The organism is Streptomyces sp. 7R007 (assembly GCF_054850255.1).
The window spans coordinates 57,672-169,666 of the sequence record NZ_JBTWMV010000008.1; the positions used below are offsets into that span (position 1 = coordinate 57,672).

102 protein-coding genes (2 of these 102 cut by a window edge) are annotated in these 111,995 nt (G+C 73.2%); 57 read left to right on the plus strand and 45 right to left on the minus strand.

Annotated features, from left to right (window positions below):
- The 5 genes from ACYF6T_RS12970 to zapE all read right to left on the minus strand — a co-directional run.
- A protein-coding gene (locus ACYF6T_RS12970) for a slipin family protein (RefSeq protein WP_461696086.1) crosses the window boundary here: on the minus strand, window positions 1-411 show its start. 429 nt of this gene lie to the left of the window's left edge; 411 of the gene's 840 nt are visible here — the first part of the coding sequence; it begins with the start codon at window positions 409-411; its stop codon lies beyond the left edge, outside the window.
- 132 nt (window positions 412-543) lie between these two features.
- A complete protein-coding gene (locus ACYF6T_RS12975; protein WP_461696088.1) occupies window positions 544-2,013 on the minus strand; it encodes a SulP family inorganic anion transporter in 1,470 nt (489 codons plus the stop codon).
- Between the two features lie 8 nt (window positions 2,014-2,021).
- Complete coding sequence (locus ACYF6T_RS12980; RefSeq protein ID WP_461696090.1) at window positions 2,022-2,600, minus strand: carbonic anhydrase; 579 nt, start codon at window positions 2,598-2,600, stop codon at window positions 2,022-2,024.
- Between the two features lie 88 nt (window positions 2,601-2,688).
- Window positions 2,689-3,078, minus strand: a complete 390-nt coding sequence (locus ACYF6T_RS12985; protein WP_461696091.1) for a hypothetical protein — start codon at window positions 3,076-3,078, stop codon at window positions 2,689-2,691.
- Window positions 3,079-3,232: 154 nt separating this feature from the next.
- Complete coding sequence (zapE, locus tag ACYF6T_RS12990) at window positions 3,233-4,339, minus strand: cell division protein ZapE (RefSeq protein WP_461696093.1); 1,107 nt, start codon at window positions 4,337-4,339, stop codon at window positions 3,233-3,235.
- A gap of 37 nt (window positions 4,340-4,376) precedes the next feature.
- Here zapE and ACYF6T_RS12995 point away from each other — a divergent pair, with 37 nt between their 5' ends.
- The 4 genes from ACYF6T_RS12995 (at window position 4,377) to msrB (ending at window position 7,684) form a co-directional block, all read left to right on the plus strand.
- Window positions 4,377-5,192, plus strand: a complete 816-nt coding sequence (locus ACYF6T_RS12995; protein WP_461696094.1) for a pyrimidine reductase family protein — start codon at window positions 4,377-4,379, stop codon at window positions 5,190-5,192.
- 131 nt (window positions 5,193-5,323) lie between these two features.
- Window positions 5,324-5,797: an indole-3-glycerol phosphate synthase gene (locus ACYF6T_RS13000; RefSeq protein ID WP_461696096.1), complete on the plus strand. Its 474-nt coding sequence runs from the start codon at window positions 5,324-5,326 to the stop codon at window positions 5,795-5,797.
- A gap of 77 nt (window positions 5,798-5,874) precedes the next feature.
- Complete coding sequence (murC, locus tag ACYF6T_RS13005; RefSeq protein ID WP_461696097.1) at window positions 5,875-7,263, plus strand: UDP-N-acetylmuramate--L-alanine ligase; 1,389 nt, start codon at window positions 5,875-5,877, stop codon at window positions 7,261-7,263.
- 13 nt (window positions 7,264-7,276) lie between these two features.
- Window positions 7,277-7,684 carry a peptide-methionine (R)-S-oxide reductase MsrB gene (msrB, locus tag ACYF6T_RS13010; RefSeq protein ID WP_461696099.1) on the plus strand — a complete coding sequence of 136 codons (408 nt, stop codon included), beginning with the start codon at window positions 7,277-7,279 and terminating at the stop codon, window positions 7,682-7,684.
- Between the two features lie 6 nt (window positions 7,685-7,690).
- Here the strand turns inward: msrB and ACYF6T_RS13015 are convergent, their stop codons facing one another.
- A complete protein-coding gene (locus ACYF6T_RS13015; RefSeq protein ID WP_461696100.1) occupies window positions 7,691-8,647 on the minus strand; it encodes an AraC-like ligand-binding domain-containing protein in 957 nt (318 codons plus the stop codon).
- A gap of 282 nt (window positions 8,648-8,929) precedes the next feature.
- Here ACYF6T_RS13015 and ACYF6T_RS13020 point away from each other — a divergent pair, with 282 nt between their 5' ends.
- The 5 genes from ACYF6T_RS13020 to ACYF6T_RS13040 are packed head-to-tail and all read left to right on the plus strand — an operon-like array spanning window position 8,930 to window position 12,959.
- Complete coding sequence (locus ACYF6T_RS13020; protein WP_461696101.1) at window positions 8,930-10,255, plus strand: ATP-binding protein; 1,326 nt, start codon at window positions 8,930-8,932, stop codon at window positions 10,253-10,255.
- Window positions 10,252-10,665: a roadblock/LC7 domain-containing protein gene (locus ACYF6T_RS13025; protein ID WP_461696102.1), complete on the plus strand. Its 414-nt coding sequence runs from the start codon at window positions 10,252-10,254 to the stop codon at window positions 10,663-10,665. The genes ACYF6T_RS13020 and ACYF6T_RS13025 overlap by 4 nt, the downstream gene beginning before the upstream one ends.
- Window positions 10,662-11,021 carry a DUF742 domain-containing protein gene (locus ACYF6T_RS13030; protein ID WP_461696103.1) on the plus strand — a complete coding sequence of 120 codons (360 nt, stop codon included), beginning with the start codon at window positions 10,662-10,664 and terminating at the stop codon, window positions 11,019-11,021. Before ACYF6T_RS13025 ends, ACYF6T_RS13030 begins: the two co-directional genes overlap by 4 nt.
- Complete coding sequence (locus ACYF6T_RS13035) at window positions 10,999-11,613, plus strand: GTP-binding protein (RefSeq protein WP_461696104.1); 615 nt, start codon at window positions 10,999-11,001, stop codon at window positions 11,611-11,613. Before ACYF6T_RS13030 ends, ACYF6T_RS13035 begins: the two co-directional genes overlap by 23 nt.
- On the plus strand, window positions 11,610-12,959 hold the full coding sequence (locus tag ACYF6T_RS13040; RefSeq protein WP_461696105.1) for a cytochrome P450: 1,350 nt from the start codon (window positions 11,610-11,612) through the stop codon (window positions 12,957-12,959). Before ACYF6T_RS13035 ends, ACYF6T_RS13040 begins: the two co-directional genes overlap by 4 nt.
- On the opposite strand, the gene ACYF6T_RS13045 is transcribed toward ACYF6T_RS13040, so the two are convergent.
- Together ACYF6T_RS13045 and ACYF6T_RS13050 are read right to left on the minus strand one after the other, a co-directional pair.
- Window positions 12,960-14,204: a cytochrome P450 family protein gene (locus tag ACYF6T_RS13045; RefSeq protein WP_461696106.1), complete on the minus strand. Its 1,245-nt coding sequence runs from the start codon at window positions 14,202-14,204 to the stop codon at window positions 12,960-12,962.
- Window positions 14,205-14,353: 149 nt separating this feature from the next.
- A complete protein-coding gene (locus ACYF6T_RS13050) occupies window positions 14,354-15,415 on the minus strand; it encodes a lysylphosphatidylglycerol synthase transmembrane domain-containing protein (protein WP_461696107.1) in 1,062 nt (353 codons plus the stop codon).
- Between the two features lie 219 nt (window positions 15,416-15,634).
- On the opposite strand from ACYF6T_RS13050, the gene ACYF6T_RS13055 reads away from it, so the two are divergent.
- Together ACYF6T_RS13055 and ACYF6T_RS13060 are read left to right on the plus strand one after the other, a co-directional pair.
- Window positions 15,635-17,119 carry a glycoside hydrolase family 3 N-terminal domain-containing protein gene (locus ACYF6T_RS13055; RefSeq protein WP_461696108.1) on the plus strand — a complete coding sequence of 495 codons (1,485 nt, stop codon included), beginning with the start codon at window positions 15,635-15,637 and terminating at the stop codon, window positions 17,117-17,119.
- 117 nt (window positions 17,120-17,236) lie between these two features.
- Entirely contained in the window at window positions 17,237-18,256 is a 1,020-nt protein-coding gene (locus tag ACYF6T_RS13060) for an N-acetylglucosamine kinase (protein WP_461696109.1), read from the plus strand.
- Between the two features lie 26 nt (window positions 18,257-18,282).
- Here the strand turns inward: ACYF6T_RS13060 and ACYF6T_RS13065 are convergent, their stop codons facing one another.
- Window positions 18,283-19,167 (minus strand): MurR/RpiR family transcriptional regulator, encoded by an 885-nt coding sequence (locus ACYF6T_RS13065; RefSeq protein WP_461696110.1) that lies wholly within the window; start codon window positions 19,165-19,167, stop codon window positions 18,283-18,285.
- A 173-nt stretch (window positions 19,168-19,340) separates the two neighbouring features.
- Here ACYF6T_RS13065 and ACYF6T_RS13070 point away from each other — a divergent pair, with 173 nt between their 5' ends.
- Window positions 19,341-20,105: a sugar isomerase domain-containing protein gene (locus tag ACYF6T_RS13070; RefSeq protein ID WP_461696112.1), complete on the plus strand. Its 765-nt coding sequence runs from the start codon at window positions 19,341-19,343 to the stop codon at window positions 20,103-20,105.
- Window positions 20,106-20,122: 17 nt separating this feature from the next.
- Here the strand turns inward: ACYF6T_RS13070 and ACYF6T_RS13075 are convergent, their stop codons facing one another.
- On the minus strand, window positions 20,123-21,430 hold the full coding sequence (locus tag ACYF6T_RS13075; RefSeq protein ID WP_461696113.1) for a hypothetical protein: 1,308 nt from the start codon (window positions 21,428-21,430) through the stop codon (window positions 20,123-20,125).
- A gap of 114 nt (window positions 21,431-21,544) precedes the next feature.
- On the opposite strand from ACYF6T_RS13075, the gene ACYF6T_RS13080 reads away from it, so the two are divergent.
- Window positions 21,545-22,765 (plus strand): molybdopterin-dependent oxidoreductase, encoded by a 1,221-nt coding sequence (locus ACYF6T_RS13080; RefSeq protein ID WP_461696114.1) that lies wholly within the window; start codon window positions 21,545-21,547, stop codon window positions 22,763-22,765.
- Window positions 22,765-23,235: a hypothetical protein gene (locus tag ACYF6T_RS13085; RefSeq protein ID WP_461696115.1), complete on the plus strand. Its 471-nt coding sequence runs from the start codon at window positions 22,765-22,767 to the stop codon at window positions 23,233-23,235. Before ACYF6T_RS13080 ends, ACYF6T_RS13085 begins: the two co-directional genes overlap by 1 nt.
- On the opposite strand, the gene ACYF6T_RS13090 is transcribed toward ACYF6T_RS13085, so the two are convergent.
- From ACYF6T_RS13090 to ACYF6T_RS13100, 3 genes are read right to left on the minus strand one after another with little or no spacing between them, the layout of a single operon-like run.
- A complete protein-coding gene (locus ACYF6T_RS13090) occupies window positions 23,121-23,861 on the minus strand; it encodes a class I SAM-dependent methyltransferase (RefSeq protein WP_461696116.1) in 741 nt (246 codons plus the stop codon). The two genes, ACYF6T_RS13085 and ACYF6T_RS13090, sit on opposite strands and share 115 nt — an antisense overlap.
- Window positions 23,858-24,523 (minus strand): TIGR04282 family arsenosugar biosynthesis glycosyltransferase, encoded by a 666-nt coding sequence (locus ACYF6T_RS13095; RefSeq protein ID WP_461696117.1) that lies wholly within the window; start codon window positions 24,521-24,523, stop codon window positions 23,858-23,860. Before ACYF6T_RS13095 ends, ACYF6T_RS13090 begins: the two co-directional genes overlap by 4 nt.
- Entirely contained in the window at window positions 24,520-25,221 is a 702-nt protein-coding gene (locus ACYF6T_RS13100) for a glycosyltransferase family 2 protein (protein WP_461696119.1), read from the minus strand. The genes ACYF6T_RS13095 and ACYF6T_RS13100 overlap by 4 nt, the downstream gene beginning before the upstream one ends.
- A gap of 113 nt (window positions 25,222-25,334) precedes the next feature.
- Between ACYF6T_RS13100 and ACYF6T_RS13105 the strand changes: the two genes are divergently transcribed.
- Together ACYF6T_RS13105 and ACYF6T_RS13110 are read left to right on the plus strand one after the other, a co-directional pair.
- Window positions 25,335-26,048 (plus strand): response regulator transcription factor, encoded by a 714-nt coding sequence (locus ACYF6T_RS13105; RefSeq protein ID WP_461696121.1) that lies wholly within the window; start codon window positions 25,335-25,337, stop codon window positions 26,046-26,048.
- Between the two features lie 5 nt (window positions 26,049-26,053).
- Window positions 26,054-27,166: a sensor histidine kinase gene (locus tag ACYF6T_RS13110; RefSeq protein ID WP_461696122.1), complete on the plus strand. Its 1,113-nt coding sequence runs from the start codon at window positions 26,054-26,056 to the stop codon at window positions 27,164-27,166.
- Window positions 27,167-27,293: 127 nt separating this feature from the next.
- Here the strand turns inward: ACYF6T_RS13110 and ACYF6T_RS13115 are convergent, their stop codons facing one another.
- Genes ACYF6T_RS13115 through ACYF6T_RS13125 form a run of 3 tightly spaced genes read right to left on the minus strand, consistent with a single transcriptional unit; the run spans window position 27,294 to window position 30,513 of the window.
- Window positions 27,294-28,313, minus strand: coding sequence for an NAD-dependent epimerase/dehydratase family protein (locus tag ACYF6T_RS13115; RefSeq protein WP_461696124.1), 1,020 nt, complete (start codon window positions 28,311-28,313; stop codon window positions 27,294-27,296).
- 53 nt (window positions 28,314-28,366) lie between these two features.
- The gene (locus tag ACYF6T_RS13120; RefSeq protein WP_461696125.1) at window positions 28,367-29,827 is read right to left on the minus strand and encodes a sensor histidine kinase; all 1,461 of its coding nucleotides are present in this window, start codon (window positions 29,825-29,827) and stop codon (window positions 28,367-28,369) included.
- Window positions 29,824-30,513 carry a response regulator transcription factor gene (locus tag ACYF6T_RS13125; RefSeq protein WP_461696127.1) on the minus strand — a complete coding sequence of 230 codons (690 nt, stop codon included), beginning with the start codon at window positions 30,511-30,513 and terminating at the stop codon, window positions 29,824-29,826. The genes ACYF6T_RS13120 and ACYF6T_RS13125 overlap by 4 nt, the downstream gene beginning before the upstream one ends.
- Before the next feature lie 151 nt (window positions 30,514-30,664).
- Here ACYF6T_RS13125 and ACYF6T_RS13130 point away from each other — a divergent pair, with 151 nt between their 5' ends.
- The 3 genes from ACYF6T_RS13130 to ACYF6T_RS13140 are packed head-to-tail and all read left to right on the plus strand — an operon-like array spanning window position 30,665 to window position 33,468.
- Complete coding sequence (locus ACYF6T_RS13130) at window positions 30,665-32,002, plus strand: ferredoxin reductase family protein (protein WP_461696129.1); 1,338 nt, start codon at window positions 30,665-30,667, stop codon at window positions 32,000-32,002.
- A 10-nt stretch (window positions 32,003-32,012) separates the two neighbouring features.
- A complete protein-coding gene (locus tag ACYF6T_RS13135; protein ID WP_461696130.1) occupies window positions 32,013-32,723 on the plus strand; it encodes an FMN-binding protein in 711 nt (236 codons plus the stop codon).
- A gap of 4 nt (window positions 32,724-32,727) precedes the next feature.
- Complete coding sequence (locus tag ACYF6T_RS13140) at window positions 32,728-33,468, plus strand: FAD:protein FMN transferase (protein ID WP_461696132.1); 741 nt, start codon at window positions 32,728-32,730, stop codon at window positions 33,466-33,468.
- Window positions 33,469-33,523: 55 nt separating this feature from the next.
- On the opposite strand, the gene ACYF6T_RS13145 is transcribed toward ACYF6T_RS13140, so the two are convergent.
- Window positions 33,524-35,590, minus strand: coding sequence for an ArnT family glycosyltransferase (locus ACYF6T_RS13145; RefSeq protein WP_461696133.1), 2,067 nt, complete (start codon window positions 35,588-35,590; stop codon window positions 33,524-33,526).
- A 297-nt stretch (window positions 35,591-35,887) separates the two neighbouring features.
- Between ACYF6T_RS13145 and ACYF6T_RS13150 the strand changes: the two genes are divergently transcribed.
- The 3 genes from ACYF6T_RS13150 to ACYF6T_RS13160 are packed head-to-tail and all read left to right on the plus strand — an operon-like array spanning window position 35,888 to window position 38,381.
- A complete protein-coding gene (locus ACYF6T_RS13150) occupies window positions 35,888-37,009 on the plus strand; it encodes an ABC transporter ATP-binding protein (protein ID WP_461696135.1) in 1,122 nt (373 codons plus the stop codon).
- Window positions 37,006-37,716, plus strand: coding sequence for an ABC transporter permease (locus tag ACYF6T_RS13155; RefSeq protein ID WP_461696137.1), 711 nt, complete (start codon window positions 37,006-37,008; stop codon window positions 37,714-37,716). Before ACYF6T_RS13150 ends, ACYF6T_RS13155 begins: the two co-directional genes overlap by 4 nt.
- The gene (locus tag ACYF6T_RS13160; RefSeq protein ID WP_461696139.1) at window positions 37,713-38,381 is read left to right on the plus strand and encodes an ABC transporter permease; all 669 of its coding nucleotides are present in this window, start codon (window positions 37,713-37,715) and stop codon (window positions 38,379-38,381) included. Before ACYF6T_RS13155 ends, ACYF6T_RS13160 begins: the two co-directional genes overlap by 4 nt.
- A 58-nt stretch (window positions 38,382-38,439) precedes the next feature.
- Here ACYF6T_RS13160 and ACYF6T_RS13165 read toward each other — a convergent pair whose 3' ends face one another.
- Genes ACYF6T_RS13165 through ACYF6T_RS13180 form a run of 4 tightly spaced genes read right to left on the minus strand, consistent with a single transcriptional unit; the run spans window position 38,440 to window position 42,364 of the window.
- On the minus strand, window positions 38,440-39,039 hold the full coding sequence (locus ACYF6T_RS13165) for a GTP-binding protein (RefSeq protein ID WP_461696141.1): 600 nt from the start codon (window positions 39,037-39,039) through the stop codon (window positions 38,440-38,442).
- A complete protein-coding gene (locus ACYF6T_RS13170) occupies window positions 39,026-39,442 on the minus strand; it encodes a DUF742 domain-containing protein (RefSeq protein ID WP_461696143.1) in 417 nt (138 codons plus the stop codon). Before ACYF6T_RS13170 ends, ACYF6T_RS13165 begins: the two co-directional genes overlap by 14 nt.
- 34 nt (window positions 39,443-39,476) lie before the next feature.
- A complete protein-coding gene (locus ACYF6T_RS13175; protein ID WP_461696145.1) occupies window positions 39,477-39,947 on the minus strand; it encodes a roadblock/LC7 domain-containing protein in 471 nt (156 codons plus the stop codon).
- A complete protein-coding gene (locus tag ACYF6T_RS13180) occupies window positions 39,944-42,364 on the minus strand; it encodes a sensor histidine kinase (RefSeq protein ID WP_461696147.1) in 2,421 nt (806 codons plus the stop codon). The genes ACYF6T_RS13175 and ACYF6T_RS13180 overlap by 4 nt, the downstream gene beginning before the upstream one ends.
- A gap of 361 nt (window positions 42,365-42,725) precedes the next feature.
- On the opposite strand from ACYF6T_RS13180, the gene ACYF6T_RS13185 reads away from it, so the two are divergent.
- Complete coding sequence (locus ACYF6T_RS13185; RefSeq protein WP_461696149.1) at window positions 42,726-43,685, plus strand: ABC transporter substrate-binding protein; 960 nt, start codon at window positions 42,726-42,728, stop codon at window positions 43,683-43,685.
- Window positions 43,686-43,720: 35 nt separating this feature from the next.
- Window positions 43,721-45,208: an aromatic amino acid lyase gene (locus tag ACYF6T_RS13190; RefSeq protein WP_461696151.1), complete on the plus strand. Its 1,488-nt coding sequence runs from the start codon at window positions 43,721-43,723 to the stop codon at window positions 45,206-45,208.
- An 11-nt stretch (window positions 45,209-45,219) separates the two neighbouring features.
- Here the strand turns inward: ACYF6T_RS13190 and ACYF6T_RS13195 are convergent, their stop codons facing one another.
- The 5 genes from ACYF6T_RS13195 to ACYF6T_RS13215 are packed head-to-tail and all read right to left on the minus strand — an operon-like array spanning window position 45,220 to window position 51,363.
- Window positions 45,220-46,143, minus strand: a complete 924-nt coding sequence (locus ACYF6T_RS13195) for an ROK family protein (RefSeq protein WP_461696153.1) — start codon at window positions 46,141-46,143, stop codon at window positions 45,220-45,222.
- Window positions 46,140-47,780, minus strand: coding sequence for a dipeptide ABC transporter ATP-binding protein (locus ACYF6T_RS13200; protein ID WP_461696155.1), 1,641 nt, complete (start codon window positions 47,778-47,780; stop codon window positions 46,140-46,142). Before ACYF6T_RS13200 ends, ACYF6T_RS13195 begins: the two co-directional genes overlap by 4 nt.
- On the minus strand, window positions 47,777-48,664 hold the full coding sequence (locus tag ACYF6T_RS13205) for an ABC transporter permease (RefSeq protein ID WP_461696157.1): 888 nt from the start codon (window positions 48,662-48,664) through the stop codon (window positions 47,777-47,779). Before ACYF6T_RS13205 ends, ACYF6T_RS13200 begins: the two co-directional genes overlap by 4 nt.
- Complete coding sequence (locus ACYF6T_RS13210; RefSeq protein ID WP_461696159.1) at window positions 48,661-49,620, minus strand: ABC transporter permease; 960 nt, start codon at window positions 49,618-49,620, stop codon at window positions 48,661-48,663. The genes ACYF6T_RS13205 and ACYF6T_RS13210 overlap by 4 nt, the downstream gene beginning before the upstream one ends.
- A 3-nt stretch (window positions 49,621-49,623) precedes the next feature.
- Window positions 49,624-51,363 carry a peptide ABC transporter substrate-binding protein gene (locus tag ACYF6T_RS13215; RefSeq protein WP_461696160.1) on the minus strand — a complete coding sequence of 580 codons (1,740 nt, stop codon included), beginning with the start codon at window positions 51,361-51,363 and terminating at the stop codon, window positions 49,624-49,626.
- Window positions 51,364-51,545: 182 nt separating this feature from the next.
- On the opposite strand from ACYF6T_RS13215, the gene ACYF6T_RS13220 reads away from it, so the two are divergent.
- Entirely contained in the window at window positions 51,546-52,739 is a 1,194-nt protein-coding gene (locus ACYF6T_RS13220; RefSeq protein WP_461696162.1) for an ROK family transcriptional regulator, read from the plus strand.
- 14 nt (window positions 52,740-52,753) lie between these two features.
- Window positions 52,754-54,256: a M81 family metallopeptidase gene (locus ACYF6T_RS13225; protein WP_461696163.1), complete on the plus strand. Its 1,503-nt coding sequence runs from the start codon at window positions 52,754-52,756 to the stop codon at window positions 54,254-54,256.
- Between the two features lie 33 nt (window positions 54,257-54,289).
- Here the strand turns inward: ACYF6T_RS13225 and ACYF6T_RS13230 are convergent, their stop codons facing one another.
- The 7 genes from ACYF6T_RS13230 to ACYF6T_RS13260 form a co-directional block, all read right to left on the minus strand.
- The gene (locus tag ACYF6T_RS13230; RefSeq protein ID WP_461696165.1) at window positions 54,290-54,865 is read right to left on the minus strand and encodes a GTP-binding protein; all 576 of its coding nucleotides are present in this window, start codon (window positions 54,863-54,865) and stop codon (window positions 54,290-54,292) included.
- Window positions 54,852-55,214: a DUF742 domain-containing protein gene (locus ACYF6T_RS13235; protein ID WP_461696166.1), complete on the minus strand. Its 363-nt coding sequence runs from the start codon at window positions 55,212-55,214 to the stop codon at window positions 54,852-54,854. The genes ACYF6T_RS13230 and ACYF6T_RS13235 overlap by 14 nt, the downstream gene beginning before the upstream one ends.
- Before the next feature lies 1 nt (window position 55,215).
- The gene (locus ACYF6T_RS13240) at window positions 55,216-55,647 is read right to left on the minus strand and encodes a roadblock/LC7 domain-containing protein (RefSeq protein WP_461696167.1); all 432 of its coding nucleotides are present in this window, start codon (window positions 55,645-55,647) and stop codon (window positions 55,216-55,218) included.
- Window positions 55,648-55,660: 13 nt separating this feature from the next.
- Window positions 55,661-58,423 carry a nitrate- and nitrite sensing domain-containing protein gene (locus tag ACYF6T_RS13245; RefSeq protein ID WP_461696169.1) on the minus strand — a complete coding sequence of 921 codons (2,763 nt, stop codon included), beginning with the start codon at window positions 58,421-58,423 and terminating at the stop codon, window positions 55,661-55,663.
- 204 nt (window positions 58,424-58,627) lie between these two features.
- Window positions 58,628-59,641, minus strand: coding sequence for a substrate-binding domain-containing protein (locus ACYF6T_RS13250; protein ID WP_461696170.1), 1,014 nt, complete (start codon window positions 59,639-59,641; stop codon window positions 58,628-58,630).
- A 695-nt stretch (window positions 59,642-60,336) separates the two neighbouring features.
- On the minus strand, window positions 60,337-60,813 hold the full coding sequence (locus tag ACYF6T_RS13255; protein ID WP_461696171.1) for a DUF6114 domain-containing protein: 477 nt from the start codon (window positions 60,811-60,813) through the stop codon (window positions 60,337-60,339).
- Window positions 60,813-61,484: a DUF6230 family protein gene (locus ACYF6T_RS13260; protein WP_461696172.1), complete on the minus strand. Its 672-nt coding sequence runs from the start codon at window positions 61,482-61,484 to the stop codon at window positions 60,813-60,815. Before ACYF6T_RS13260 ends, ACYF6T_RS13255 begins: the two co-directional genes overlap by 1 nt.
- A 672-nt stretch (window positions 61,485-62,156) precedes the next feature.
- On the opposite strand from ACYF6T_RS13260, the gene ACYF6T_RS13265 reads away from it, so the two are divergent.
- On the plus strand, window positions 62,157-62,810 hold the full coding sequence (locus ACYF6T_RS13265; protein WP_461696173.1) for a Tat pathway signal sequence domain protein: 654 nt from the start codon (window positions 62,157-62,159) through the stop codon (window positions 62,808-62,810).
- Window positions 62,811-62,828: 18 nt separating this feature from the next.
- Here ACYF6T_RS13265 and ACYF6T_RS13270 read toward each other — a convergent pair whose 3' ends face one another.
- Window positions 62,829-63,743, minus strand: coding sequence for a lytic polysaccharide monooxygenase auxiliary activity family 9 protein (locus tag ACYF6T_RS13270; RefSeq protein ID WP_461696174.1), 915 nt, complete (start codon window positions 63,741-63,743; stop codon window positions 62,829-62,831).
- Between the two features lie 213 nt (window positions 63,744-63,956).
- Between ACYF6T_RS13270 and ACYF6T_RS13275 the strand changes: the two genes are divergently transcribed.
- The 3 genes from ACYF6T_RS13275 (at window position 63,957) to ACYF6T_RS13285 (ending at window position 66,829) form a co-directional block, all read left to right on the plus strand.
- Entirely contained in the window at window positions 63,957-64,907 is a 951-nt protein-coding gene (locus ACYF6T_RS13275; RefSeq protein ID WP_461696175.1) for a ScbA/BarX family gamma-butyrolactone biosynthesis protein, read from the plus strand.
- 91 nt (window positions 64,908-64,998) lie between these two features.
- Window positions 64,999-65,646, plus strand: coding sequence for a ScbR family autoregulator-binding transcription factor (locus ACYF6T_RS13280; protein WP_461696176.1), 648 nt, complete (start codon window positions 64,999-65,001; stop codon window positions 65,644-65,646).
- Window positions 65,647-65,668: 22 nt separating this feature from the next.
- Window positions 65,669-66,829, plus strand: coding sequence for a damage-control phosphatase ARMT1 family protein (locus ACYF6T_RS13285; RefSeq protein WP_461696177.1), 1,161 nt, complete (start codon window positions 65,669-65,671; stop codon window positions 66,827-66,829).
- A 4-nt stretch (window positions 66,830-66,833) separates the two neighbouring features.
- Here ACYF6T_RS13285 and ACYF6T_RS13290 read toward each other — a convergent pair whose 3' ends face one another.
- A complete protein-coding gene (locus ACYF6T_RS13290; protein WP_461696179.1) occupies window positions 66,834-68,096 on the minus strand; it encodes a cytochrome P450 in 1,263 nt (420 codons plus the stop codon).
- 129 nt (window positions 68,097-68,225) lie between these two features.
- Between ACYF6T_RS13290 and ACYF6T_RS13295 the strand changes: the two genes are divergently transcribed.
- The 7 genes from ACYF6T_RS13295 (at window position 68,226) to phsA (ending at window position 77,172) form a co-directional block, all read left to right on the plus strand.
- The gene (locus ACYF6T_RS13295; RefSeq protein ID WP_461696180.1) at window positions 68,226-69,089 is read left to right on the plus strand and encodes a TIGR03619 family F420-dependent LLM class oxidoreductase; all 864 of its coding nucleotides are present in this window, start codon (window positions 68,226-68,228) and stop codon (window positions 69,087-69,089) included.
- 126 nt (window positions 69,090-69,215) lie between these two features.
- On the plus strand, window positions 69,216-70,190 hold the full coding sequence (locus ACYF6T_RS13300) for an ABC transporter substrate-binding protein (RefSeq protein WP_461696181.1): 975 nt from the start codon (window positions 69,216-69,218) through the stop codon (window positions 70,188-70,190).
- Window positions 70,191-70,193: 3 nt separating this feature from the next.
- The gene (locus tag ACYF6T_RS13305) at window positions 70,194-71,012 is read left to right on the plus strand and encodes an ABC transporter permease (protein WP_461696182.1); all 819 of its coding nucleotides are present in this window, start codon (window positions 70,194-70,196) and stop codon (window positions 71,010-71,012) included.
- Window positions 71,013-71,018: 6 nt separating this feature from the next.
- Window positions 71,019-71,900: an ABC transporter permease gene (locus tag ACYF6T_RS13310; RefSeq protein ID WP_461696183.1), complete on the plus strand. Its 882-nt coding sequence runs from the start codon at window positions 71,019-71,021 to the stop codon at window positions 71,898-71,900.
- A 9-nt stretch (window positions 71,901-71,909) separates the two neighbouring features.
- Window positions 71,910-72,659, plus strand: a complete 750-nt coding sequence (locus tag ACYF6T_RS13315) for an ABC transporter ATP-binding protein (RefSeq protein WP_461696184.1) — start codon at window positions 71,910-71,912, stop codon at window positions 72,657-72,659.
- A gap of 378 nt (window positions 72,660-73,037) precedes the next feature.
- A complete protein-coding gene (cyc2, locus tag ACYF6T_RS13320; protein WP_461696185.1) occupies window positions 73,038-75,194 on the plus strand; it encodes a germacradienol/geosmin synthase Cyc2 in 2,157 nt (718 codons plus the stop codon).
- A gap of 103 nt (window positions 75,195-75,297) precedes the next feature.
- A complete protein-coding gene (gene phsA, locus ACYF6T_RS13325) occupies window positions 75,298-77,172 on the plus strand; it encodes an O-aminophenol oxidase PhsA (protein ID WP_461696187.1) in 1,875 nt (624 codons plus the stop codon).
- Here the strand turns inward: phsA and ACYF6T_RS13330 are convergent.
- On the minus strand, window positions 77,160-77,885 hold the full coding sequence (locus tag ACYF6T_RS13330) for a CTP synthase C-terminal region-related (seleno)protein (RefSeq protein ID WP_461696188.1): 726 nt from the start codon (window positions 77,883-77,885) through the stop codon (window positions 77,160-77,162). The two genes, phsA and ACYF6T_RS13330, sit on opposite strands and share 13 nt — an antisense overlap.
- Before the next feature lie 88 nt (window positions 77,886-77,973).
- Between ACYF6T_RS13330 and ACYF6T_RS13335 the strand changes: the two genes are divergently transcribed.
- From ACYF6T_RS13335 to ACYF6T_RS13355, 5 genes are all read left to right on the plus strand, one after another.
- Complete coding sequence (locus ACYF6T_RS13335) at window positions 77,974-78,849, plus strand: LysR family transcriptional regulator (RefSeq protein ID WP_461696189.1); 876 nt, start codon at window positions 77,974-77,976, stop codon at window positions 78,847-78,849.
- A gap of 75 nt (window positions 78,850-78,924) precedes the next feature.
- A complete protein-coding gene (locus tag ACYF6T_RS13340; protein ID WP_461696190.1) occupies window positions 78,925-79,506 on the plus strand; it encodes a PDZ domain-containing protein in 582 nt (193 codons plus the stop codon).
- 65 nt (window positions 79,507-79,571) lie between these two features.
- The gene (locus ACYF6T_RS13345; RefSeq protein ID WP_461696191.1) at window positions 79,572-80,192 is read left to right on the plus strand and encodes a LysE family translocator; all 621 of its coding nucleotides are present in this window, start codon (window positions 79,572-79,574) and stop codon (window positions 80,190-80,192) included.
- Between the two features lie 102 nt (window positions 80,193-80,294).
- Entirely contained in the window at window positions 80,295-81,422 is a 1,128-nt protein-coding gene (locus ACYF6T_RS13350) for a M24 family metallopeptidase (RefSeq protein ID WP_461696193.1), read from the plus strand.
- A 44-nt stretch (window positions 81,423-81,466) separates the two neighbouring features.
- Complete coding sequence (locus ACYF6T_RS13355; protein WP_461696195.1) at window positions 81,467-82,396, plus strand: aminoglycoside phosphotransferase family protein; 930 nt, start codon at window positions 81,467-81,469, stop codon at window positions 82,394-82,396.
- Between the two features lie 29 nt (window positions 82,397-82,425).
- Here ACYF6T_RS13355 and treZ read toward each other — a convergent pair whose 3' ends face one another.
- The gene (gene treZ / locus ACYF6T_RS13360; protein WP_461696196.1) at window positions 82,426-84,171 is read right to left on the minus strand and encodes a malto-oligosyltrehalose trehalohydrolase; all 1,746 of its coding nucleotides are present in this window, start codon (window positions 84,169-84,171) and stop codon (window positions 82,426-82,428) included.
- A gap of 173 nt (window positions 84,172-84,344) precedes the next feature.
- Here treZ and ACYF6T_RS13365 point away from each other — a divergent pair, with 173 nt between their 5' ends.
- From ACYF6T_RS13365 to ACYF6T_RS13375, 3 genes are all read left to right on the plus strand, one after another.
- The gene (locus tag ACYF6T_RS13365) at window positions 84,345-84,896 is read left to right on the plus strand and encodes an FHA domain-containing protein (RefSeq protein ID WP_461696198.1); all 552 of its coding nucleotides are present in this window, start codon (window positions 84,345-84,347) and stop codon (window positions 84,894-84,896) included.
- Between the two features lie 149 nt (window positions 84,897-85,045).
- A complete protein-coding gene (locus ACYF6T_RS13370) occupies window positions 85,046-86,410 on the plus strand; it encodes a M14 family zinc carboxypeptidase (protein WP_461696199.1) in 1,365 nt (454 codons plus the stop codon).
- Entirely contained in the window at window positions 86,407-86,808 is a 402-nt protein-coding gene (locus tag ACYF6T_RS13375; RefSeq protein ID WP_461696200.1) for an SSI family serine proteinase inhibitor, read from the plus strand. The genes ACYF6T_RS13370 and ACYF6T_RS13375 overlap by 4 nt, the downstream gene beginning before the upstream one ends.
- 60 nt (window positions 86,809-86,868) lie before the next feature.
- On the opposite strand, the gene ACYF6T_RS13380 is transcribed toward ACYF6T_RS13375, so the two are convergent.
- Window positions 86,869-88,119, minus strand: coding sequence for a M14 family zinc carboxypeptidase (locus tag ACYF6T_RS13380; protein ID WP_461696201.1), 1,251 nt, complete (start codon window positions 88,117-88,119; stop codon window positions 86,869-86,871).
- 179 nt (window positions 88,120-88,298) lie between these two features.
- Entirely contained in the window at window positions 88,299-89,864 is a 1,566-nt protein-coding gene (locus ACYF6T_RS13385; protein ID WP_461696203.1) for a dihydrolipoyl dehydrogenase, read from the minus strand.
- A gap of 86 nt (window positions 89,865-89,950) precedes the next feature.
- Between ACYF6T_RS13385 and ACYF6T_RS13390 the strand changes: the two genes are divergently transcribed.
- Window positions 89,951-90,838 (plus strand): LysR family transcriptional regulator, encoded by an 888-nt coding sequence (locus ACYF6T_RS13390; RefSeq protein WP_461696204.1) that lies wholly within the window; start codon window positions 89,951-89,953, stop codon window positions 90,836-90,838.
- An 18-nt stretch (window positions 90,839-90,856) separates the two neighbouring features.
- On the opposite strand, the gene treY is transcribed toward ACYF6T_RS13390, so the two are convergent.
- On the minus strand, window positions 90,857-93,208 hold the full coding sequence (gene treY / locus ACYF6T_RS13395; RefSeq protein WP_461696206.1) for a malto-oligosyltrehalose synthase: 2,352 nt from the start codon (window positions 93,206-93,208) through the stop codon (window positions 90,857-90,859).
- Between the two features lie 68 nt (window positions 93,209-93,276).
- Window positions 93,277-95,385, minus strand: a complete 2,109-nt coding sequence (gene glgX / locus ACYF6T_RS13400) for a glycogen debranching protein GlgX (RefSeq protein WP_461696208.1) — start codon at window positions 95,383-95,385, stop codon at window positions 93,277-93,279.
- A 181-nt stretch (window positions 95,386-95,566) separates the two neighbouring features.
- On the opposite strand from glgX, the gene ACYF6T_RS13405 reads away from it, so the two are divergent.
- The 4 genes from ACYF6T_RS13405 (at window position 95,567) to ACYF6T_RS13420 (ending at window position 99,965) form a co-directional block, all read left to right on the plus strand.
- Window positions 95,567-96,379 (plus strand): Tat pathway signal sequence domain protein, encoded by an 813-nt coding sequence (locus ACYF6T_RS13405; protein ID WP_461696210.1) that lies wholly within the window; start codon window positions 95,567-95,569, stop codon window positions 96,377-96,379.
- A 91-nt stretch (window positions 96,380-96,470) separates the two neighbouring features.
- A complete protein-coding gene (locus ACYF6T_RS13410) occupies window positions 96,471-97,790 on the plus strand; it encodes a copper amine oxidase (protein WP_461696211.1) in 1,320 nt (439 codons plus the stop codon).
- Between the two features lie 103 nt (window positions 97,791-97,893).
- Window positions 97,894-99,141, plus strand: coding sequence for an SAV2148 family HEPN domain-containing protein (locus tag ACYF6T_RS13415; protein WP_461696212.1), 1,248 nt, complete (start codon window positions 97,894-97,896; stop codon window positions 99,139-99,141).
- Window positions 99,142-99,242: 101 nt separating this feature from the next.
- Complete coding sequence (locus ACYF6T_RS13420; RefSeq protein ID WP_461696213.1) at window positions 99,243-99,965, plus strand: exonuclease domain-containing protein; 723 nt, start codon at window positions 99,243-99,245, stop codon at window positions 99,963-99,965.
- A 13-nt stretch (window positions 99,966-99,978) separates the two neighbouring features.
- On the opposite strand, the gene ACYF6T_RS13425 is transcribed toward ACYF6T_RS13420, so the two are convergent.
- Window positions 99,979-100,494: a YbaK/EbsC family protein gene (locus tag ACYF6T_RS13425; RefSeq protein WP_461696215.1), complete on the minus strand. Its 516-nt coding sequence runs from the start codon at window positions 100,492-100,494 to the stop codon at window positions 99,979-99,981.
- Window positions 100,464-101,408, minus strand: a complete 945-nt coding sequence (locus ACYF6T_RS13430; RefSeq protein ID WP_461696216.1) for a DMT family transporter — start codon at window positions 101,406-101,408, stop codon at window positions 100,464-100,466. Before ACYF6T_RS13430 ends, ACYF6T_RS13425 begins: the two co-directional genes overlap by 31 nt.
- Window positions 101,409-101,504: 96 nt before the next feature.
- Here ACYF6T_RS13430 and ACYF6T_RS13435 point away from each other — a divergent pair, with 96 nt between their 5' ends.
- A complete protein-coding gene (locus ACYF6T_RS13435; protein ID WP_461696217.1) occupies window positions 101,505-102,428 on the plus strand; it encodes a LysR family transcriptional regulator in 924 nt (307 codons plus the stop codon).
- A gap of 79 nt (window positions 102,429-102,507) precedes the next feature.
- Here the strand turns inward: ACYF6T_RS13435 and ACYF6T_RS13440 are convergent, their stop codons facing one another.
- Window positions 102,508-103,371, minus strand: coding sequence for a phosphotransferase enzyme family protein (locus tag ACYF6T_RS13440; RefSeq protein WP_461696218.1), 864 nt, complete (start codon window positions 103,369-103,371; stop codon window positions 102,508-102,510).
- Between the two features lie 163 nt (window positions 103,372-103,534).
- Between ACYF6T_RS13440 and ACYF6T_RS13445 the strand changes: the two genes are divergently transcribed.
- The 4 genes from ACYF6T_RS13445 to erm all read left to right on the plus strand — a co-directional run bounded on the left by ACYF6T_RS13445 (window position 103,535) and on the right by erm (window position 107,654).
- Window positions 103,535-104,443: a carbohydrate ABC transporter permease gene (locus ACYF6T_RS13445; protein ID WP_461696220.1), complete on the plus strand. Its 909-nt coding sequence runs from the start codon at window positions 103,535-103,537 to the stop codon at window positions 104,441-104,443.
- Complete coding sequence (locus ACYF6T_RS13450; RefSeq protein WP_461696221.1) at window positions 104,440-105,273, plus strand: carbohydrate ABC transporter permease; 834 nt, start codon at window positions 104,440-104,442, stop codon at window positions 105,271-105,273. Before ACYF6T_RS13445 ends, ACYF6T_RS13450 begins: the two co-directional genes overlap by 4 nt.
- Window positions 105,273-106,541: an ABC transporter substrate-binding protein gene (locus tag ACYF6T_RS13455; protein ID WP_461696222.1), complete on the plus strand. Its 1,269-nt coding sequence runs from the start codon at window positions 105,273-105,275 to the stop codon at window positions 106,539-106,541. Before ACYF6T_RS13450 ends, ACYF6T_RS13455 begins: the two co-directional genes overlap by 1 nt.
- Before the next feature lie 333 nt (window positions 106,542-106,874).
- Window positions 106,875-107,654 carry an ErmE/ErmH/ErmO/ErmR family 23S rRNA (adenine(2058)-N(6))-methyltransferase gene (erm, locus tag ACYF6T_RS13460; RefSeq protein ID WP_461696224.1) on the plus strand — a complete coding sequence of 260 codons (780 nt, stop codon included), beginning with the start codon at window positions 106,875-106,877 and terminating at the stop codon, window positions 107,652-107,654.
- Window positions 107,655-107,717: 63 nt separating this feature from the next.
- On the opposite strand, the gene ACYF6T_RS13465 is transcribed toward erm, so the two are convergent.
- Window positions 107,718-109,973, minus strand: coding sequence for an MMPL family transporter (locus tag ACYF6T_RS13465; protein ID WP_461696225.1), 2,256 nt, complete (start codon window positions 109,971-109,973; stop codon window positions 107,718-107,720).
- Window positions 109,974-110,413: 440 nt separating this feature from the next.
- Here ACYF6T_RS13465 and ACYF6T_RS13470 point away from each other — a divergent pair, with 440 nt between their 5' ends.
- Window positions 110,414-110,962, plus strand: a complete 549-nt coding sequence (locus ACYF6T_RS13470; RefSeq protein ID WP_461696226.1) for a DUF1697 domain-containing protein — start codon at window positions 110,414-110,416, stop codon at window positions 110,960-110,962.
- Window positions 110,963-111,003: 41 nt separating this feature from the next.
- A protein-coding gene (locus tag ACYF6T_RS13475) for a ketopantoate reductase family protein (protein ID WP_461696228.1) crosses the window boundary here: on the plus strand, window positions 111,004-111,995 show its 5' portion. Its footprint extends 37 nt past the window's final position; 992 of the gene's 1,029 nt are visible here — the first part of the coding sequence; it begins with the start codon at window positions 111,004-111,006; the stop codon falls past the right edge of the window.

Below are 111,995 nucleotides of genomic sequence, written 5' to 3' on the forward strand. Positions count from 1 at the left end.
CTCCCGGTTGGACAGCAGGTCGTCGAGCTCGCTCTTGCCGATGATCGAACGCAGCGACGTCTGCGCCATCTGCGAGACCGCGAACTTGTAGTCCTCGACGTTGATCAGCGCCGCCGCCGCGTCGACGACCTTGAAGTAGACGACGGCGTCGACCCGTACCGTCACGTTGTCCCGGGTGATGCCCTCCTGGGCCGGGATGGGCAGCGTGACGATCTGCAGGTTGACCTTGCTGAGCCGGTCCACGAACGGGACGATCATCGTCAGGCCGGGCGGGCGGACCTCCCCGGCGACCCGGCCGAGCCGGAAGACCACCCCGCGCTCGTACTGCTTGACGACCCGCGCCGCCGCCGCGAGGTAGACGAGACCGGCGGAACCCACCGCCACGGCCGCCGTCAACAGCTCCTGGAGCATGGCGACCTCCTCCGTGAGAGGTCAGGTATGTCTGCTGCTGCCAACGATATGCCCGGCCCGCGGCCCGGGGCCACGCCCGGCCCCGGCCCGCGGGCCCACGCCCGTCAGGGCACTCCCGTCAGACCACGCCCGTCAGGCCGCGGTCGTCACCCGCACCGGCTCGGTGCCCACCGCGCTGTGCCGCTCGGCCCAGTTCTCCAGCGCCGTACGGCAGGCGTGGTCCAGGTGGTGCAGTCCGGACAGGTCCAGCTCGACCGGCCGGTCCTGGGGCAGCGCCTCCAGGCTGTCGAGGATCTTCGGCAGCCTGAGGAAGGTCGCGTTGCCCGTCAGGTGGACCTGGACGGGGCCGGCGCCCTTGTCGACGATCTCCGTCCTGAGGTGCGAGGCCTCCCAGGCGGTCTTCACCACGGACAGGGCCAGACCGATGAGCACGCCCTCGAACATGTTCACCGCGACGATCGACACGGCCGTGACCACGAGGATCAGCGCCTCGCCCCGGTGGCCGCGCCACAGCGCCGCGAGCTGGCGGAACGGGATCAGCTTCCAGCCGGCGTGCACCAGGATGCCGGCCAGGGCGGGGATCGGGACCAGCGCCAGGGCGGACGGCAGCGCGGCGGCGAACAGCAGCAGCCACGCGCCGTGCAGCACCCGGGAGGCCTTGGTCCTCGCGCCCGCGTTGACGTTGGCGGAGCTGCGCACGATCACCGCGGTCATCGGCAGCGCGCCGAGCAGACCGCACACCGTGTTGCCGACGCCCTGGGCGACCATCTCCTTGTCGTACTGGGTGCGCGGGCCGTCGTGCAGCCGGTCCACGGCCGCCGCGCTGAACAGGCTCTCGGCAGAGGCGATCAGCGCGAACGCGACGATCGTGCCCCAGATGGCCGGGCTCGCCAGCTCACCGAAGGCGTCGGTGCCCGGCACCTGGACGACACCGAACAGGCCCTCGACCTCGACGGTGGCGACCGGCAGGCCGAAGACGAGCGTGGCGAGCGTGGCCAGGACCACCGCGGCGAGCGCGCCCGGCACGGACCGCACCGCCTTCGGCAGCCGTGTCCACAGCACGATCACGGCGATGGTGCCCGCGCCGACCGCGAGCGAGGCGAGCGCCTCGGTGCTGCCGATCGCGTCGGCGAACGCGCCGGGCAGGCCCGCGATCTTGCCGAGGCCGGTCTCCGGCGCCTTCAGGCCCGCCGCGGCGTAGATCTGCCCGGCGATGATGACCAGGCCGATGCCGCAGAGCATGCCCTCGACGACGGAGACGGATATCGCCCGGAACCACCGGCCTATCTTGAAGAAGCCCATGGCGAGCTGGAGCAGGCCGGCGATCAGCACGATCACGCCGAGGGCGCCGACCCCGAACTCGCTGACCGCCTCGAAGACCAGCACGGTCAGACCGGCGGCCGGTCCCGAGACCTGCAGGCTGCTGCCCGGCAGGAACCCGGTGACCAGACCGCCGACGATGCCGGTGACCAGGCCCAGTTCGGCGGGGACGCCGGAGGCGACGGCCACGCCGACGCACAGGGGCACGGCGACCAGGAAGACGACTATGGAGGCGAGGAAGTCCTGCCGCAGGTGAGGGTACTTGGAGGTCACGGTCGTCATCGCGGCGCTCACAGGGCCTTGAAGACGTCGGCGGCCGGGTCGTGCGCCAGGACGGCGCCGGTGTGGACCTCGTAGAACCAGGCGTGCAGGGTCAGTTGTTCGTCCTTCAGCTTCTTCTCGATGTACGGGTAGGAGCGCAGCCGCAGCAGCTGCGTCAGGACGTGGCTCTGCACGCCCTCGGAGACGGCCGGGTCCTCGGCGGCCCCGGCCGGGCGCGGGGTGGCGTGGTTGAGCCAGTCCCGCACGGCCGGGACGGCGTCCAGGTCGTCGCCGCGGACCAGGGCGCCGACGGCGCCGCAGTGCGAGTGTCCGCACACGACGATGTCGCGGACGCCGAGCACCTCCACGGCGTACTCGATGGTGCAGGCCTCGCTGGTGGGGTGCTCGGAGGCGTACGGCGGGACGATGTTGCCCGCGGTGCGCAGCTCGAACAGCTCGCCCGGGCGGGCGCCGGTGATCAGGGCCGGGACGACCCTGGAGTCGGAGCAGGTGATGAACAGCACCTGCGGGGACTGGCCTTCGGCGAGTTTGGCGAACTCCTCAGGGCGCTGTCCGAACGTACGGGCGTTGTCGATGAGGGGCTGCATGATGTGGTGACTCCTCCTGGCGCGCTGTGGGGGCGCGTCGGTGTGGGCAGGACAGGGTGGGGGAACTGCGCTGTTCTGCTCGGCTCTCTCAGCAGCGGAAGACCTGAAGTGCCGCCGGAGAGTGGGATGTCGAGGGTCTCGACAGACGAAGGGCGCGGAGCGCGACCGGTGCGTGGACGGACGGGTCCCCGGCGAGCGGCTGGCGCTCGGGCTCCTCGGGCGTGCATCCGGAGGTCACGTGACGGTCGCGGGTGCGCAGGGGACCGGTGGGGTCCCCGGGGTGGCCGCAGCCACGGTGGGTGACGGACTCGTCGCGCAGCGCTGTGCCGGAGGGTGTGGTTCCGGGCACGGCCTTGGCCACGGCGTGACGGGTCGTGTGCGCGGCTGCGAAGGATCCGCTCGGTGCGAAGAACTGGAGGGCGAGCAGGGCGGCGGCGAGGAAGGCCAGGGCCGTCCGCACGGCCGTACCTCGGAACATGCGCCCCCCTCCGCGTGCTTCGTGTCTCTAGCATCGACCAAGTGATGGTCAACGACTGGTCAAGACATACGGTAACCCTGGTCGGCCGTTTGCAGGGTTAACTCCACGTTTCCAGCAGAAGAGGGCCTGAAATGCGCGGGTGGGGTGGCCGGATCTAGGCGGCCTCGGCCAGTGCGCGGCCGTCTCGGGCCAGGGCGGTGAGGCGGGAGATCGCACGGAAGTACTTCTTGCGGTAGCCGCCGTTCAGCATCTCCTCGCTGAACAGCCGGTCGAAGGGCAGCCCCGAGGCCACGACCGGCACCTCGCGGTCGTAGAGCCGGTCGGCGAGCACGACGAGCCGCAGGGCCGTCGCCTGGTCGGGGACGGGCCGGACGTCGGTGAGGCAGACCGCCCGCAGGCCGTCGGTGAGCGCGCCGTACCGGCTGGGGTGGACCCTGGCGAGGTGGGCGAGCAGGCCGGGGAAGTCGTCCAGCGAGGCGCCCTCGGTGGCGTACGCCGTCCTCGTCACCCGCTCGTCGGTGTAGGGCGCCGGGGCCTCGGGCAGGCCGCGGTGGCGGTAGTCCTCGCCGTCGATGCGCAGGGTGCGGAAGTGGGCGGACAGGCCCTGGATCTCGCGCAGGAAGTCGGCCGCCGCGAACCGGCCCTCGCCGAGCTTGCCGGGCAGCGTGTTGGAGGTGGCGGCGAGCGCGACACCGGCCTCGACGAGCTTGCCGAGCAGCGTCGACACCAGGACGGTGTCGCCCGGGTCGTCGAGCTCGAACTCGTCGATGCACAGCAGGCGGTGGCCGGAGAGCGTCTGGACGGTCTGCTGGAAGCCGAGGGCGCCGACCAGGTTGGTCAGCTCGACGAAGGTGCCGAACGCCTTCAGGGCGGGCTCGGCGGGGGTGGCGTGCCACAGGGAGGCGAGCAGGTGGGTCTTGCCGACGCCGTACCCGCCGTCGAGGTAGACACCGCGCGGTCCGGCGGGGGCCTTGGGCGTCTTCGCCCTGCCGAAGCCGAACAGGCCGCGCCTGCCGCCGCCGACGGCGTGCGCCCCGCCCAGGCCGGCCGCGAAGTCCTCCAGGACCCGCACGGCCTCGGTCTGGCTGGGCTGGTTCGGGTCCGGGAGGTACGTGCCGAAGCGCACGGAGTCGAAGCGGGGCGGCGGCACCATCTCGGCCACCAGCCGGTCCGCGGGGACATGCGGCTCGCGCGCGCACAGCGAGAGCGGAGCCGCGTCGGCTATCGGGCGGAGACCGGGTGCGGAAGGGGAGGACGACACGGTTACCCATGCTAAAGGTCGTGGAACACTGCACGACATGCGACGCCTGTTCCCTGTGACCGACGAGACAGTGACGACAGCACCCCGGACGACGGCAGCGCAGGGGGGCGCGGACGCCGACCGCGAGTGGAGCCTGGAGGAGCTCGCCGCCGCCTACGCCTACCCCGAGCCCGTCGCGGGCGGCACGCGCGTGCCCTGGCTGCGGGCCAACATGGTCTCCACGCTGGACGGCGCCGCCCAGCACGACGGGCGGTCGCAGCCCATCTCCTGCGCGGCCGACATGCGCATCTTCGGCACGCTGCGCGGGCTCGCGGACGTGGTGGTGGTCGGGGCGGAAACGGTACGCCTGGAGGGGTACCGGCCGGCTCGCGCGCGGGCGGAGTTCGCGGCGCTGCGGGAGGCGGCCGGGCAGACGCCGGCGCCGGCCGTCGCGGTCGTCAGCGCCAGCCTGGACCTGGACTTCTCGCTGCCGCTGTTCACCTCGCCCCTGGTGCCCACCCTGATCCTCACCGGCGCCGCCGCGGCCCCCGACCGGGTCGCCGCCGCGGAGAAGGCGGGCGCCCGGGTGGTCGTCGCCGGGGACGGTGTCGGCGTGGAGCCCGCCCGCGCCGTACAGGCCCTGGCCGGGCTCGGTCACACGCGGCTGCTGACCGAGGGCGGCCCGCGGCTGCTGGGTCAGCTGGTGGCCGCGGGGGTGCTCGACGAGCTGTGCCTCACGGTGGCGCCGATGCTCACCGCGGGCGACGCGCAGCGCATCGCGGGCGGGCCGTCTGTAGCGGTTCCGCAACGGTTCGCACTGGTGTCCCTGCTGGCCGAGGAGGGCTTCCTCTTCAGCCGCTACCAGCGCACTTGACGTCGGTTCAGTGGTGGCGACGGTCCCGAAATCGACGGAATCTACCGTTCCGCTTGGCTTGTGGCGGGCACACTGAATCTCGCAGTCCCCGTGAGAGCGCGGGGCAGGATGGTTTCCGCAGAAGGGGCGCCGTGTTCACAAGCGTACTGATGATCGAGAAGGCCCTGACATCCGCCGACGTGGAGTTCGTCACCAGCCTGCACGGTGAAGAGGCGGTCTCCTTCCACGTCCTGCTCCAGCCGCGCGGCGACCAGGCGGACCGCCTGCTGCGGGCCATCGACGACGTGGCCCTCGGCGAGCTCGACGAGGCGGCGCGGGAGCGGGACGTGCCCGAGGGGGAGGAGGCCCGGCCCTTCGGGGAGCGGGCGCTGGAGGTCTCCCTCCAGGCGCTGCGGGCCGGCGGGAGCGAGGCGGAGGGCAGACTCATCGAGGACCATCCGCTGGACGCGCTCAAGGCGCTGGTGGACGAGGTCGGGGCGGACGAGGTGATCGTGCTGACCGACCCGCACTACGTGGAGGAGTTCTTCCACCGGGACTGGGCCTCCCGGGCCCGGCACAAGGTCGGGGTGCCGGTGCTGAAGCTGTTCTCGCACAGCAAGGCGTGATGCGTTCGCCCGGCGCCGCAGGCAATAGGCTGGGCCGCTGAACGCCCGCCGTACCACCACGCACAGGGAGACACCACATGGCACCCGGCCTTCCCCCCGCCATGGACCGACCGCACTTCATCGGCATCGGCGGGGCCGGGATGTCGGGGATCGCGAAGATCCTCGCGCAGCGCGGGGCCAAGGTGGCGGGGAGCGACGCGAAGGACTCCGCCACCGCCGAGGCGCTGCGGGCGCTGGGGGCGACCGTGCACATCGGGCACGCGGCGGAGCACCTGGCCGCCGACGCCAGCTGCGTCGTCGTCTCCTCCGCCATCCGCCCGGACAACCCCGAGCTGGCCCGCGCCGCCGAGCTCGGCATCCCCGTCGTGCACCGCTCCGACGCGCTGGCCGCGCTGATGGACGGCCTGCGCCCGATCGCGGTCGCGGGCACGCACGGCAAGACCACCACGACCTCGATGCTCGCCGTCTCCCTGGGCGAGCTGGGCCTGAAGCCGTCGTACGCGATCGGCGGCGACCTGGACGCGCCCGGATCCAACGCGCTGCACGGCGAGGGCGACATCTTCGTCGCCGAGGCGGACGAATCGGACCGCAGCTTCCACAAGTACGCGCCCGAGGTCGCCATCGTCCTCAACGTCGAACTCGACCACCACGCCAACTACGCCTCGATGGACGAGATCTACGAGTCCTTCGAGACGTTCGCGGGCCGCATCGTGCCCGGCGGCACGCTGGTGATCTCCGCCGACCACGAGGGAGCGCGCGAGCTGACCCGGCGGGTAGCGGGCGTGCGGGTGGTGACGTACGGAGAGGCCGAGGACGCCGACGTGCGGGTGCTGTCCGTCGTACCGCAGGGCCTGAAGAGCGAGGTCACCGTCCTGTTCGACGGCCGGGAGCTGACCTTCACGGTGTCCGTGCCCGGCCGCCACTACGCCCTCAACGCGGTCGCCGCGCTCACCGCGGGCGCCGCCCTCGGCGTCCCCGCCGCGCAACTGGCCCCCGCCCTGGCCGCGTACACCGGCGTCAAGCGCCGCCTCCAGCTCAAGGGCGAGGCGGCCGGCGTCCAGGTCGTCGACTCCTACGCGCACCACCCGACGGAGATGACGGCCGACCTGGAGGCGATGCGCGCGGCGGCGGGCGCGGGCCGGCGCCTCCTGGTGGTCTTCCAGCCCCACCTGTTCTCCCGCACCCAGGAACTCGGCAAGGAGATGGGCGAGGCCCTGAACCTGGCCGACGCCTCGGTCGTCCTCGACATCTACCCGGCCCGCGAGGACCCGGTCCCCGGCGTCACCAGCGAGCTGATCATCGAGGCGGCGCGGGCCACGGGCGCGGACGTCACCGCCGTGCACGACAAGGACGAGGTGCCCGCGGTGGTGGCGGGAATGGCGAAGCCCGGTGATCTCGTTCTCACCATGGGCGCGGGCGATGTCACCGACCTCGGCCCGCGCATTCTGGACCGTCTTTCGCAGTGAGGGGCTGAGGATCGTGTCGTACGACGTCGAAAAGCCGGACGAGCAGTGGCGTGCGGAGCTGACCCCGGCCGAGTACGCGGTGCTGCGCCAGGCCGGCACGGAGCCCGCCTTCACCGGCGAGTACACCGACACCAAGACCAAGGGCGTCTACTCCTGCCGCGCCTGCGGCGCCGAACTGTTCACCTCCGACACGAAGTTCGAGTCCCACTGCGGATGGCCGTCCTTCTACGACCCCAAGGACACCGACGCGGTGGAACTGCTGGAGGACCGCTCGCACGGGATGGTGCGCACCGAGGTGCGGTGCGCGCGGTGCGGCTCGCACCTCGGGCACGTCTTCGCGGGCGAGGGCTATCCGACGCCCACGGACCAGCGGTACTGCATCAACAGCATCTCGCTGCGGCTGACGCCGGACGAGGGCTGAGCGGGGTCAGCGCGGGCGCCGGCGCATCTCCCGGGGGCTGACCCCGAAGCGCCGGCGGAAGGCCGTGCTCAGCGCGCTGGGCGAGGAGAAGCCCGAGGCGTGGGCCAGTTCCGTGATCGTCATGTGCTCGCACTCGGCGCACCGCAGGCGGTCACGGAACAGGCGTAACCGCTCCTCGCGGATCAGGTCGCGCGGGGTGGTGCCCGCGCGTTGCAGGGCCACCTGGATCTGCCGCAGCGACCAGCCCAGGGCGCGGGCCACCGAAGTGCCGGTCAGACCGGGGTCGCCGGCGTGGTCGCGCACGTAGCGGCGGACCATCGTCTCGACCTCGGTGAGATGGCCGGGGGCGTCGGGGCGGTCGTCCTCGCAGACGAGCATGCACAGCAGCTCGGTCATGCGGTCCGTGGCGGCGTCGAACTGCGCGTCCGTCAGCGCCTGGCGCTCCTGGTACAGGCCGGTCAGCATGCAGCTCACCACCCGGCCCAGCCCCCTGGTCAGGTCCAGCGCGGTGGCCAGCGGCGACTTCCGGTTCAGCGGACCGTCGATCGCCCGGGCGGGGATGGTGAGGATGAACGCCTGCGTGGACGCCTCCTGAAGGCACTCGAAGGGGTCCGCGAAGGAGACCAGGGTGCCCGCTCCCGGTGTCAGCCTGACCACCTGGTCGCCCTGGCGCACCACGATCCCGCCGGTGACCGGCAGCAGCAGGCGGTAGTCGTCGTCGGGGTCCTGGCGCACCTGACGGGCCGTACGGCTGTACGCGATCTCGTCCGACACGAACCTGACGAGCTGGTAGGTGTCGGTGCGCTGGCGGACGGTCTCGCCGCGGAAGTCGTCGGGCCGCGCGTATCTGTACTCCATGCGGGACTGGTACGAGGCGATGTGCTCGCTCCAGAAGTCGGCCCGCTCGCGCGGGTCCACTTCGCCTGTGGTCTGCGATTCCACGATGTAACTTCCCGTGGGCACCGGGACTCCTCCGCTGCGACGGGCCTCGACGGCAGGTGAGCGCGGCCGGACAGCACGGTGTGCCCCGGCGGTTACTCGCGGTCAGATTAGGGCAGCAAGCGGTGTCCACGAGGGCCTGGGCGACCGTTTGGCATATGCCAAAGGTAAGTGGGGCTCCCCGCGGTGCGCACGGCGGCGGGCGTGCGTCTGACGGCAACTTCTCTGCGCATGGGGACAAGTGCGGATCCGGAGGCGTCGCTACCGTCAAGCGCCCGTCAACTCGTGCCCGCCGCAGAGGACTTCATGACCGATTGGACAACGGAGGCCGTGCTCTGGTGCCTGGCCGTGGGCCTGGGCGCCGTCACCGTGCTGCTCGTGCGGCAGCGCGGCATCACCGCCCGGCAGCGCGGCCGCGCCGCGGAGCTGGCCGAGGACCTGCGGGCACGCGAGGCGGAGCTGCGCCATCTGCTCACCGTCCGGCTCCCGGCCGTGGAGGACGGCGCCGGCGGGCCGGACGCGCGGACCGGTCTGCTCGACGACCGGCTCGCCGGCACGGACTTCGCCGACTGCCTCGACGACGTCCTGGAGCGGTTCGCCGGGGCCGTGGCGCACGCGCAGGCGCGCGCCGACCAGTCCGCCAAGGCGGCCCTGAAGGCGTCGATGCGCTCCATCCAGGCCCTGGCCAACGAGCAGCAGGTGACCATCGCGGAGATGCAGGACCGGCACGACCACCCCGACGTGCTGCGCGACCTGCTCGAAGTCGACCACACCAACGCCCAGTTCGGCCGCCGCGCGCAGGCCATCGCCGTGCTCTGCGGTTCCTGGCCGGGCCGCCAGCGCGCCACCTCGGCGCTCGTCGAGGTCGTCCGTGGGGCCACCTCCCGCATCCGCGACTACCGGCGCGTGCGCGTCCACGGGGACGTCGACATCGCCGTCGGCAGCCGGGCCGTGGAGCCGGTGGTGCTCGCCGTCGCCGAACTGCTCGACAACGCGGCCCGCCACTCCCAGCCCCACACCACCGTCGAGGTCACCGTCCGCACGGTGCACAACGGCGCCTGCGTCGTCATCGACGACGCCGGGGTCGGCATGGACGGCCAGACGGCCCGGCACGCCGCCGAACTGCTCTCCGGCACCCGCACGGTGGACGTCACCCGGCTCGGCGACCCGCCCCGCTTCGGGTTCGCCGTCGTCGGCGTGCTCGCCGAGCGCTACGGCTTCAGCGTCTCCGTCGACACGATCTCGCCCTACGGCGGTGTACGCGCCGTCGTCCTCCTGCCGTCCGGCCTCCTCACCCACCTGCCGAGCCCCCGCTCCGAGACACCGGCGGCGGCACCGGGCCAGGGGACCGCGCCCACCCGGCCGACGGAGCCGGAGCCCGCGCACCCCGCCGAGCCCGCGCCCGAAGCCGGCCCGCATGAGGTGGACGTCACGTCCGGTGCGCTGCCCCGGCGCCGGCGGCGTGTGCCGCGGGAGGCGGCCAGGGAGGCCGCGGGGCTGCCGGACGTCGAGGTCGGCGGGCGTTCGGCCGAGGAGAACGCACGGCGCATGGGCGCCTTCGCGCGCGGCACCCGCGCCGGCCGCGCCGCCCAGTACGTCCCCCACGAAGACGAAGGGAACAGCCACGAATGACCGGGCCCACCACCAACGAGTCGGGCTGGATGCTGGACGAGGTGCTGAAGGTGCCTCGGGCGCGGCACGCGATCCTGCTCTCCGCCGACGGCATGCTCCGCGCGCACTCCAAGGACATCGACCGCGACGACGCCGAACGCCTGGCCGCCGGCCTGTCCGGCGTCCAGTCGATCAGCCGGAGCACGGCCGAGTTCTGCGGCACCGCGCGCACTCCGTGGCGGCAGACCCTGATCGAGTTCGCGGACGGCTACGTCTTCCTGGTCGCCGCCGGCGAGGGCGCCTACCTCGCCGTCTCCACCGGCCCCGACGTGGACATGGAAGCCGTCACCTACCGGATGCACAAACTCGTGGACCGGCTCGGCAAGGAGCTGACCAGCCCCGCCCGGCAGGACGCCGGCAGCCCGGCATGACTCCCCGGCGGCGCCCCGCGGACCGGCTGGTGCGCTCCTACGTCGTCACCGACGGCCGCGCGCACCCCAGCCGCAACACCCTGGACCTGGTCACGCTGCTGATCGCGGCCGACGACCTGCCGCTGACCGGGCTCAACCCGGAAAAGCGCCGGGTCATGGAGCTGTGCCGGCCCGGCGCGCTGTCGCTCGCCGAGGTGGCCGGCCACCTCGCCCTCCCGGTCAGCGTCGCCAAGGTCCTCGTCGCCGACCTCATGGACAGCGGCCACATCGTCACCCGCGCGCCGATCCCCGCCGCCCGGCCGACCGACACCCACATCCTCCAGGAGGTGCTCGATGGGCTCCGCGCCCGCCTGTGAACCCGACGCCGGTGACATCCATCTCCGCCCCGGCGTGCACACCGCGGTCAAACTGCTGGTCGTGGGTCATTTCGCGGTCGGCAAGACCACGTTCGTCGGCACCCTCTCCGAGATCCGGCCGCTGCGCACCGAGGAGGTCATGACCGAGGCCGGCGCCCTCGTCGACGACCTGGCCGGCCTGACGGACAAGACGACCACCACCGTCGCCCTCGACTTCGGCCGGCTCACCCTCAACGACCGTCTCGTGCTGTACCTGTTCGGCACCCCCGGCCAGCAGCGCTTCACCCAGCTGTGGCAGGACATGACCCGCGGCGCGCTCGGCGCGCTGGTCCTCGCCGACACGCGGCGCCTCGCCCAGTCCTTCGAGGTGATGGGGGTGCTGGAGGAGCTCGGACTGCCGTACGCGGTCGCCCTCAACCAGTTCGACGACGCCCCCGCGCACGGGCTCGACGAGGTCCGTGACGCCCTCGACCTGCTGCCCGACACCCCCCTCGTCCGCTGCGACGCCCGCGACCGGGTCTCCGCCACCCGGGCGCTCGTCGCCCTCGTCGAGTACCTGCTGACCCGCACCGCCCACCTGGAGCCCGCGTGACCTCCGTACCCCCCGTGCCACCGCCCGGCTGCCCGGCCCACGAGCCGCTGTACGGCCCGGAGTTCGCCGCCGACCCGGCCGCCGCCTACCGGCGGCTGCGCCAGGCCGGCCCCATCGCGCCGGTCGAACTGGCGCCGGGCGTGCGGGCCTCGCTCGTGGTCGGGTACGAGGCCGCCCTGCACGTGCTGCGCGGCACCGAGACCTTCTCCAAGGACCCCCGCCGCTGGCGGGACCTGGCCGACGGGACCGTGCCCGCGGACAGCCCCGTGGTGCCGATGATGATGTACCGGCCGAACGCGCTGTGGACCGACGGCGAGGAGCACCGCCGGCTGCGCGGTGCCATCACGGACAGCCTGGCCCGGGTGGACCCGGCCACGCTGCGCGGGTACGTCGAGACCAGCGCCGACACGCTCATCGACCGCGTCGCCCCGGCCGGCCGGGCCGACCTGCTCGGCGAGTACGCCCAGGTGCTGCCGCTGCTGGTGTTCAACCGCCTCTTCGGCTGCCCGGCCGACTACGGCGAGCGGCTCGTCGAGGGCATGTCCGGGATCTTCGACGGCGTGGACGCCGAGAAGGCGAACGAACTTCTCGCCACGACCCTGCTGGACCTCGTCGCACTGAAGCGCGCGGAGCCCGGGCCGGACGTGACGTCCTGGCTGATGGCGCATCCCGCCCGGCTCACCGACGAGGAGATGGTGCACACCCTCGTCCTGCTCATGGGCGCGGGCACCGAGCCGCAGCAGAACCTGATCGCCAACAGCCTGCGGCTGCTGCTGGCCGACGACCGGTTCGGGGGCCGGCTGTCCGGCGGCAGCCTGCCGGTGGAGGACGCCCTGGACGAAGTGCTGTGGACCGATCCGCCGATGGCCAACTACGCCGTGCACTATCCCGTGCACGACGTCGTGTACGAGGGCGTGCGCCTGCGCGAGGGCCGTCCGCTGGTGGTCTCGCTCGCCGCCGCCAACACCGACCCCTCCCTGGCCGGGGAGCAGCGCACCGGCAACCGCGCCCACCTGGCGTGGAGCGCGGGCCCGCACAACTGCCCGGCGCAGGGCCCGGCCCGGCTGATCGCCGCCGTCGCGGTGGAGAAGCTGCTGGACCGCCTGCCCGACGTCGAACTCGCCGTACCCGTCGACGAGCTGGCCTGGCGGCCGGGCCCCTTCCACCGGGCCCTGGCCGCGCTGCCCGTCACGTTCCCGCCGGCCGCCGCGGCCGGACCCGCCGTCGTCCCCGACGCACCGCCGACGCGGCGCGCGCCGGTCGGCGGGCGGACGAACCCTCCGGCCGAACCGGCCGCCGGGCGGGGCTGGGCCGCCCGGCTGCGGGCCTGGTGGCGGGGGGAGTGATCAGGACAGGCGCACCGGCAGCGTGCGGTGGCCGTTGGAGATGAAGGAGTCGACCGGCTCCAACTCCTCACCGGGGACGGCCGGTCGCAGCCCGGGGAAGCGGTCGAAGAGCGCCGGCAGCGCGATACGGGCCTCCAGCCGGCCCAGCGGGGCGCCCAGGCAGAAGTGCACCCCGTGACCGAAGGCGAGGTGTTCCTTGTCGGCGCGCGTGACGTCGAAGACGGCGGCGCTCTCGCCGTACTTGTCCGGGTGCCGCCCGGCGGCGGCGTACGCGGCGAGGATCGCCTCGCCCTTGCGGATCACCACGTCCCCGGGCCCGCCGAACTCGCTCATCGCCAGGTCCTCCACGGCGTACCGCAGCGGCAGGCTGGCCACCGGCGCCTCCACGCGCAGCGCCTCCTCGATCACGTCGTCCCAGGAGACCTCGCCCGCGCGGACCAGGGCGAGCTGGTCCGGGTGGGCGAGCAGCAGGTGGATGGCGTTGTCGATGAGGTTGACGGTGGTCTCGTGTCCGGCGCTGACCATCAGCACCAGGGTGTCCAGCAGTTCCTGCTCGCTGAGCCGGCTGCCGTCCTCGTCGTCGCGGGCCGCGATGAGCGCGGACGTCAGGTCGTCGCCCGGGGCGCGGCGCTTGAGCGCGACGAGTTCGCCGAGCGCGGCGTAGAAGCGGGCGTAGATGTCGGTGACCTCCTCCGGGGAGGCGGAGGTGTGGAAGACGCCGTCCACGACGGCGCGCAGTTCGGCGCCCTGCTCCTCGGGCAGGCCGAACAGCTCGCTGATGACCTGGATGGGCAGCGGGTAGCAGAACGCCTCGCGCAGGTCCACGACCGGGCCGCGCCGTCCCGCCTCCTCGACACCGTCCAGCAGGGACTTGGTGATCTCCTCGACGCGGGGCTGGAGCGCCGCGGTGCGGCGGGCGGTGAACGCCTTGGAGACCAGGGCGCGCAGGCGTTTGTGCTCGCCGCCGTAGGCGGTGAACATGTTCTGCACCGCGACCCAGGTGAACAGGGGCCATTCCGGGGAGATCCCGCCGTTGATCCAGCGCGGCCAGTGCCGGCGCGGGTCCTTGGAGACCCGGGGATCGGTGAGCAGGCGTTTGAGCAGGTCGGGCGCGCTGACCGCCCACGCCTCGACGCCGTGCGGGAGCTCGACGAGCGTCACCGCTCCGCGCTCGCGGATCCGGGCGGCCTCGCCGTGGATGTCGCGGCCGGTCGGGTCGATCACTAAGGGGCGGGGGTCTCCCATCGCAGCCTCCCTGGCGCTCGCACATGGATACGAGCCGTAACGCTACGGGGGCGGAGCGTGCCTGACGAGAGGGCATGGCCCCCTGCTGCGCGGAACGGCAACTTCCCTGCGCGTGCCCGCAAGTCGGCCGCCGTCCCGCCTCGTTCGCGCTACAGCACCTTCTTCTGCACGAGCGCCGACAGCACCAGCGCCCCCGGTACCAGCGGCACCCACACCGTCAGGACGCGGTAGCCGATGAGGCTGGCCGCGGCCAGTTCCACCGGGGCCCCGAGGGCGGACAGGGTGAGGACCATCGCCGCGTCGACGGGCCCGATGCCGCCGGGGGCGGGGACGGCGCCGACGGCGGTGCTCGCCGCCAGGAAGGCGAAGGCGACCTGCGCCCAGCCGAGGGTGAGGCCCAGGGAGGCGCCGACGCAGTGGATGACGGTCGCCTGGAGGAGGGGCGCCGCGGCCGCCCCGCCCCACAGGGCGAGCACGCGGGACGGGCGGCGGTGCAGCAGGCGTACGTCGGTCAGCGCGGTGCGGACGGCGTCCAGGAGGGGACGACGCAGCGGGCGTACGGTCGTGATCAGTACGGCGGCGGTGGTCAGGGCGAGCGTCACGGCGCCGGCCACCAGGGCGAGCGTCCGGCCGTCCGGGACGAGGGCGCCGAGGCCCAGCAGGTCCGGGAAGGCCAGCACGAAGGCGAGCAGCACCGCCGTCTTGGCGACCGGCCTGACCAGGGAGTACAGGGCGAGGGAGGCGGTGGCCCGGGCCAGGGGTATGCCGCGGCCCAGCAGGAAGCGCAGGGTGACCGCGTGGGCGCCGAGGCTCGCCGGGAGGACGTGGTTCGCGGCGCCGGCGGCGAACTGGGAGGCGATGAGCAGCCCGGTGGGGAGCCGTTCCGGGAGCGCGCCCTGGCGGACACAGGCCGAGGAGAGCCAGCACAGGCAGGTGAAGAACCCCGCGGCCAGCAGCCACCCGGGGTCGGCGGAGGCGAGCCGTGCGGTGCCGTCGAGGAGCGTTCGCCACCGGGTCGCCGCCCAGACGGTGATCAGCAGGAGGGGGAGCAGGACCAGCAGGCGGCGCAGCGGACGGCCGGGGGAGGGCAGGCGCGGGGACCGGAGGGCGGGTGCGCCGACCGGGGAGGGGAGGGCGGCGGCCAGGGCCGGGGAGGGGGTGACCTCGGCGGGGAGGGTGCCGGAGGCGTTGTCGAGCGGGAGGAGGGACACGGCGCACGTCGTCCTTTCGCGGCCCGTCCGCGCGGGGCGGGCGGATGCGGGGCGAGGCAGGTGGGGACGCCGGAACCGTTCCCGCCGCGCGTGACGGCATGGTGTCCGGAAACCGAAGGGGTGCGGGCGGGAGGGCGACACCGGCTCCGTCCCCTGTCGTGAATCAATCATCCATATAAGGGTTGACTTCTGGCTGAACGAGTCAGAAGAATCGCAGGGGTGACCTACGAGCACGTGTCCGCAGGCTCGGCCCTCTCCTCCGTCTCCTCTGAACTGGACGAGGCCGTTCACCGCTGTCTGGTCGCCGGATTCGAAGGCACCACGAGCTTTCCGGACACCCTCAAGCGGCTCGTCGACCGGGGCCTGGGCGGGGTGATCCTCTTCACCCGCAACGTGCGCGACGCCCAGCAGGTCCGCGAGCTCACCGACGCCCTGCGCGCGATACGCCCCGACCTGCTGGTGGCGATCGACAACGAGGGCGGCGGCATCGGTCACCTGGCCGCCGCGGGCGCCCCCGAGGTCCCCGGCTCCTACGCCCTCGGCGTCGCCGACGACCCGAACCTGACGGCCCGCTGCGCCGACGCGCTCGCCGGCCACCTCGCCACCCTCGGCATCACCGTCTCCTACGCCCCCGTCGCCGACCTCCACCACCCGGGCAACCCCGTCGTGCGCACCCGCTCCTTCGGCGCCGACCCCGTTCTCGCCGCCCGCCACCTGCGTGCCTGGATCACGGCCACCGAGGCCCGGGGCGTGGCCTCCTGCGCCAAGCACTTCCCCGGCCACGGCGGCGCCGGGGCCGACAGCCACCACGCCACGGCCGTGGACCCGCGGCCGTACGACGAACTCCGCGTGGACCTCGAACCCTTCCGCGCGGCCGTCGCCGCCGGCGTGCCGATGCTGATGAGCGCCCCTGTCGTCTTCCCGGCGCTGGACGCCAACCGCCCGGCCACCCTCAGCCGCCGCATCGTGGGCGACCTGCTCCGCCACGACCTCGGCTTCGACGGCGTCCTGGTCGGCGACGCCCTGGAGACGAAGGCCGTCTCCGACCGCTACGGCGAGGCGGCCGGCGCCCGGATCGCCCTGGCCGCCGGGGCGGACCAGGTGATCGTGGCCGTGCCGGACCTGGAGACCACACTGGCCTGCCGGGACGCGGTGTTCGACGCCCTGCACTCCGGGCGGCTGCCGGAGGAGCGGGTGCGGGAGGCGGCCGGCCGGGTGCGGCGGCTCGCGGAGCGGTACGCGCACCCGCCGATCGCCGTCGCCGGCTGGGACGGGGCGGCCGGTCTGGAGGCCGCCCGGCGCGCCGTGCGGGCCCGGCCCGTGCCGGACGCCGTACGCGGCGCCCACGTCGTCGACCTCTTCCCGACCCCGCACCCGGCCCTCAACCGGGGCGGCGAGGACCTGCTCACCGAGGTGCGGGCGCTGGACCCCGCGACCACCGGCACGGCGGTCACCGGCGAGGCATGCGACCCCGCCGGCCTGGTCGACGGCATCCTGCGCGTCGCCGCCGGCACGCCCATGGTGGTCGCCACCTGCGACGCCGGGCTGCACCCCTGGCAGGCGCGGCTGCGGGAGGCGCTGCTGGCCCGGCGTCCGGACGCGGTCCGCGTGGACACGGGGCTGCCGGAGGGCGGCGACCTGTGCTCCTACGGGCGCGGAAAGGTCAACCTGCGCGCCGTCGCCGAGGTGCTGGCGGGAGTCTGAGCGGCGGTCAAAGGGCGCGCAGCGGCGCGGCCTGCGCCTCGATCGCCTCGGGGCCGGTGACGACGTTGCGGTGGTGCCAGGCCGAAGCTGGACTGATACCAACCACCATGGTCGTCGATGGGTAACGATGTGAACCAGGAACCGGGCGGCACCGGCCCCCTCGTCGTCGGCCTCGACGCGGGCGGCACCCGCACGCGCGCCGTCCTCACCGCCGCCGACGACTCACGCCCGCTCGGCGAGGGCGCCGCCGGGCCCGGCAACGCCCTGACCGTGCCCGTGCCCCGCCTCACCGACCACCTCGCCGAGGCCCTCGCCGATGCGGTGCCGGACGCGCTGCGGGCCCGGGTCGCCGCCGTGACCGGCGGTTTCGCGGGCGCCAACGACGCGTCGGAGGACGAGCCGGGACGTCTGAACGCCCTGGCCGCCCTCACCGCGGCACTGCGCCGCCTGGGCATCCCCGCCGAACGGATCGGCGTCTGCAGCGACATCGAGGCCGCCTTCGCCGCCGCCCCCGGCACCCCGGCCGACGGACTCGCCCTGGTGGCCGGCACCGGCGCGGTCGCCGTGCGCATCGCCGGGCGCCGCTGCGTGGCCACCGTGGACGGCGACGGCTGGCTCCTCGGCGACGACGGCAGCGGCTTCTGGATCGGGCGCGGCGCGGTGCGGGCGGCGCTGCACATGGCGGACGGACGTGGGCCCGCGACGGCGCTGGCACGGGCGGTGGGCCGGGAGCTGGGGCTGCCGGCGCCGGCGTACGAGCGCGCGGGCACGCCCGGCTGGACCCGCGCCGAGCGCGAGGCGTACCGCATGCGCCTGCTGCCCGCCGTGATGGCCGAACCGCCCGTCGGCCTGGCCCGCTTCGCGCCGCTGGTGGCCGAGGCGGCCGGGGCGAAGGACGCGGTGGCGCGGCGCATCCTGGCCGAGGCGGCCGATCAACTGGCCGCCACCGTACGGGCGTTGGACCCGCGTCCGGGCGAACGGGTGGTGGCCACCGGCGGTCTGCTCGGCCCCGCCGGCCCCCTGACCGGACCGCTCACCGGCCGGCTGAGCGCCCTCGGCCTCGCCCTCGACTGGGTGCCGGACGGCAGCCGCGGCGCCGCCGCCCTCGCCCGCCTCGCCCTCGGAGCCACCCCGTGACCGGCTCGGCGGGTGTTCCGCTCGCCTCAGCGTGTCCGGCGTGACTTCACCGCGTGCTGCGGGGTGATGTGGTCCGTCAGCGCGAGCGAGGCGCTGGCGCGCTGGTAGGAGAGCTGGCCGACCCGGACGTACAGGCAGTCGACGATCATCAGGACGGAGTGCCGGCCGCCGATGCTGCCGGTGCGGAAGCTGGTCTCCGAGGTGGCCGAGATGAGCCGGATGTCGGCGGCCTTGGCGAGCGGCGAGCGCGGGTCGGTGGTGATGGCGACGGTGGTGGCGCCCCGCTCCCGGGCCATCTCGAACGGTTCGAGCGTCTCGCGCGTCGCCCCCGAGTGGGAGATGCCGACGGCCGCGTCCGCCGGGGTGAGCAGGGCCGCGGAGGTGGCGGCGCCGTGCACCTCGGTCCAGCCGCGCACCTGGCAGCCGATGCGGAACAGCCGCGTCTCCGTCTCCTGCGCCACGGCGCCGCTGCCGCCCACGCCGTAGACGTCGATACGGCGGGCCTTGGCCAGGGACTGGGCGGCGCGTTCGAGCGCGTCGAGGTCGATGCGCTCGATGGTCTGCTGGATGGCGCGCAGGTCCGCGCTGCCGACGACCTGCACCACCCGCTCCAGGGTGTCGTCCGGTGAGATGTCCGGGCCGATCTCGGCGCTGCCCCAGTCGGAGACCTCGCCGCGCCCGCGCTCCTGGGCCAGCTCGATCAGCAGGTGCTGGTAGGAGTCGAGTCCGATGGCCCGGCAGAAACGGGTCACCGTCGCCTGGGAGGTGCCGGTGCGGCGGCCCAGTTCGGCGGCCGAGCAGTGGGTGACGGCGGCCGGGTCCTCCAGGATCAGCTCGCCGACCTTGCGCAGGGAGCCCGCCAGCCGGGGCAACTCGGTGCGGATCAGTGTGGTGACGTCCGTCGGGGGCATGAAGAGAAGGTACCAGCCACCTATCAGGGCATGGATTGAATACCAGGACCATGGAATACCAGGGCAGGCCCCTGGATTACCAGGGTCATTGCCCGCCGTGGAGGCGCCGTGATTTATTGATTCACCTGAGATGACTGTGCAGGGTGATTCAATCCACCAGTGAGGAGTGTCGCGTGTCCGCCGAGTCAGTGAGCGCCGAGGGCTTCGCACGGGCGAGCCTGGCCGTCCTGCGGGACATCACCGAGTCCGCCGGCGACGAGGTCGCGCGCGCCGCCGCGCTGATCGCCGACTGCGTGCGCTCCGACGGCGTGATCCAGGCGTTCGGCACCGGCCACTCCCAGGCCCTCGTCCTCGAACTCGCCGGCCGCGCGGGCGGGCTGGTGCCGACGAACCGGCTGAGCATCGCCGACCTGGTCCTGTACGGCGGGGACGATCCCCGTGCGCTCGACGACCCGCTGCTGGAGCGGCGGGAAGGAGTGGCCGAGCGGATCTACCGGCTCGCGGAGCCGCGACCGCAGGACCTCTTCGTGATCGTCTCCAACTCCGGTGTGAACAACGTTGTCGTCGAGACGGCCCTGCGCGCCAAGGAGGGCGGGCACCGGCTGCTCGCCATCACCTCGCTCGCGCACACGCGGGCCGTGCCGGCCGGGCATCCCAGCGGCAGGAAGCTCGCCGACCTGGCCGACGTGGTGCTCGACAACCGGGCCCCGCGCGGGGACGCGCTGCTCGACCTGCCGGGGGGCGGCGCGGTGTGCGCGCTGTCCACGCTGACGGGGGTGATGCTGGTGCAGATGGTGGTCGCCGAGGCGTCCAGGCTGCTCCTGGAGGCGGGACACCGTCCGCCGGTGTACGTCTCGGCCAACGTGCCCGGGGGCTTCGAGGGCAACCTGGAGCTGGAGAAGCGCTACGCCGGCCGGCTCCGGCGTACGGCGAGCTGACCTCTTTCACCGGAGGCTCACCAACCCGTCAGGAGCAGGTGGTTGACCAGGAGGGCGAGGGTGGCCTGGGCTGTCAGCCAGGGGCGGGGGGCGCGCAGGTGTGCGCAGGCCGGGAGGAGCCACAGGGCGAACGGGAGCCAGATGCGTTCCGTCTCCGCCTTGCTCATGCCCGAGACGTCCGCGATGAGGAGGGCCAGGAGGGCCGCCGTGACGAGGACGGACAGCGGGTTCGCCCGGGTGGGGCGGAGGTGGCGCAGGGCCGCTGCCGTCGCGGGGCCGGTGATGAAGACCGCGCAGGCCAGGTCGGCCCACACCCAGTACCCGTACGGGCGTACTCCGCCCGCTCCTTGGTAGTAGCGGGTGACCAAGAGGCGGTACGCCTCCCACCAGTTGAAGCCCAGGGCGGTGAACACCGCCGGGACGACGGCGAGTCCGGCGAGGAGGTAGGGGAGGGGGCGGGCGCGGTGGGGGCCCAGGAGGAGGACCGCGGCGGCGGGGAGGGCGAACAGGGTGAGGCCGTAGGAGAGGTACGCCGTCAGGCCGGACAGGAGCCCCGAGGCGGTCGCGGTCAGGGGCGTGCGGTGGCCCGTCACCGCCAAAGCCAGCAGCGCCACCGACCAGGCCGCGACCGCCGCGAAGTAGCCGTCGGCCGAGGTGCCCACCCACACCGCGCCCGGCGTCAGGACCAGGAAGGGCGCGGCGCGGCGGGCCAGGTGTTCGCCGGCCAGCGCCCGTACGGCGATCAGGACCGCGACCGCCCCCGTCGTGCCGGCGGTGATGACGAAGGCGCCCGCCCAGCCGCCGCCGCGCAGACCGATCCGGTCGAGCAGGACGAAGGTGACGGTGGCCCCCGCCGGGTGCCCGGCGACATGGGCGGGCCAGTTGTCCGGGGTGTTGATCAGAATGTGCCGCGTGAAGTCCCGCAGGGCGGCCGGGATGTCGTGGAAGCGGGCGATGACCTGGAGGTACTCGTTGCGGGTGGTCAGCTGCTCGGCGATGCCCCGGTACCAGCCGTCCACCAGCGCCAGGGACCACGTCCAGGCCGCTCCCGCCGCCCAGGTGGTGAGCAGCAGGGGGCGCCAGGGCAGGCGGGCCGCCAGGGCGGGGCCGTACGCCACGACCGCGGCGGCCACGGCGAGCGCGGCCGGGGTGCCGGGGCCGAGGTGCGGGTCCCACGTCGCCAGCAGGGGCGGCCAGCCGACGCGGAGTGAGCCGTCGCGGTGCTCGATGCCGGTGCCGACGACCGCGGCGACCACCACGAGCAACGCGGCGGCCGCGGCGGCACACAGGTCCCGGCGCACGTCCCGGCGCAGGTCTCGGTTCACGCCGCACACGCTAGGCCGCGGCGTCCGGGCCGGGCGGCTGACATGCGCGGACGTCAGAGTTTCGTCATGGTTCGCACCCCCGCCGCGAGGGCGGTGCGGACCTACGGTCGACGTATGCGACGCACTCCCTTCTCGCCCGCCTTCTGGCGCAGCCCCCTGCGCGGCCCCTGGTTCACCTCGGTCCTCGGGGTGGTGCTGCTCGGCGGGATCACCGTGCTGTTCGTGACGGGCCTGCTGTCGTACGCGGCCTACAACCCCGGCCTCTCACCCGTCAACGACAAGACCCCCGGCAAGGGAATCCTCGGCTTCTACCTCTTCCCCTGGCCGACCGGCCCGCACTGGCTGTACCGGCTCACGCAGGGCGTCCACGTCACGCTCGGCATCACGCTGATCCCGGTGCTGCTCGCCAAACTCTGGTCGGTCGTACCGAAGTTGTTCGCCCTGCCGCCCGCGCGGTCCCTTGCGCACGCGCTGGAGCGGATCTCGCTGCTGCTCCTCGTCGGCGGCGGCCTGTTCGAGTTCGTCACCGGCGTGCTCAACGTCCAACTCGACTACGTCTTCCCCGGCTCCTTCTACCCCCTGCACTTCTACGGCGCCTGGGTCTTCTTCGCCGCCTTCGTCGCGCACGCCGTCCTGAAGACGCCCCTCGCCCTGCGCAATCTGCGTCAACGACGGGGAGCGGCAGGCGATGTGACCTCCCCCGATCCCGCCGAGCCGACCGTGTCCCGGCGCGGTGCGCTCGGCCTGGTCGGGGGCGGCTCGCTGCTGCTGTTCGCCACCACCGCCGGTCAGGACGTCGACGGGCTGCGCTGGACGGCCCTGTTCGCCCCGCACGGACGCACCGACCCGGGCGGCGGACCCGGCGGCTTCCAGATCAACAAGACGGCCGCCTACGCCGGCATCGGCACCGCCGAGACCGGCGAGGAGGCGTGGCGGCTGGTGGTGACCGGACGGGGCGGCACCGTACGCCTGAGCCGCGCCGAGCTCCTCCGGCTCCCGCTGCACAGCGCGGCCCTGCCCATCGCCTGCGTGGAAGGCTGGTCGACGTCCGACCAGTGGTGGCACGGGGTACGGCTGCGCGACCTCGCGGCACTCGTCGGGTACGACGGTGACCCGCCCGACGTCCTCGTGGAGTCGCTGCAACGGCACGGCGCGTTCCGCCGGGCGGCGCTGCGGGGCAACCAGGTCGCCGACTCCCGTTCCCTGCTCGCCCTGTTTGTCAACGGCGAGGTGCTGACCCCCGACCACGGCCACCCGGCGCGGATCATCGTGCCCGCGGCACCCGGTGTGCTCAACACCAAGTGGGTGGCCCGGATGACCTTCGGAGACCTGTGATGCGCACCCAGGGAAGGCGGATCGGGACGCTGCTGGGCAGTCCGCTGCAACTCCTGCTGCTCGCCTGCTCGTTCGCCCTCGCCGCCTACGCGGGGGTGCGGCTGCTGGCCGGCGACTGGTTCGGAGTGGCGCTGTGGGTCGTGGGGGCGGCGCTCGTGCACGACCTGGTGCTGCTGCCGGTGTACGCGGTGGCCGACCGGGCGCTGGTGCGGGCGGCGGGCGCACGGCGCCGGTGGGTCGGGTACGCGCGGGTGCCCGCCGCCCTGTCGCTGCTGTTGCTGCTCGTCTGGTTCCCGCTGATCAGTGGGCAGGTGGCGGGGCGTTACGCCCGCGCCACCGGGCTGTCCGCCGACGGCTACCTCGCCCGCTGGCTGCTGGTGTCCGCGGCGCTGTTCGGCGGCTCGGCCCTGCTGCTCGTCCTGCGGCTGCTGCGCAGGGCGACGAAGCAACGGCCGCCCGCCGCCCACTGATCGACGGCACGCCAGCCCGCGCGGTCCGCGTGCCGCAGCAGGGCCGGCGTGCCGAGCCGCGCCCAGGGGAAGGGGGTGCCGGCGGCACCGCGGGCGTCGGTGACGTGCACGAGGACACGCTCGTCGACGTCCGGTTGCGGGGCCGTCTCGGCGATCAACAAGCCGCCTGGGCCGACGAGCTGGGCCATGCGGGCGAGGAGCGCCTGCGGGTCGCCGCCGATGCCGACGTTGCCGTCGATCAACAGGGCGGTGTCCCAGCGGCCTTCCGCGGGCAGCGGCTCGAAGACCGAGCGGTGCAGGGCCTTCCCGCCGAGGCGGTTGGTGCGGGCCACGGCCGCCTCGCTCACGTCGACGCCCAGCGCGGGGCGGCCGAGCGCGCCGAGGGCGGCGACCAGGCGGCCGGGGCCGCAGCCCACGTCCAGGACGGTGCCTTCGCAGCGGTGCAGCACCCGAAGGTCGGCCGCGTCGGCTTCCGCGCACCAGCGTTCTATGTCCAGGGGCAGGAGCCAGCCGTCGGGGCGGCGGAGGTAGAGGGGGCCCCGGCCGGTGTGGAGGGCGTGGGTGTAGGGGTCGGCGGACCAAGCGTGGGACGGGGGCGCGAGAGGCGCCGTGGGGGTCGTGGTCATGGGGCGGCCGCGGGTGCGACGTGGCTGGTCGCGCCGTTCCCCGCGCCCCCTGGGGGCGCGACGCGATGCGTCAGTCTTGCCAGTTCCCTTGCGAAGCGGCCGTGCGGGGCCGTCTTCGCCACCGCCTCCGCGTCCCGGGCCGTGTCCACGTCCCGCAGGCACGGCAGCTCCCGCAGGCGCAGCCCCGCCAGCCTCGCCCGCTGCGCCGCCCCCGTGTACGGGGTCGACATGGGCACCCCGCGCAGGAGCGCCGGGTCCGGGACGGCCAGGCCCAGGGCCCAGAAGCCGCCGTCCGCCGCCGGGCCGAAGTACGCGTCGACGCCCGTGAAGTCCACGCTCAGCAGCTCCGGCGTCACCTGGGGCGTGTCCATGCCGATCAGCAGGGCGGGCCCGTCGCAGCCGGCGAACGCGGCGGCCAGGCGTTCGTCGAGGGTGCCCGCGCACTGCCGTACGACCTCGAAGCCGGGCGGCAGCCAGGGGCCGGGCTCGCCCTCCAGGACCAGGACGCGGCGGCGTGCCGGGGTGCGCGCGACCGTGTCCAGGGTGTCCGCGAGGGCCGCCTGTGCGAGGGCCGCCGCCTCCTGCGGAGTGAAGGGCGGTGTCAGGCGGGTCTTCACCCGGCCCGGGCGGGGTTCCTTCGCGATGACGAGGAGCGTGGTCATGCGCCGGCCCCCTTCTCCGCGAGGACCCGGCTCATGTCCCGTACGGTCTGCCAGGTGCCGCGCCAGGTCCCGGTCACCTTCGAGGCGCCGGTGCGCGGGCGGTACGGCACGTCCTGTTCGGTGACGCGCCAGCCCGCGTCGGCGGCGCGGACCACCATCTGCAGGGGGTAGCCGCTGCGCCGGTCGGTCAGGCCCAGGGCGAGCAGCGGCTCGCGGCGGGCGGCGCGCAGCGGGCCGAGGTCGTGCAGGCGCAGGCCGGTGCGGCGGCGCAGCAGGAGGGCGAGGGCGAGGTTGCCCGCGCGGGCGTGCACGGGCCAGGCGCCGCGCGTCTCGGGGCGCCGCCGGCCGAGGACCAGGTCGGACTCGCCGGCCCGGATCCGCTCCACGAACGGCACCAGGCCGGCCGGGTCGAGGGAGGCGTCGCAGTCGCAGAAGCACACGATGTCCGCGGTGGCCGCCGCCAGGCCCGCGTGGCAGGCGGCACCGAAGCCGCGCCGCCTCTCGCGGACGACGGTCGCGCCCAGCGCGGCGGCGATGCCGGCCGAGCCGTCGGTGGAGCCGTTGTCCACGACGAGGGCGCGCCAGCCGGGCGGAACGCGCCGCAGCACCCACGGCAGCGCCTCGGCCTCGTCGAGACAGGGCAGGACGACGTCCACGGACGCCGCGACCGGTTCTCTTTCGTCGGAAGGGGTCGTCACGTCACTCACCCTACGAGCGCAAAACGGGCCATTCGGACTTCGGCTCCTTACGAAACACGGACGTCAGGAGGGGGCGGGCGGCGCTCCCGCGTGCGCGGTGCGAGGCTGGCGTCATGGAGCAGCAGCCGTACGCAGCGGGCGGGGCCCGGGTCCTCGTCGTCGACGACGACCCCACCGTCGCCGAGGTCGTCACCGGGTACCTCGACCGGGCCGGATACGTCGTCGACCGGGCCGGGGACGGCCCCGACGCGCTCGCCCGGGCCGCCGCCCACTGGCCGGACCTCGTCGTCCTCGACCTGATGCTGCCCGGCATGGACGGTCTGGAGGTGTGCCGGCGGATGCGCGGGCGGGGGCCCGTGCCGGTCATCATGCTCACCGCGCGCGGCGACGAGGACGACCGCATCCTCGGCCTGGAAGTCGGCGCAGACGACTACGTGACCAAGCCCTTCAGCCCCCGCGAACTCGTCCTGCGCGTCGAGTCCGTCCTGCGCCGCACCCGGCCCGTCCAGCCGGCCGGCATCCTGCGCGCGGCGGGCCTGAGCCTGGACCCGGCCGCCCGCCGCGCCGTCAAGGACGGCACCGAACTCGCCCTCACCATCCGCGAGTTCGACCTCCTCGCCTTCTTCCTGCGCCATCCCGGCCGGGTCTTCGGCCGGGAGGACCTGATGCGTGAGGTGTGGGGCTGGGACTTCGGCGACCTGTCGACCGTCACCGTCCATGTACGGCGGCTGCGCGGGAAGGTCGAGGACGATCCGGCGCGGCCCCGGCTGATCCAGACGGTGTGGGGCGTCGGCTACCGCTTCGACGCGTCCGGCGCGGGGGAGTGAGGGCCGTGCGCGACACCCTGCTCATCGTCCTGTTCGCCTTCCTCGGCGCCGCCGCGGCCGGTCTGCTCGGCGCCGGCGTACTGCTGCTGATCCGGCGCCGGTCCCTGGTCACCCACCTCGCCGTGGTCGCCGGCGTCGCCGTCGCCGCGATGCTCGCGGGCACCCTCGCGGTCGCCCAGGCGATGTTCCTGTCCGGACACGACCTGCGCGTGGTCACCACCGTCGTCGCGATGGCCGCCGTCGTCTCCCTGGCCACCGCCCTGCTGCTCGGCCGCTGGGTCGCCGCCCGCAGCCGCGCCCTCGCGCTCGCCGCCCGCTCCTTCGGCGACGGCGGCGACTTCACCTCGCCGCACGGCCCGGCCGCCGCCGAACTGGCCGCGCTGAGCCGGGAACTGGAGGCCACCAGCGCCCGGCTCGCCGAGTCCCGGCGGCGCGAGCGCGCCCTGGAGACCTCCCGGCGCGAACTCGTCGCCTGGATCTCCCACGACCTGCGCACCCCGCTCGCCGGACTGCGCGCCATGTCCGAGGCCCTGGAGGACGGCGTCGCCGCCGACCCCGACCGCTACCTCAAGCAGATCCGCACCGAGGTCGAACGCCTCAACGCCATGGTGGGCGACCTCTTCGAACTCTCCCGCATCCACGCCGGGACGCTGCCGCTGAGCCCGACCCGGATCTCCCTGTACGACCTGGTGGGCGACGCGCTCGCCGGGGCCGACCCGCTCGCCCGCGAGTGCGGGGTCCGGCTGGTGGGCGACCGGGTCGAGCCGCTGCCGGTGGAGGTGGACGGCAAGGAGATGAGCCGCGTGCTGGGCAACCTGCTGGTCAACGCCATCCGCCGGACGCCGGCCGACGGCACGGTCGCCGTCGCCGCCGAGCGCGGCCCGGACGGCGTCGTGCTGTCGGTGACGGACGGCTGCGGGGGGATTCCCGAGGAGGACCTGCCGCGCGTCTTCGAGACCGGCTGGCGCGGCACGCACGCCCGGACCCCTCCGGCCGGGGCGGGCCTCGGGCTCGCGATCGTGCGGGGGATCGTGGAGGCGCACCAGGGCACGGCCACCGTGCGCAACGTGCCCGGCGGCTGCCGGTTCGAGGTGGTGCTGCCCGCGGCCGCTTCGTGACAGCGGACAGCACCACCGGTCCGAGGCCCAGCGGTGCCGGCCGCGCGACGCCCGGTACGCTCCCCCACAGGAGCAGCCCGCTCGCCGTACCGCCCTCCGGGCGGCTGCGCCGCGGCCACCACGGGCCCTATGCCCCGCCCGACCCCGACCCGGACCCCGCTCCCGCCCTCGCGAACTCCCGCATCCCCGCCGCGAAGTCCACCCGCGGCTGCCAGCCCAGCTCCGCGCGCAGCCGGGCCGAGTCGGCCGTGATGTGCCGTACGTCGCCGAGCCGGTACTCGCCGGTGACCACCGGCTCCGGGCCGCCGCAGGCCGCCGCCAGCGCCCGCGCCATCTCGCCGACCGTGTGCGGCTCGCCGCTGCCGGTGTTGTACGCCCTCAGCACGCCCGCCTGCGAAGTCGCCTCCAGCGCGGCCACGTTGGCGGCGGCCACGTCCCGCACGTGCACGAAGTCCCGCCGCTGACGGCCGTCCTCGTACACCCGCGGCGCCTCGCCCCGGGCCAGCGCCGAGCGGAAGAAGGAGGCGACGCCCGCGTACGGGGTGTCGCGGGGCATGCCCGGCCCGTACACGTTGTGGTAGCGCAGCGACACCGCCGCACCGCCCGTGGCCCGCGCCCACGCCGCCGCCAGGTGCTCCTGGGTCAGCTTGGTCGCCGCGTACACGTTGCGCGGATCGACCGGGGCGTCCTCCCCGACCAGCCCGGGCGTCAGGGCCGCCCCGCACACCGGGCAGGGCGGCTCGAAGCGGCCCGCGTCCAGGTCGGCGACCGCACGCGGGCCCGGGCGTACGGCACCGTGCCGGGCGCACGCGTAGCGGCCCTCGCCGTACACCACCATCGACCCCGCCAGCACCAGCCGCCGTACGCCCGACTCCGCCATGGCGGTGAGCAGGACGGCGGTGCCGAGGTCGTTGCGCGAGACGTACCGCGGCGCGTCCGCGAAGTCGACGCCCAGCCCCACCATGGCCGCCTGGTGGCACACGGCGTCCACGCCGGCCAGCGCCCGGCGGACGGCGGCCGGGTCGCGGACGTCGCAGGCGGGATCCGCCCGCACGTCGAACCCGACGGGCTCGTGACCGTGCGCCGTGAGCGCCTCGACGACATGGGACCCGATGAACCCGGCGGCGCCGGTGACCAGTACGCGCATGCCCTCACGCTAGGGCCGTGAGCAGCCCGGACGCCCGGAGCGCGGCCCGCACGTCACGGCTTCGTAAGAGTCGCAGGAGTCAGCGGCAGGCTCACCGTGAACACCGTCTCGCCGGACCCGCCGCCGAGCTCGATCGTCCCGCCGTGCGCCCGCACCAGCGCGTTCGCCACCGACAGGCCGAGGCCGCTGCCGCCGCGGTCGCGGCTGCGCGCCTTGTCGACGCGGTAGAAGCGGTCGAAGACGCGCTCGCGGTCGGCCTCCGGGATGCCCGGGCCGGTGTCGGCGACCCGTACCAGGGCGCGGTCGCCGGCCACCGTGACCGTCAGCGACACGGCCGTGCCGGGCGGGGTGTGCACGGCCGCGTTGGTGAGGAGGTTGTCCAGGACCTGACGGATGCGGTGCGGGTCCAGGCGCAGTGTCATCTCCTCGACGTCGCAGGTCACCGTCAGCGGATGCGCCGGGTGGCTCGCGCGGAAGGCGTCCGCGGCGTCGAGGGCCAGCGTCACCAGGTCCGCGTCCCGCGGCCGGAGCGGCGCCTCCACCTCCGCCGCGTCCAGCCGGGCGAGCAGCAGCAGGTCGTCCAGGAGGATGCCCATGCGGGCGGCCTCGGCGCGCAGCCGGGCGAGGTGCCTGTCCCGTTCCGCGGGCGCGTTGGCGGCGGCGTACTGGAAGAGGTCCGCGTAGCCGCGCACCGACATCAGCGGGGTGCGCAGCTCGTGCGAGGCGTCCGCGACGAACCGCCGCAGCCGCTGCTCGGCCTCGGAACGCACCGCGAGGGAGCGGTCGATGTGCTCCAGCATCGTGTTGAAGGCGGTCCGCAGCTCCGCCACCTCCGGCCCGCCGTCCCGGCCGTCGGCGCGCAGCGGCAGCCGGGCCGCCGACTCGGTGAGGTCGTGCGAGGCGATGCCGTGCGCGGTGTGCGCCATGTCGCTCAGCGGTTTCAGACCGCGCCGCAGCATCGCCCGGCCGCACACCACCAGGGCCAGCAGGGCCAGCCCGAAGGCGATCGCCTGGGTCGTCACGAGCCTGCGCACCGTGCCGTCGATGCCGTCCATGGGCGCGCCGCTGACCAGCACCACCCCGGGCTCCACCTCGCAGGCCCGCAGCCGGTACAGGCCCTCGCCCGCGATGTGCTCGGTGCGCAGCACCTCCGTGCCGGCCCGGGTCTGCGCCCGGGCCAGGGCGGTGAGCTGCGCGGTGTCCTCCGGCAGGTCGGCGGGGTCCTCCGGCTTGCGCAGCACGGGCGTGCCCCGGGCCGACACGTCGTACACGGCGTACACCCAGCGGTAGTACTTCTTGCCGGCCAGCGTGCCGGTGTCCGCCAGGGACTTGGACTGGGCGACCTGCGCGAGCGAGAGCTGGTCGTTGAGCTGGGCCGACAGATAGTCGCGCATGTACGTCGTCAGCGCGGTGCCGACGACGGCGAACACGATCAGCGACAGCACCCCGAGGCCCAGCGCGAGCCGGGTGCCCAGGCGCATCCGGCGGTAGGTCCGCCGCAGCCGCCCGGTCACTCGGCCGCCTGCCGGACGACGTACCCGAAGCCGCGCACCGTGTGGATCAGCGGTTCCCCCGTGTCGTCGAGCTTGCGGCGCAGCCGGCTGACGACCAGCTCGACGACGTTCGAGCGGCCCCCGAAGCCGTACTCCCACACGTGGTCGAGGATCTGCGCCTTGGTCATCACCGTCGGCGACTTGCGCATCAGGTAGCGCAGCACCTCGTACTCGGTGGGCGTGAGCGTCAGCAGCCGCTCCCCGCGGCGCACCTCACGGGTGTCCTCGTCCATCGTCAGGTCCGCCACGCGCAGCACCGACCGCTGGAAGCCGGGCCCGGCGCTGCGCCGCAGCACCGTCCGCAGCCGCGCCATCAGCTCCTCCACGGCGAACGGCTTGACCAGGTAGTCGTCCCCGCCCCGGGTCAGCCCCGCCACCCGGTCGGCGACCGCGTCCCGCGCCGTCAGGAACACCACCGGCACCATGGTCCCCGAGCGCCGCAGCCGGTCCAGGACGCCGAAACCGTCGACGTCGGGCAGCATCAAATCCAGCACCACGATGTCCGGCCGGAACCCGGCGGCCAGCCGCAGCGCCTCCTCGCCGGAGTTCGCGGTGACCGCCTCCCAGCCCTCGTAGCGGGCGACCGTCGCGACGAGGTCGGCGATCGGCGGGTCGTCGTCCACGACGAGGAGTCGTACTTTGTCCACCCGCACATAGTGCGCCACCCGGCCGCAGGCGCCAGAGCCCCTACCTCGCGGCGGACACATCGATAACCACTTGAAAGTCGTCCGACAGCGAAACGACAGCTCCCTGACGACAAGCTCGGATACCCAGGACCCGATCAAGGAGCTGCCGTCCGTGACGACCGTCCAATCACCCCCTGCGCCCCCCACGGCGACACGCCCCAGGGTGGTGGCCCGCACGGGCCTGTACGCCGTGCTGGCCGCGAACGTGGCCGTGGTGACGTACTTCTTCCTCCAGCCCGGTTTCGCCTCCAACGCGCTGATCGTGCTCGGCCGCCTCGCCGGCCTCTACGGCGCCCTCCTCATGGCCTTCCAGCTGCTGCTGGTGGCCCGGCTGCCCTGGCTGGACCGCCGGATCGGCATGGACCGGCTGACGTCCTGGCACCGCTGGACCGGCTTCGGCATCCTGTGGACGCTGCTCGCGCACGCCGTCTTCATCACCTTCGGCTACGCGCAGTCCGCCTCCGTGGGCCCCGTCGAGGAGATCGTCGACCTCGCCGAGACCACCGAGGGCGTGCTGCGCGCCGTCGTCGCGCTCGGCATCGTCATCGTGGTCGGCGCCGTCTCGGCCCGCTACGCGCGCCGCCGGCTCGCCTACGAGACCTGGCACTTCATCCACCTGTACACGTACGTCGCCGTGGTGCTGGCCTTCACCCACCAGGTCGCGGTCGGCACGACGTTCACCTCGTCGTCCGCCGCGAAGACGTACTGGTACGGCGTGTGGGGCGTCGCCCTCGGCTCGCTCGTGCTGGGCCGGGCGGTGCTGCCGCTGTGGCGCAACTGGCGTCATCGGTTCCGCGTCTCGGCCGTCGTCCACGAGTCGGACGACGTCGTCTCGATCCACATCACCGGCCGCGACCTGGACAAGCTGCCGGCCCGGGCCGGCCAGTTCTTCCTGTGGCGGTTCCTGACCCGCGACCGCTGGTGGCAGGCCAACCCCTTCTCCCTGTCCGCCGCCCCCGACGGCCGTGGCCTGCGCCTGACCGCCAAGGCCGCGGGTGACGGCAGCGCCGCCCTGCGCCACGTGAAGGTCGGCACGCGCGTCTTCGCCGAGGGCCCCTACGGCGCCTTCACCGCGATGCACCGCACCCGCCCCGAGGCCGTCCTCATCGCTGGCGGCGTCGGCGTCACCCCGATCCGGGCGCTGCTGGAGGAGCTGGAGGGCCACGCGGTCGTCATCTACCGGGTCGCCCGCGAACGCGACGCCGTCCTCTACGACGAGCTGCGCGACCTCGCCCAGGCCAAGGGCGCCGACCTGTACCTGGTCAAGGGCTCCGTCCACCCCGACAAGCTGGCCCCGCGCGAGCTGGCCCGGATGGTGCCGGACATCGCCGACCGCGACGTCTTCCTGTGCGGGCCGCCCCCGATGATGGCCGCGGTGCTGCGCAACCTCGGCGACCTCGGCGTGCCCAAGCAGCAGATCCACTTCGAGCGCTTCAGCCTGGCGGGATGAGGAAACGATCGTGAAGCGAGCCATACCTGTCGTCGTGCTGAGCGTGGCGGGACTGATCCCCGTCTGGCGCTACCACCCGGCGACGACCACCGGCACGACCTCCACCGCCGAACCGGTCACGACACCGTCCGCCTCCGCCGCCTCGGGCACCGTCGTCAAGGGCACGACGATCACCACCGAGAAGGGCCCGGTCCAGGTCCAGGTGACCTTCGACGGCGACCGGATCACGGCGGTGAGGATGCTCCAGCAGCCGGACCATCCCCAGACGACGGCCGCCGTGCCGAAGCTGATCGCGGAGACGCTGAAGGCGCAGAGCGCGGAGATCGACACGGTCTCCGGCGCGACGATCACGAGCGAGGGGTACCGGAAGTCGCTCCAGGCCGCGATCGACGCGAACGACGAGAGCGCGTCTTCGTCGTCGTCCGCGACCTCCTCGCCGTCCGCCTCGGCTTCGGCCTCCGCCTCGCAGACGGTCTCGGGCTCGACGGTGAACACCGAGAAGGGTCCGGTCCAGGTCCAGGTGACCTTCGAGGGTGACCGGATCACGGCGGTGAGGATGCTCCAGCAGCCGGACCATCCCCAGACGACGGCCGCCGTGCCGAAGCTGATCGCGGAGACGCTGAAGGCGCAGAGCGCGGAGATCGACTCCGTGTCGGGTGCGACGATTACGAGTGAGGGCTACAAGGAGTCCCTCCAGGCTGCGATCGACGCGAAGGGATGACGACATGCGGCGCGTCGAACACGTGATGGGGTTCCCGGTCTCGCTGCGCGTGGACGACGAGGGCGACTTCGGGCCGGCCGCGGACGCCGTCTTCGCCTGGCTGCGCGAGGTCGACGCCCGCTTCAGCCCGTTCAGGGCCGACAGCGAGGTGTCCCGGCACGGGCGGGGCGAGCTGGCGGTGTCCGAGCTGAGCGCGGACCTGCGGGAGGTCCTCGACCTGTGCGAGCACTACCGGGTGGCCACGGGAGGCGCGTTCGACGTACGGCTGCCGGGGCGCGGGTTCGACCCGTGCGCGGTGGTCAAGGGCTGGTCCGTCCAGCGGGCCGGCGAGCTGCTGCGGGGCGCCGGGGCGCGCCGGTTCTGCCTCAACGCCGGAGGTGACGTGGTCGCCGCCGGCGGTCCGTGGCGCGTGGGCGTACGGCACCCCGAACACGCCGACAAGCTGTGCGCCGTCCTGGAGCTGACCGACGGGGCGGTCGCGACGTCCGCCCGGTACGAGCGCGGTGACCACATCATCGACGGCCGCACCGGGCGTCCGGCGACGGATCTGCTCAGCATGACCGTCGTGGCCGCCTCGCTGACGGTGGCCGACTCGGTGGCCACGGCGGCGTTCGCCCTGGGCGCGCAGGGCGTGGCGTGGGCCGCCTCCCAGCCCGGCTGCGAGGTGTTCGCGGTGGACGCCGGGGGGCGGGTGCTGCGGACGGAGGGGTTTCCGGCGGCGGGCGAGGGCACGACGGCCGCGTGAGGGCGGGCCGCCGGCAGGGGAGTCCGGTGGCCCGCCCGGTTCGGGGGCGCGGTGGTCAGCCGACGTCGGAGGCGTCCAGGCGGTACAGGCCGCTGTACGCGCTCACGGCCGTGCCGTGCTGCTTGACCCACTTGGCGATGGCGGAGCTGGTGCCCTGGCCGCCGTCGCTGCTGACGACGATGTAGTGCAGCCTGCCCTCCTTCACCAGGGTCTTGAGCTTGGCGAGGGTCATCGCGTTGTCGCTGCCGGACCAGCCGCCCATCGAGATGACCGGCCGGCCGGACTCCAGGATGATCGAGGACGCGGTCTGGTCGGTGGCCACCGCCACCAGCCAGGTGGCGCCGTCCTGGTGCTTCTTCAGGTACGTGATCATCGCGGAGCTGACCTGGCCGCCCATGCCGCCGGCGGCACGACCGGTCTGCGCCTGGCTGGTGCTCCCGGTGCTCTGGGTGCCCTCGTTTCCGGCCCCGGTGCTTCCGGTGCCGGACGGCTGGGCGCCGGAGGGAGCTGAACCGCCGGGCGCCGTACCGGACTTGGCGCCGGAGCCGCCGGGAGCGCCGCCCATGCCGCCTCCGCCGCCCATGCCGCCCCCGGTGTTCGGACCGGCGGTCGGGTTCGTGCCGTTGCTGCTCGCGCTCGTCGCCGCCGAGGCCGAGTAGGCGGCCGGACCGGCGAGCAGGGCCACGATCGCGGCGAGCGAGGCGAAGCCGACGAGCCTGTGCCGGCGCATGAACCGCCCGGCCAGCAGACCGAGGACGGCCGCCGCACCCGCGACGGCGACCACGGTCTCCGCGACCGTGTACAGCGTCCCGGAGCCCGAGACCCGCTGGAGCAGCACGACCGCCCAGACCGCGCTGACCGCGACGGCGGCCGGGAGCACCCAGCCCCACTTCGCCGCGTCGCCGTCCTTGAGGGCGCGGTAGAGCATGACCCCGCCCGCGCCCGCCAGCGCCGCGATCCCGGGCGCCATGGCGGTGACGTAGTACGGGTGGAAGGTGCCCTCGGCGAGGGAGAAGGTCAGGAAGTGCAGGACGAACCAGCCGCCCCACAGCATCAGCGCCGCCCGCCTGGCGTCCGTGCGCGGCGCCCTGCCGCGCAGCACCAGCCCGCCGATCAGCGCGATCGCCGCGAACGGGATCAGCCAGGAGATCTGGCCGCCCATGATGCTGTTGAACATGCGGTACAGACCGGACTCGCCGCCGAAGCTCGCGCCGTTGCCCTGTGAGCCCACCGACGAACTCGCCCCGAAGATACGGCCGAAGCCGTTGTAGCCGATGACCAGGTCCCACACGGTGTTGTCGGTGGAGCCGCCGATGTAGGGCCGCGAGGACGCCGGGACCAGGTCGACGATCACCATCCACCAGGCGCTGGAGACCACCAACGCCACCGTGCCGACGACCAGGTTGCGGACCCGGCGGCCCAACGAGCACCGGGCCGCCCAGAGATAGACCAGGAAGAACGCGGGGAGCACGACGTACGCCTGCATCATCTTCGTGTTGAACGCGAAGCCGATCGCGACGCCGGACCACACCAGCGGCATCAGCCGCCCGGTGCTCACCGCCTTCAGCAGCGCGGCGGCGCCGAGCAGCATCAGGAAGACCAGGACCGGGTCGGGGTTGGTGTCCCGGTTGATGGCGACCGTGATGGGGGTGAGCGTGAGGACGAGGGCCGCGACCGTGCCGGCCACGACCCCGAAGTCCCGCTTCACCAGCCGGTACAGCAGCGCCACCGAGCCCGTGCCGACCGCCACCATCGGCAGCGTCAGCTGCCAGGTGCCGTACCCGAAGGCGCGGGCCGACAGGCCCATCACCCACAGCGCGAACGGCGGTTTGTCGACCGTGATGAAGCTGCCGGAGTCCAGCGCGCCGAAGAAGAACGCCTTCCAGCTCTTGGTGCCGGAGTAGACGGCCGCGTCGTAGAAGGTGTTGCCGGTCAGCGAGGACAGGTTCCAGGCGTACAGGGCCGTGGCCAGGACCAGGATCGCCCACAGGGCGGGTCGGGCCCAGCGGGGGTCTCCGGGGGCGCCGGTGAAGAGCCTGCCGAGCCGGGACGCGGCGGGCGGGGCGGCGGCCCGGTGCCGGCCCTCCCGGGCGGGCGCGGGCGGCGGGGCGAGGGTGGTCATGACGCGTACTCCAAGTCGGTGGTCGCCGCAGTGGAAGGGGAGTGGAGGCGGTGCGGGCCGGACGGCGCTTCGTGGAGATGCGGCCCGGTGTTCATGTCCCTGACGATCGGGGCGGCGCCTGTGCGGTCCCTGAGCCGCTGCTGAGGGCAGGATGAGAGTCGGCGGACTCACAGTCCGCGCACAGCCGGCTGCTGCCGGACCGCAAGAATCCGGCCGGGCACGGGCGTTCGATCGCCCGCAACGCAAGCGGTCTAGACTCTCCCCCCAACGGCCCTGACCCGAAGGGTGTTCGGCGTTTTGATACGTATAGATTCAGTCACCAAGCGTTACCCGGACGGCACGGTGGCGGTCGACAACCTCTCCCTGGAGATACCCGACCGCTCGATCACGGTGTTCGTCGGGCCCTCGGGCTGCGGCAAGACCACGACCCTGCGCATGATCAACCGGATGATCGAGCCGAGCGAGGGCACCATCCTCCTCGACGGCAGGGACATCACCCGCGAGCCCGTCAACATGCTGCGCCGTTCGATGGGTTACGTCATCCAGAACGCCGGCCTCTTCCAGCACCGCACGATCGTCGACAACATCGCGACCGTGCCCCGGCTGCTCGGCTGGAGCAAGGACAGGGCGCGGGCCCGGGCGCGGGAGCTGATGGAGCGGGTCGGGCTCGACGGCTCGCTGGCCAAGCGCTACCCCTACCAGCTCTCCGGCGGCCAGCAGCAGCGCGTCGGCGTGGCCCGGGCACTGGCCGCGGACCCGCCGGTGCTGCTCATGGACGAGCCGTTCTCCGCCGTGGACCCCGTCGTGCGCAAGGGCCTGCAGGACGAACTCCTGCGCATCCAGGCCGAGCTGGGCAAGACCATCGTCTTCGTCACGCACGACATCGACGAGGCCGTCAAGATCGGCACGATGGTCGCCGTGATGCGCACCGGCGGTCATCTCGCCCAGTTCGCGCCGCCCGCCGAGCTGCTGTCCGACCCCGCGGACGACTTCGTCGAGGACTTCCTCGGCGCCGACCGCGGCATCCGCCGGCTGTCCTTCTTCTCCTCGGCCGGCCTCGACCTGCTCACCACGCCGGTCGTCGCGATCGACGCGAGCGCCGAGCAGATCGCCGCCCGCACCACGGCCGACGTGCCCTACCTCCTCGTCACCGACCTGGACGGCAGGCCCCTCGGCTGGAGCGAGCCGCGCGACCTGACCGCCGGGCGGATCGAGCGGGACCGGCTGCTGCCGTACGGGCGGCCGTTCCGGGCGGGCACCGACTCGCTGCGGGCCGCGCTGGACTGCGCGGTGCTCTCGCCGACCGGATGGGCGGTCGCGGTGGGCGCCGACGGCCGGGTGACCGGCGTCGTCTCCCAGCAGAGCATCGGCGAGGCCATCCGCGGGGCGCACCAGGACAGCGCGAAGGTCGCCGGATGAGCGGCCTCTTCGACATCCCGAGCGATCTGCAGAACACGTACTGGGGTCTGGTCGGACAGCACCTGCGCGAGGCGCTGCTGCCGGTCGCCGCCGGACTGCTGGTGGCGCTGCCGATCGCCCAGCTCTGCGTCCGGCTGCGCTGGCTGTACCCGCCGGTGCTGTGGGTGACGACCGTGCTGTACGCGATCCCGTCGCTGGCGTTCTTCGTCGTCCTCATCGACTACACCGGCCAGACCGAGACGACCGTCATGATCCCGCTGGCCGTCTACAGCCTGGTGGTGTTCGTGCCGGCGATCGTCGACGGCGTCCGCTCGGTGCCGCAGGAGACCCTGGACGCCGCCACCGCCATGGGTCTCGGCCCGGTACGCCGGTACTTCCAGGTGCAGTTGCCCATCGCCGCGCCCGCGATCATCGCCGGGCTGCGGGTGGCGACGGTCTCCAGCATCTCCCTGGTCAGCGTCGGCATGCTGATCGGCAACCAGGGCGGGCTCGGCAACCTGCTCAACGACGGCATGATCTACCACCAGCCGCGCCTGGTGTGGCTGTCGGTGATCGGCACGGCCGTCCTCGCCATCCTCGCCGACGCCGCGCTGGTCGTCGTACGCCTGCTCGTGACCCCGTGGATGCCGCGCGGCGGCGTGCGCAGGGCCCGCCCCGTCGACGAACCCGAGCCGCTCCAGGCCGCGTTGGAGGACGCCGTCCGATGAACGTCCTGCACTTCGTCAACGCCTTCTTCAGCGACGGCGCCCACTGGCACGGCTACGACGGCATCCCCACCCGGCTGCGCGAGCACATCCAGTACTCGCTGTCCGCGCTCGCCATCGCCGCCGCCATCGGCCTGCCGTTCGGGCTGCTGACCGGGCACACCGGCCGGGGCGGCAACACCGTCGCCTTCATCGCCACCGCGGGCCGCGCGCTGCCCAGCTTCGGCCTGCTGGTGCTGATGTTCGTCCTGCTGGGCCTGGGCCTGACGCCCGTGATGATCCCGCTGGTCGTCCTCGCCGTCCCGCCGATCCTGGTCACCACCTACGAGGCGGTGCGCTCCGTCGACCCCTCCCCGGTGGACGCGGCGCGCGGCATGGGCATGGCCGAGCCGCGCATCCTGTTCCAGGTCGAACTGCCGGTCGCGCTCCCGCTGATCCTCAGCGGCCTGCGCTCGGCGGCCATCCAGATCGTCTCCACCGCCACCATCGCCGCGTACGTCTCACTCGGCGGCCTGGGGCGGTACATCGTCGACGGTCTCTACCAGCGCAACTACGAGAAGGTGGTGGGAGGGGCGACGCTGGTGGCCCTCCTGGCGCTGGTGACCCTCGGGTTCTTCTGGGCGGTGGCGCGGCTCACCGTCTCTCCCGGCGTGCGCCGCGGCGCCTGACGGCGACGGGCCCGGGGACGCATCCCCGGGCCCGCGTCGGCGCGTCCACGGGCCTGCGTCAGCCCTCCGTGCGCGACAGCGCCAGTTCCAGGACGACCAGCAGCGCGTCCCGCACCGATCCCCGCTCCCGCGCGTCGAAGACGAGCACCGGGACCCGGTCGGCGACGTCGAGCGCCCAGCGGACCTCGTCCAGGGTGTGCTCGACCTTGCCGTCGAAGGCGTTGACGGCGACCGCGAACGGGATCTGCCGGTGCTCGAAGTAGTCGACGGCCGCGTAGCAGTCGTCGAGCCGGCGCGTGTCGACGATGACGAGGCCGCCGACGGCGCCTTCGACGATGTCGTCCCACATGAACCCGAACCGCTCCTGCCCGGGCGTGCCGAACAGGTACAGCTTCAGGGTCGGGTCGATGGTCAGACAGCCGAAGTCCATCGCGACCGTCGTCGTGGTCTTCTGCGGGGTGTGGCTGAGGTCGTCCACCCCCGCCGCGACCTCGGTGATGGATGCCTCGGTGGTCAGCGGCTCGATCTCGGAGATGGCGCCGACGGCGGTGGTCTTGCCCACGCCGAAACCGCCCGCGATGACCAGCTTGACCGGCAGCGGCGGTCGTACGGCCGCGGTGGCGGCGGAAGGGCGCGTGGCCGGTTCAGTCGGTGTCACGGACTACCCCTCGGGAGTCGGGGATGGCACGCAGGGCGTCGATGACCCTGCGCAGGACGGTGGCGTCGTGGACGGCGCCGGAGTCGGGGACGTGCACCGCCAGATGCCCGGCGGCGCGCAGGTCCTCGGCGAGGACCCGGACGACGTTGAGGTGCAGCCGCAGCCGGGCCGCGAGCTCCGCGATGGACTGCGGCTGCCGGCAGGCGGCGACGATGTCGTACTGCTCGAAGGAGAGCCCGTCGAGCGCGTCGAGACCCTCGGCGGTGGCCACCACCTGGGTCTCGACGGGCACCGGCCGGCCGGCCGCGGTGGGCGCCACCCGGCCGGCGGTGACCAGGAACGGCCGTACGGCGGGGGCGGGGCCGACCGGGTCCGGGCCCGATGGTGGGGAGCCGTCCGCCATGTGCTGTCTTCCTCCTCGACCGGGCCGGACCCGGTCAGCGCCGCGCCGAGGCGCCGACGTTGTTCTTCAGTTCGAGCACCAGCTGCGGGCTGAGCGCGCTGCCCGCCCGGTTGGCGAACAGCGTCATCTCGTAGGCGATGTTGCCCAGCTTGGCCTCCTTGTCGGTGACCACGCCGAGGACGGCGCCGCTGCCGATCGCGGAGACCAGCACATGGCCGCCCTCCAGATCGATGATGACCTTGTTCAGGGCGCCCAGGCCGTAGTTGCCGGAGGCGCCGGCGGCCAGGCTGGTGATGCCGGAGACGATCGCCGCCAGCCGTTCGGAGTCCGCGTGCTCGCGCAGCTCGGAGACGGCGATGAGCAGTCCGTCCGAGGAGACGGCGATGGCGTCCACGACGCCCGCGGTCTCGGTCGCGAAACGGTTGAGCAGCCAGGTGAAGTCGGCTGCGGCGGCCTGCAGGTCGGTCGGCGTGGTGCCCGGCGTGTCACCTGTCGACGTGCTCACTGCTCGGCTCCTTCCGGGAGGTGGTTCTGGTCGTGCTGGTCAGAGGTCTTCGATGCCTGGCCGCTGTCGCGGTGCGCGCGTTCCACGGCCGCCTCGAACTCGTCGAGCGCGGCCCGCACCTCGTCCGCGTCGGCGGGCCTGGGGGCCTGGCGGGCCGCGAGCTGGGCCGCGGCGTCGACGGTCGTGTGGAGCGTGGCACCGCGCACCCGGCGGCGCAGCGGGCGGGCGGGGCCGTCCTCGGCCGGTGCGGGGTGCACGGGCGTCTCCGGGGTCGTCGTCTCGGTGCGGGCCCTGGGGATGAACGGCTCGTCCGCGGCGGCCGGTTCGCGCCGGGGCGTGCGGCGGGGCAGCGGGCCCGGGGCGCTGGTGTCCGCGTCGGCGGGCCGGGGGCCCGAGCGCGCCGGCACGGCGGCCGGCTCGGCGGCCACGGGAGGCGTCAGCGGGCTCATCGTCAGCAGCAGCGACGAGGGGACCGTCACCTCCGCGGTGACACCGCCGCCCGGGGTGCGGGTCAGGGCGACCCCGATCTCCCAGCGGCGGGCCAGCGTGCCCACCACGAACAGGCCGAGCACCTTCGTCGGCACCACGTCGAGGCGCTCGCGGCGGATCAGCCGGGCGTTCTCCTCGGCCAGGCGCTCGGCGCTCATGCCCAGTCCGTGGTCGGCGATCACGATGGTGGCGCCCCCCTCGCCGTCCTGCACGAGGACCTCGACGGGGCTGCCGGCGGGCGAGAACGACACCGCGTTCTCCAGGAGTTCGGCCACCATCAGGGTCAGGTCGCCGATGATGTCGGGTTCCACCATGACCTCGGTGCGCGCCCGCAGCTGCACCCGCTGGAAGCCCTCGATCTGGCCGAGCGCGGCCCGTACGACGTTGGTGAGCGCGGTGGGTCCGGAGTCCAGGACAGTCTCGCGGATGCCGGCCAGCAGCATCAGGCTGTCGGCGTTGCGGCGCAGGCGGACGGCGATGTGGTCGATGGAGTACAGGCGCTCCAGCAGCGCCGGATCGGTCTCGCCGCGCTCCACCGCGTCGATCAGCGCCAGCTGGCGGGTGGTCAGGTTGCTGACGCGGCGGCCGACGTTGCCGAACATCTCGGCGACGTTGCGGCGGCTGAGCACCTGGCGCTCCAGCAGCGCGACGGCCGTGGTCTGCACGCGGTTGAACACCTCGGCCAGTGCGCCGATCTCGTCCTGCGCGGTGACCGGCATCTCCCGCAGCCGCGGCGGGCCCGCGTCCTCGGTGTCGTCGTCGGCCACCCGGGCCAGCTCCCGGCCGGCCACGTCGGCGACCTCCTGCGCGGCGCCGGTGAGGGCCTGCACCGGGCGGACCACGGAGCGGCGCACCAGCACCGAGAAGGCGATCCACAGCGCGAAGCCGAGCAGACCGATGGTCAGCAGCAGCCCGGCGCGCCAGCCGGCGTCGCGGGCGGCGGTGTCGGCGCGGTCGGCGATCTGGCCGATCAACGAGGAGGTGATCCTCAGGCGGTTCGCGGCCTGTTCGGGGTAGGCCGGGTAGTCGCTCAGGGCGTCCTGGAACGCCGCCCGGATCTCGGCCGGCGTGGTCGCCTGAAGGGTGCTGGGCGCGACCTGGAGTTCGGCGTACGCCTCGGCGATGTCCCGCTGGGCGGCGGTGTGTTCGATGCCGGTCAGCTGGTCGGCCTGGCGGGCGGTGGCGAACCGGGCGAAGCGGTCGGCCTGGTTGCTGTAGAGCGCGTACGCGCCGACCGCGGTCGTGAACTCGATCTGCGCGTTCGTGTCACCCGTCGTCGCCGAGAACACTCCGGTCTCGAAGGAGCCGTGCGCGGCGTCGGCGCGCAGCAGGGAGTCCAGCAGGTTGCCGGTGAAGGTGGCCGCGAGCTCCGCGTTGCGGTCCAGGCCGAGACCGTCGATCACGGTCCTGGCAGCGTTGTCGTACGCGGGGTCGATGTTGCTCGCGGGCAGATAGCTCTGCTCGACGGTGGAGCGCAGGCTGGTGAGGCCCTCGACCTCCTTGAGCGCCTGTGCCTCGCCGTCCGGCATCTCGTTGTCGCCGAAGGCCTCGCGCACCTTCGCGACCTGCGCGTCGACCGCCTCCTGCGCCTTGTGGTAGTCGGCGAGCGTGGCCTGCACGCCGCGGCTGCCGGCCTCGTAGCGCACGGACAGCAGGATCGCCAGCTGGTGCTCGGACTCGATCTCGTTGACCAGTGTCGCCACCTGCTCGCTGTCGCGCACCAGGTCCGCCGCGGCCTTCGCGTCGCGCGCCTGGCCCACCTGGTCGGCGATCAGATACGAGAGCAGCACCGCCACGACGGCCAGCGGGACGCCGACCAGGATGTTGAGCTTGCGCCTGAACGGCCACCGGTCGGCGAATCCGCGGATACCGCCCGAGAGCGGTGGTGGGGCGGGCCGGGCGGTCGCGTCCACCTCGTTCGTGGACACCGGGCCTCCTTACACAGGGGAGTCTCAGCGCGCGACGACGCGCATGACCGAATCTGATCGACGGAAAAAGAGGTGCGAAAGGTGCGCGATGGCACCGGAGCGGCCCCCGCACACCGCTGTGACCGACGCCAACTCGGCTGAGACTACCGTCTCTTCGAACGATCAAGGGCGTCGCCCTACGTCAAGAATCCGTTACAAAGAGCCTCCGGTTCGGCCCCGGTTCGTTCACGCTGGCTTCACAACCGATCACGCATCGAGGCCAATTGGTGACCAGGCTGCTCTTGACTGAGTGAGAACAGGCTGGATTGGATCAGCTACAGCGCTTGCTTCCCATCAATCCCCCGAGTCCGGAACGGGAATCGTGACTTCCAAAGCCCCACGCAGCAGGTCCATCAGGAGCTACCCCGCGGCGGCCGTCGCGCTCGCCGCGACCACGGCCCTGCTGGCGGGATGTGGCTCCTCCGACGACGACAACTCCTCCGACCCGCTCCAGGGAGGCAAGTCCGACGGCAAGACCGTGGTCGTCGGCTCCAACAACTTCGCCGAGAGCATCCTGATCGCCGACATCTACGGCGAGGCGCTGAAGGCCAAGGGCGTCAAGGTCACCTACAAGCCCAACATCGGCAGCCGCGAGACCACCTACGGCCTGCTGAAGAACGGCTCCATCACGGTGCTGCCGGAGTACAACGGCGCCCTGCTGGCCTACCTCGACCCCAAGGCGGCGCCCACCACGGTCGAGGCCACCACGACCGCGATCGAGGGCAAGCTCGACTCCAAGCTGACGCTCCTGGACCCCTCGCCCGCGCAGGACAAGGACTCCGTCACCCTCAACAAGGCCACCGCCGACAAGTACAACCTGACCTCCGAGTCCTCCATCGCCGACCTCAAGGACGTCGCGAAGGACCTGACCATCGGTGCCTCGCCGGAGTTCCAGACCCGGCAGCAGGGCCTGGTCGGCCTGAAGTCCGTCTACGGCCTGGAGTTCAAGGGCTTCAAGGCGCTGGACGCGGGCGGCCCGCTGACGCTGGCGGCGCTGAAGAAGGACACCGTGCAGGCCGCGGACATCTTCACCACCGACCCGAACATCACCAAGGAGAAGTTCGTGGTCCTGCAGGACCCGAAGAACCTCTTCGGGTTCGAGAACGTGCAGCCGCTCGTCTACAAGAGCGGGCTGTCCGACGCGGGCGTCGCCGCGCTCAACGCGGTCTCCGCCAAGCTCGACACCAAGACGCTGCTCGACCTCGACTCCCAGGTCCAGCTCGACAACAAGGACCCGCTGGACGTCGCCAAGGCCTGGCTGAAGACGGCCGGCCTGGACTGACGCGGGTGGAACAGGGTTCCGACGGACCGACGCGGGTGCCCCCTCGGGAAGGGGGCACCCGCGTCGTCCTGGACGGCGCCACGCTCGGCCTCGACGCGCTGGTGGCGCTGGCCGACGGCACCGCACGACCCGTCGTGTCCGCCGACGCGCGCGAGCGGGCCCGCCGTTCCTGGCACACCGCCCACCGCCTCGCCGCCACAGGGCGCCTGTACGGCCGCGGCACCGGCGTCGGCGCGCACCGCTCGGTGTCCGTCGACGCGGCCGACGAGGCCGGCCACGGCCTGCGCCTGCTGCGCAGCCACGCGGGCGGCGCCGGCGCCCTGCTCCCGCCCCGGCAGGTGCGCGCCCTGCTCGCCGTGCGCGCCAACCAGCTCCTCGCCGGCGGCTCCGGCATCCAGCCCGCCTTCGCCGACGCCCTCGCCGAAGCCCTGCGGCTCGGCGTGCACCCGGCCGTCAACGAGTACGGCGGCGTCGGCACCGGAGACCTGACCGCGCTGGCCCAGACCGGCCTGACCCTGATCGGTGAACGCCCGTGGCTGGGCGACACCTCGGCCGGCCTGCCCACCCCGCTCACCCTCCAGCCGGGCGACGCCCTGGCCCTGCTCAGCAGCAACGCCCTCGCCCTCGCCGCCGCGGCGCTGTCCTGCCACGAGTCGGCGGTCCTGCTGCGCGCCACCCACACCGTGACCGCCCTCTCCCTCACCGCGGTCTCCGGCTCCCTGGAGCCCTACGCCCCCGAGGTGCACGCCCTGCGCCCGTACCCGGGAGCGGCGCACGCGGCGGCCGAGGTACGGCGGCTGCTGGCGGACGCCGAGACCGTGCCCCCTGCCGGCGCGCCCCCGGGCCCCGGTGGCGGGCATCGTATACAGGACCCCTACGGCTTCCGGGCCTTCCCGCAGGTGCACGGCTGTGCCCTGGACGCCGCCGACGCGCTGCGGCGGATCGTCGAGGTCGAGGTCAACCGCCCCGCCGAGAACCCCCTCGTCACCGGCGACGCCACGCGGGCCTACCACCACGGCGGCTTCTTCGCCGCGCCGCTCGCTCTCGCCCTCGACGCGCTGAACCTCGCGCTGCTGCAGACCGCCCAGCTGTCCGTGGCCCGCCTCACCGCGCTCGGCCGCGCCGACCTGACCGGTCTGCCCGCCTATCTCATCGCCGGCCCGGCCGGCAGCTCCGGCACGATGATCCTGGACTACACGGCCAACTCGGCGCTGGCGGAGCTGCGTTCGTGCGCCATGCCCGCCTCGGCCGGGCACGCCGTCCTGTCCCAGGGCCTGGAGGAGGCCGCCAGCTTCGCCTCCCAGGCGGCCCGCCAGAGCCGGCGCGCCACGGACGCCTACCGCACGGTCCTGGCCTGCGAACTCGTCTGCGCCGTACGTGCCCTGCGCATGCACCCCGCTCCGCCGCCCCTGCGCGCCTTCACCGCGGCCGCGGCCGCCCTCCCAGCCGGCACCGACGACCGCCCCCTCACCGCCGACGTGACGGCGGCGACCGAACTGCTCCCGCAGCTCGCCGAGTTGTGAGCCGCGACCGCTCACGCCCGCGCGGCCGCACCCAGCTCCGCCCGCACCCGAGCCGCCGCGCCGACGGCCACGGCGTCGTCCCCGAGGGCGGCCGGCAGGACGGTCAACGGGTGCCCGCTGACCGGGGGTTCGGCGGTCAGGGCGGCGCGGATCGCCGGCTCCAGCAGGGGCCAGGCCCGGCTGACGCCGCCGCCGAGAACGAACGTGGTGACGTCCAGCAGGCCCGCCGTCAGCAGGATCGCGCGGCCCACCGCCCCACCCGCCGCCTCGAACACGGCGCGCGCGTCCGGGTCGCCCGCGGCGGCGACCTCGCGCGCGGTCAGCCGCCGCCCGGTGCGCTCGCCGTACCGGGCGGCGATGGCGCGGCCCGAGGCCAGGGTCTCCAGATGGCCCCGTCCGCCGCAGGTGCACGGCAGGTCGCCGAAGCCGGGGACGTGCCCGATCTCGCCGGCCGCGCCGTGCGGCCCGTCGTACAGCGCGCCGCCCAGCCACAGCGCCCCGCCGACCCCGGTGCCGAGCATCATGCCGAGCACGTCCGGCTCGCCCGCCACCGCACCGGCCGCCGCCTCCCCGCGCAGGAAGGCGTTGACGTCGTTGTCGAGGAACGCCGGGACGCCCAGCGCCCGTTCGACCTCCGCCGTCACCTCGAACCCGGCCCAGTCGCGGAAGGAGTCGGTGGCCACGAGGATCGTTCCGGCCCGCGCGTCCACCACCCCGGCCGCCCCGACCCCGACGCCGAGCAGCCGCCCCGGCCCACGGTCCAGCAGCCGCCGTACGGCGGTCAGCGCGGTGCCCACCATCGCCGCCCCGCCCTCGGCCGCCGGAGTCGCCACCTCCATCCGTTCCCGTACCGTCAAGTCCGGTCCACACAGCACCACTTGGGTGGTCGTGCCGCCGATGTCGACGCCCGCGACCACCTCGACCCCACGCGTCACGCGGTGGCCCCCGTCCCGGCCCGGGCCCGCCGGCGCCGCTGCAGGACCGGATCCGGCACGGGCACGGACGCGATGAGCCGGCGCGTGTACGCGGTCTCCGGGCGCAGCAGCGTCCGCATCGTCGGCCCTTCCTCCTCCACACGGCCCGCGCGCAGGACGACGACCCGCTGGGCGAACCGCTGGACCACCGCCAGGTCATGCGAGACGAACAGGCAGGCGAAGCCGAACTCCGCCTGGAGCTCGGCGATCACCTCCAGCACCGTGCGCTGCACGCTCACGTCCAGCGCGCTGGTCGGCTCGTCCGCCACCAGCAGCCGGGGCCGCAGCACCAGGGCGCGGGCGAGGCTGACCCGCTGGCGCTGCCCGCCGGACAGCTCCCGCGGCCCGCGCCGCGCCAACTCCGCGGGCAGCCGCACCAGTTCGAGAGTCTCGGCGACCCGCTCGCGCCGCTCGGCCGCCGACATGCCCCGGCGGTGCATCCGCAACGGCTCGGCGACGCACTCCCCGACGCTCATCCGCGCGTCCAGCGAGGCCACCGGGTCCTGGAGCACCACCCCCACCCCGGACAGCAGGGCCCGCCGGGCCCGGCCGCGGGTCCTCGCCAGGTCGGCGCCGAACAGCGACACCGAACCGGCGGCCGGGGAGACCAGCCCCAGGGCGACCCGGGCGGCCGTCGACTTGCCCGACCCGGACTCGCCCACGAGCCCGACCGTCTCGCCGGGGCGGACCGTGAGCGACACCCCCTCCAGGGCCCGTACGGCACGCAGGGCACGCCCGAACCGCACGGACACGTCGGTGAGCCGCACGATCGGCTCCCCCTGGAGGGCAGGGGCGGGCTCCTCCACCGTCCCTTCCACCGCAAGCCGCGGCACCGCCGCCAGCAGCCGCCGGGTGTACTCGTGCCGGGGCCGCAGCAGCACCTCCTCCACCGGCCCGGTCTCCACGATCTCGCCCCGCAGCATCACGGCCACCCGGTCGGCGAAGTCGGCGACCACGCCCATGTTGTGGGTGACCAGCAGCACGCCGGTGCCGGAGTCGGCCGCCAGCGCCCGCAGCAGGTCGAGGATCTCGGCCTGCACCGTCACGTCCAGGGCCGTGGTCGGCTCGTCCGCGACCAGCAGGCCGGGCGAGTTGGCGATCGCCATCGCGATGACGACCCGCTGCCGCTGCCCGCCGGAGAGCTGGAAGGGGAAGGCCGAGGCCCGCCGCTCCGGCTTCGGGATGCCGACGCGGCGCAGCAGTCCGACCGCCTCCCGGGCGGCCTCGGCACGCGAGAGGGACCGGTGGTTGCGGATGACCTCGGCTATCTGCGCGCCGACGCGGGTGAGCGGGTCGAGCGCGGTGGCCGGTTCCTGGAACACCATCGACGCCGTACGGCCGCGCAGCCGGGCGAGTTCGGCCTCGCCGGCGCCGACGATCTGCGTGCCGCCGACCGTGATCCGGCCCGAGGCCCGCGCGGTGCCGGGCAGCAGGCCCAGCGCGGCCAGGGCGACCGTCGACTTGCCCGACCCGGACTCGCCGACCAGCGCCAGCGTCTCGCCGGGCCGGACGTGCAGTGACGCCTCCCGCACGGCGGGCACCTCACCGGTGCCGGTGGCGAAGGTGACCGAAAGCCCCTCGATCTCCAGGATGTTCACCCGCGTCCCCTCACGTCGAAGGCGTCGCGCAGCCCGTCGCCGACCGCGTTGAACGCGCAGACGACGAGGATGATCGCGAGGCCCGGCGGAACGATCAGCCACCAGCGGTCGGAGTAGGCCGCCGTCAGTCCGGCGGAGAGCATGCCGCCCCAGTCGGTCTTCGGCGGCTGGACACCGAGTCCGAGATACGAGACGTAGGCGACGAGGAGGATCGCGTCGGCGACCTGGAAGGTGGCCGCGACGACGATCGTCGACACCGAGTTGGGCAGGATGTGCCGGGCGACGGCCCGGGTGTGGGTGCCGCCGGTCGCACGCAGGGTCAGCACGTAGTCGCGGCTTTTCAGGGTGAGCGTCTCCGCCCGGACCAGCCGGGAGGGCACCAGCCAGGACACCAGGCCCAGGACGAGGATCAGCCCGACCGTGTCCGGTGTGGTGATCGCCGAGACCACCAGCAGGATGAACAGCGCGGGGATCGCGATCCCGGCGTCCACGACCCGCATCATCACGGCGTCCACCCAGCCGCCCGCGTACCCGGCGAGCGCGCCCCACAGGGTGCCGATGACGGTGGCCAGCACCCCCGCCGCGAGCCCCACGAGCAGCGAGACCTGTCCGCCGTACATCAGCCGCCCGAGCTGGTCGTGCCCGACGGCGTCGGTCCCCAGCCAGTGCGCCCCGCCCGGCGGGAGGTTGACCTGGGTGAGGTCGGTGTGGGTCTGGTCCGTCGAGTACACCAGCGGCCCCACGAAGCAGAACAGGAGGAAGAGGACCACCACCAGCACCCCGGCGACGGCGAGCTTGTTGCGCGCGAAGCGCGCGTCGCCGAGCGAGGCGGGGAGCTGCGCGGCAAGCCCCCACCGCCCCGCGGTTTCCACACGGCCGCTCATGCCCGTCCCTCCTTCACCCGCGGATCGACGACCCGCTGCACGACGTCCGCCAGCAGCGTCCCCACCACCGTCGCGACGGAGATGACCAGCACGCACCCGAGCAGCACCGGATAGTCGGACGACTGCGCGGCGGACCAGAACAGCAGCCCCATGCCGGGGTAGTTGAAGAGCTGCTCGACGACGAGGGCGCCCCCGAACAGCACGGGCACGTAGTAGCCGAGCATCGCGATCACCGGGGTCAGCGAGTTCCGGAACACGTGCCTGAAGAGGATGGCGGGCAGCCTCGCGCCCCCGGCCCGGGCGGTTCGCACGTAGTCCTCGGAGAGGTTCTCCAGGGTCGACGCGCGCATGTACCGGCTGAAGACGGCCACCATGGACGCCGCCCCCGTCACGACGGGCAGCACGAGCGCCGCCGGATCCGCGAACACCTGGGTCAGCGTGTCCCCTTGGGGCGCCTGGGAGGGGAACCAGCGCAGGGTCTGGGCGAACAGCAGGATCAGCAGCAGCCCCAGGAAGTACACCGGCGTGGAGTACGCCACGAAGCTCAGCGTCGTGATCACGTAGTCCGCCGGCCGGTTGCGGCGCACCGCCTGCCACATGCCCAGCGGGATCGCGAGCAGCAGCCCGACGAGCGCGGACAGGACCGTCAGCACCAGCGTCTTCGGCAGGCGTTGGCCGATGAGCTGGGAGACCGCCTCGTTGAGGGTGTACGACGTGCCGAGGTCACCGTGGAGCAGGGTGCGCAGGTAGTAGACGTACTGGACGGGCAACGGCCGGTCCAGGCCCTGGTCGTGGTCGAAGGCGGCGATCTGCTGGGGCGTGGCCTGCGGGCCGAGGATCCCGCGGGCGGGACCGCCGGGCAGGGCGTGCAGCAGGCAGAACACCACGACCGTCACGATCAGGATCACGGCCAGGGCCTGCAGGAGGCGCCGGGCGAGGTAGCCGAGGGTCTCCATGGCTCAGCTGGTCCACTTCCACTGCGCCGGGTGGAAGTTGGCGAGCGAGTCCTGGGAGAAGCCGCCGAGGCCCTTCCTGATGACGGAGATCTGGTAGTCCGGCTCCGGCAGCCAGATCACCGGCAGGTCCTTGGCGAGGGCCGCGCTGTAGTCCTGGATCGCCCGGTTCGAACGCGACGTCGTGGACGCGGCGATGAGCTTGTCCACGGCGGGATTGGTGTAACTGCCGAAGTTGGAGCCGCCCTTGGACTGGAAGAGGGAGTCGCCGGTCGGGAAGGCGCTGAAGTACCAGCTGCCCGCGGTGCCGAAGAAGGACAGCTGCCACGAGCAGACGGACTGGCCCGCCGTGCACTGCGGGGTCTGCGACAGCACCGAGTTGACGGGCGCGGTCCTGATGGAGAACCTGATGCCGGTCTTCGCCAGCGAGGACTGGATCGCGCTCATCATGTTGTCGGTGACGGTCGAACCGGACTGCGACAGCACCCGCATCTCGAACTTCGTCCCCTTGGCGACGCCTTCACCGCACTTGGCGGGCTCGGTACAGGTCATCACCCCGCCCTGCTCCGTCCAGCCGTGGCTGGTGAGCAGTTCGCGCGCCGCGCTCGTCGAGAACGGGTACGGGTTGGCCTTCTGCACCGGCGAGACGAAGTCCGACGCCTGGGCCTGCGGGATCGGCCCGTAGCCGGGCACCGCCGTGCCGTTGAAGACGACCTTGGCGAGAGTGTCCTGGTCGATGGAGCGCTGGATCGCCTGACGGGCGTAGAGCTGTCTGAACACCGCGCCCATCGCCGGGTTGTTGAAGTTGTACGGCATGTAGGTGATCGCCCACCCCGACCACGGCTTCACCTCGTAGCCGCGGGCGGTGAAACCGTCCTTCTGATCGAGGTCGGTGGCCTCGATGTAGCCGTAGTCGACGGTGCCCGAGCGCAGGGCGTTCTTCTCGGCGTCCGCGGTGGTGAAGGGCAGCAGGTTCACGGTCGCGATGCCCGGCTTCTCGCCGCCGTCGTACTTCCGGTTCGCGGTGAGCACCACCTTGCCGGCCGTCGTGAAGGACTTGACCGCGTAGGGGCCGCTGATCGTCTTCCACAGCGGGTTCGAGGCGTAACCGCCGATGTTCTTGGCCGCGTTGTTGAGGTACGTCCACTCCTCCTTCGCGCTGCCGCCCTTGTCCCAGGCGTGCCGGGGCAGCGGGGTGATGGAGTCGAGTTCGTTGGCCAGCATCCACTGCGGGTTGTAGGCCTTGTCGAAGGTGATGGTGAAGTGGCGGTCGTCGACCGCCTTGAAGGACGTCCAGTTGTCGGGTGCCTTGCCGGGGGTGTAGCCCGCCCACTGCGCCTTGTTGGCCTTGATGAGGTCGAACCAGAACGCGACGTCGGCGGAGGTGATCGGCTTGCCGTCGCTCCAGTGCCGGTCGCCGAGGGTGATCGTCACGCTCTTGTTGTCGGCGGCGAAGTCGGCGGCCGTGGCGATCGAACCGGCCTTGTTCCAGGCGATCTCGCCGGTCGAGCCGTCGTAGGCGATGAGCGGCTCCCACAGCGAGTTCGCGATGGAGATGTTGTTGGTGTTCAGGTGCGCGGCCGTGCCGATCGGCAGGATCCAGTTCGGCGTGAAGTTCGCGGGCAGCGCGTAGTCGATCGAGTCCTTCGACGCCGAGGACGTGTCGCCCGAGCCGGAGCAGCCCGCGAGCAGCAGCGTGCCCGCGCAGAGGGTGGCGGCGGGGGCGAGGAGTCCGGTGCGAGACATGGCTCTCCTTGCAGAAAAGGGGAACGAAGGCGGGGGCGAAGCCAGTGAACGACCCGAGGGGGCGAAGAAACAGGCGTGCCGCTGTAAAAAGCCTGTTTCTGCTGTTCTGGAAAAAGCGCGGTGGTGCGCGGATGGGCTTACGCTCGTCGCGCCGATCGCCGCCGACGGAAGTTACTTCCTCCATGACCGAAAAAAGTCCGGTGCGCCGCAAACCACACGCCGGCGTCTCCACGCTCGCCGAACGCGTCCTGGAACTCCTCGCCTCCGGGCAGGCGACGACGCGCACGGAGATCGCCGCGCTGCTCGGGGCCGCGCCGTCGACGATCTCGTTCACCGTGGGCCAGCTGCTGGAGTTCGGGCTGGTCGCCGAGGAGGGCACGGTGTCCTCCGCCGGCGGACGCCCGCGCAAGGTGCTGCGCCTCGGCGGCAGCGACGGCTTCGCGGTCGCCGCCGACATCGGCGGACGGCACGCCCGGGTCGGCGTCGCCCTGCCCGGCGGTGGCGCCACCGACGTCCGCACGGTGCCGTTCAACACGGCCGACGGACCCGACGCGGCGCTCGTCGCCCTCGCCGACACCCTCGACGCCCTCGCCGACCAGCACGGCAGGCGTCTGCTGCGTGGCGTCGGGCTGTGCCTGCCGGGCCCGGTGGACGTCGACTCCGGCGTCGTCACCCTCCCCGCCCGCATGCCCGGCTGGAACCGGTTTCCGGTCCGCGCCTGGATGGAGGAGCGGTTCGGCGTGCCCGTCGCCATCGAGAACGACGCCAACTGCATGGCCGTCGGCGAGCACAGCGTGCGGCCCGTCGAGCACCGGCAGGCGATCATGGTGAAGTCCGGCACCGGCATCGGCGCGGGCATCATCGCCGACGGCCGCCTCTACCGCGGCGGCACCGGCGCCTCCGGCGAGATCACCCACGTCCGCGTCGAGGCCGCCCACGACATCCCCTGCTCCTGCGGGAACACCGGGTGCCTGGAGACGGTCGCCTCGGGCGCCGCGCTGGTGCGCATCCTGCGCGAACGCGGCCTGGAGGTCTCCTCCACCGAGGACGTCGTGCGCCTGGCCTCCGACGCCGACCCCGAGGCGACCCGGGCGGTACGGCAGGCCGGCCGCTACCTCGGCCAGGTGCTCGCCGCCAACGTCAACTTCTTCAACCCGGACGCCGTGTACCTCGGCGGCATCCTCTCCACACTGGAACCGTTCGTCGCCGCCGTGCGCAGCCAGTTGTACGAGGGCTGCCACCCGCTCGTCACCGAACACCTGGTGATCGAGCGCGCCCGCCTCGGCGCGGACGCCGGGCTGGCCGGCGCGGGCCGGTTCGCCCTCCAACGGGCCTTCGCCCACGCGCTGCACGCGGTCACCGGCAGCCACCCCTGACCCCTGGAGACGCCATGCCCCTCCCCGTCATCGCGATCGCCGGCCTCGGCATCGAGTCCTCGACCTTCTCGCCCGCCCGCACCGACGCCCCCGCCTTCCACCCGCTGCGCGGGGACGAGGTCCTCACCCGCTACCCCTTCCTCGCCCCCGGCGCGCCGCTTCGCCAAGCCGCCGACTGGCGGGGCGCGCTGGTCGGCAAGGCACTGCCCGGCGGTACGGTGACGGCGGCCGCGTACGCCGAGCTGTCCGGCGAACTCCTCGACCGGCTGCGGCGGTTGGGCCGTATCGACGGACTCTGGTTCGACATCCACGGCGCCATGACGGTCGAGGGACTGGACGACGCCGAGGCCGACCTCCTCGCCCGCGTCCGCGACGTGACCGGCCCCGACACCCTGGTGTCGACCTCCATGGACCTGCACGGCAACGTCTCCCGCGAACTGGTCCACCTCAGCGACCTGATCACCTGCTACCGCATGGCCCCGCACGAGGACGCCCTGGAGACCAAGGAGCGGGCCGCCCGCAACCTCGTCGACCTGCTGACCGGCGGGGCACCCCGGCCGGTGAAGGCGTGGATCCCGGTGCCGGTGCTGCTGGCCGGCGAGCAGACCTCCACCCGTATCGAACCCGCGAAGAGCGTGTACGCGGCCGTCGCCGGGGTCGAGGCCGCCGACGGCGTCACGGACGCGGCGATCTGGGTCGGCTACGCCTGGGCCGACGAACCCCGCAACCGGGCGGCCGTGGTCGTCACCGGCCCCTCCGAAGCCGCCGTCACCGCGGGCGCCGAACGCCTCGCCCGCGGCTTCTGGCGGGCACGGCACGACTTCGCCTTCGTCGCCCCGACCGGCACCCTGGACGACTGCCTCGACGCGGCCCTCGCCTCCACCGCCCGGCCCTACTTCATCAGCGACACCGGCGACAACCCGACGGCCGGCGGCGCCGGCGACGTGACCTGGGGCCTGCGCACAGTGCTGTCCCGCCCCGAGTTCAAGGACGAGGACGGCCCCACCGTCCTGTACGCCTCCCTGCCGGGCCCGTCCGCCGTCGAGGCCGCCGTCGCGGCCGGCGTCGGCGCCACGGTCACCGTCACCGCGGGCGCCGAGACCGACGACCGGCACGCCGGGCCGCTCACCCTCACCGGCACCGTGCACGCGATCCGGCAGGGCGACCGGGACGCGCGCACGGAGGTCGTGCTGCGGGTCGGCTCCGTGCACGTGGTCCTGACCGCGCTGCGCAAGCCCTACCACCACGAACACGACTTCACCGACCTGGAGTTGGACCCGCGCACGGCCGACGTCGTCATCGTCAAGATCGGCTATCTGGAGCCGGAGCTGTTCGCGCTGGCGGCCGACTGGACGATGGCCCTGACCCCGGGCGGCGTGGACCAGGACCTGGTACGGCTCGGCCACCACCGCATCCGGCGCCCGATGTTCCCCTTCGACCGGGACATGCCGGAACCCGATCTCAGGGCGCGGATCATCCCGCCCTCGAACGAACCGCTGACCGGCGACGACGAGTGAAACGCTTCTTCTGACGACGAGCGGAACGCGTTTCTAGGGGACCGCGGCGGCGATGAGCTGATCGAGCAGGGCGATCAGGACGTCCCGGCTGGACCCGCGGTCGCGCGCGTCGCACAGCAGCACCTGGACGTCGTCCGGCAGCGCGAGCGCCTCGCGGATCTCCTCGGGCGGATACGGGTGTCGACCGTAGAAGCCGTTCACAGCGACGACGAACGGGATGCGCCGGCGTTCGAAGAAGTCGATCGCGGCGAAACTGCTCTCCGGGCGGCGCACGTCGACCAGGACGACCGCGCCCAGCGCGCCCAGCGCCAGGTCGTTCCACATGAACCAGAACCGCTGCTGGCCGGGGGTGCCGAAGAGATACAGCACGAGGTCGTCGCCGATGGTGATGCGGCCGAAGTCCAGGGCCACGGTGGTGGCCGTCTTCTCCTCGATGCCCTCAAGGTCGTCGATGCCCATACCGGCGCTGGTCAGCGCCTCCTCGGTGCGCAAGGGGGCGATCTCGCTGACCGAGCCGACCATGGTGGTCTTGCCCACGCCGAAACCGCCGGCGATCAGGATCTTCACCGTGTCGGGCGCCGCCCGGGTGACGGTGTCAGAGTCGGCCAAGGCCGTCCCTCACTTTCTGCAGCAGGTCCAGGTCCTTCTCCGGTGCCTGGGAGACCGGACGCGGCGGACGGACGGAGATCCGGCCCGCCTCCAGCAGATCGCAGAGCATGATGACGACCACGCTCACCGGAAGGTCCAGCAGCGCGGCCAGTTCCGCGACGGCGATCGGCTCGGCGCACAGCCGCAGCATGCGCTGCTGCTCCGGCTGCGGCCGGGTGGCCCAGGTCGGCGGCGGGTCCACCGCGGTCACCGTCGTGATGAGGGTGAAGTCGGCGCGGCTGGGTCGGGTCCGTCCGCCGGTCAGGGCGAAGGGTCGTACGAGCCGGCCCGCCGTATCGCCTGCGCCCACCTCACGCGCCGGGGCCGGGCATGGGTCCGATACCGGCCCGCGGTGCCGCGCTGAGGTGCTCGCCGATCTTCTTCACCAGCATGTTCATCTGGTACGCCACCACGCCGACGTCGGCGCCCGCGTTGGTGAGCACGACGAGGTGGGCGCCCGGGCCGGCCGAGGTCAGGATCAGATAGCTGTTGGCCATCTCGATCAGCGCCTGGCGGACCGGGCCGCCGCGGAAGTCCATGCTCACGCCCTTGCTGAGGCTCATCAGGCCGGACGCGGTCGCCGCCAGCCGTTCCGCGTCGTCGCGCAGGAACCCGGTGGACTTGCTGACCACCAGGCCGTCCTCCGAGAGCACGACGGCGTGGTTCACCTCGGCGACCCGGTCCACGAGTCCGGTCAGCAACTGGTCGAGCTGGGTGTCGGTGGCGGGTATGGGGCGTGTCATGGCGTGTCCTTCGTCAGCTGTCGGCGGGCGGAGTCCGGGGAACGTGGGAGTCTGGGGCGGAAGTTCCGGCGTCTTCGTCCCGGGCCCGGAGCGTGCCCCGCTGGAACCCGGCGAGCGAGGAGGCGGCCTGCTCCGCGGTGAACTCCTCGACGTCCTCCTCGACGGCCCCCGCCTCCTCACGCAGTTCGGCAGCGAGACTGCTCTGCGGGACACGCCGGGGGAGGCGCGCCAGGCCGGGGGGCCGGGTGGGGGCGGGGCTGGTCCCGGGGGAGTGGGGGAAGCGGGCGGAGTCGGCGGCGGCCGGTGGGCCGGTGGGGGTGCCCGACGGGTCGGAGTGGCCGGTGCCGGTGTCCGCGTCGGTGGCGGCACCGGTGTGCGCCTCGGTGCCGGTGCCCGCCTCGGTGCTGGTGCCGGTGACCGCGTCGGTGCTGGTGCTGGTGACCGCGTCGGCCGGGGCGTCGGTGTCGGCGGGGGCGCCGGTGTCGCGGGAGCTTCCGGCCCGTCCGCTGCCCGCTGCGCCGTGCGGGCCCTCGGCAGGTCCGGCCTCCGGCGCGTCCTCGGCCACGGCCCTGTCGATTCCGTCCGTGTCCGCGTGCCCCGCGGCACCGGCTTCCACCCCGGTGCCCTCCGGAACCCCGGCGGCTCCCGGATCCTCCGAGCCGGCGGCGGTCTGCGCGCCGTGGGCGTGGTCGGACGCCTCCGTCCCGGCACCGTCCGCCTCCGCGTGTTCCCGCAGGCGGGAGTGCTCGCCCTCATCGACGGCGATGCGGCGCTGGGCCGCGAGGGGCGTGGCGCGGGGCATACGGGCGGGAGGGGTGGCGCCGTCCCGGGCCGGCTCCCTGGGCGGAGCCTCTCGTACGACGATGTCGTGCGGGAGCAGGACGATCGCCGTCGTTCCGCCGTACGGCGAGGGCCGCAGCGTGACGGCGATGCCGTGCCGGGTCGCGAGGCGGGCGATGACGAACATGCCGAGCCGGAGGTCGTCGGCCAGCGCCACCACGTCGAACTGCGGCTCCACCGCCAACTGCACGTTGAACGCGGCGTAGTCCTCCTCCGACATGCCGAGCCCGCGGTCCTCGATCTCCACGGCGAGCCCCTTGGCCACCATCGCCGCCCGCACCCCCACCGGACTCGGCGGCGGCGAGTACACCGTCGCGTTGTCGATGAGCTCGGCCAGCAGATGGATCACGTCGGCGACCGCCGGCGGCGCCACGTACACGTCCTCGTCGGTGTGCACCTCCACACGCGCGTACTCGGCCACCTCCCCGACCGCACTGCGCAGGATGTCGATCAGCGCCACCGGCTCCCGCCAGCTGCGCCGCGGCTGCTCCCCGCTGATGATGACCAGGTTCTCCTCGTACCGGCGCAACTGGCTGGCCGTGGAGTCGAGTTCGTACAGGCCCTTGAGGACGTCGGGGTCGGAGTGCTCGCGCTCCAGCGCGTCCAGCTTGGTCAGCTGGAGGTTGACCAGGTTCTGGCTCTGCCGGGCGATGCCGAGGATGACCTTCTGGAACCCGCGCCGGGTGTCGGCGAGTTCGACGGCCGTGTGCACCGCCGTGCGCTGCGCGGTGTTGAACGCCTGCGCCACCTGCCCCAGTTCGTCCCGCCCGTAGTCCAGCGGCGGCGTCGCGAGGTCCACGTCGACCTTCTCGCCCCGGTCGAGCCGCTCCACCACGTCCGGCAGCCGCTCCTCGGCCAGGCGCAGCGTCGCCTCGCGCAGACCGCGCAGCCGCCGGGACAGCGAGCGGGTGATCCGCCAGGACATGCCCACGCACAGCAGGAGGGCCACCAGCCCGCCCGCGCTCAGCGAGGCCGCCGTCAGCAGCAGGCTGTGCGCCTTGTCGGCGCTGCGGTCCAGCAGCGCCCGGGTCTGTTCCCGGACCAGCGCGCCGTACTGGTCCGACACCTTGATCAGTGCCGCGCGCCACTGCTTCTGCACGTCGGGCAGCGCGATCCTGCCGTCCGCGCCCGCCGCCGTCCGCGCCGCGAGGACCTGGTCCTCGATCGACTCCAGCGTCTGCCAGTCCGCGCCCTGCAGGATCCGCTCGGTCTGGGTCTTCGCGTTCCCGGTGAGCAGGGGCACGATCTGGTTCTCGACCAGCCAGCGGCGGGTGTTGACCAGTTGCGCGAACTGCGCCCAGGTCTTCTCGTCCATGGACCCGGCCGGCCCGGCCAGCGTGAGCTGCGTGTCCTCCTCCGACACCAGCTCCGCCGCGTGCTCCAGGGCGACGAGCGGACCGGCCTGGGAGGTGAGGTCGCCGTCGTCGACCTGGGACAGCTCCTGGAAGGCGTGGATCTGGTCGTCGATGATCGACGTGTACTGGTCCAGCGCCTGCGCCCCGGTGATGTCGGTGGGGTCGTCCACCTGCCCCCGGTAGTACTCCAGACTGCTCACCGACGCGACCACCGAGTACAGCCGGTCCTTGACGCGGGCCGGTGCCTGCTGGATCTCGTCGGCGCGGTCGACGAGTTTGGCGACCGCCGCGTCCGTCTTCTTCCGCTGCGCGTCCAGCGCCGCCCGGGAGCCCTTCGGCGAGGTCAGCCACACGGCCGACAGGCTGCGCTCCTGCTGCAGCGCGAGCGTGGCGTCGGTGCCCATGGCGCCGGTGGACCGGCTCAACTCCGTCTGCGTGCGCAGCCGCAGGCCCTCGCTGAACATCTGCGTCGTCGTCACACCCCACATGGCGGCGAGCGTGATGCCGGGCACCAGCGCCAGCAGGATCAGGGAGAGACGTATGGAGCCGACTCGGCGCCGGGCACCTGTCCGTGGAGACATCGTCGTCCTAGGAAACGATCAGCGGGGAGCGGGACGGGGCGGGAGGGAGTTCGAGGAGGGATCGGGAACGGAGGGAGGCGGATGGGGGACGGATGGGGGACGGAGTGTGGGATACGGCACATGGGGTGCTCAGGATGCTATCCGCACAAGTGACCGCACGTGGCACGCGTCACCGAATCTCTCGCGACAACGCGGCACGGACTGTCAGCGGGTGCCGTTGCCCGCGAACTTCGCCACCGCCGCCACGTTCGCCTTGGTCACGAACGCCGGCCCGGTGAGCACCGGCTGCTGCCCGCCGCCGCTGACGTTGCCGTTGGTCTTGTACAGCCACAGCGCGTCCACCGCGAGATAGCCCTGCAGATACGGCTGTTGGTCCACCGCGAACTGCACGTCGCCGTCCTGTACCGCCTTCACCAGGTCCTTGTTGAGGTCGAAGGTGGCGACCTTGGCCTTGCTGCCCGCCTGCCGCACCGCCTTGACCGCGGTCAGCGCGAACTGGGCGCCGTTGGCGACCACTTCGTCGATCGTCGGGTCCTGCCGCAGCCGGGAGGTGATCGCGGCGGCGACGGCACCGGCGTCGGTGCCCTCCACGTACAGGTTCTCGGTCTGCCCGCCGAAGGTCTTCTTCACGCCCGCGCAGCGCGCCTCCAGCGCCACGTTGCCCCGCTCGTGGATGACACACAGGGCGTGGGTGGCCCGGAGGCTGTCGAGCTTGTCGCCGACGGCCCGCCCCGCGAGGCTCTCGTCCTGCCCGAAGTACTCCAGCAGCCCCTCCGAACGCCAGGCGTCGATGCCGGAGTTGAGGCCGACCACCGGGATGCCGGCCGCCTCGGCCGCGGCCACCGGTGCCTTCATCGCCTGTGGTTTGGCGAGGGTGACGGCGATGCCGTCGGCCTTGTCGCGTACGGCGTCCCGCACCAGTTCCGCCTGCCCGGCCGCGTCGGGGTCGTTGGCGTACGTCAGGGCGATGCCGTCCTTGGCGGCCGCCGCCTCGGCCCCCTTCTTCACCAGGTCCCAGAACGTGTCGCCCTCGGGCGCGTGGGTGACCAGCGTGACCTTGTACCGGGCGCCCGCGCCGGCGTTGCCGAGGGCGCCCGTGGCGGAGCGGTCCTGGCCGTCCGACGCGGAGCAGCCGGCGAGCAGCAGGGCGACGGCGGCGGCCACGGCGGCGACCCGGGCGGGTCTGGGGGAGGCGGGAGGCGGGGGAGGAGTGTTCATGAGGGTGCGGCACCTCGCTGTGCGGCCGAGCAAGAGGAACGGCGAGACGGGGTCCCCGGCCGGCGTCCGACACGTCGTGGGCCGGGCGGAGACTCTCGCTGGGCCGGAGCCAATCGTGTGTGACCGCCGGTAGTCAAGTGATCAGCGACGTGGAGTGAGTTGTTGCTGCCGCATCGTGATGATGCCGCGGACCCCCGGCCGGTCCGGCGGCGTGGACCGGGAGACGCCCGGCGATGTCGGATTCCTTCGGTCGAAGCCATTGCCATGGAGGAAAACCGCGAACCGCAGGCCGTCTCCAGAGCCTCTTGCCGCCGTCCTCCCACTGTGGTGAGCTCCCGACGACGGTGGAGAGGACCCCTGATGACCACGGAACGCGTACTGTCCCCGCCCGCCACCGCGCACCCATGGCGGCGGCCGGCCCTCGTCGCACTGCTGCTCGGCGAGGCGATGAACCTGCTGGACGCCACGGCCAGGTCGCCGCGCCCGCGATCCACGCCGGCCTCGGCGGGCCGATGCGTGAGAAAGGGGACTGAGGGAGGAGGCGACTTCACCTGAGGGCAGAAAGAGGGCGGGCGGCCGAGCACCGTGCCCCTGCCGTATACACCGGCCGACCCCGACGCGGCATGGTCGGCCGGTGGACGCCGGTGGACGCCGGTGGACGCCGGTGCGGCGGTGCGTCGGCCCGCGCGCCGCCGCTACGGCTGCGCCGTCTCCAACCCCGGCGCCTCCGCCTCCAGATCCCCTGTCCCGGCCTGTGCCGCCCGCGCTTCCTTCCGGCGTTGCCGTCGGCTGCGGCGCGGTTCCTGGTCGGGCAGCCAGCCGAAGGTGAGGCAGCTGCCGACGGCCCCGAGGAGCAGGCCGATGAAGAAGCCGCCCAGATTCGAGGTGACCCAGGTGCCCAGGGAACACAGGATGCCGATGATCGAGTAGAACAGCCGCTGACCCGGACTGAGCACGGTCAGCAGCCCGCACAGCACCATCACGACCGGCAGCAGGTACCCGGCCAGGCCCTGCATGCCGATGTGCATGACGACCTTGAGCGAGGCCTTCTCCGTGAGCAGGATCTCCGCCCCGCCCAGCGCGAGCAGCAGCCCGCCCCAGAACGGCCGACGGGCCCGCCAACCGCGGAAGGCGGGCCGCCACCCCTGACGTGGAGTGTCCGAGTCAGACATCAGCAACCCGAGTCGCTGAAGCGGAGTTTCAGGCCCGGAAGCTTGAACACCGCCGCGGTCGTGGCGTAGTTGGTCTGCCGCAGGTTGTCGATGTGCACCGTGTCGGCCTGCTGGCTGAAGACACCCTTCGGCCCCTGCACGCCGGCCTTGTTCAGCTCGCTGGCGTCGTTGCCGATCTCGATGTTGGTGAACGCGGCGTCACCGCTCAGCTGGGTCGAGTCGGTGGTCAGGTCGCTCGCCTCCACCTTGGACGAGCCGCTGCCGGCGGTGATCAGCAGATTCGTGCCGCCGAGGTCGACGCTCTGGCACAGACTGTCCAGCGTCGCCTTCTTGATCGCGGAGGTGACGACCAGCACCTGGCCGCCGGTGTCGCCCTCGTTGGGGCTGTTCGGCGACATGTTGTCGAGCGCGCCGAACTGCTCGAAGCCGGTGCCGTTGAGCGACTTGGCGGTGACAGTGAAGGGCATGCCGGAGATCGAGAACGACACCCCCAGCGCTCCCTCGGCGGTCATGATGGCGAGGCCGGCCAGAGCGGCGACGGCGGGCACCGCCATCACCGCGGCACGGCGTGCCCGGACCCGGCCGCGTCTGGCGGGGTCGGCCCCGGAACCGCTTTCGGGATTCCGGGGTGTGTGCTCGGCGGACGAGGTGACGTCCGAGGACGAGGCCATTTCTGCTCCCATGTGCATAGTCAGTGCGGGTTGGGCATCAGCGGCGGCGTTGTCCTGGCGCGGACAGCGGCTGCGGACGCACGCCTCCTGCCAACTCCCGGCGGTTGGAAGGGCTTTCTCGTACTCCGCAGTAGCCGCCGAGGAAGTTACCGGTGGTTACATTCGAGGGTCAAGAGAGTTGTGGAAAAAGGGTGTCGATTGTGTTTCACCTGTGCTTCGGCGGGATGGACGGAGTCCGGACGGCGTCCGGACCGCGTCTTGAACGATCGTCAACTCCCGTTCGGACCCTTGACGTTGACTGAGCATCAGGTCTAGAACTGCCCTCGGCTTCCCCCGGATCCGTGGCGCCGGATCCCGCCGCGCGGCACCGTCCGCGTCTCCCGGACCCCTCCTTGTCCAGGACGGGCTGTCCAGCCCGACACCACCGATGGCCCGCACGGGCACTTCCCCCTGGGTCCGTGCCGGGCCGCCGTCCCGCCCGGCCCGGCCGTCGGGCCCACCCCCCGGGTCCGCGGCCGGTCACCGGCCGGTCGTCGTTGCCGGTCCGTCACGTACGGAGAAGGCGTAACGGGCCGGCACCGGCGGACGCCGACCGGCGTCCCCCCACCTTCCTCGCGCCACGTCGGAAGCCTTCCACCCTCAAACCCCCCTTCGGAAAGAGGTAACTCCCCCATGCGCACTCGCACCCTCGCCACCCTCGTCGGAGCCGCCGCCGCCCTCTCCCTGACGGCGGCCGTCCCCGCCTCGGCGGACGGCACCGCGGTCCTGACCACCGGCTCGGTCGGCGGCACCGCCGTCGCGGTCGGCGACGTCCTGACCGCGCCGCTGGCCAGCGGCACCTCCGCCACCCTGTACTCCAGCGCGACCGGCACCAGCGGCGTGAAGTGCACGTCCTCGACGTTCACCGCCACGGTCACCGACAACCCGGCCGCGCCGGGCACCGCCACCGAGTCGGTCGGCGCGCAGACCTTCGACAGCAGCAGCTGCACCAGCAACGTCGTCGGCGTGCTCGGGGTCAGCAGCATCACCGTCGACAACCTGCCGTACACCACCACCGTGACCTCGGACGGCACCCTCACCGTGACCCCGGCGAGCGGCTCCACCATCCAGACCACGGTCAAGCTCCGCACCCTGCTCGGCACCATCACCTGCGTCTACCAGGCCGCCGGCCTGACCGGCACGACGAGCAACGACGACGCCAGCATCAACTTCACCAACCAGGAGTTCACCAAGACGTCCGGTTCGTCGCTCTGCTTCAGCAGCGGCTACTTCACCGCCAAGTACGCCCCGGTGACCGACAACGGCGCCACGGTCTACGTCAACTAAGCGACACGGGGCCGTAGTTCAGCGCCGACGCAGACGCAGGGCCAGGGCGGCGCCGCCGGTGAGCGCCAACACCGCCGCGGCGCCGCCCGCCACCATGGGCGCGGACGGACCCGGGTCCGCGGTGGCGGTGGACGCGACGGGCGTGCTGTCGGGAGCGGAGGCCGCCGACCGCGCCGTGGCGGACGACGGGGCGGAAGAAGCCGCGGGGGAGGCGGTGCCGGGCGAACTTGTGCTCCGCTCCCGCTCCTTGCCGGGTGCCGGCGAGGACGGCGTGGCCGGTTCCGCGCTCTTGGCCGCCTTGAACACCACGTCCGAGCAGGAGTAGTAGGTGTCCGTCGTGCTGCTGTTCTGCCAGATCGTGTACAGCACATGGCGGCCCGTCCGGTCGGACGGCAGGGTCGCCGCGATGTGGTACGCGCCGTTCGTCAGGGGCGGGTCCTTGACCTCGGCAAACGGGTTCTCGGGCAGCTCCGACCAGGTCAGCGGCTTGGCGGGGTCGTAGCCGGGCTTGGTCAGGTAGAGCCGGAACGTGCCCGTGTGGGGGATCGTCGAGGTGTACGTCATCGTCAGCTTCGCGCCCGGCGTGAGGGTCGTCGCCGGCCAGTCGGCACGTGCCAGGTCCAGGCCCTTGTAGGCGGGCAGTCCGCCGCTGCACAGCTTGCCGTCCGGAATGGTCTGCCGGTCCCGGCCGCCGACGTCCGCCACCCGCTCGTTGTCCCAGAAGGTGAACGGCGCGCCGTTCGCGGCCACGGCGGCCTGGCAGGCGGCGGTCCTCGCGTCGGCCCCGCCGTCCGGGGAGCAGGCGTACGCCCTGCTGACCGGATCGGTGGGCGCGCCGTGCGCCCGCGCGGGACCCGCCGCCCACAGGGTCAGCAGGGCCGGGGTCGCGAGGGCGGCTGCCAGGGCGGTGCGGTGAACGGTCATCCGGGGCATCCGGAACGCCTCCTCGGCCGGCGTGGAACGGTGTGCTCCCGTGGAGTACGGCAGACCGGCCCGTCGCGTTCACCGGCGCGCCCTGCCTCCTCCCGCGTCGCACAGGGCGCCTGCGTCCCATTGAAAACCAACCGGTCGCCTCGTACTCTGACGTTCGCGGCGCCGGTACCTCGCCGTCCGGATCGTCGGCGTTTCGGGGGACGAGGGAGGGACATGCCTCAACTGCGGCGGTACCCCTGCGACTTGACGGCGGGTGACCTTCCGGGCCCCGGAACGCCCCCGCAGCCGCCCGGGCCCTGGACGGCCACCGTACCCCGTCGGCTCGTGCACCGCGCGGCCGTCGCGGAGACCCTGCTCACCGGCTGGCAGCGCACCGCGGCCGATCGCTTCACCCTGTTCGTCCAGTGGCCGCGCGCCCACCTGTTACACGTGTCCGCGGACCGGACGGCGTACGAACCGCTGCTCGTCGCGGAGACCGTCCGCCAGTGCGGGGCGCTCATCACCCACGCCGAGTACGGCGTCCCGCTCGACGACCGCTTCGTCCTGCAGACGCTCCACGTCGCCACCCGGCCCGAGCACCTCGCCGTCGGCGCCGCCCCCGCCGAACCCGTCGTCCACCTCGCCGCGACCCCGCTGCGCCACCGCGGTGGCCGCCCGACCGCGCTGGCCTGCGACGCGGAGGTGCGGCTGGGCGGCGAACGCGTCGCCACCGCACACCTGGACGTCAGCTGGACCAGCGCCGCCGTCTACCGCAGGCTGCGCGGCGGCCGTACCCCCGACACCGTCAGCGCGCTCCCGCCGCCGCCCGCCCTGCCCGCCGCGGCGGTGGGCCGGGCCGTGTCCGCGGACGTCGTCCTCGCCCCGCCCGACCGGCCCGGACGCTGGCAACTCCGGGTCGATACCGCGCACCCTGTTTTTTTCGACCATCCCCTCGATCACGTTCCCGGCATGCTGTTCCTGGAGGCCGCCCGTCAGGCCGCCTGGACCCGGTACGCGGGCCGGGCCGTGCCCGCCTCGTTCCGCGCCGCCTTCCATCGCTACGCCGAACTGGACAGTCCCGTCTGGATCGAGGCGGACGACGACGGAGAAGGGGGCGTCAGGGTGCGTGGATCGCAGGGGGAGTCACGGGTCTTCGAGTGTGCCGTCGGCACCGCCGTACCGTGAGATATCGTGTACGAGGAGTGAGAAACAAACGGCATGACCCGTTCTTTCCGGTCCCAGGAGTGTTCGGTTCCGTCCCAGGAGTGTTCAGTCGATGGCGAGGCAGTTACGAGCCGAGCAGACCCGCGCGACGATCATCACCGCCGCGGCCGACCTGTTCGACCGCCACGGCTACGAGTCGACCAGCCTGAGCGACATCGTCGAGCACGCGCAGGTCACCAAGGGCGCCCTCTACTTCCACTTCGCCGCCAAGGAGGATCTGGCCAACGCCATCATGGAGTTGCAGTCGCGGGCCTGGCGTGAGGTCGTCGAGGAGACGGACAAGCACGGCTACTCCTCGCTGGAGGCGCTGATCCGCATCACGTTCGGCATCGCGCGCCTGTCCGTCGAGGGCCCCATCCCGCGCGCCGGCCTCCGGCTCGCCACCGGCGCGGTCGACATACGGCCGCCGCAGACGCACCCGTTCACCGAGTGGCGGGACATCGCCTCCCGCAAACTCCACGGCGCCGTCAAGGAGTCGGACGTCCACCAGGACATCGACGTCGAGGCCGCCGCGCACGCCCTGGTCAGCTGGTTCGTCGGCACCCGGGTCGTGGGCCGCTCCGTCGAGCCGGTCGCCCGGCAGCCGCGCCGAGTGGCCGAGATGTGGCACGTCATGATCCGCGGGCTCGTCCCGGTGACCCGGCGCGCCCGCTATCTGAGCCTCGCCACCCGCCTGGAGCGGGAGATCAGCCGGCCGTGAGCCGCGCGGTACGGTGAGGCGCATGCCCCACACCCCCTCCGCGCCCGTGCTCCTCGGAAACGAACCCGGGTCGTTCCCGAGAAGCGTCCTCGCCGAGCGGCACCCCGCGATCATCCGCCAGGTACGGGAGGCCTTCCCGTACGGCCCCGCACAGCACCGCGCGCTCGACGCGCTGCTCGCCGCCTGCACCAAGGGCGTGGTCGAACCGCTGCCCGCCGACGCGCACGACCGGGACCGCTGGACGGCGTGGGGCCTCGACGACCAGGTGGGCCGCTCCTGGTTCGACCTGCCCTGGCTCTGGTCGGAGAGCTACTTCTACCGCCAACTCCTGGACGCCGTCGGCTACTTCGCGCCGGGCCCCTGGCAGGGCATCGACCCCTTCCGCCCGTTCAAGCTCGCCGAACTCGACGCCCCCGAGACCGACGCGGAACTCGCCGCCCTCGACGACCTCACCGACCGGCCCGCCGCCGAACGGACGGCCGCCCTGGTGCACGGCTCCCTCTGGGGCAACCGCGCCGACCTCGGCTTCCGCCTCTCCGTCACGCGCACCGAGGAGGCCGTTCCCGGCCTGGTCGCCGACGACAGCGAACGGCTGTGGCCGCTGCTGACGGGCACGCTCGGCGTGATCGCCGACAACGCGGGCCGCGAACTGATCCCCGACCTGCTGCTCGTCGCCCACCTCCTCGACACCGGCCGGGTCCGGCGGGCCGTCCTGCACGTCAAGCCCTACCCGTACTACGTCTCCGACGCCACGACGGCCGACGTGGTGGACGCGGTCCGCCGGCTGACCGGGGCGACGGGCGCCGCGGCCGCGTACGGACGCACCCTCTGGCAGGCCCTGACCGACGGCCGGCTCACCGTCCGCGCCCACCCCTTTAGCGCCGCGCCTCTGCCCTTCGCCGAACTCCCCGACGACCTGCGCGCGGACCTCGCCGAGATGTCCCTGACGATCGTCAAGGGCGACCTCAACTACCGCCGTCTGGTGGGCGATCGCCGCTGGCCGGCCACCACGCCCTTCCGTGACGTCACCGCGCACTTCCCCGGCCCGGTGGCCACCCTGCGCACCCTCAAGTCCGACGTCGTCACCGGCCTCGCCCCGCAGACGGAGGCCGCCCTGGACGCGGCGGAGGGACAGCGCTGGCGCACCGCCGGGACGCACGCCCTGATCCAGGTGCGGGCGTAGGCGATCAACCCGCGGTCACCGGCAGTGACTTGATGCCGTTGATGAAGTTGGACGCCAGTCGCCGGGCCGGCCCCGCGGTCCGCAGCACCGGCAGGGCGCGCAGCGTCTCCTCGTACAGCACCCGCAGTTGCAGCCGGGCGAAGTGCGCGCCCAGGCAGACGTGGGGACCGTCCCCGAAGGACACGTGCGGGTTCGGCGTACGGGACAGGTCGAGGCGGTCGGGGTCGGTGAAGACCCGCTCGTCGCGGTTGGCGGAGGCGTGGAAGACGACCACCTTCTCCCCGGCGCGGATGCGTCGTCCGGCCAGTTCGGCGTCGTGGGCGGCGGTGCGCCGGAAGGTTAGGACGGGCGGATGCGCGCGCAGCAACTCCTCGACCGCCGTGCCGAGTTCCACCGTGCCCGAGCGCAGCGCCGCGTACGCCTCGGGGTGTTCGGCCAGGGCCAGCAGGCCGCCGGGGGCCGCGCTGCGCACGGTGTCGTTGCCGGCGACGGTGAGCAGGAAGAAGAACATCTCCAGCTCGGCGCCGGCGAGTTCGGGATCACGTGCGAGGGTGGTCAGCACGTCGTCGGCGGGATGGTCCCGTTTGTACGCGGCCAGTTGCCGGGCGTAGGCGAACATGTCCCGCAGCATCGCGGGGGAGCGCGGGTTGACCGGCTTGCCCGCCGCGTCCAGCACGGGCGGGCCGGCCTCGTCCGGGTCCTGGTAGCCGATGACGCGCCGCGTCCAGTCCAGCAGCAGACCCCGGTCGCCGGCCGGCACCCCGAGCAGGTCGGCGAGGTTGAGCAGCGCGTAGTCGTCGGTGACGGCGCCGACGAGGTCGACGCTGCCGTCCCCGTCCCGCGCCGCCTCCAGCGCCCGCGCGAACAGGGTGCGCGCCCGCTCCCGCGCGAGGGTGCCGAAGCGCTCGATACGCCCGGGCGTGAAGGCCCGGCTCACCAGCCGCCTCAACCGGCCGTGGTCCGGCGGGTCCTGGTTGAGCATCATGCGCCGGATGAACGGCAGGTCGTCCGGATCGGGATCGCGGATCTGGGTCGCCCCCACGCGGGAGGAGTACGTCGTCGTGTCCTTCAGCACCCGCACGACATCCGCGTGCCGGGTCACCGCCCAGAACCCGGGACCGGCCGGCCAGCCCAGCACCTCGGGCTCGTCCTGCCAGGCCACCGGGTGATGGTCCCGCAGGACCCGGTAGGCGGCGTACGGCACCCCGGCGCCGTACTGGCGGGGATCGAACACGTCCGGAACCGGCGGGGCCGCGCGCACAGTCATGCGACCACGGTGACGGGGCGGACGACCGTCGGCAAGGGAACGCGGCGGGCATGCGGGGCGCCGACGCGGTGTTGGCTCGGGTGACGCCGACCGGCCTCACCGGACGAAGGACGAAGGGGACCCGAGGACATGCTGCGCATCGGAGTGGCACCACACCGCCTGTGGCCCGCACGGGAGGACGAGACCGACGGAGTACCGGAGACCGCGCGCACCGCCGAACGCCTGGGCTTCGACCACGTCTTCGCGAGCGGGCACGCGGTGGCGGGCGACACCGGTGTGACCCCCGACCCGCTCGTCCTGCTCTCCGCCGTCGCCGGGGCGACCGAGCGGATCGGCCTGGTCACCAGCATCCTCGTGCTGCCGTTGTACAACCCGCTGCTCGTCGCCCACCAGGCCGCCACCCTGGACCGGCTCTCCGGTGGCCGGTTCGCGCTGGGCGTGGGCACGGGGTGGGACGCGGCGGAGTTCGCGGCGGTCGGCGTCCCGTTCGCCGGACGGGGCAGACGGTTCGACGAACAGCTGCACACCGTACGGGAGTTGTGGCGCGGTGAGGGGCGGGCCCGGCTCGGGGTGCTGCCGCGTACGCCGGGCGGGCCGCCGGTGTGGATCGGCGGGCAGAGCGACGCGGCGCTGCGCCGGGCGCTCCGGTACGGCGACGCCTGGCACGGGTCGGGGATCGACGCCGCCGGGCTCACCGAGGTGCGGCGGCGGCTCGCCGCCCTCGGCGAGGAGACGGGCCGCGACCCGGGAACGCTGGGCCTGACGGCCGGGGCCTTTCTCGTGCCGCCGGGCTTCACCCCGGTCGTGCAGCCGCCGGGGCGCCCGCTCGGCGGGCCGACGGCGAGCGCCGAGAGCGTACGGGAGGAGCTCGGGGCCCTGGCCGAGGCGGGGCTGACGGCCTGCTCGCTGTGGCTGCCGGTCGCGTCGGAGGCACTGGGGGACGGGCTGGCGTGGGTCGCGGAGGAGGTGCTCGCGCACTTCTCCCAAGGGTGAGCGCCGGCTCCTGCCGCCGGCGTGCCGGTGCGGCTGCCCAGGGCGATGGTTCGGCCTTCTCCGGAGAGTGACGTTGCGGCCGACAAATCTGTGGTGATCATGACAATTCCCTGATAGGCATGCCGCATGACGTCACGTCGATTACGGGCGGGAATCCTGAGACCGGCGGTCGCCCTGGCCGCCCTGACCCTCCTCCTCGCCGCGTGCGGCGACGACGGCGGTGACTCCTCGTCCAGGAGCGGCGGCCGTACGAAGGTGACGGTCGCCGCCCTGCCGCTGACGGACGTCGCCGCCCTCTACATCGCCCGGGACCGCGGACTGTTCGCGAAAGAAGGGCTGGACGTGCGCATCCAGCCCGTCCAGCAGAGCATCCAGGCGCTGCCCGCCCTGGCCAGGGGGCAGGTCGACTTCATCGCGGGCGCGAACTACGTGACGTTTCTCCAGGCCGACGAGAAGGGCACGCTCGACCTCCGCATCCTCGCCGAGGGCGCGCGCACGGCACCGCACATGATGGATCTGCTGGTGCCCGAGGACTCGAAGATCACCAGCGTCGGCGACCTCGCGGGCAAGAAGGTCGCCGTCAACATCCTCAACAACGTCCAGTCGCTCTCGCTCAACGCGATCCTCGACGCCCGGCACGTCGGCCGCCCCGTCTACCGGCAGATCGCCTTCCCGCAGATGGGCGCCGCGCTGGAGCGGGGGCAGGTGGACGCCGTGCACGCCGTGGAGCCCTTCGACAGCGCGATCCAGGGCCAGTTGAAGGCGAAGGTGCTGCTGGACGGCGGGTCGGCGCCGGTGCAGTCCCTGCCGATCAGCGGATACGTCACCACACGGCAGTACGCCGGCGGGCACCTGAAGGCCGCCGAGGCGTTCCGGCGCGCGATCGAGGCCGCCTCCCGGCTCGCCGCGGACGACCCGTCGGTCGTGCGCGCCGAACTCCCCGAGTACACCAAGGTGACCGCGGACCAGGCCAAGTCGATCCACCTGCCGGCCTACCCCGCCACGGCCGACCCGGCCCAGCTGCGCCGCCTGGTGCACCTCATGCGCAGTCAAGGGCTGTTGAAGAAGGACGTCGATCCGTCGACGCTGATGGTGAAGTGAGGCGTGGCGAGACAAGGAGGCGCGCGGCCCGGCCGCCTGAGGGTGCGTCAGGACCGTTGGCTGGGCGTGCTCGGCGTGCTGGTGGCGTTCGGTGTCTGCGAAGTCGTCGGTCGTGCGGGCCTCGTCCGGCGCGGCTACCTCCCGCCCGCCTCCGAAGTCCTCGCCCGTGCCGTCGAGTTGGCGGGTGACGCGTCGTTCCTGTCCGAGGTGGGCGTGACCTTGCGGGCCTGGGCGCTGGGGCTCGGCCTCGCGATCGCCCTCGCCGTACCGCTCGGTCTGCTGCTGGGCAGCGTGCCGGTCGTCGACTCCGCCGTCCGCGTGATCGTCGAGTTCCTGCGGCCGTTGCCGTCGGTGGCGCTGATCCCGCTGGTCTCCCTGCTCCTCGGCACCGGCACCGAGACCGAGGTCACGCTGATCACGTACGCGTCGGTGTGGCCGATCCTGTTCAACACGGTCTACGGGCTCGGCGAGACCGACCCCCTCGCCAGGGAGACCCTGCGCGCCTTCGGCTTCGGCCGCCTGTCGGTCCTGCTGCACGTCGAACTCCCGGGCACGGCCCCCTTCATCGCCGCGGGCATCCGCATCTCGGCCGCCGTCGCCCTGATCCTCGCCGTCGCCACGGAACTCCTCTCCGGCTTCGGCGAGGGCCTCGGCATCTTCATCGCCCAGGCGGGCCTGTCCACGGACGGCACCCGCGACGTCCTCGCGGGCGTGGTCTGGGCCGGCACGCTGGGCCTGGTCGTCGACGCCGCCCTGGTGCGCTGCGAACGCCGCCTGTTTCCCTGGACACCGGAACGCAGGGCGTCGGCGGGGCGGGGGTGAGGGGGAGTGCGCGGGGGCGGGGAGAAGCGGTGGTTCAGCGTCGCGAGCGGGGGCGGGGAGAAGCGGTGGTTCGCCGCCGCGCGCGCGTCCGGTGTCCGCCGCCCGGCGGTCACGCTCCGCCACGCCCTCCTGCGTCTCCTCGTCCTCCTCCTGGCCCTCGCCGCCTGGCAGTCGGCCGCCCGCGCGCACGGCAGCGTCTACTTCCCGCCGCCCGTCCGCATCGCACGGCACGCCTACGACCTGTGGTTCTCCGGACCCGTCCGGCACCTGTTCCTGACCGAGGCCGCCGTCGGCAACATCCTGCCCAGCCTCGGCCGGATGGCCGCCGGGTTCGGGATCGCCGCCGTCGCCGGCGTCGCCCTCGGCGTGGCCGTGGGGCGGTCGCGGTCGGCGTACGCGCTGTGCAACCCCGTGCTGCAGTTCGCGCGCGCCGTGCCGCCGCCGGCGCTGGTCTCCGTCTTCGTGGTCGTCTTCCCCTTCGGCACCCCGATGCAGATCGCGTCGATCGCCTTCAGTGCCGTCTGGCCGGTCCTCGTCAACTCGGCGGAAGGAGCCCGCGCCACCGATCCGCTGCGCCTCGACGTCGCCGCCGTCCTGCGCCTGGGCCCCCTCGAACGCCTCCGCTTCCTGATCCTGCCCTCCGCCCTGCCGCGGATCTTCGCCGGCCTGCGCCTGGGCCTGTCGCTCTCCCTGATCCTCATGGTCTTCTCGGAACTCCTGCCGGGCACCGCCAACGGCATCGGCTTCACCCTCACCGACGCCCAGTCCCGCTCCGACCTGCTCACCGTATGGGCGGCCCTGCTCCTGCTCGGCGCCCTCGGCTACCTCCTCAACACCGCCCTGCTGGCGGTGGAACGACGGCTCGTCCACGATCCCCAGGCCAGGTGAGGGACCCGCATGCTCCGCCTCGACTCGCTCGGCCAGCGCTACGGCGACCAACGCGTCCTGCACGACATCACCCTCACCGTCCCCGACGGGCAGCTCCTGTGCGTCACCGGTCCCTCCGGCTGCGGCAAGTCCACGCTGCTGCGCACCGTCGCCGGCCTGCTGCCCGCCCACGACGGCACGGTCACACTCGACGGCACGCCCGTCACCGGCGTCCCCGACCGGCTCGCGGTCGTCTTCCAGGACTACGGCCGCTCCCTGCTGCCCTGGCTCACCGTCCGCGACAACGTGGCCCTTCCGCTGCGCCGCCAGGGCCTGTCCCGGGCCGAACGGCGGGCCGAGGCCGAGCGGATACTGCAACGCGTCGGCCTCGACGGCGCCGGCCGCCGCCACCCCTGGCAGCTGTCGGGCGGCATGCAGCAGCGCGTCGCCATCGCCCGCGCCCTGGTCTGCCGTCCGTCCCTGCTGCTGATGGACGAGCCCTTCGGCTCCCTCGACGCGCAGACCCGTGAGGACCTGGAGGACCTCCTGCTGGAGGTCCACCGCACCGACGGCGCGACCATCGCCTTCGTCACCCACGACATCGACGAGAGCGTCTACGTCGGCGACCGCGTCGTCGTCCTGTCCCCGGGTCCGGCCTCCCGCGTCGTCCTCGACCTGCCCGTCGCGCTGCCGGACCCGCGCGACCAGATCGTCACCCGGGGCCTGCCGGAGTTCGTGGCGCTGCGGGCCGAGGTCGGACGGGCGGTACGGGGCGCCTGAGACCGGCGGCTCAGGGGGCGCGCACGTCCTGCCACACCATCGGGTGGTCCGACGTCGGCACCGTCGTGCCGTCGCCCATGAGCCGGCACCGGGGTCGTCGGACATCGGCCAGAACACGCCGTTCGAGCCGGGCACCAGACCCTCGGACGGGATGACGTGGTCGACACGGAGGTCGCCGGGGCTGGTGTCACTGAAGTCGCCGGTGTCGTAGGCCGGATCGCCACAGGAGCGCTGGGGTGAAGTGGTACGGGATGTGGACCGGCCACGCGGCGTCACAAGAGCCCGCCAGAGCTCCCGGATTCGCCCTCGGTTCACGCGATGGTGTGATCATGTCCCGGCCCGTGGATGCCGCCGGAGGGCCATGGGTAGGGCCCGGCCATGACGCAGCAGCCCTTCGAACTCCCGCACTTCTACATGCCGTATCCCGCGCGGCTCAACCCGCACGTCGACGAGGCCCGCGCCCACTCGACCACGTGGGCGCGCGAGATGGGCATGCTGGAAGGCTCCGGGATCTGGGAGCAGTCCGACCTCGACGCGCACGACTACGGCCTGCTCTGCGCCTACACCCACCCCGACTGCGACGGCCCCGCCCTCTCCCTGATCACCGACTGGTACGTGTGGGTCTTCTTCTTCGACGACCACTTCCTGGAGACGTTCAAACGCACCCAGGACCGCGCCGGCGGCAAGGCCTACCTGGACCGGCTGCCCCTGTTCATGCCCCTCGACCTCGCCACCCCCGTGCCCGAACCGGAGAACCCGGTCGAGGCCGGTCTCGCCGACCTGTGGGCGCGCACCGTGCCGTCGATGTCCGTCGACTGGCGCCGCCGTTTCGCCGTCGCCACCGAGCACCTGCTCAACGAGTCCCTGTGGGAGCTGTCCAACATCAACGAGGGGCGCATCGCCAACCCCGTCGAGTACATCGAGATGCGCCGCAAGGTGGGCGGCGCGCCCTGGTCGGCGGGGCTCGTGGAGTACGCCACCGCCGAAGTCCCCGCCGCCGTCGCCGGATCCAGGCCCCTGCGGGTGCTGATGGAGACCTTCTCCGACGCCGTCCACCTGCGCAACGACCTCTTCTCCTACCAGCGCGAGGTCGAGGACGAGGGCGAGAACAGCAACGGCGTCCTCGTCCTGGAGACCTTCTTCGGCTGCACCACCCAGGAGGCCGCCGACACCGTCAACGACATCCTCACCTCCCGTCTGCACCAGTTCGAGCACACCGCCCTCACCGAGGTGCCCGCGCTCGCCCTGGACCACGGTCTGGGCCCGGACGAGGTCACCGCGATCGCCAGGTACACGCGGGGACTTAAGGACTGGCAGTCCGGCGGACACGAGTGGCACATGCGCTCCAGCCGCTACATGAACGCACGCGCGCGCAGCGCGCAGCCGTGGCAGGCCCTGACCGGCCCCGGCACCTCCGCGGCCGACGTCGGCGCGCTGCTCGCGGCGGCCGGCGCCGAGCGCCTGCGCGCGTACACGCACGTGCCGTACCAGAAGGTCGGCCCCTCCCTGCTCCCCGACTTCCACATGCCCTTCCAGGTCGAGCTCAGCCCCCACCTGGACGGCGCCCGCCACCGCCTCACCGCCTGGGCGCACGCCATGGGCATCCTCCAGGAGGGCGTCTGGGACGAGGACAAGCTCGCGGCCTACGACCTCGCCCTGTGCTCGGCGGGAATCGACCCTGACGCCACACCCGAGGCACTCGACCTCAGCGCGCAGTGGCTGGCCTGGGGCACCTACGGCGACGACTACTACCCGCTCGTCTTCGGCCACCGCCGCGACCTCGCCGCCGCCCGGCTGACCACCCGGCGCCTGTCCGACTGCATGCCCGTCGCCGGCGAGGCGGCCCTCGTCCCGGCCGACGGCATGGAGCGCGGCCTGACCGACCTGTGGGCGCGCACCACCGCGCACATGACCGTGGAGCAGCGGCGCCAGCTCAAGGACGCGGTCAACGTCATGACCGAGAGCTGGGTGTGGGAGCTGTCCAACCAGCTCCAGAACCGCATCCCGGACCCGGTCGACTACCTGGAGATGCGCCGCGCCACCTTCGGCGCCGACCTCACCATGGGCCTGTGCCGGATGGGCCACGGCCCGGCCGTCCCGCCCGAGGTCTACCGCAGCGGCCCCGTCCGCTCCCTGGAGAACGCCGCCGTCGACTACGCCTGCCTCGTCAACGACGTCTTCTCCTACCAGAAGGAGATCGAGTACGAGGGGGAGATCCACAACGCGATCCTGGTCGTGCAGAACTTCTTCGGCATCGACTACCCGACCGCCCTCGCGGTCGTGCACGACCTGATGACCCAGCGCATGCAGCAGTTCGAGCACGTCGTCGCCCACGAACTACCCGTCGTGTACGACGACTTCGAGCTCTCCGAGGAGGCGCGCGAGGTCATGCGGGGCTATGTCGCGGACCTGCGGAACTGGCTGGCGGGCATCCTCAACTGGCATTGCAGCGTCGACCGTTACAAGGCCGAGTACCTCGCCCGCCGCACCCACGGCTTCCTACCGGACCAGGCTGCGGCCGTCGTACTGCACTGAACCTTTTCGTGCGGAACGAGGCATTCGGGGAACTTTGGCGGGATGCCGGGAGTCCTTCGAGGTAAGGGGAACAGACCACAGAACACACGGGGGTGTTCGAACCGTGACCGACATCATCGAAAGGACCACCGACGACAGCACCTGGAAGGCGGCGCCCGCCGAGGACGAACTGACGCCGTACGCGGCGCGGTTACCCGTCCCGCCGGTCCTGCGCCCCGCGCACGGCGACGTCCTGCGCGAGACGGAGATCGCCCTGCGCCCGACCTGGGTGCGCCTGCACCCGCAGCTCCCGCCGACCCTGATGTGGGGCTACGACGGCCAGGTGCCGGGACCGACCATCGAGGTGCGCCGCGGGCAGCGCGTCCGCATCGCCTGGACCAACCGGATCCCCAAGGGCAGCGAGTTTCCCGTCACGTCGGTGGAGGTGCCCGGCCGCGCGCCGGGCACCCCGCCCGCGTCGACGGAGCCCGGCCGCGAGGGCGTCGAGCCGAACGAGGACGTCGCCGCCCTGCCCGCGTGGACGGTGACCCACCTGCACGGGGCACAGACCGGCGGCGGCAACGACGGCTGGGCGGACAACGCCGTCGGCTTCGGCGACGCCCAGCTCTCCGAGTACCCGAACGACCACCAGGCGGTGCAGTGGTGGTACCACGACCACGCCATGAACATCACCCGGTGGAACGTGCACACGGGCCTGTACGGCACCTACCTCGTCCGCGACGCCGAGGAGGACGCCCTGGGACTGCCCTGCGGCGAGCGGGAGATCCCGCTGCTGATCGCCGACCGCAACCTCGACACCGACGAGGACGGCCGCCTCAACGGCCGGCTGCTGCACAAGACGGTGATCGTCCAGCAGAGCAACCCGGAGACCGGCAAGCCGGTCACGCTGCCCTTCACCGGCCCGTACACCACCGTCAACGGCCGCATCTGGCCCTACGCGGACGTGGCCGACGGCTGGTACCGCTTCCGGCTGGTCAACGTCTCCAACGCGCGCATCTACGACCTCGTCCTGGTCGACGAGGACGGACACCCGGTGCCGGGCGTCGTCCACCAGATCGGCAGCGACGGCGGACTGCTGCCCCGCCCGGTCCCGGTCGACTTCGACGACGCGCTGCCCACGCTGACGGCGGCCCCGGCCGAGCGCTTCGACCTGCTGGTCGACTTCCGCGGCCTGGCCGGCAAGAAGCTCCGCCTGGTCAACAAGGGCCGCAACCAGCCGCCCGGCGTACCCGACCCGGCCGGCGACGTGCGCTACCCGGCGGTCATGGAGTTCCGTGTCCACGCGAACGGGCAGACGGACACCTTCGAACTGCCCGAGGTGCTCTCCGGCTCCTTCCGCCGCCTCACGCACGACGTCCCGCACGGCCACCGCCTGATCGTGCTCACCCCGCCCGCCACGACGGGGGCCGGCGGCCACCCGGAGATCTGGGAGATGACCGAGGTCGAGGACCCCGGCACCGTGCAGATCCCCTCGGACGGCGTCATCCAGCTCACCGGAGCCGACGGCACGACGAGGACGTACCGGCGCACGGCCCGCACCTTCAACGACGGCCTGGGCTTCACCGTCGCCGAGGGCTCCTACGAGCAGTGGAGCTTCCTCAACCTCGCGCCGATCGTCCACCCCATGCACATCCACCTGGCCGACTTCCAGCTCCTGGGCCGCGACGCCTACGACGTCTCCGGCTTCGACCCGGCCGTGGGCGGCACTCGCACGCCGATCGCGTACGACGCGGCGAGGCCACTGCCGCTCGCGCCCAACGAACTGGGCTACAAGGACGTCTTCCGGGTGCCGGGCGGGCAGATACTGCGCGTCCTGGGCCGGTTCGACGGCGCGTACGGCCGGTTCATGTACCACTGCCACCTCCTCGAACACGAGGACATGGGCATGATGCGGCCCTTCGTCGTCATGCCCGAGGAGGCGATGAAGTTCGACCACGGCGGGGCGCACGGCGGCCACGGAGAGGGTCACACGGGCTGACCCTCGACCCGCGCCGCGTGCGCCACGGCGGCTCGCGCCAGCGCCCGGACCATCGGGTGCGGGCGCGAGCCGTCCTCGTACAGCTCCGGCTGGAAGAGGGAGGCCAGGAAGAAGGGGTGGCCGGGCAGTTCGGCCATCCGGACGTGACCGTCCTCGTCGTGGCCGCAGAAGCGCATCCCGTGGGCGCGCAGCGTGTCGAGGTGGCGGGAGGGACCGTACCGGCAGAAGTAGCGCTCGACCGTCCGCTCCGAGCCGATCACCTCCTGCGCGAGCGAGCCGGGCTCCAGCAGCACCACGCCCTCGTGGCCGACGAGCGAACAGGCCAGCGGCTCGATGAGCAGGTCCTCGGCCTCGGGGTCGCTCTCCGCGTGCGCCACCCGCGTCAGCCCGCACACATGGTGGGCGAACTCCAGCAGGGCGTGCTGGAATCCGCCGCACGTGCCGAGGAAGGGGATGCCCTCCTCGCGCGCGGTGCGGATGGCGGACAGCACCCCCGCCTGACTGCGGTACGGGCTGCCGGGCACGACCCACACCGCGTCGAACCCGCGTACGGCGTCCGGGGCTTCGGCGTCCTCGGAGGGGATCCAGTAGGCGTCCAGGACGAGCCGGTCGCGCCGGGCGAGGGCGTCGAGCTGGAGCGGGATGCGCGTGTGCGCGACCACGTTCGGGGAGCGGTCGCCGACGAGGGCGACCCGCGCTGCGGTGTTCGTCATGCCGTCCATCGTGGGCGCACCGGCCCGATCGCGTCCAACGATGATCTGTGCACTCCCGATAAGGAATCCTGATGCGACACTGGCGCGCATGGACCCGCACCTCCTGCGCACCTACGTCACCGTCGCCCGTCTCGCCTCCTTCTCCGAGGCCGCCCGCGCCCTCGGGTACACCCAGTCGGCGGTGTCCCAGCACATCGCCGCGCTCGAACAGGACCTCGGCGCGACCCTGCTCACCCGCCGCCCGGTCGCCCCCACGCCGGCCGGCGAACGCCTCCTCGAACACGCCGGCCCGCTGCTGCTGCGCCTGGACGCGGCCCGCGCCGACGTCGTCCGGATGGCGAGCGCGCCCGAGCACGGGCTGACCCTCGCCGCCGCGCCGACCGCCCTGGCACCGCGCGCCCTCGCCGCCCTGCCCCCGGCGGGCGTCACCCTGCGGGTGCTGCCCCGCGAGGAGATCCCCGCGGCCGTCGCCACCGGCGCGGCCGACCTCGGCCTCGTCGACGGCCTCGCCGCCCCCAGCGACCCCCTGCGGCTGCCCGACGTGGCCCCGCTGACGACGTACGGCGTGGACGAGGAGCAGGTCTGCGTCCTGCTGCCCGACACCCACCCCCTGGCCCGGCGCCGCGGCCTGCGCCTCGGCGACCTCGCCGACGCCCGCTGGCTGGACGCCCCCGACGCGGGCCTGCCGCTGACCCACCTGCGCGCCGCGGGCGGCGGCCACGGCTTCCGCCCCGGCCTGCGCTACACCGGCACCGACGTGCGCACCCTCACCGCCCTCGCCGCCGCGGGCCACGGCCTGACCCTGCTGCCCCGCACGGCGGCGACGGACGTCCCGGGCACGGCGGCGGTCCCCGTCACCCACCCCCGCGTCGTGCACCGCACGGAACTGATCCACATGGGCGCGCTGCGCGGCCCGGCGCGACACCTGGCGGACACGCTCAGCGCCCATCCTTCCCGCCCCTGACCATCCGTCAGTCTCACTCTTTCGTGGCTCGTCGCGCGCCGGCGCTCCGGGTAGTGCTCCAGCCGGAGGCGAGCCATGGAACACACTGCGTTGCGTCCCAAGCCGATGCCCGGGCGGGAACCCGGTGACGGCACCGAGCGCGGGAGAGGGACCAGGCCGGGACCGGCCCGGCGGCCGCATGCCGCGCGCCGCCGTGCGCGCCGGCTCAGGGCCGTGCTGTTCGGTCTCTTCGTCGGCACCGTCCTGGTGCTGTCCGGCGTGGGCCTCGGCACCGTCGGCGCCACGGTGATCGGCCTGAGCAGGCTGGCCGAGCTCCAGCGCCACGCCCCGCAGCCCCCGCAGGCACCCGGCAGCCCCGCGCCGTCCCCGGCTCCGACGGCCTCGCCCGTGCCCGCCGCCACCCTGGGCGTGGAGGCCGTGGACGCCGAGAAGGCCGGGGCCCTGGTCGTCGGCGTGCACGTTCCCGGCCCGGGCTACACGGCCGGCCTCGTCCGCGGCGACGTACTCCTCGCGTTCGGCAGCACCCGCGTCGACACCGCCGCCGACCTCGCCCGCGCCGTCGCCCGCGCCCGCCCCGGCACCGAGGTGACCCTGACCGTCCGCCACCGCAGCGGCGGCTACCAGCAGCTGACGGCGGTCCCCGGCGTCGTCACCTGACCCCTCCCCGCGCCCCGCAGCGAAAACCGCTGGCCCGTCCCGGGCGGACGTACGACGATGGCCCCATGATGAGCACCCTCCTCACCTTCCTCGGTGCCTGCACCCTCATCGCCGCCTCGCCCGGTCCGAGCACGGTGCTGATCATCAAGCAGTCCCTGCGCAGCAGACGGTCCGGCTTCCTGACCGTGCTCGGCAACGAGACCGGCGTCTTCGTGTGGGGCGTCGTCGCCGCGCTCGGCCTCACCGCGCTGCTGGCGGCCTCCGAGGTGGCGTACGACGTGATGCGTGTCGTCGGCGCGGTCGTCCTCGTCGGCTTCGGCGTGCAGACCCTGCGCCAGGCGCGCCGCGGCCGGGCGGAGGCGGACGAGGCGTGGGAGGGAGCCGGGAAGAGCGGCTGGGCCGCCTACCGCGGCGGCCTGCTGATGAACCTCGCCAACCCCAAGGCGGCGATCTTCGCGATGTCCTTCCTGCCGCAGTTCGTGCCGCAGGGTGCCCCGCACCTGCCGGCCATGACCGGCCTCGCCGCGCTGTGGGCGGTGTACGAGATCGGTTACTACAGCCTGTACGTGTGGTTCGTCGGCCGGATGCGGACGGTGCTGTCCCGCGCCGGGGTGCGCCGGCGTCTGGAGCAGGTCTCCGGCGGCGTGCTGCTCCTGCTCGGCGTCCGCCTCGCCCTGGAAAGCTGACGGCGTGCCCGCGAGCCGTGCGGACCGGCTCGCGCCGCCCCTGCGCTGCGGGCAGGATGCTGCCCGTAGAGGTGTCTCGTCCCACCGCCCACGGAGGTCCGGATGACCGGCAGCCCGCTCGCGTCCTTCACCGCCGACGACTACCGGGCCCGCATGCGCCGCGCCGCCCAGGCGGCGGCCGACGCCGGTCTCGCCGCGCTCCTGGTCGCGCCGGGCCCGGACCTGGTGTGGCTGACCGGCTACGCGCCCACCGCCGTCACCGAGCGGCTCACCCTCCTGGTCCTCGCCCCCGGCCGCGCCCCCGTCCTGGTCGTCCCCACCCTGGAGGCCCCGGACGCGGCGAAGGCGCCCGGCGCGCCCGCCCTGAACCTGCGCGACTGGACCGACGGCAAGGACCCCTACGCCGCCACCGCCGCCCTCCTCGACGTCAACGGCCACGTCGGCATCAGCGACAACACCTGGGCGATGCACCTGCTCGGCCTCCAGCGCGCCCTGCCCGCCACCTCCTACGTCTCCCTCACCGAGGCCCTGCCGATGCTGCGCGCCGTCAAGGACGCGGCGGAACTGGAGCTGATGGCGGCCGCGGGAGCGGCGGCGGACCAGGCGTTCGAGGAGATCCGGAAGGTTCCCTTCGCCGGCCGCCGGGAGACCGAGGTCGGCGCCGAGCTGGCCGACCTGCTGCGGCGCTTCGGCCACTCCCAGGTCGACTTCACCATCGTCGCCTCCGGCCCGAACGGCGCCAACCCGCACCACGAGGTCGGCGACCGCGTCATCGAACACGGCGACATGGTCGTCCTCGACTTCGGCGGCCTCAAGGACGGCTACGGCTCCGACACCTCCCGCACCGTCCACGTCGGCGAACCCACCGACGAGGAACGCCGGGTGCACGACATCGTGCGCGAGGCCCAGGAGGCGGGCTTCCGCGCGGTACGGCCGGGCGCCGCCTGCCAGGACGTCGACCGGGCCGCCCGCGCGGTGATCGACGACGCCGGTTACGGCGAGTACTTCATCCACCGCACCGGCCACGGCATCGGCGTCACCACCCACGAGCCGCCGTACATGATCGAGGGTGAACGGCAGCCCCTGGTCCCCGGCATGTGCTTCTCGGTGGAGCCGGGCATCTATCTGCCCGGCCGCTTCGGCGTCCGGATCGAGGACATCGTCACCGTCACCGAGGACGGCGGCCGGCGCCTCAACGACACCACCCGCGAGATGGTCATAGTGGACTGAGCCCCCAGGAGCCCCGCACATCCCCGAGCGACGACGGCGCGACCATGACCCAGGCATCGACACCCACCGCGGACACCGTCCGCCGGCTGGTCCGTTCCCTGCTCAAGGAGGGCACGGCCGAGGTACGTCCCGTCGCCGCGGACGGCGAGCACCACACCTGGTGGGTCGGCACCCGCCACGTGCTGCGCCTCGCCCCCGACCGCGAGGCCACCGTCCGCCAGCGCCGCGAACTGCGCCTGCGCGACCTGGTCCGCCCCCGTCTCCCGGTCGCCGTGCCGACGAGCGTGGCGCACGGGGAGTGGGCGCCCGGACTGTCGTACACCCTCGACACGCTGGTGCCCGGCGGCACGGCGGAGGAGCACGACGTGTCCGCCGTCGGCGAGGCCGATCTCGCCGGGCTGCTCGGCGGGCTGCGCGAGGTGCCGCCACGGCAGGCCGAGACGCTCGGCGTGCCCCGCCTGCCGCCGCGCTCGCTGGAGGCGCTGCGCCGGATGGCCGTGCAAGCGGCCGAACGGCTCGGTGAAGCCGACGAGTTCGACGCCGCCCGCATGACCCAGCTGCCCCCGGCCGGCGCGGCCCAGCTGGCCGCCCAGCCCGGCGCCGCGGTCCTCGTCCACCACGACCTCAGGGGCGAGCACCTCGTGGTCAGCGCCGACGGCCGGGTGCGCGGCGTCCTGGACTGGACCGGCGCGGCCGTCGCCGACCCGGCCGAGGACATCGCGGGACTCGCCCTCGCCGTCGGCTCGCCGGCCGCCGTACGCGCCGCCACCCTCGCCGGGTACGGTGCCCGCCCCTGCCTGCGCGGCCTGTGGCTGGCCCGCTGCGACACCGTCGTCCGTCTCGCCGAACGCCTCGACGGCCGCGGCACGGCCCCGCTGCCGCTGCTGCGCAGCCGGCTGCGGCGGGCCTGGGAGGCGATCCTGCTGGAGCGGGTGACGGAGCTTCGGGAGGACGACCCGGACGAGGAGCCGTAGGGCCGTCCAGGTCCGCACGGCGAGCGTCGTCAGCCCTGCAGCAGCACCACGCTCGACTCGCCGGGCACGTGCAGCACCCCGTCGGCCCCCGGCGGCCGCACCGGCTCCCAGGCGGCCAGCACGCGCGCGTGGCGCGGGCCCAGGGGGATCGCCGCCGGCGTCCCGGCGAGGTTCACGGCCACCCGGACGTCCCCGCGGCGGAAGGCGAGCCAGCCCTCCTGGGCGTCGTAGGCCACCTTGATGTCGCCGAGGTCGGGGTCGGTGAGGTCGGGCTGCTGGTGGCGCAGCGCGATGAGCTCGCGGTACCAGGCCAGCACGCGCGCGTGGGGCTCCCGGTCCAGCTCGCTCCAGTCGAGGCAGGAGCGGTCGCGGGTGGCGGGGTCCTGCGGGTCGGGGATGTCCTCCTCGGCCCACCCGTGCGCGGCGAACTCCCGCCGCCGGCCGCGCCGCACCGCCTCGGCGAGCTCGGGATCGGTGTGGTCGGTGAAGAACTGCCAGGGGGTGCCCGCGGCCCATTCCTCGCCCATGAACAGCATCGGGGTGAACGGAGCCGTCAGCATGAGGGTGGCGGCGCAGCCGAGCAGGCCGGGGGAGAGGGAGGCGGAGAGGCGGTCGCCCTGGGCGCGGTTGCCGATCTGGTCGTGGGTCTGGGTGTAGCCCAGCAGCCGGTGCCCGGCCACCCGGGTGCGGTCCAGGGGGCGCCCGTGACGGCGGCCGCGGAAGCTGGAGTAGGTGCCGTCGTGGAAGTAGCCGCTGGTCAGGGTCTTCGCGATCGCGGCCAGGGGGGCGCGCGCGAAGTCGGCGTAGTAGCCCTGCGACTCGCCGGTCAGCGCGGTGTGCAGGGCGTGGTGGAAGTCGTCGTTCCACTGCGCGTGCAGCCCGAGGCCGCCCTCCTGGCGGGCGGTGATCAGCCGCGGGTCGTTCAGGTCGGACTCGGCGATCAGGAACAGCGGCCGGCCGACGTCGGCGGCGAGGGTGTCCACCGCCTTCGACAGCTCCTCCAGGAAGTGGCACGCGCGCGTGTCCTTCAGCGCGTGCACCGCGTCCAGGCGCAGCCCGTCGAGCCGGTAGTCGCGCAGCCACGCCAGCGCGCTGCCGCGCAGATAGGCGCGCACCTCGTCGGAGCCGGGCGCGTCCAGGTTGACCGCGGCACCCCAGGGCGTGTGGTGGGCCTCCGTGAGGTACGGCCCGAAGAGGGGGAGGTAGTTGCCGGACGGCCCGAAGTGGTTGTGGATCACGTCGAGGACGACGCCGAGGCCGAGTTCGTGCGCCCGGTCGACAAAGCGTTTCAGCGCCTCGGGGCCGCCGTAGGGCTCGTGCACGGCCCACAGCGACACGCCCTCGTATCCCCAGCCGTGCCGCCCCGGGAAGGGGCACAGCGGCATCAACTCAACGTGGGTGACGCCCAGTTCGACCAGGTGGCCGAGCCGTTCGGCGGCCGCGTCCAGGGTGCCCTCGGGGGTGTACGTGCCCACGTGCAGCTCGTAGAGGACCGCGCCGGGCAGCGGGCGCCCGGCCCACTCGGTGCGCCATGTGTAGCGCCCGTGGTCGACGACCGCGCTCAGCCCGTCCGGTCCGTCCGGCTGCCGGCGCGATCGCGGGTCGGGCAGGACGGCGCCGTCGTCCAGGGCGAACCCGTAGCGCGAGCCGTCCGCCGCCTCCGCCTCACCCAGCCACCAGCCCTCCCGTTCGGGATCGCGTTCCAACGCGTGCGTGGCGCCGTCGCAATGGAGCGTCACGCGGCCGGCCTGCGGTGCCCACACCTCGAACTGCACGGACGGTTCCCCTTCGTCTGCTCACCGTGATGTAGCCCGTCCATGGTGCTTCAAACGAGATCAATCCGCCTGCGCATCCTCCCTTTTGCGGCGGGTGTCGTCGGATACGGGTGTGTGCGGGCCGTTTTCTCGTTTCCTGGACACCCGGGGTTCACTGACCGACAATCACGAGCGTGACGTCGTCCTTCGAGTTCCACACGTACCCCGCGCGGCTGTCCGACGCGGAGCGCGACAAGGCGCTGAAGGTGCTCCGTGACGGCGTCGCCATGGGACGGCTCTCGCACGACACGTTCGTGCGTCGCATGGAGCTGGCCCTCGCCGCCCGCCGCGCCGACGAACTCGCGGCCCTCACCGCCGACCTGCCCCAGGAGGGGCGCCTGTCGCGGCTGGTCTTCGGCACCGTGGAGGCGGTCTCCGGTTTCACCGTACGGCTGCGCAGGGCCTGGCAGGCCGAGCGGCTGCCCAAGCTGCTGCTGCCGCACCCCGGCGGCGGCCACCCCCTGCGCATCGGCCGGGATCCGGCCAACGGGCTGCGGCTGACCCACGAGACGGTCTCCCGCGTGCACGCCGAACTCACCCGCCAGGGCGGCATGTGGGTGCTGCGCGACCTCGGCTCGACCAACGGCACGACGGTGAACGGGCGGCGGGTGATCGGTGCCGCCGTCGTGCGCGAGGGCGACCAGGTCGGCTTCGGCCGGATGTCGTTCCGGCTGGCCGCGAACTGAGCCCCCGCTTAGCTTTGGCCTGAGCATGACACGCTGTTGACCTGCGGTGATGGCTCAAATGCCTTTCTCTTCAGCGGTGTTGACGTACCGGGCAACTCGTGACTGACTGTGCGTACAGCATGTACCCCTGGTGAACCGTCGGCGCCGCATTGTGGAGGTGTGCCCTGCCGCCCCTCCTCCGATACCCGACCGTCGACGAGCTGGGCGCCCGGGCCGCGGCACTCGTCGCCCGCCGTCCCCGGGACGCGCGACTGCGCCGCGTCGGCACCTCGCGCGCAGGCACCCCGATGTGGCTGCTTTCCGTCGGTCACGGCGACCGGCACGCCCTCGTCGTCGCCGGACCCCACGCCAACGAACCCGTGGGCGGCGCCACCGTGCTGCGCCTGGCCGAACGCGCCCTCGCCGACCCCCGGCTGACCGAGGGCGCCGACGCCACCTGGCACCTGCTGCTGTGCCTCGACCCCGACGGCCTGCGCCGCAACGAGGGCTGGCTGTCCGGCCCGTACACACTCGGCCGGTACTTCCGCAACTTCTTCCGGCCCGGCTTCCTGGAGCAGCCCGAGTGGCTGCCCGACGGCGCGGCCGGCGCCGCCCTGCCCGAGACCCGCACCCTGCTCGACCTCCAGGACGAGCTGCGGCCCTTCCTGCAGTGCACCCTGCACGGCGTCGACGTCGGCGGCGGCTTCGTGGAACTCACCCACGACCTGCCCGGCCTGCCCGAACGCGTCGCCCACACCGCCTCCCGCCTCGGCATACCGCGCGAACTGGGCCCCTACGACACCCTGTACTGGCCGAACCTCGGACCCGCCGTCTACCGGATCCCGCCGCCGCGCCGCGGCGACCTCGCCGCCGCCATCACCGAGGCGGCCGTCGAGTCGACCTGGTTCCACCCGCACCGGCACGGCACGGTCACCGCGGTCGTGGAGGCGCCCATGTGGGGCGTGGCGGCCGTGGAGGACGGCTCGCCGCCCGCCGACGCGACGGCCGTGCTGCGCACCGTCAGCCATACGCTGCGGCACGACACACGGCTGCTGGAACGGTTCCTCGCGCGGATCCGGCCGCACCTCGCGGGCGAGCCGGAGACGGCCCGCCTGCTCGCCCCGGTGGACGACTATTTACTCGTCTGCCCCGGCCTCGCCGACGCCTGGGACCCGGACGTGGCCTCCGGCGCCCGCCCGCTCCCGCCGCTCAGCACCGCCCACCTGGCCGCCCTGCGCATCTCCGGGCGGCGGCTCGCCCTGCGTACGGCGGGACTGCTGCACCAGCTCGTGACCGGCGCCCGGCGCGATCCGGCGGGCGTGCTGCCCGACCTGGACCGGCTCATCGACGACTGGTGCGCCGACTACCGCGACGGGTGCGGGGCGCGCTGGATACCCGTCTCGCGCCAGGTGGAGTACCAGTCCCGGGTGGTGCTCGCCGCGTTCGAACTCGCCGTACGGCACGCGCCCGCGTGCTCCCGTTCGGGTGACGCGGGGTGGGGATCGCAGGCCGCCGTGCCGATGCATCTGGAATGACGATCAGCACCACGGCGGTACGCGGCGCCGTCCTGGCCGCCGCGCTCCTGCTCGCCGGCGCCGTCCCCGCGCAGGGCGCCGCTCCCGGCGACTGGCTCTACCTCACCGTCACCAAGGGCGACGCCCGCTCTGGGGACACCCGCGGCACCCTGTTGCTGTGCGACCCGCCCCAGGGCCACTCCCGCGCCGTCGAGGCGTGCGCCCAGCTGGCCGCGGCGAACGGCGACATCGCCGCCCTCCCGGCCCCGAAGGACGCCTTCTGCCCGATGCTCTACGCCCCGGTGACGGCCCGCGCGCGGGGCGAGTGGAACGGGCGGCAGGTGGACTACACGCGCACGTTCCCCAACGCGTGCGCGCTGAGGGCGAGCACGGGGGCGGTGTTCGCGGTGGACGGCTGAACGGGCTGAGCGGGTTCCGGCCCCGGCGCGCACGCGTGCGTGAAGGGTCCGCTCGCGGGGTCACGCCGCCGGGTCCCGGGCGTGCAGGGCCGCTGCGAGGACCGTGCGGGACTGGTGCTCGACCTGGTGCTCCAGCGGCACCCAGCGGGCGCGGAAGCGCTCGGCGAAGGAATCGCTCCAGGTCGCCACCAGCCGCTCCAGCCGCGGCGCCGCGCGGTCGTCGGTCTCCCGCAGGACCCGCAGCAGCATCGCCGCCGCCCGCAGCGGCAGCCGGCGCGCGAACGCGTCCACGCTGCCGACGTACGCCATCGTGTCGTCGGCGGGCGCCGTGTGGACCCAGTCCGCGGCCAGCCCCGGCACCAGCTCCAGCGCCCATCGCGCGGCCCGCAGCAGCGGCCCGTCGAACCCGTCGAGACGGGGCAGCGCCTCCGCGAGCACCCGCTCCACCTGTACCGCGTCCCGCAGCAGCCGCCCCGCCAGGCGCCGCAGCGCCGCCGCCGGCGCCGGATGCGGCGCGGGGTCGTCCACCAGGTCGCTCGCCCACATCGGCACCTCGACGACCGCGGTCAGCCCGCCGTACCGGTGCGCGTGGTACCAGGTGCTGTGGCGCGCGTCGTCCGGCATGCTCGGGTACGCCACGCCCGCCTCCGACGCCGGCATCACATGCACCCCGGGCCCGGACGCGGGCCAGCCGGCGGCGTCCGAGGCGCCCGTCTCCACCGGGATGTGCAGCTCGGCCGCGGACTTCGCGAACGGCTCGGCGAGCCCCGGCACGTCCTTCGTCAGCTGCACCCAGCTGCCGCCCAGGTCGGTGCCGTGCAGGGTCACCTGGAGGTAGGGGCGCAGCTCGTCGATGACCCCGGTCAGGGCGCGGGTCTCCGGCGGCAGCCGGTCGGGCGGCAGCACCGACGGCGACCACTCCGGCTGCTCGGGTCCGGCCGGCCGGAAGAAGCCGAGGTGGTAGTCGTACAGCGTGCGCGGCGCCGGAGTGACGTGCAGACTCGCCCCGTCGGGGTCCGCGCAGAGCAGGAAGTGCCAGGACGTGTCGCGCCGCAACTCCCGCTCGCGCAGCACCCGTTCGGCGAGCGCGAGCAGCGTGCAGCCCCCGGTCGGTTCGTTGGCGTGGGCGCCCGCGACGACCAGCACGGCACGCGGGGCGTGGCCCACGGACAGCAGGTGCAGGGGTCTGCCCGCCCGGGAGGAGCCCACTTGTCGCAGGACGCACAGCTCGGGCCGGTGAGCGGCCAAAGCCCCTGCGGAGATGAGGAGTTGGGGAAGGGTGGGGTAGCGCAGCTCCGGCAGGAGACTCACCCCCGTCACGGTTCCGCCCGGCTTCGCACCCGCAGTACCCCACGCGGCTGACGCCCTGTCAAGGACAGGGTGGGGGAGGCTCCAGGGGGCGCCCGGATGCACGTTCCGTCGGCCGGTGGTGCCGTCACTGCCGGTCGGGGCGTGCGGCCCGCGCCGACGGGGCGCGGGCACCGGCGCGTTCACTGCTGGTGCAGTCCGCGTCCCGCGAGCGTCAGGAACGTCTCGCCCACCGCCTCCGACAGCGTGGGGTGCGGGTGGATGTGCCGGGCCACGTCGGCAGGGTACGCGTCCCAGCCCACGACCAGCTGGCTCTCGGCGATCATCTCGGACACGTGCGGGCCCACCAGGTGCACGCCGAGCACCTGACCGCCGCCGGCCTCGGCGACGACCTTCACCATGCCGCCCTGCCCGTGCACCATGCCCTTGGCGACGGCGGTGAGCGGCATGGTGTTGACGTCCACCTCGTGCCCCCGCGCGCGTGCCTCCGCCTCGCTCAGCCCCACGGCCGCGGTCTGCGGCGAGGAGTACGTCACCCGGGGCACGGCCGCGTAGTCGACGGGCACCGAAGGCACACCGGCCAGGGTCTCGGCCACCAGCAGGCCCTCCGCGAACGACGCGTGCGCCAGGCCGAGGGACGGCGGCGGCAGCAGGTCGCCCACGACGTGGATGCCGGGCACGGCCGTCTCCAGCCGTGCCCAGTCGGCCGGTACGACGAACCCGCGCGCGTCCGTCGTCAGGCCGGCGGCGGCCAGGTCGAGGCCGTCGGTGACCGGCGCCCGCCCGACCGCCACCAGGAGCCGCTCCGCCTCGACCGTACGGGTCTCCCCGCGCGCCGTGCGCACCCGCGCGCGTACGCCGTCGTCGCGCACCTCGGCGTCCAGCAGCCGCGCTCCGCTCTGCACGTCGATGCCGCGCTTCTTCAGACCGCGCGTCAGATGACGGCTGACGTCCGCGTCCTCCAGGGGCACGATCCGCTCGGCGGCCTCCACGAGGGTGACCTCCGCGCCCAGGGAACGGTGGAACGAGGCGTACTCCACGCCGATCGCGCCGCCGCCGAGGACCAGTACGGACGCGGGGAGCCCGGGCGCGAAGAGCGCGTCGTCGCTCGTCACCACGCGCCGGCCGTCGGGCTCCAGCCCGGGGAGCGTGCGCGGCCGCGAGCCGGTCGCGAGCACGACACCACGGCGCGCGACGAAGTCGCGCACGCCGGGCGCGAAATCTCTGCGCGCGCCGAGCGTGAGACCGCTGTGCGCGCTGGGCGTGAGACCGCTGTGCGCGCCGAGCGCAAGATCACTGTGCGCGCCGGGAGCGAGTTGACCGTACGCGCCGGGAGCGAGCTCACTTCGCGCGCCCTCCACTCGCACCCCGCGCGTCCCCGTCAGCCGTGCGCTCCCCCGCACCACCCGCACGCCCGCGTGGGCCAGATGCGCCTCCACTCCCCGGTGGTTGCGCGTCACGATGTCGTCCCGGGTGGCGACCAGGGCATCCCAGTCGACGGCGTCCAGGCTCGCCTTCACGCCCCAGCGCTCACGCGCCTCCGAGATGCCGTCGACGAGTTCGGCGGCGTGCAGCATCGCCTTGCTGGGGATGCAGCCGCGGTGCAGACAGGTGCCGCCCACCTTGTCGCGCTCGACCAGCACGACGTCGAGACCGAGCGCGGCGGCGCGCAGGGCGGTGCTGTAGCCGCCGGTCCCGCCGCCGATGACGACGACGTCGGCGGCGCTGTGCACGTCTTCCGTGTTCATGTCCCCACCCTCCGGCCGCCCTTGTCATAAGTCCAAGGCAATGTTCTTGTGGAACCCATGCAGGATGTTCATGAGGTGGGGGCGGGATGAGCCTGCGGCAGATGGAGTACTTCCTGGCGATCGTCGAGGAGGCGTCGTTCACCCGCGCGGCCGAAGTCCTGCACGTCACCCAGCCCGCGCTCTCCCACCAGATCAAGGCCCTGGAGCGCTCGGTCGGCGGCCCCCTGCTGGAGCGCATGCCGCGCGGCGTCCGCCTGACCCCGATGGGACGCGCCTACCGGCCGCACGCCGAACGCGCCGTCCGCAGTGCCGCCCAGGCCCGCCGGGCGGCCCGTGCCGCCGCCGGCGCGGAGGGCGGCGAACTGCACGTCGCCGCCGTCCACGCCGTCGCGGTCGGCGTGCTCCCGGACGTCTTCGCCCGCTGGCGCGCCGCCCACCCGGGCGTCCTGCTGCACCTGCACGAGTACGCCACCGCGCAGGCCCTGGAGGAGGAGGTCGAGCGCGGCACCGCCGACCTCGCCGTCGGCCCCGCGCCCGCCGACTGGTCCGGCACGGTCGTGCCGGTCGGCGAGGAGGAGGTCGTCCTCGTGGTCCCCTTCGACGACCGCTTCGCGGGACGCACGACGGTGACGCTGCCCGAACTCGCCGAGCGCGCCTGGATCCGCTGCGCCATGGAACCCGTCGTCCACGGCGAGCGCTTCCTCGACTGGGCCTGCGCACGCGCCGGTTTCCGGCCGCGCACCGCCGTGTGGACCGAGCACACCTCCACAGCCGTCCGCATGGCCGCCGCCGGCGTCGGCGTCTGCGCGGCCCCCTCGCACCTCGTGCGCGGAGCGGTCGGCGAGGACTGCGTCGTCCTCGCCCACGAACCCTCCTGGCGGCGCACCATGACCGTCTTCACGCGCGTGCCCCCGACCGACGCGGCCGGGGCCTTCGTCGACCTCCTGCGCACCCACTGGCCCCAGCCGACCTGACCGGGCCGGACGGCGGCCCTAGTCGACCCGTTCCAGCAGGGCGACCGGAAGCGGTGTGAGGAGTTCCGCCACGCGTGCGTGGCCGGTGAACTCGCGGCCCGGGGTCAGGACGTCGGCCCACCGGCCCGGAGGCAGCGGCAGGCGGGTGTCCCGCCAGCCGCCCGCGGCCGCCAGGCGCAGCGAGAGACGGGTCACCGCCGTCACCGTCTCGCCGGACCGGGTGAACGCCAGGCAGTGGGCCGCCGCCGGACCCTCGGCCGTGAGGGGCTCGTAGGCCCCCGTGTCCCCGAACGCGGCGGGACGGCGGGCCCGCAGGGCGAGTGCCGCCGCCGTCAGCGCGCCCTTGTCGCCGGGGTCCTCCGGAGGGAAGCGGACCGGGCGCCGGTTGTCCGGGTCCACCAGTGCGCGGTACTCGCTCTCCGTGCCCTGGTAGACGTCCGGCACGCCCGGCATCGTCAGGTGCACCAGGGCCGTGCCCAGCACGTTGGCCCGGATGTGGGGCTCCAGGGCGGCCCGCAGGGCGGCCACGTGCGCGCCGGGCGCCCCGCACGGCCCCGCCGCCACGAACGCCGCCACCGCCTGCTCGTACGCCGGCTCCTGCTCCGTCCAGCTGGTGTACAGCCCCGCCTCGCGCACGTGCTTGAGCAGGGCGCCCTGGACGCGCTCGGCATCCGCCGGGCCGAGCCCGAACACCGTCTGCCAGGCCGCCCACGCCAGCTGCGCGTCCGGCACGCCCGCACCGGCGCGGGTCACCTCCGTCAGGACGTCCGCCCAGCGCTCCGGGCACTCGGTGAGCACCGCCAGCGCCGCCCGCACGTCGGCGCTGCGCTTGGTGTCGTGCGTCGACACCACCGTCCCGGTCGCCGGCCAGTCGCGCTGCACGCGCGCGCAGTACGCGTGGAAGTCCTCCGGCGAGACGGCGGGGCTGCCCGGCTCACCGCCCACCTCGTTCGCCGCCAGCAGCGGCACATAGCGGTAGAACGCGGTGTCCTCCACGGACTTGGCGCGCAGCGCGGAGGCGGTCTGCGCGAACCGGGTGCGGAACTCCACGTGCTCGGGCCAGTCGCCGTACCGCCCGAGGACCAGTGCGCGCACCACGTCGACCGCCCCCGCCTCCTCGGGGACGACGAAGGCGAGCCGTGCCTCGGCCGCCGCCTCCTCCGTCACGACCGAGGCGGCGTCCCCGGAGGCGTACGGCCGGTAGACCTCCAGACGGACCAGCAGCTCCTCCAGCGCCGTGCGCAGCGTCCAGGGTGCCCGGTCGCGCAGGGCGGGGTCGGGCGAGGTGGCACACAGACGGCTCGCCACCCTGGTCAGCCGGTCCACCTCGGCGGCCAGCTCGTGCGTGACGACCTTGTACGCCGCCCGGCGCACCGTCGCCGCCCAGTCGCCGCCCCGGTCCGTCTGCGGGGCCGCGAACCGCCGGTACTGGCCCAGCAGTTCCCCGGCGCCCGCCGGGTCGGTGAACAGCCCGTCGACGTGCCGCAGGGCGTCGTAGCCCGTCGTGCCCGCCACGGGCCAGGACGCCGGCAGCCGCTCCCCGTCGGAGAGGATCTTCTCCACGACCGTCCAGCGCCCGCCCGTCGCCTCGTGCAGCCGCCGCAGATACCCGTCGGGGTCGGCGAGCCCGTCGGGGTGGTCGACGCGCAGACCGTCCACCACGCCCTCGTGCAGCAGCCGCAGGATCGTGGCGTGCGTGGCCTCGAACACCTCCGGGTCCTCCACCCGCACCCCGATCAGCTCCGAGATGCTGAAGAAACGCCGGTAGTTGAGCTCCGTCCGGGCCAGCCGCCACCACACCGGGCGGTACCACTGGGCGTCCAGCAGCTGCGGCAGCGGCAGCTCCTCGGTGCCCTCCCGCAGCGGGAAGACGTGGTCGTAGTAGCGCAGCACGTCCCCGTCGACCCGCAGCTCGCCGATCACCTCGCCGAGCGGCCCGCCCAGCACCGGCAGCAGCACCTGCCCGCCCTGCGCCTCCCAGTCGATGTCGAACCAGCGCGCGTACGGCGACTTCGGGCCCTCCCGGAGCACCTCCCACAGGGCGCGGTTGTGCCGCGGGGACATCGCCATGTGGTTCGGCACGATGTCCACCACCAGGCCCAGCCCGTGCTCCCGCGCGGTGCCCGCCAGCGCGCGCAGGCCCTCCTCGCCGCCCAGCTCCTCGCGCACGCGCGCGTGGTCCACGACGTCGTAGCCGTGCGCCGAGCCCGGCACCGCCTCCAGCACCGGCGACAGGTGCAGATGCGAGACGCCGAGCCCGGCCAGATAGGGCACGGTCGCCGCCGCGGCCGAGAACGGGAAGTCGGGCTGCAGCTGCAGCCGGTAGGTGGCCGTGGGCACCACAGGATCGTCGGGTCGCACAGGTGTCATGGAAACCTACGTACCCGCCCTGCCGTCCTTCGTGTCACCGAACCACCCTCACGTCCCGCGCGAGCGCGCTAGACCGGCCGCCGCAGCACCACCATGCTCCGGTCCACCAGCGTCAGCCGGTCGCCCGCCTGCACCTTCTGGTCCGCCTCCTGCGGCACCCCGTCCGCACGCGCGGTGTCGACCACCACCTCCCACTGCCGGCCGTGGTTGACCGGCACCACGAACTCCAGCGGCTTCGGCGAGGCGTTGAACATCAGCAGGAACGAGTCGTCGGTGATGCGTTCCCCGCGCGCGCCGGGCTCGGAGATGGCGTTGCCGTTGAGGAACACCGTCAGCGCCGACGCCCGGGCCGAGTCCCAGTCCCGCTGGGTCATCTCCGCGCCCTCCGGAGTGAACCAGGCGATGTCCGACAGCTCGTCGTGCGTGCCCTCCACCGGCCGCCCGTGGAAGAAGCGCCGCCGGCGGAAGACGGGATGGTCCTTGCGCAGCCACACCATCGCGCGCGTGAAGTCCAGCAGCTCGCTGCCCTCCTCGGGCCACCGGACCCAGGCGAGCTCGTTGTCCTGGCAGTAGGCGTTGTTGTTGCCGCGCTGGGTGCGCGCGAACTCGTCGCCGTGGCTGATCATCGGCACGCCCTGGGACAGCATCAGCGTGGCGATGAAGTTGCGCATCTGGCGGGCGCGCAGCTCCAGCACGGCCGGATCGTCCGTCTCGCCCTCGGCGCCGCAGTTCCAGGACCGGTTGTGGCTCTCGCCGTCCCGGTTGTCCTCGCCGTTGGCCTGGTTGTGCTTGTCGTTGTACGCCACCAGGTCGTGCAGCGTGAACCCGTCGTGGCAGGTCACGAAGTTGATGGACGCCAAAGGCCGCCGCCCGTCGTCCTGGTACAGGTCCGAGGAGCCCGTCAGCCGGGAGGCGAACTCCGCGAGCGTGCGCTGCTCGCCGCGCCACAGGTCGCGCACGGTGTCGCGGTACTTGCCGTTCCACTCGGTCCACAGGGGCGGGAAGTTGCCCACCTGGTAGCCGCCCTCGCCGACGTCCCACGGCTCGGCGATCAGCTTCACCTGGGAGACGACCGGGTCCTGCTGCACCAGGTCGAAGAACGACGACAGCCGGTCCACCTCGTGGAACTGCCGGGCCAGCGTCGCCGCGAGGTCGAAGCGGAAACCGTCGACGTGCATCTCGGTGACCCAGTACCGCAGCGAGTCCATGATCAGCTGGAGCACGTGAGGGGACCGCATGAGCAGGGAGTTCCCGGTGCCCGTGGTGTCCATGTAGTAGCGCGGGTCGTCGGCCAGCCGGTAGTACTGCGGGTTGTCGATGCCCTTGAAGGAGAGCGTCGGCCCCAGGTGGTTGCCCTCGGCGGTGTGGTTGTAGACCACGTCCAGGATGACCTCGATGCCGGCCTCGTGCAGCGCCCGCACCGCCGACTTGAACTCCAGCACCTGCTGGCCGCGGTCGCCCCAGGAGGCGTACGCGTTGTGCGGGGCGAAGAAGCCGATCGTGTTGTAGCCCCAGTAGTTGTTCAGGCCCATGTCGACCAGGCGGTGGTCGTTGACGAACTGGTGGACCGGCATCAGCTCCAGGGTCGTCACCCCCAGCTCCACCAGGTGCTCGATGATCACCGGGTGCGCCAGCGCCGCGTACGTGCCGCGCAGCTCCTCCGGCAGCCCCGGATGGCGCATGGTGAGGCCCTTCACATGGGCCTCGTAGATCACCGTTTCGTGGTAACCGCGCCGGGGCCGGCGGTCGTCACCCCAGTCGAAGTACGGGTTGACCACGACCGACGTCATGGTGTGCGGCGCGGAGTCCAGATCGTTGCGCTGGTCGGGCGCGTCGAAGTGGTAGCCGTACACCTCCTCGCCCCAGCGGATCGAGCCGCTGATCGCACGCGCGTACGGGTCGAGCAGCAGTTTCGCGGAGTTGCAGCGCAGCCCGCGCGCGGGGTCGTAGGGCCCGTGCACCCGGAACCCGTACCGCTGCCCGGGCATCACGCCCGGCACGTACGCGTGTCGCACGAACGCGTCGCTCTCGCGCAGTTCCACCGCCGTCTCCGAGCCGTCGTCGTGCAGCAGACACAGCTCTACTCGGTCCGCGGCCTCCGTGAAGACCGCGAAGTTCGTTCCGGCGCCGTCGTACGTGGCACCGAGCGGATATGCCTCGCCAGGCCAGACCTGCATGGATACGACTCTTTCAGGTACGGCGCGCCCCCGTGGGCGCCTTGACCCCGAGTCTCCCCGAAAGTGATGGAACCACCTATGACTTACGTCCCTCTTACCGATCGACCAGTGCATACGCGGTATGCCGAACGTGTGGGGCAAACACATACTCCCGTGACCAAAGGGGGAGTAGGGGGAAGATGTGCGCAGGATAGTGCACCGCCATCTGGGCAAGGTGGTGGCAGGTGCGGCCATCGCGGTGGCAGGGACCGCCGTGATGGTCGGGATCACCCTGCCGGGCACGGCGGGGGCCGACGAGACAGGGGGCGGCACGGGCGCTCACAGCGCCCGGCAGGCCGCACAGGGGCGGGACGGGGCCGTCGGGCCGGGCGTCGTCGAGCAGGCCCCGGCAGAGGGCGACAAGGGCCACGGCACCGATCCCCTGACCGACGACGAGACCAGCAGGGCCGAGCGGATCGCCGCCGGCCGGCAGCTGCTCGCCTCCGGTGAGAACGTCGAGGGCGAACGCGGGCCGCAGCGCCTGACCGTCGACCTAGCCGACCCGGAGGACGACGAGGCGAACGCCTCGGACGCGCCCCGGCGCGCCGACGTGACGTTCTACGACTACCGGAACGACACCCTCGTCACCAAGACCGTCAACCTGGACACCGGCAAGGTCGAGCAGGGCGGCGTCCAGCACGGGGTGCAGCCCCCGCTGAGCCGCGCCGAGAACGCCGAGGCCGCCCGGCTGCTGATCGCCGACCCGCTCGGCGCGGGCCTGCGGGCGGACTACAAGGACGCCACCGGCAAGGAGCTCACCACCCCCGACCAGCTGCTGCTCAACGGCGCCGTCTACCGGGCCACGCCGGGCGCCCAGCCCGCCGTGCTCGACAAGTGCGGCGAGCACCGCTGCGTGCGCCTGTTCCCGAAGATCAAGAACGGTGCGTGGATCGACGCCCGGAACTTCGTGATCGACCTCAGCGCCCGCAAGATCGCCGAGCTCCACCAGGGCTGAGCCGCCCCGCGCAGGGGCCGGGCCCTCCGTCGCGCCGGGCCGCCCTCCGTCCACTTGTCCAACCTGCTCCTCCCTAAGGGGTCACTTCTCCATGCCTGAGAACAGAATCCGCCGCGCCCGCACGCGGGCGGCCGTCGGCCTGACCGTGGCCGCGCTGGCCGCCGGCGCCACGGCCGGGGCGGGACCGGCCGTCGCCCAGCCGAAGACCGCGACCGCGGCGGCCACCGACTGCAGCGCCGCCTACAAGATCGAGCAGAAGCTCTCCGGCGGCACCACCTGGCGCATGTGCTGGCGCTACGACAGCAAGGCCGGCCTCGTCCTGAGCGACGTCTCCTACCAGCCCAAGGGCGAGAGCGCGCCGATCAAGGTCCTCAACAGCGCCCGGCTCGCCCAGATCGACGTCCCCTATGACGACGGCAGCGTCGAGTACGACGACCTCACCGGCTTCGGCTTCGCCCAGGGGCTGGTCAACCTGGCGCCCGGCGAGTGCCCCGGCGGCACCATCAAGACGGTCCGCGTGCCCGACTCCTGGGACCCCGACCACCCGGACGTCAAGGGCCTGTGCACCACCACGCGCACGCGCGGGCACGCGTACCGGATGCAGGGCGACACCGCCAACAAGGTCTACCAGGCGCAGGGCAAGGACCTCCTCGTCTACACCGTCAACCAGGTCGGCTGGTACGAGTACATGACCGAGTGGCGCTTCCAGGACGACGGCACGGTCACCATGAACGTCGGCGCCACCGGCAGCCTCTCCTACGACGACTACGACGCCGGCGACGGCCGCGGCTGGCCGCTGGGCAAGGGCGCCACCGCCAAGGCCACCAGCCACAGCCACAACGTCTTCTGGCGGCTCGACTTCGGCCTCGACGGCTCCTCCAAGACCAAGGTCGAGCAGTACGACTCCAAGGTCACCGCGCCGGCCCGCGGCCAGGAGGCCCCGACCGCCAAGACCACCCGCACCAAGGTCACCAAGGAACTCGCGGGCGACTACAGGACCTACCGCTGGTGGCGGATGGTCAGCGCGACCGGCAAGAACAAGGACGGGCACGCGCGCTCGTACGAGATCGTCCCCGGGCCCACCACGAAGTACCCGGGCCGCAGCTTCACCCGGCACGACGTGTACTTCACCCAGTACAACAAGTGCGAGCAGTTCGCCAGCAACAACACCGGCAACTGCCCCGCCGGAGCGGGCAAGTCCGTCGACAAGTGGGTCAACGGCCAGACGCTCACCCACCCGATCGTCTGGATGAACGTGGGCTTCCACCACATAGCCCGTGACGAGGACCAGCAGCCCATGCCCATCCACTGGCAGGGCTTCTCGATCGCCCCGCGCGACGTCACGGCTATGAATCCGCTCACTCCGGACGAGCTCTCCTGGCAGAACGGCCACTGGCGGCCGCGCAGTTGAGAAACGACCCTGTCCATCCGGCTGCACCGCCGACCGCTTGCGGAGTACCCTTCCTTGATCGTTGACACGGGGAGTGCTCGGGGGAGCGGAAGGCGGTGCGCGGGTGGGCTCGGGAGGGCTGGAGCTGCCCCCTGGTGACGAGGGTCACGAGGGGAACTCCACGGACGTCCCGCCCGGCGCGGTGTCCCTGGCCAGGCCGATGGAGACGACGTCCATCGGGCCGGAGCTGGAGTGGGACGCCGACGCCTGGCGCGAGGTGCGTACGCGCGCCCAGCGAGCCGGCCGGGCCTACATCTGGCTGAACCTCGTCGAACAGCGGCTGCGCGCCGTCGTGGCCGCCGTCCTGCGGCCCATCTACGAACCCGTCCACGGCGACGACTGGGTGGTCGCCGCGGCCGGCCCAGCCGGCCAGGAGTGGGTGCAGCGCGCGGTCGCGGTACGCGAAGTCAGCCGCCGCAAGGGCTACTTGCTCGACCCGGCCGACGACAACGTGCTCAGCTTCCTCACCCTGCCCCAGCTGCGCGAGCTGATGGTGCAGCACTGGCCGTGCTTCGAGCCCTACGTCGACGACCGCCGCGACGTCGAACTGGCCCTGGACGAGCTGGAGGTCACCCGCAACGTCGTCTCCCGCAACCGGGCCCTGTCGGAGGCCGTCCTCAACCAGGCCGAGCGGGCCTCCGCCCGGCTGCTGGAGATACTCGGCGCGGGCGGTGACGTGCCCTCCGCGCGCCGGCTGCCCGTCGACGCGGTGGAGGACCTGGTCGGCGACCGGTACGCGGACGTGGTCGCCGTACACCCCGACCGGGTGCGCCTGCTGCGCCAGTTCCCGGCCGAGGACATCTTCGGCGGCGCCCGCCGCCTGGACGCCGTCGGCATCGGCCTGAACCTGCTGGTGCAGAACTTCTCCGGCCGCCGCCTGGTCCGCCTGGCCGAGGCCGGCTGCCGGGTACGGCTGCTGTTTCTGAACCCGGCCTCCAGCGCGGTCAAGCGGCGCGAGCGTGAGCTGGGCATGAAGCGCGGCGAGTTGAGCCGCTCGGTGGAGATGAACATCCTGCACATGCGCCGGGTGCGGTCCCGGCTGCGCGACCCGGGCGCCTTCGAGATCCAGGTCTACGACGAGACCCCGCGCTTCTCGGCCTACCTCGTCGACGGCGACGGCTCGGACGGCATCGCGGTGGTGCAGTCGTATCTGCGGCGCTCGCGCGGCATGGAGGCGCCGGTGCTGGTGCTGCGCAACGGCAACCGGGTGGTCAAGCCGGGCGAGCGGGACGAAGGGATCGAGGGCGGACTCTTCGCCACATACCGCGAGGAGTTCGAGCAGACGTGGGTGGATTCGCGGCCCGTGTCCTGAACTGTCCACCCGGACAAGCGGAATGCGGTCCTCTGATTGTCAGTGGTGCATGGGATCGTGGAGACCACTGGGGGAAAGCACCACAAGAAGGGGGGCCGCCGATGGGCTGGCACCGGGAGCTGCTGATCGGCTTCGACCTGGAGACGACCGGGACGGACCCGCGCGAGGCGCGCATCGTCACGGGAGCCGTGATCGAGGTCAGGGCCGGGCAGCCCATAGGGCGCCGGGAGTGGCTGGCGGACCCGGGAGTGGAGATCCCGGCGGACGCGGTGGCCGTGCACGGGATCAGCAGCGAACGGGCGGCCACCGAGGGCCGCCCGGCCGACCAGGTGGCGAACGCCATCGCGGACGTCCTCGTGGGGTACTGGAAGACGGGCGTCCCGGTCGTCGCCTACAACGCGGCCTTCGACCTCAGCCTCCTCTCCGCCGAACTGCGCAGGCACGCCCTGCCGTCCCTGCGCGAGCGCCTGGGCGGCCTGGACCCCGCGCCGGTCGTGGACCCCTACACCATCGACCGCTGGGTCGACCGCTACCGCCGCGGCAAGCGCAACCTCGAAGCGGTCTGCGCGGAGTACGGCGTCCCCCTCGACGCCGCGCACGACGCGTCCGCGGACGCCCTCGCCGCGGCCGGCCTGGCCTGCGCGATAGCCGTCCGCCACCCCAAGATCGCGGCCCTCGGCCCGGCGGAGCTGCACCGCCGCCAGATCGAGTGGTACGCCGAATGGGCGGCGGACTTCCAGAACTTCCTGCGCCGCAAGGGCGACACGACGGCGGTGGTCGACGGCACGTGGCCCCTGCGGGAGCTGACGGACGAAACGGTCTGAACCGGCCGCCGCGTCAGTGGGCCGCGGGCCCTGACTCCGCCGGGGGACTCGCGACGCGCTCGACCCGGGGCCGGGCCACCCGCTCGTAGTCGGTGCCCGACAGGGCCAGGGAGCGGTCGAGCCGGGCCGCGTTGAAGTACAGCCGCGGCTGGGCCACGACCTCCGGATCGGCGACGAGTTCCAGCTCCGGGTCGAAGCTGAACGGCAGCACGGTGCCGGGCACCGCACGCGCCAGCCGCTCCGCCGTCTCCGCGTCGCTGAAACCGGCGTACCGCGCCCCGAACAGCTCCCGCACGGCGTCCAGGTCCACACGCCGGTCGCCCGGGACGACCGCCAGGACGTGCCGGGTGGTGCGCCGGTCGACCTTGACCCGCAGCACGATGCACTTCGCGGCCTCGGACACGGGGTGCCCGCGCAGCGCGCTGACGGCCTCGGTGGTGCCCTCGGGGGCGTGGTCGATCAGTTTGTAGTCGACGCCGGAGGTGTCGAGGAGGGAGATCAGGCGCTGGTAGGTGTCGTACTGGGGCATCGGGTGTCCTCTGCGAGGGGCGGATCAGGGGTCTCGGGGGGCGCGGTGCGATGGGCTCGCTCCACCGCCTGCCCCCAGTACGTCCCGGCGACCATCAGGGCCGCGCCGAGGGCCGTCGTCGGGGTCAGATGCTCGCCGCCGAGGGCGATGCCCACCGCGACGGCCCAGACCGGCTCGGTGCCCAGCAGCAGGCTCGCCCGGCTGGCGGAGGTGCGCTGCACCGCCCACGTCTGCGCCAGGAAGGCGAACACACTGCAGAACAGGGCGAGATACACCAGCTGCCACCAGGTCGCCGCGCCGGCCCGGGCCAGGTCCGGCAGGTCGGGCGCGCCGGCCGGCAGGAACAGCGCCGTGCCGACCAGCGTCTGCACCGCCGTCAGCCGCAGCGGGCGGACGTCCCGCCCGGCGGTGAGCCGTCCGACGAGGGCGACATGGACCGCCCGGACCAGCGCGGCGGCGAGCATCAGCAGGTCGCCGAGGCGGGGCGCGTGGAAGCCGTTGCCCGACATCAGCAGGCCGACGGCGAGCACGCACACGCCGGCGGCGGCGAAGAAGGCGGGCGGCAGCCCACCGCGCCGGCGGTCCAGGAGAGGGGTGAGCACGATGGTGAGGCTGATGATCAGCCCGGCGTTGGCGGCGCTGGTGTGGGCGACGCCGTACGTCTCCACGACCAGGACCGCGGCCTGCGTCAGCCCCAGCGGGACGCCGACGCGCAGCTCGTCACGGGTCCACCGGCGCGTGCCGCGGCCGGCGGCCACCAGGCCGAGACAGGCGAGCGCGGACAGGGCGTAGCGCGCGAAGAGGACCATCAGGACGGGCAGGGCGGAGGTGGCCGTCTGGGCGGACAGATAGCTCGAACCCCACACGACGGCGACCAGGAGGAGTACCGCATCGGTACGGCGGACGTCGGACACCCGCCCACCGTGCACCGAAACCCTCCCTGAAGCCCAGTACCAGCTTCTTAAACGATCTTTTAGTACGGCTACATCGACTCCCTACACTCTTCGGACATGGACGAACGGCAGCTGCGCATCCTGCGGGAGCTCGGCGAACTCGGCAGTGTCACCGCGGTCGCCGAGGCGCTGCTGGTCACGCCCTCGGCGATCAGTCAGCAGCTACGGCTGCTCCAGCGCTCGGTCCCGGTGCCGCTGACCGAGCGGCAGGGGCGCCGGCTGGTGCTCACGGACGCCGGCCAGGCGCTGGCGGGCGCGGCCGTCGAGGTCGAGACGGCCCTCGCGCGGGCCCGGCACACCGTGGCGGAGTTCCTGGAGCGGCCCGGCGGCGAGGTGTCGGTGGCGGCGTTCCACAGCGCGGCGGCGGCGTTCTTCCCGCCGCTGCTGCGCGCGCTGGCCGGCCCCGGCGCGCCCGTGCCGCGGCTCGCCGACGAGGACGTACCGCAGGAGGACTTCCCCCGCCTCACCCGCGCCTACGACCTGGTCCTCGCCCACCGCCTCGACCACGCCCCGCCCTGGCCGGCGACCGTGGCCGCGACGACCCTGCTGCGCGAACCGCTGGACGTGGCGATGCCCGCCGGCCACCCGCTGGCCGCCAAGCCCCGGGTGACCCCGCGTGACGTGGCCGACCAGCCGTGGATCACCGTCCACGACGGCTTCCCGGTCATGGCCGTCATCGACGCCATCGCCGCCGCGGCCGGCCGCCGGCTCCATCTGGCCCACCGCATCAACGAGTTCGCGGTGGTGGCGGAGGCGGTGGCCGCCGGGGGAGGCATCGCCCTGATGCCCCGCTGGACGATGCGGCCCCACCCCGCGCTGGTCCTCAGACCCCTCACCGGCGTCCAGGCCAGACGCCACATCGACGCCCTCCACCGCCCGGAACGCACGGCCCGCAAGGCGGTCCGCACGGTCCTGACAGCGCTGAGGGAAGCCGCAGGGACGATCCAGAGCGGACGAGCCGGCCCTTCGTCGACGCCCTGAGGGGCGTGGGGGAGCGGCGCGCTCAGCCACCACCTGCCCGCAGCCGCCGGACACCGCGCGGTCCCCACCCCTCAAGCGCTCAGAACGCGTACCACCGCACCGACTCGTCCCCCTCCCGCAAGGAGGCCACCCGCCGCTCGAACTCCGCCAGCGCCTTGGGATTGCTCGGCGCGTGCTGGGCCACCCACGCGCAGCTGGCCGTCTCCCGCGCCCCCCGCAGCACCGAGCAGCCCTCCCACTCCCGCACGTCCCACCCGTACGCCTCGACGAACCCGTCATAGGCCGCCGCCGGCACCCCGTACCGGTCCCGGGACAGCACCATCACCACCAGGTCGTGCTCCCGCAGGTCCCCGGAGAACGTCTCCAGATCCACCAGCACCGGACCGTCCGGCCCGACGTGCACGTTCCGCGGCAGCGCGTCCCCGTGGATCGGCCCCGGCTCCAGGTGCGGCGTCAACGCCGCCGCGGCCGCCGCGAAACCGTCCCGCCGCTCCCGCAGATAGGCCGCGTCCGCCGGATCGATCGCGTCCCCCGCCAGCCGCAGCCACCGTTCCACCCCGCCCAGCAGCTCCCGCCGCGGCAGCGGGAACGGCGGCGCGGGCAGGGCGTGCACGAGGCGCAAGAGTTCGGCCAAATCCCTTGGCTCCGCGGCCCGTACGGGCTCCGGCAGCCGGTGCCACACCGTCACCGGATGCCCCTCGACCAGCCGCGGCTCGGGCTCGGCCGCCCGCACCGCCGGCACCCCCGCCCCGGCCAGCCACAGCGCGACGTCCAGCTCCCGCCGCGCCCGCTCCAGCAGCTCCGCGTCCCGGCCCACCTTGACCACCAGGTCGCCCGCGGCGAACACCGCGTTCTCGCCGAGGGCGAGGAGCCGCGCGTCCCGCGCCGGACCGGGCAGCACGCCCGCCACGGCCAGTACGTCCCGCGCCCGTGCCTCGTCCATCGTCCGCCTCCGTGTCCGACGCCGCGTGGGCGTCAGGTTCTCGCCATCCGGTGGTCAGTTTCGCATCCGTACTGGTCGGACCCGGTGCACGGCCCCTTGACGGGGTACAGCGCCTTCACGACCATGACCGGGCTCGCCCCCGCCGCGCAAAGAGGGAGATTTCGTGGCATCAGCGGCTCATACGGCGATACCGGTACGGCGTGCCACCGACCGCACCGCCTGGCTCCTGGTGCTGCCCGCCCTGATCCCCGTCCTCCTGCTGAGCGTCGGCCCCCTGCTCTACGGCGTCCTGCTGGCCTTCACCGACTCCCAGGCGGGCCGGACCGAGCCCACCCGGTGGATCGGCGGCCTCAACTTCCAGGACCTGCTGCACGACACGCTGTTCTGGGAGTCGTTCCGGATCGGGCTGGCGTGGGCGCTCGGCGTGACCGGGCCGCAGTTCCTGCTCGCCCTCGGTCTCGCCCTGCTGCTCAACGAGGACCTGCGGCTGCGCTGGCTGGCCCGCGCCCTCGCGATCGTCCCGTGGGCGATGCCCGAGGTGGTCGTCGGCATCATGTGGCGGCTGGTGTACAACCCGGACGCGGGCGTCCTCAACGAGACCCTGCGCGACCTGGGCCTCGGCGACGGCCGGGACTGGCTCAGCGGCCTCGGGTCCGCGCTGCCCGCCGTGATCGTCGTCGGCGTGTGGGCCGGCCTGCCGCAGACCACGGTCGCGCTGCTGGCCGGCCTGCAGAACACCCCGCGCGAACTGCACGAGGCGGCCGCGGTGGACGGCGCCGGCGCCTGGCGCCGCTTCCGCACGGTCACCTGGCCCGCCCTCAGACCGGTCGCCCTCGCCATCACCGCCCTCAACCTCATCTGGAACGTCAACTCCTTCGCCCTGGTGTACGTGCTGACCAACGGCGGGCCCGGCGGGCGGACCCGGCTGCCGATGCTGTTCGCCTACGAAGAGGCCTTCCGCTACGGGCAGTTCGGATACGCGGCGGCCATGGGCTGCGTGATGGTCGCGGTCGTGTCGGTGCTGCTGGCGCTGTTCCTGGTGGGCCGCCTGAAGGGAGACGACACCGTATGAAGGCCAGAGCCGGCACCCGCGTCGGCCAGTACACCGCGCTCCTCGCCTACCTCGTCTTCCTCGCGTTCCCGTTGCTGTGGCTGCTGTCGACGGCCTTCAAGTCGCCCCGGGAACTGGGCAGCTTGCACCCCACCTGGATCCCGCGGCACCCCACCCTCGACAACTTCCGCCAGGCCTTCGACGAGCAGCCCCTGCTGCACGCCGCGCTCAACTCCCTGCTCGCCGCGGCCGGGGCGGCGCTGATCGCCGTGGTCGTCGCGACCCCGACGGCGTACGTCATGGCGCGCCGCCGCACGGCTCTCGGCAGGGCCGCGACCGGGTGGGTGGTGGTCAGCCAGGCCTTCCCGCTGGTGCTGGTGATCATCCCGCTGTTCCTGGTGCTGAAGAACCTGCGGCTGATCGACTCCCGGGCGGGGCTGGTCCTGGTGTACGTGGTGTGGGCGCTGCCGTTCGCGCTGTGGATGCTCGCCGGGTACGTCCGCGCGGTGCCGGCGGAGGTCGAGGAGGCGGCGGCGGTCGACGGGGCGGGGCGGGTGCGGACGCTGGTGTCGGTGGTGGCACCGCTGCTCGCGCCGGGGATCGCGGCGACGGCACTGTTCGCGTTCGTCACCGCGTGGAACGAGTTCTTCTTCGCGCTGGTCCTGCTGAAGACACCGCGGAAACAGACGCTGCCGGTCGTGCTCACCCACTTCATCGGCGCGGAGGGCGTCGCCGACCTGGGCCCGCTGGCCGCCGCCGCGTTCCTCGCGACCCTTCCCTCGCTCGTCGTCTTCGCGCTCATCCAGCGCCGGATCACCGGCGGCATGCTCACCGGGGCGGTGAAGAGCTGATGCGCCTGCGCTGGATCGTCGTCCTGGTGCTCCTGCTGGCGGGCTGCACCGGCGGCGGCTCCACGTCCGGCCGGATCACCCTCCGCTTCCAGTCCCTGGCCTGGCAGGAGAAGTCCGTCAAGGCCAACAAGGAGCTGGTGAAGAAGTGGAACGCCACCCATCCGGACGTCAAGGTGGAGTACGTGCAGGGGAGTTGGGACAGCGTCCACGACCAGCTGCTGACCTCCTTCGAGGGCGGTGAGGCCCCCGACATCATCCACGACGCCTCCGACGACCTCGCCGACTTCGCCTACGGCGGCTACCTCGCCGACCTGCGCGACCTGCTGCCCGCCCGGCTGAAGTCCGACATTCCGGAGCGGAGTTGGCAGACGGCGACCTTCGGCGACGGCGTCTACGGAGTGCCGTTCCTGCAGGAACCCCGCGTGCTCATCGCCAACGCGACCTGGCTGAAGAGGTCCGGCGTCCGCATCCCCACGCCCCGACACCCCTGGACCTGGGCGGAGTTCAGGAGCGTCACCCGGCAGTTGAGCGGACCCGGCAGGTACGGCGTCGCCTGGCCGCTGAAGGAACCCGTCTCGGCGACGCTCAACCTGTCCCTGTCGACGGGCGGACGCCTCTTCCATCGGGGCGCCGACGGCAAGGTCACCGTCCGGTTCGGGACGGCCGACGCGGTCGTGCCCCGTACGATCCACGACCAGGCGGACACCGACCGCAGTGCCTCGCCGACGACCCTGGGCAGCGGCGGCTCCGACACCCTGCCCGGCTTCTTCGCGGGCCGGTACGCGATGGTCCCGCTCGGCTTCTCCTACCGCCAGCAGATCGCCCAGCAGGCGCCGGAGGGGTTCCGCTGGCAGGTGCTGCCCGCCCCCGCCGGCGCCGCCGGGCTCACCCAGGGCGTCAGCCCGCAGACCCTCTCGATCGCCGCGGACAGCCCGCACAAGAAGGAGGCCGCCGCCTTCCTCGACTTCCTGCTGCGCCCGGGGAACATGGTCCGGCTGGCCCTCGGCGACTGGATGCTGCCCACCGGCACACAGGCCCTGAAGGACCCCGCCCTGCACACCGCCGACAACGGCTGGGCGACCGGCACCGCCCTCGCCGCCCACCTGAGCCCCGCGCCCGCCCAGTCGGTGCGCGGCTACCCCGAGTGGAAGGACAAGGTGGCCACCCCCGCCTTCCAGGAGTACTACAGCGGCGCGATCGGCCTCACCGAACTGCGCCACCGCCTGGAGAAGGACGGCAACCTGGTGCTGGCCCGTTACCAGCGGTGAGCCACGGCACGGAGAACTCCCGTGACCGGTTCCCGTTCCCGGCGCGCGGAAATCCGGTTGCCCCCTCGGCCACGCCCCGCCTAGCGTTCCGTCCGTGGCAGCTTGCGCGATGATCATTTCCGGTCACGGCCGGGGTTGCGCGTACTCCCAGCGAGTGCGACGTGGTCCCGGAGCCCTGACCGGCCCGGGGAGCCTTCCCCGCCGCTGACGTCCCCGACGTACGCGGCATCCGCGCGCACCCCGCCTCTCCTTTCCTGTCTTCCGGTCAGGGCCCTTCGCTGCCCTCCGCCCCTCCCGGGGATCACTCCCCACGGAAGACAAGGACGCAGGCACATGGCCCGCCCCTCCGCGCGTTCCCGCGCGCTCTCGCAGAACTTCCTCGCCGACCGCGCCGTGGCCCGGCGTCTCGCCCGGCTCGCCGTCCCGGACGGACGCGAGGCCCCCCTCCTCCTCGAAGTCGGCGCGGGCAAAGGCGCGTTGACCGAACACCTCGCTCCGCGCTGCCGGCGGCTGCACGCCCACGAGATCGACCCCGGGCTCGTACCGCCGCTGCGCGCCCGCTTCCGCGCCGCACCCCACGTCCGCGTCGTCGCCGGTGACTTCCTCGCCGTACGGGCCCCGCGCACCCCCTTCTCGGTCGCCGGGAACGTCCCCTTCGCCCGGACCGCCGCCATCGTCGACTGGTGTCTGCGGGCCGGCGCCCTCACCGACGCCACGCTGCTCACCCAGCTCGAGTACGCCCGCAAACGCACCGGCGACTACGGCAGTTGGACGCTGCTGACGATCCGCAGCTGGCCTTGCCACGAGTGGCGTCTGGTGGCCCGGGTGGACCGCGGGTGCTTCCGCCCCGTGCCCCGGGTGCACGCCGGGGTCATCCGCATCGAACGCCGCCGCACCCCGCTGCTGGAACCCGCGGCCCTGGCGAGCTGGCGGCACCTCGTCGAGCTGGGCTTCTCCGGTCTCGGCGGCTGCCTGCACGCCTCGCTGCGCCGGGCCCATCCCGCGCGCCGGGTGAACGCCGCCTTCCGGGCCGCGGGGCTGGATCGCCGGGCGCTGGTGGGCGAGGTGGCGCCGGAGGCGTGGCTGCGGCTGCACGAGGTGCTGTGCGGATAGGGGAGAGGGCCCGTTGGTTCCCCCGGGATACCAACGGGCCCTCGGCTCAAGGGAGTTACGGGGTCAGACCCTGACCGGCTGCTCCTCGTCCCGCGCCGTCGCCACCACGGCCTCGGGCGCCTCGTCGTGCGTGAGGTCGGGCAGCCGGTTCAGCCACTTCGGCAGGTACCAGTTGCGCTCGCCGAGCAGCGCCATCACCGCCGGCAGCAGCACGCCCCGGATGATCGTCGCGTCGATGAGCACCGCGGCCGCGAGCCCGACACCCATCTGCTTCATCGACTGCATGGACAGCGTGCCGAAGATCGCGAACACGGCGACCATGATGACCGCGGCGCTGGTGACGACACCCGCCGTGGTGACCACACCGTGCTGGATCGCGTCCTTCGTCGTACGGCCCCGCAGCCGCGCCTCGCGGATCCGCGAGACCACGAACACGTGGTAGTCCATCGACAGGCCGAACAGGATCACGAACAGGAACAGCGGCAGCCAGGTGATGATCGCGCCGACGCCCTCCGCGCCCACCAGGGAGGCACCCCAGCCGTGCTGGAAGACGGCGACGAGGATGCCGTAAGCCGCCCCCACCGACAGCAGGTTGAGCACGATCGAGGTGATCGCGATGGTCAGCGAGCGGAACGACAGCAGCATCAGCGCGAACGCGAAGACCACGACGAACACGAAGACCGGGACGACCGCGCCGGTGAGCTGGTCGTTGAAGTCGTGTGACCCGGCGACCTGCCCGGTGACCGGCGCCTGCAGCCCGTCCACCTTGCCGAGCGTGGCCGGCCGTACCTCGTCGCGCAGCTTCTCCAGGCTCGCGCCCGCCTTGTCCAGGTCGGAGCCGCCGACGAGGGGGACGTAGACGTAGGCGATGTTCTGCGCCGGGTGCAGGGTGATCTCGACCGGGCCGCGCGAGGCGCCCGAACCGACCGCCCGCTCCTTGAAGTCGGCGAGCGCGGACTTCACCTCGGGCGCGTTGATGTCCTTCGCCTTGACGACCACCTCGGCCGGCTCCGAGCCGCCCGGGAAGGCGTCGTTGACGCGGTTGTACGTCTGCACGATCGCCAGCTTGTCGCCGAACTCCTGGTCCAGGGTGAGGTTCTGGGTCTTCATGCCGATCGCGGGGGCCGCGACGGCGAGCAGCGCGCCGGCCGCCACCACCACCGACACCAGGGGCCGTGCGAGCACCCCGCGCAGGACGGCCGCCCAGAACCGGCTCTCCCCGCCCGTGCGGGCGGCCCGGCGCTCCATGGCCTTGCGCAGGAACGGCACCCTGCCCTTCTCGACCCGCTCGCCCAGCAGCGACAGCAGCGCCGGCAGCACGGTCACCGAGCCGACCATGGCGACCGCCACCACCATCAGGGAGGCCAGGCCCATCGCCTCGAACTCGGCGAGCCCGGTGAACAGCATGCCCGCCATCGCCACGCACACCGTGACACCGGAGACGATGATCGCCCGGCCGCTGGTGGCGGCGGCGACCCGCAGCGCGGTGTGCGCGTCCCGTCCGGCGGCCCGCTCCTCGCGTTCACGGCGCAGGTAGAACAGGCAGTAGTCGACGCCGACGGCCAGACCGACCAGCAGCATCACGGAGTTGGCGGTGTCGCTCATCGGCTGCAGATGGCTGACGATGCCCATCAGACCCATCGTCGCCATGATCGCGGTGATCGCCAGCGCCACCGGCAGCAGCGCGGCCACCAGGGCGCCGAAGGCGATGAGCAGGATGCCGAGGGCCACCGGCACCGCGGAGTACTCGGCCTTCTGGAAGTCGTCCCCGAACGCGTCGTCGAAGGTCTTCTGCATGCTGGCGCCGCCGATCTCCTCGATCCGCAGCGTCTCGTGGTCCTTCTGCACCTTGCCGACGGCCGTCAGCACCGGCTGCACGCGGTCGCCCGCGGTCTCGGCGTCACCGCGCATGTCGAACTGGACCAGCGCGCTGCGCCCGTCCTTGGAGATCGTCTGCGTGTCGTACGGCGACTTGACGTCCGTGACCTTGCCGGTGGCACCGACGGCCTTCACCACCGAGGCGACGGCCGCCTTGAACTCGGCGTCCGTGGCGGTCAGTCCGCCGCCCTTGGCCTGGATCAGGACCGTCTCACTGGCCGGTTCCTCGATCCCCGCGTCCTCGATGATCTTCGCGGCGGTGTGCGTCTCGCCCTTGAGCTGGTCGCTGTCCTTGACGTCGACCCGGCCCGCCGCCGAACCGAGCCCCATCGCCAGGACGACGAACAGCACCCAGATACCGACGGCAGCCCATCGGTGCCGGGCGCTCCAGCCGCCGGCCCGGGCGGCTATGCCCCGCACCCGTGAATCTCCGTTCCTCATGACGGGCTTGCCCCCTCGTGTGCCGGTGACAGCCCCCTGCCGCCACCTTTCGCTTCGAAGGTATGGGCTGCGTAAGCGCATCTCGTCGTGCTGCCCGGTGAGCTGTGCGGCAGACGGCTCCTCCCCTCGGACCCCGGAGCCTCACCGCTGGGGAGGACGAAGGCCCCTTACATCTATCCGGGCTACCGGCGAGTCGTGATCAGGGTGTCCGGTCCGCCGCCCTCACTCACCGTTGCTCCTCATGACGCCCCGTCGCTCCCCCGTCCCTCCTGCTGTGGAGCCGTTTGTGATGACGAAAGCTTGTTGAACAAGTCACAGCTGCGTGTAGCTGTTGCTCCGCACCCGGCCCATCGGACAGAGTTTCCGCCAGTCCGCCCCGCGCGGACACGGCCGTCGTGCCCACCCCCACGGGGCACGACGGCCGACTTAGGGTGTGCGCCATGACGACGACGTATGCGGCGCTGTTGCGCGGGATCAACGTGGGCGGCAGCCGGAAGGTCCCGATGGCCGAGCTGCGGCAGCTCATGAACGGCCTCGGCTACGACGGCGTCCGCACCTACCTGCAGAGCGGACAGGCCGTCTTCGCCTCCGCCCACGGCGACGAGGAGTCCCTGGCCGCGGAGCTCACCGACGCGATCCACCGGCACTTCGGGTTCGCCGTCGACGTGATCGTGCGCGACCACGCCTATCTCAGGGCGGTCGCCGAGGGCTGCCCGTTCCCGGCCGCCGAACTGGAGGCCAAGCAGCTGCACGTGACCTACTTCTCGGCGCCCGTCGACGAGGAGCGCTTCGCTGAGATCGACCGGGCGGCCCACCTCCCGGAGGAGTTCCGGCTCGGCGACCGCGCCCTGTACCTCTACACGCCCGCCGGACTGGGCCGCTCCAAGCTCGCCGAGCAGCTCGCCAGGCCGCGCGTCAACAAGGGCCTGATCGCCACCACCCGCAACTGGAACACGGTGGTGAAACTGGTCGAGCTCACCGCGGGCTGACCGCCCGCCGGCCGCACACGGCAGTGTGCGAGGCTCGTGCCATGCGTTACATCATCATCGGAGCGGGAGCCGTCGGCGGCGCGATCGGCGGGCGCCTCGCCGGGGCGGGACACGAGGTCGTACTGGTCGCCCGGGGCGCGCACGGCGCGGCCCTGCGGGCGGACGGACTGCGGCTGACGACACCGGACGGGGAACACACCTACCGGCTGCCGACCGTCGAAACCCCGGACGAGCTGGGCGAGTTGCGGTCCGACGACGTGCTGGTGCTGGCCGTGAAGACGCAGGACACGACGGGCGCGCTGCACACCTGGGGCCCCGCCCCGGTCGCCGGCGGCGGCACGGCGGCCGAGCGGCTGCCGCTGCTGTGCGCGCAGAACGGCGTGGAGGGGCAGCGCCTGGCCCTGCGCGTCTTCCGGCACGTGTACGGCGTCTGCGTGTGGCTGCCGGCCGCCTTCCTCGAACCGGGCCGGGTCGTCGCCCCCTGTGCCCCGCTCACCGGCATGCTGCACCTGGGCCGCTACCCCCACGGCACCGACGAGACGGTCCGGACGGTCGCCGCCGACCTGGAGAAGACGCGTTTCTTCGAGGCGCCGGTCGTCCCGGACGTGACGCGCTGGCAGTACGCCAAGCTGCTGACCAACCTGCACAACGCCACGCAGGCCCTGGCCGGGCCGGCGGAGGACGAGGACGCCTGGGCCGCGCTGCACGAGCGGGTGCGGGCCGAGGGCGCGGCCGTGCTGGACGCCGCCGGCATCCCGTACGCGAGCGTCGAGGAGCAGCGCCGGGTGCGCGGCCGCAAGGTCGACCCGGTGCCGCTGGCGGGCGCCCCGCGCGGCGGCGGCTCCTCCTGGCAGTCCCTCAGCCGTGGCACCGGCACCATCGAGGCCGACTACCTCAACGGCGAGATCGCCCTGCTGGGCCGCCTGCACGGCGTGCCGACCCCGCTCAACGACCTGCTCCAGCGCCTGGCCAACACCTTTGCACGCGAGCGCCGGGCGCCCGGGTCGCTGCCGCCGGCGGAACTCGTCCGCCT

Excerpts from the sequence above, each read along its gene's own strand:
- ACYF6T_RS13035 (WP_461696104.1), top strand. The coding sequence starts at position 10,999 with ATGGGCTCCGCGCCCGCCTGTGAACCCGACGCCGGTGACATCCATCTC.
- ACYF6T_RS13270 (WP_461696174.1), bottom strand. The coding sequence starts at position 63,743 with ATGCCCCGGATGACCGTTCACCGCACCGCCCTGGCAGCCGCCCTCGCG.
- ACYF6T_RS13160 (WP_461696139.1), top strand. The coding sequence starts at position 37,713 with ATGAACGTCCTGCACTTCGTCAACGCCTTCTTCAGCGACGGCGCCCAC.
- ACYF6T_RS13255 (WP_461696171.1), bottom strand. The coding sequence starts at position 60,813 with ATGTCTGACTCGGACACTCCACGTCAGGGGTGGCGGCCCGCCTTCCGC.
- ACYF6T_RS13345 (WP_461696191.1), top strand. The coding sequence starts at position 79,572 with ATGATGAGCACCCTCCTCACCTTCCTCGGTGCCTGCACCCTCATCGCC.
- ACYF6T_RS13060 (WP_461696109.1), top strand. The coding sequence starts at position 17,237 with ATGGGTAACGATGTGAACCAGGAACCGGGCGGCACCGGCCCCCTCGTC.
- ACYF6T_RS13280 (WP_461696176.1), top strand. The coding sequence starts at position 64,999 with ATGGCGAGGCAGTTACGAGCCGAGCAGACCCGCGCGACGATCATCACC.
- ACYF6T_RS13140 (WP_461696132.1), top strand. The coding sequence starts at position 32,728 with ATGCGGCGCGTCGAACACGTGATGGGGTTCCCGGTCTCGCTGCGCGTG.
- ACYF6T_RS13220 (WP_461696162.1), top strand. The coding sequence starts at position 51,546 with ATGACCGAAAAAAGTCCGGTGCGCCGCAAACCACACGCCGGCGTCTCC.
- ACYF6T_RS13210 (WP_461696159.1), bottom strand. The coding sequence starts at position 49,620 with ATGGAGACCCTCGGCTACCTCGCCCGGCGCCTCCTGCAGGCCCTGGCC.
- ACYF6T_RS13440 (WP_461696218.1), bottom strand. The coding sequence starts at position 103,371 with ATGGACGAGGCACGGGCGCGGGACGTACTGGCCGTGGCGGGCGTGCTG.
- ACYF6T_RS13295 (WP_461696180.1), top strand. The coding sequence starts at position 68,226 with ATGCTGCGCATCGGAGTGGCACCACACCGCCTGTGGCCCGCACGGGAG.
- treY (WP_461696206.1), bottom strand. The coding sequence starts at position 93,208 with ATGACACCTGTGCGACCCGACGATCCTGTGGTGCCCACGGCCACCTAC.
- ACYF6T_RS13410 (WP_461696211.1), top strand. The coding sequence starts at position 96,471 with ATGCCTGAGAACAGAATCCGCCGCGCCCGCACGCGGGCGGCCGTCGGC.
- ACYF6T_RS13385 (WP_461696203.1), bottom strand. The coding sequence starts at position 89,864 with ATGAACACGGAAGACGTGCACAGCGCCGCCGACGTCGTCGTCATCGGC.
- ACYF6T_RS13340 (WP_461696190.1), top strand. The coding sequence starts at position 78,925 with ATGGAACACACTGCGTTGCGTCCCAAGCCGATGCCCGGGCGGGAACCC.
- ACYF6T_RS13300 (WP_461696181.1), top strand. The coding sequence starts at position 69,216 with ATGACGTCACGTCGATTACGGGCGGGAATCCTGAGACCGGCGGTCGCC.
- ACYF6T_RS13420 (WP_461696213.1), top strand. The coding sequence starts at position 99,243 with ATGGGCTGGCACCGGGAGCTGCTGATCGGCTTCGACCTGGAGACGACC.
- ACYF6T_RS13465 (WP_461696225.1), bottom strand. The coding sequence starts at position 109,973 with ATGAGGAACGGAGATTCACGGGTGCGGGGCATAGCCGCCCGGGCCGGC.
- ACYF6T_RS13085 (WP_461696115.1), top strand. The coding sequence starts at position 22,765 with ATGCGCACCCAGGGAAGGCGGATCGGGACGCTGCTGGGCAGTCCGCTG.
- cyc2 (WP_461696185.1), top strand. The coding sequence starts at position 73,038 with ATGACGCAGCAGCCCTTCGAACTCCCGCACTTCTACATGCCGTATCCC.
- ACYF6T_RS13205 (WP_461696157.1), bottom strand. The coding sequence starts at position 48,664 with ATGAGCGGCCGTGTGGAAACCGCGGGGCGGTGGGGGCTTGCCGCGCAG.
- ACYF6T_RS13315 (WP_461696184.1), top strand. The coding sequence starts at position 71,910 with ATGCTCCGCCTCGACTCGCTCGGCCAGCGCTACGGCGACCAACGCGTC.
- ACYF6T_RS12995 (WP_461696094.1), top strand. The coding sequence starts at position 4,377 with ATGCGACGCCTGTTCCCTGTGACCGACGAGACAGTGACGACAGCACCC.
- glgX (WP_461696208.1), bottom strand. The coding sequence starts at position 95,385 with ATGCAGGTCTGGCCTGGCGAGGCATATCCGCTCGGTGCCACGTACGAC.
- ACYF6T_RS13455 (WP_461696222.1), top strand. The coding sequence starts at position 105,273 with ATGCGCCTGCGCTGGATCGTCGTCCTGGTGCTCCTGCTGGCGGGCTGC.
- ACYF6T_RS13025 (WP_461696102.1), top strand. The coding sequence starts at position 10,252 with ATGACCGGGCCCACCACCAACGAGTCGGGCTGGATGCTGGACGAGGTG.
- ACYF6T_RS13225 (WP_461696163.1), top strand. The coding sequence starts at position 52,754 with ATGCCCCTCCCCGTCATCGCGATCGCCGGCCTCGGCATCGAGTCCTCG.
- ACYF6T_RS13095 (WP_461696117.1), bottom strand. The coding sequence starts at position 24,523 with ATGACCACGCTCCTCGTCATCGCGAAGGAACCCCGCCCGGGCCGGGTG.
- ACYF6T_RS13090 (WP_461696116.1), bottom strand. The coding sequence starts at position 23,861 with ATGACCACGACCCCCACGGCGCCTCTCGCGCCCCCGTCCCACGCTTGG.
- ACYF6T_RS13260 (WP_461696172.1), bottom strand. The coding sequence starts at position 61,484 with ATGGCCTCGTCCTCGGACGTCACCTCGTCCGCCGAGCACACACCCCGG.
- ACYF6T_RS13080 (WP_461696114.1), top strand. The coding sequence starts at position 21,545 with ATGCGACGCACTCCCTTCTCGCCCGCCTTCTGGCGCAGCCCCCTGCGC.
- ACYF6T_RS13155 (WP_461696137.1), top strand. The coding sequence starts at position 37,006 with ATGAGCGGCCTCTTCGACATCCCGAGCGATCTGCAGAACACGTACTGG.
- ACYF6T_RS13450 (WP_461696221.1), top strand. The coding sequence starts at position 104,440 with ATGAAGGCCAGAGCCGGCACCCGCGTCGGCCAGTACACCGCGCTCCTC.
- ACYF6T_RS13355 (WP_461696195.1), top strand. The coding sequence starts at position 81,467 with ATGACCCAGGCATCGACACCCACCGCGGACACCGTCCGCCGGCTGGTC.
- murC (WP_461696097.1), top strand. The coding sequence starts at position 5,875 with ATGGCACCCGGCCTTCCCCCCGCCATGGACCGACCGCACTTCATCGGC.
- ACYF6T_RS13250 (WP_461696170.1), bottom strand. The coding sequence starts at position 59,641 with ATGAACACTCCTCCCCCGCCTCCCGCCTCCCCCAGACCCGCCCGGGTC.
- ACYF6T_RS13425 (WP_461696215.1), bottom strand. The coding sequence starts at position 100,494 with ATGCCCCAGTACGACACCTACCAGCGCCTGATCTCCCTCCTCGACACC.
- ACYF6T_RS12980 (WP_461696090.1), bottom strand. The coding sequence starts at position 2,600 with ATGCAGCCCCTCATCGACAACGCCCGTACGTTCGGACAGCGCCCTGAG.
- ACYF6T_RS13245 (WP_461696169.1), bottom strand. The coding sequence starts at position 58,423 with ATGTCTCCACGGACAGGTGCCCGGCGCCGAGTCGGCTCCATACGTCTC.
- ACYF6T_RS12985 (WP_461696091.1), bottom strand. The coding sequence starts at position 3,078 with ATGTTCCGAGGTACGGCCGTGCGGACGGCCCTGGCCTTCCTCGCCGCC.
- ACYF6T_RS13470 (WP_461696226.1), top strand. The coding sequence starts at position 110,414 with ATGACGACGACGTATGCGGCGCTGTTGCGCGGGATCAACGTGGGCGGC.
- erm (WP_461696224.1), top strand. The coding sequence starts at position 106,875 with ATGGCCCGCCCCTCCGCGCGTTCCCGCGCGCTCTCGCAGAACTTCCTC.
- ACYF6T_RS13335 (WP_461696189.1), top strand. The coding sequence starts at position 77,974 with ATGGACCCGCACCTCCTGCGCACCTACGTCACCGTCGCCCGTCTCGCC.
- ACYF6T_RS13435 (WP_461696217.1), top strand. The coding sequence starts at position 101,505 with ATGGACGAACGGCAGCTGCGCATCCTGCGGGAGCTCGGCGAACTCGGC.
- ACYF6T_RS13275 (WP_461696175.1), top strand. The coding sequence starts at position 63,957 with ATGCCTCAACTGCGGCGGTACCCCTGCGACTTGACGGCGGGTGACCTT.
- ACYF6T_RS13215 (WP_461696160.1), bottom strand. The coding sequence starts at position 51,363 with ATGTCTCGCACCGGACTCCTCGCCCCCGCCGCCACCCTCTGCGCGGGC.
- ACYF6T_RS13265 (WP_461696173.1), top strand. The coding sequence starts at position 62,157 with ATGCGCACTCGCACCCTCGCCACCCTCGTCGGAGCCGCCGCCGCCCTC.
- ACYF6T_RS13375 (WP_461696200.1), top strand. The coding sequence starts at position 86,407 with ATGACGATCAGCACCACGGCGGTACGCGGCGCCGTCCTGGCCGCCGCG.
- ACYF6T_RS13105 (WP_461696121.1), top strand. The coding sequence starts at position 25,335 with ATGGAGCAGCAGCCGTACGCAGCGGGCGGGGCCCGGGTCCTCGTCGTC.
- ACYF6T_RS13170 (WP_461696143.1), bottom strand. The coding sequence starts at position 39,442 with ATGGCGGACGGCTCCCCACCATCGGGCCCGGACCCGGTCGGCCCCGCC.
- ACYF6T_RS13145 (WP_461696133.1), bottom strand. The coding sequence starts at position 35,590 with ATGACCACCCTCGCCCCGCCGCCCGCGCCCGCCCGGGAGGGCCGGCAC.
- ACYF6T_RS13020 (WP_461696101.1), top strand. The coding sequence starts at position 8,930 with ATGACCGATTGGACAACGGAGGCCGTGCTCTGGTGCCTGGCCGTGGGC.
- ACYF6T_RS13030 (WP_461696103.1), top strand. The coding sequence starts at position 10,662 with ATGACTCCCCGGCGGCGCCCCGCGGACCGGCTGGTGCGCTCCTACGTC.
- ACYF6T_RS13330 (WP_461696188.1), bottom strand. The coding sequence starts at position 77,885 with ATGACGAACACCGCAGCGCGGGTCGCCCTCGTCGGCGACCGCTCCCCG.
- ACYF6T_RS13285 (WP_461696177.1), top strand. The coding sequence starts at position 65,669 with ATGCCCCACACCCCCTCCGCGCCCGTGCTCCTCGGAAACGAACCCGGG.
- ACYF6T_RS12975 (WP_461696088.1), bottom strand. The coding sequence starts at position 2,013 with ATGACGACCGTGACCTCCAAGTACCCTCACCTGCGGCAGGACTTCCTC.
- ACYF6T_RS13045 (WP_461696106.1), bottom strand. The coding sequence starts at position 14,204 with ATGGGAGACCCCCGCCCCTTAGTGATCGACCCGACCGGCCGCGACATC.
- ACYF6T_RS13350 (WP_461696193.1), top strand. The coding sequence starts at position 80,295 with ATGACCGGCAGCCCGCTCGCGTCCTTCACCGCCGACGACTACCGGGCC.
- ACYF6T_RS13065 (WP_461696110.1), bottom strand. The coding sequence starts at position 19,167 with ATGCCCCCGACGGACGTCACCACACTGATCCGCACCGAGTTGCCCCGG.
- ACYF6T_RS13240 (WP_461696167.1), bottom strand. The coding sequence starts at position 55,647 with ATGACACGCCCCATACCCGCCACCGACACCCAGCTCGACCAGTTGCTG.
- ACYF6T_RS13115 (WP_461696124.1), bottom strand. The coding sequence starts at position 28,313 with ATGCGCGTACTGGTCACCGGCGCCGCCGGGTTCATCGGGTCCCATGTC.
- ACYF6T_RS13290 (WP_461696179.1), bottom strand. The coding sequence starts at position 68,096 with ATGACTGTGCGCGCGGCCCCGCCGGTTCCGGACGTGTTCGATCCCCGC.
- ACYF6T_RS13390 (WP_461696204.1), top strand. The coding sequence starts at position 89,951 with ATGAGCCTGCGGCAGATGGAGTACTTCCTGGCGATCGTCGAGGAGGCG.